Raw genomic sequence first — 115,343 nt, forward strand, 5'->3', positions numbered from 1 at the left:
CGCTTCGAATGGACGCACGATGGCGTCGCCGTCACGGCCGGCAATCTGGATCGCCCCGGCCAGGCCGTAGTTACGAATGTCGATGACGTTCTTCGCCCCTTTCAAACCGTGCAGCGCATTTTCGAAATGCGGTGCGACCTCGGCGACGCTCTGCACCAGGTTTTCTTTTTGCAGCAGGTCGAGTGCGGCCAGCCCAGCGGCGCACGCCACCGGGTGCGCCGAGTAGGTGTAGCCGTGGGGGAATTCGACCGCGTATTCCGGGGTCGGCTGGTTCATGAAGGTCTGGTAGATCTCGGAGCTGGCAATCACCGCGCCCATCGGAATCGCGCCGTTGGTGACTTGCTTGGCGATGCACATCAGGTCCGGGGTCACGCCAAAACTGTCGGCGCCGAACATCGAACCGGTACGACCGAAGCCGGTGATCACTTCGTCGAAGACCAGCAGAATGTTGTGCTGATCGCAGATCTCACGCAGGCGCTTGAGGTAACCCTGCGGCGGCACCAGCACCCCGGCGGAACCGGCCATCGGCTCGACGAAGACTGCAGCGATGTTCGACGCATCGTGCAGTTCGATCAGCTTCAGCAGCTCGTCAGCCAATGCGATCCCGCCCTGCTCCGGCATGCCACGAGAGAAGGCGTTGCTTGCCAGCAAGGTGTGCGGCAGATGATCGACATCCATCATCGACTGACCGAACAGTTTGCGATTGCCGTTGACGCCACCGAGACTGGTGCCGGCGATGTTCACACCGTGATAACCACGGGCACGGCCGATCATTTTGGTTTTGGTCGACTGGCCTTTCAGACGCCAGTATGCGCGGACCATTTTCACCGCGGTGTCGGCGCACTCGGAACCGGAGTCGGTGAAGAACACATGATTGAGATTGTCCGGGGTCAGCTCGGTGATTTTCTCAGCCAGTTGAAACGACAGCGGATGGCCGTACTGGAAGCCCGGCGAGTAATCGAGGGTACCCAACTGTTTGGCCACCGCGTCCTGGATTTCCTTGCGGGTGTGCCCGGCGCCGCAGGTCCACAGACCGGACAGCGAATCGTAGATTTTGCGGCCCTTGTCATCGAACAGCCAGCTGCCTTCGGCACCGACGATCAGCCGCGGGTCGCGCTGGAAGTTACGGTTGGCGGTGTACGGCATCCAGTGCGCGTCCAGCTTCAGTTGGCTGGCCAGTGGCGACGGCGCGTTTTCAGGCATGTTCATCGGGCAAAACCTCGCAGGGCATAAGCGGCAGGGAGATAGAAAGCGTTATTGCAGCTAAGTTGCCACGGCGATAAAGTCGGTGAAATTCAACTTTTCTAACCTTCAGTTAGAACACTGCTAAACAAAGAGCCCAATCAATGAGCAGCCGCCGCCCCGATCCGCTGGCCCAGGTCAGTGACTTTGATATTCGCTTGCTGCGGATTTTTCGCAGCGTGGTGGAATGCGGTGGCTTTTCCGCGGCGGAAACCGTGCTGGGCATCGGTCGCTCGGCGATCAGCCAGCAGATGAGCGATCTGGAGCAGCGCCTCGGGTTGCGCCTGTGCCAACGCGGTCGCGCTGGATTCTCCCTGACCGAAGAAGGCCGCGAGGTCTATCAATCGGCGCTGCAACTGCTGAGTGCGCTGGAAAGTTTTCGCACCGAGGTCAATGGCCTGCACCAGCACTTGCGTGGTGAGCTGATCATCGGCCTGACCGACAACCTCGTCACCCTGCCCCACATGCGCATCACCCATGCCCTCGCGCAGTTGAAGGAGCGCGGGCCGGATGTGCAGATTCAGATCCGCATGATCGCGCCCAATGAAGTCGAGCAAGGCGTACTCGACGGCCGTCTGCATGTCGGCGTCGTGCCGCAGGCCAGCGCGCTGTCGGGGCTGGAGTATCAGCCGCTGTACAGCGAGCGATCGCTGCTTTACTGCGCAGTGGGGCATCCGTTGTTTTATGTCGATGACAAGCAACTCGATGATCAGCGCCTGAACAGTCAGGACGCCATCGCGCCGACGTTTCGTTTACCGGCGGACATCCAGGCGCATTATCAGGCGCTCAATTGCACCGCCAGCGCTTCGGACCGTGAGGGCATGGCGTTCCTGATTCTGACCGGGCGCTACATCGGTTACCTGCCGGATCACTACGCCAGCCTCTGGGTTCAGCAAGGTCGTCTGCGTGCGCTGAAATCCACCACACGGTTCTATGACTTGAGCCTCGCATCGGTCACGCGCAAGGGGCGTCGCCCTCATTTGGTGCTGGAGAGCTTTCTTGAGAGCCTGGCGGCGACGCGCTGAAAATCCACGCAAGGCCCGTCAGCGCTGGGCGTTACAGACTAAAAATCAGAATAACCTGAGCAAGTGGACAGCTTTTTGCAAAGCAGGATCAACCTGATCCTGAACAAGAAGCCCAGCGCCATGCAGCCAGATTCCGATTCGCCCAATGAACTGATCTACGGCCTCGACGACCGTCCCAAACCCCTCGCCGCGATCCTTGCGGCACTGCAACACGTGCTCGCCAGCTTCGTCGGCATCATCACCCCGCCGCTGGTGATCGGCTCGGCGCTCGGCCTGACCGCGCACCTACCGTATCTGATCAGCATGGCGCTGATGGTCTCCGGCGTCGGCACCTTTATCCAGGCGCGGCGGCCGTTCGGCATTGGCGCCGGGATGATTTGCCTGCAGGGCACCAGTTTCGCCTTCCTTGGCGCGGTGCTCTCGGCCGGGTTTCTGGTCAAGCAGCGTGGCGGCAGTCCGGAAGACATTCTGGCGATGATTTTTGGTGTGTGTTTTTTCGGTGCACTGGTGCAGATCGTGCTGAGTCGGTTCATCGGCCAGTTGCGCCGGGTCGTCACACCGCTGGTGACCGGCATCGTCATCACCCTGATCGGCATCAGCCTGATCAAGGTCGGCATCACCGATCTGGGCGGTGGTTTCAATGCGCCGGACTTTGGTGCGCCAGGCAATCTGGCGCTGGGCGTGTTTGTGTTGCTGACGATCATTCTGCTCAACCGCTCGAACACGCCGTGGGTGCGCCTGTCGGCGATCATCATCGGTCTGTTGCTGGGAAGTCTGGCCGCGTGGTTCAGCGGAAAACTGCTGCCGCAGCCTTTGCCTGACGTGCCGCTGGTGAGTTTTCCCACGCCGTTCAAGTTCGGTTTCAGCTTTGACTGGACGGCTTTCCTGCCGGTTGCGCTGATTTATCTGATCAGCACCATCGAAACCGTCGGCGACCTCACCGCCAATTGCATGCTCGCTCGCCAGCCGATCAGCGGTCCTTCTTATATAAGCCGGCTCCGCGGTGGCGTATTGGGCGACGGCGTAAGCTGCATGATCGCCGCGACGTTCAGCGCATTTCCCAATACGACCTTCGCGCAGAACAACGGCGTGATCCAGTTGACCGGCGTCGCCAGCCGTTACGTCGGCCTCTACATCGGCGCGATCCTGTTCTGCCTCGGCCTGTTCCCGATGATCGGCGCGGTACTACAGCAGATTCCGAAACCGGTGCTGGGTGGCGCGACGCTGGTGATGTTCGGTGCCGTCGCGGCGGCCGGGGTGCGCATCCTTGCGCAGTCGCCGCTGGACCGGCGCAGCATGTTGATCATTGCCACTTCGTTCGGTGTCGGCCTGGGCATCGCCGCGCAACCGAACCTGCTGCACTTGTTGCCGAAACTGGTGCAGAACCTGTTCGACTCGGCGATTACCAGCGGCGGTTTGACCGCCATCGTCCTGTGCCTGCTGCTGCCGGAAAGCCAAACCGCAGCTGCTGAACTGCCGGCCAAGCTGAACAAGATCGAACAGGCGTAACGGTTTTATCGCGCAAGGACTTGTCGGATGCCTGTGGGTGCGCTATCAACGCAATTGGTTGCACCCACAGACAAACCCGGAAGTGCCTATGACCTTTGAAGTCCCCGCTCACGGCGGCAAGCCCGCCAGCCGCATTCGTCAGAAGAACGAAGAGACCATTCTCAAAGCCGCCGAAGACGAGTTCGCCCGTCACGGGTACAAAGGCACCAGCATGAACACCATCGCGCAGAACGCCGGGTTGCCGAAAGCCAACCTGCATTACTACTTCACCAACAAACTCGGTTTGTACGTGGCGGTGCTGAGCAACATCATCGAGTTGTGGGACAGCACCTTCAACACCCTCACCGCCGAGGACGATCCGGCGGAGGCGCTGACCCGCTATATCCGCGCCAAGATGGAATTTTCCCGGCGTCAGCCACAGGCTTCGCGAATCTTCGCGATGGAAGTGATCAGCGGCGGCGAATGCCTGACCGAGTATTTCAATCAGGACTATCGCGCCTGGTTCCAGGGCCGCGCCGCCGTGTTCCAGGCCTGGATCGATGCGGGCAAAATGGACCCGGTCGATCCGGTGCACCTGATCTTCCTGTTGTGGGGAAGCACGCAACACTATGCCGACTTCGCCACGCAGATCTGCCGGGTCAGCGGGCGCAGCAAGTTGACCAAACAGGACATGGAAGACGCCGGCAACAACCTGATTCGCATCATCCTCAAGGGCTGCGGCCTCACTCCTTCTGTATAAGACGTTTTATGCCTTTTACCCTCAGCGGTTTTTGCGAGTACCGCGAAGAGATTCGCAAAAGCCGCTTCATCACCCTCGCTGCGCCGATCGACAGCCCCAGCGATGCGCAGGCGTTCTTCGAGCAGCACAGCGATCTGAATGCCACGCACAATTGCTGGGCGTGGAAACTCGGCGGGCAATACCGCAGCAGCGACGACGGCGAGCCCGGCGGCACTGCCGGGCGCCCGATTCTGGCGGCGATCGAGGCGCAGGATTGTGATCAGGTCGCAGTGCTGGTGATCCGTTGGTACGGCGGTATCCAACTGGGCACCGGTGGTTTGGCCCGGGCATACGGCGGCGGCGCGAACAAATGCCTGCAAGCGGCAGACAAGATCGAATTGATCAGTCGTGTGCCGCTGAGTTGTGCCTGTGGATTTTCCGAACTGGCGCTGGTCAAGCTGCGCGTCGCCGATCTCGGTGGCCTGGTGCTGGAGGAAAATTTCACTGCCAACGGCGTCGAATTGCGGCTGGCACTGGGGGCGGCCCACATCGATTTGCTGCAAAGCCAATTGGCCGATCTGAGTCGCGGGCGGATTTTGCTGCAGCGCTAGAACGCTGCGAGTTTTTAGGGCGCCGCCGTCCACCCTTATTCCGCCAAGTTGCCCACATCCGCTGTGCACCCGACTGTGGATAACCTGAGTACATTCGTCTGTAACCCTTCTGTCACGCGGCTTTGCGCGGTTTGTTCACTTTTCGTTCAATTTTCCAGACGAAACGGAAATCCCAAGGCTAAACAACCAGTTAGCGATGTTTAGCACCATTAGAACAAAGCACCGCAGTGCTTATGCCGAGCTTTTCGGCTTGCGCACAATAACTGTGGAACAACCTGTGGATAACCCGTTCATGACCGGCGCAGTCGCAGGTTCTGCCTGCTTCGCAACGGTTTGCTCGTTTTTTGATCAGTTAGCGGTGGGCAAAACTGGAGCCTGATCAACACCTTTGCGCTGAAATGGTGCTGCGTTTCCATTCTTGTCACGACCCAACGCTCTACATCCGGCGCCGGCAAACGCGGCCCGCTCGCGTTCCTGACTCAATGGCCAGGAAATTGCTTTATCCACAGGCACAACTCCAAGCAGTAGAGCCTGTCATGCCCATCGCTCCGCCCGTCCCGCGCCTGCAACTGCGCCATATCAGCAAACGCTACCCCGGTTGTCTGGCCAATGACGCCATCGATTTGAGTATCGCACCCGGTGAAATCCATGCCCTGCTCGGCGAAAACGGCGCTGGCAAAAGCACTTTGATGAAGATCATCTACGGCGTCACCCAGGCCGATGCGGGCGACATGCTCTGGCAAGGTCAGCCGGTGAATATCCGCAACCCGGCGCAGGCGCGGCAGTTGGGCATCGGCATGGTGTTCCAGCATTTTTCGCTGTTCGAAACGCTTAGCGTGGCGCAGAACATTGCACTGGCAATGGGCGCGGCGGCTGGCACGCCGCAACAACTGGCACCGAAGATTGCCGAAGTGTCGCGCCGTTATGGCATGGCGCTGGAGCCGGAACGACTGGTCCACAGCCTGTCGATCGGCGAGCGTCAGCGCGTGGAGATTGTGCGCTGCCTGATGCAGGACATTCGTCTGCTGATTCTCGATGAACCCACCTCGGTGCTGACGCCGCAGGAGGCCGACGAACTGTTCGTCACCCTGCGCCGCCTCGCCGCCGAGGGCTGCAGCATTCTGTTTATCAGCCACAAGCTCGTTGAGGTTCGCGCCCTGTGCCACAGCGCCACAGTCTTGCGCGGCGGGCGTGTCGCCGGGCATTGCCGACCGGCCGAATGCTCGGATCAGCAACTGGCGCAATTGATGGTTGGCGAAGCGGCGGCGTTGATCGGTGAATATTCCAAAGTCGGCGGCGGCGCGGCGTTCCTGCAGGTGAACGGCTTGAGCTGGCACAACCCGGACCCGTTCGGCTGCTCGTTGCGCAATATCGACTTGCAGGTACGCAGCGGTGAAATCGTCGGCATCGCCGGGGTGGCCGGCAATGGTCAGGATGAATTGCTGGCGCTGCTCAGCGGCGAACAGCGCTTGCCTCGAACAGACGCCGCCAGCATTCGATTCGGTGCGCAAGACGTTGCCGATTTGCGCCCGGATGCGCGGCGCAAACTCGGTCTGGCGTTCGTCCCGGCCGAACGTCTTGGCCACGGCGCGGTGCCGGAACTGAGCCTGGCCGATAACGCCCTGCTCACCGCTTTCCAGCAGGGACTGGTCAGCCGCGGCATGATCCAGCGCGGCAAACTGGAAGCGTTCGCTGCGCAGATCATTCAGCGCTTCGGCGTGAAAACCCCGGGCACGCAGACCGCTGCGCGCAGTCTGTCCGGCGGCAATCTGCAGAAATTCATCCTCGGCCGGGAAATTCTTCAGCAACCGAAACTGTTGATCGCCGCGCACCCGACCTGGGGCGTCGACGTTGGCGCTGCCGCGACCATCCACCGCGCGTTGATCGCGCTGCGCGATGCCGGCGCGGCGATCCTGGTGATCTCCGAAGATCTCGACGAGCTGTTCCAGATCAGCGACCGCCTCGGCGCATTGTGCGGCGGGCGTCTGTCGCCGCTGCACGACACCGGCGAAACGCAGTTCAGCGACGTCGGCGGCTGGATGGCCGGGCAGTTCGCGCACTCACCTTCATCGGCCACGGTTTAACGGAGTTTTCCTGACATGCTGCTTTCCCTCGAACCACGCGGCCAGCAATCGCGCCTGATGCTCTGGTGCTCGCCGTTACTGGCCGCCGTGCTGACCCTGGCGTGCGGCTCGCTGCTGTTCATCGCCCTCGGCCACGACCCGCTGCAAACCTTGCATACGCTGCTGATCGCGCCGGTCAGCGATGTGTATGGCATCTCCGAATTGCTGGTCAAGGCATTGCCGATTCTGCTCTGCGCACTCGGTCTGGCGGTGGCCTATCAGGCGCGAATCTGGAACATCGGCGCCGAAGGTCAACTGCTCCTCGGGGCCCTCGCCGGCAGTGCGCTGGCGGTGCACATCATCGACTGGCAAAGCCGTTGGGCGTTGGTGCTGATTCTGCTCGTCGGCATGCTCGCCGGCGCCGCTTGGGCCGGGCTGACCGCATGGTTGCGCACGCGCTTCAACGCCAATGAAATTCTCACCAGCATCATGCTCAACTACATCGCACTGAACCTGCTGCTGTTTTGCGTGCATGGGCCGCTGAAGGACCCGGCCGGGTTCAACTTTCCCGAGTCGGCAATGTTCGGTGACGCCAGCCGCTTGCCGCTCTTGCTCGAAGATGGCCGCGTGCACGCCGGGGTGTATTTCGCCCTGCTCGCGTTGGTCGCGGTGTGGGTGCTGTTGCAGAAAAGCTTTATCGGTTTCCAGATCAAAGTGCTCGGGCTGGACAAGCGTGCGGCGGGCTTCGTCGGCTTTCGCGAGAAGCGTCTGATCTGGCTGGCACTGCTGATCAGCGGTGGATTGGCGGGGCTTGCCGGGGTCAGCGAGGTTACAGGGCCGATTGGCCAATTGGTCCCGCAGGTTTCACCAGGGTATGGCTACGCGGCGATCACCGTGGCGTTTCTCGGCCGGCTCAATCCGCTCGGCATCGTGTTTTCCAGTCTGCTGATGGCGCTGCTTTATCTCGGCGGCGAGAGCGCGCAGATGACCCTCAATTTGCCGCGGGCGATCACCCAGTTGTTTCAGGGAATGATGCTGTTTTTCCTGCTCGCTTGTGACGTGCTGATTCTCTATCGGCCGCGCCTGAATCGGCGCTGGACCCGCCGCACGTCGACTACCGCCGTAACCGCCGGAGCGCTGTGATGGATATCGATCTGTTGAGCAATATTTTCTACGCCATGGTGCGCTGCGGCACGCCGCTTTTGCTGGTGGCGCTGGGTGAACTGATCTGCGAGAAGAGCGGCGTGCTCAACCTGGGTCAGGAAGGAATGATGCTGTTTGGTGCGGTGATCGGTTTTATCGTCGCGCTCAGCAGCGGCAACCTGTGGCTGGGCGTGCTGCTGGCGATGCTCGCGGGGATGCTGCTGTCGTCGCTGTTTGCCTTGGTCGCCTTGGTGTTCAACGCCAATCAGGTCGCGACCGGGTTGGCGCTGACGATTTTCGGTGTCGGGCTATCGACGTTTGTCGGCGCGGCCTGGGTGGGCAAACCGCTGGCCGGGTTTGAGCCGTTGGCGATTCCGTACCTGAGTGACATTCCGCTGCTCGGGCGCATGCTGTTTGCCCAGGATCTACTGGTGTACCTGTCGTTCGCGCTGTTTGCACTAGTGGCGTGGGTGATCATCAAGAGTCGTGTCGGGCTGATCATTCAAGCGGTTGGCGAAAATCCCGATGCGGCCAGTGCGATGGGACTGCCGGTGCTGACCGTGCGTACCCTGGCGGTGCTGTTTGGCGGGGCGATGGCCGGGCTGGCCGGGGCCTATCTGTCGCTGGCGTACACGCCGATGTGGGCGGAAAACATGACCGCCGGGCGCGGCTGGATTGCCCTGGCGCTGGTGGTGTTTGCCAGTTGGCGGGTGTGGCGGTTGTTGCTCGGCGCGTATCTGTTTGGCCTCGCCAGCATCCTGCATCTGGTGGCACAGGGCTTGGGGCTGGCGATTCCTTCGAGTCTGTTGGCGATGCTGCCGTATGTCGCGACGATTGTGGTGCTGGTACTGTTGTCGCGGGATGCGCTGCGCACGCGGTTGTATGCGCCGGTGTCGTTGGGGCAGCCTTGGCAATCAGGGCATTGATGAGGTGAATTCAATGGCCCCATCGCGAGCAGGCTCACTCCTACAGGGAATTGCGAACCCGATCCACTGTAGGAGTGAGCCTGCTCGCGATGGCGTCCGCACAGGCAACACCTGAACCACGCCTGCTCCATACCCACCAATCTTGAGAACTTCAGGAAGCAAGCACGGCAAAGGCTGGGGTATGCTCCGGTCGCTGCCTCTTTTGCGCCGGACGCTGCAACTTCGGCTCGGGCAGGCCTGTCCATTGAATCCTAAACGCTGACAATCAAGGAACCCATCATGTCTCAGGCAAAAAACGCACTGATCATCGGTGCCTCTCGGGGTTTGGGCCTCGGGCTGGTGAAAACCCTGCTGGCCGACGGCTGGCAAGTCACCGCCACCGTGCGCAATCCGCAGAACGCCGAGGCGCTGCAAGCGCTGGGCGGCGTGCGGATCGAGAAGCTCGACATGGATGATCAGCAGGCGGTGATCGCCCTCAGTCAACAATTGAAGGGCGAAACGTTCGACCTGCTGTTCGTCAACGCTGGGGTCAAGGGCCCGGATGTACAGACCCCGGGCGGCGCGACCCTGGCCGAAGTCGGCAAGCTGTTTTTCACCAACGCAGTAGCGCCGATCAATCTGGCCCAGCGCTTTGTCGGGCAGATCCGCGATGGCAGCGGCGTACTGGCGTTCATGAGCTCGGGGCTGGGCAGCGTGACGGTGCCGGACGCACCGGAGCTGGCGTTGTACAAGGCGAGCAAGGCTGCGCTGAACTCGATGACCAATACCTTCGTCACGCAACTGGGCGAGCAGAAACTGACCGTGCTGTCGCTGCATCCGGGCTGGGTGAAAACCGACATGGGCGGTGATGGCGCTGACCTTGATGTAGAGACCAGTACCCGTGGGCTGATCGATCAGGTCAACGCGTTCAGCGGCAAGGGCGGGCATCATTTCGTCAATTACAAGGGTGAAACGATTCCCTGGTAAGCGCTGATAATCCCTTGTAGGAGTGAGCCTGCTCGCGATTGCGGAGTGTCAGTTGGAGCATTGATGTCTGACACACCGCAATCGCGAGCAGGCTCACTCCTACAAGGGATCGAGTTGTCTGGTCGGGTCGGGCTTGCCCGGCGCGGCAATTTGTTTGAAACTGCGCGTCTCGCCCGTCGCGGCGAACCTGGATCAGCAGACAGGGCAACACTGAGCTGGCAACCCTGAACCCAACTTTCAGAGGAGCCGGCGACCATGCCTGCGACCCGTATCTGGTTAAAAAATCCCCTCGCCATTTTCACGGCCAACGCGCTCGACGCGCGTGGCGGTCTGGTTCTGCAAGACGGCGTGATCGTCGAAGTGCTTGCTGGCGGCCAGCAACCCTCGACGCCGTGCAGCGAAGTGTTCGATGCCCGCGAGCATGTGGTCCTGCCGGGACTGATCAACACCCACCACCATTTCTATCAAACGCTGACCCGCGCCTGGGCGCCGGTGGTCAATCAGCCGTTGTTTCCGTGGCTGAAAACCCTGTACCCGGTGTGGGCCCGCCTGACTCCGGAAAAACTTGCCCTCGCGACCAAAGTGGCGCTGGCCGAGTTGCTGCTGTCGGGCTGCACCACCGCCGCTGACCATCACTATCTGTTCCCGGACGGCCTGGAAAACGCCATCGACGTGCAAGTCGAAACCGTGCGCGAACTCGGCATGCGCGCCATGCTCACCCGCGGTTCGATGAGCCTTGGCGAGAAGGACGGCGGTCTGCCTCCGCAGCAGACCGTGCAGGAAGGCCAGGTGATTCTCGACGACAGTCAGCGCCTGATTCACGAGTACCACGAACGTGGCGACGGTGCGCAGATCCAGATCGCCCTGGCACCGTGCTCACCGTTCTCGGTGACCCCGGAAATCATGTCGGCCAGCGCTGAACTGGCGAACACGCTCGACGTGCGCCTGCACACGCACCTGGCCGAAACCCTTGATGAGGAAGATTTCTGCCTGCAGCGTTTCGGCCTGCGCACCGTCGATTATCTGGACAGCGTCGGCTGGCTCGGCCCGCGCACCTGGCTGGCCCACGGCATCCATTTCAACCCGGACGAAATCGCCCGTCTCGGCCAGGCCGGCACCGGCATCTGCCACTGCCCGAGTTCGAACATGCGCCTGGCGTCGGGCATCTGCCCGAGTATCGACCTCACCGACGCCGGCGCGCTGTTCGGTCTGGGCGTTGACGGTTCGGCGTCCAACGATGCCTCGAACATGATCCTCGAAGCGCGTCAGGCGCTGTACATCCAGCGCCTGCGTTATGGCGCCGAGAAGATCACCCCGGAACGCGTGCTGGGCTGGGCGACCAAGGGCTCGGCGAGTTTGCTGGGCCGCAGCGACATCGGTGAACTGGCGGTCGGCAAGCAGGCCGATCTGGCGTTGTTCAAGCTCGACGAGTTGCGCTTCTCCGGCAGCCACGACCCGATTTCGGCGCTGCTGCTGTGCGGCTCGGACCGTGCGGATCGGGTGATGATTGGCGGCAAGTGGCGTGTGGTGGATGGTCAGGTTGAAGGCCTGGATCTCAAAGGTCTGATTGCCGATCACAGCCAGGCAGCACGGCAGTTGATCGCCGGGACCTGAGCCGTTCATCAATCCCTGTGGGAGCGGGCTTGCCCGCGATGGGGGTGTGTCAGGTACATATTTGGTTTCTGACACACCGCAATCGCGGGCAAGCCCGCTCCCACAGGTTTTTCAGCGTTCCTATAGGCCCAGCAGGGACAGCATGATAAACGTCGCAAACAGCACAAAGTGGGTCATGCCTTCGATGGCATTGGTCTCGCCGTCGTTCAGGTTGATTGCGCTGACGATCAGGGTGATGAAGACCATCACTGTCTGCACCGGGGTCATTGCCATCTGAAACGGCTGGCCGGTGTACAGCGCCATGGCTTCCATCACCGGCACAGTCAGGATCACTGTCGACAGTGACGCGCCCATCGCAATATTGACCACCGACTGCATGCGGTTGGCCAGTGCCGCGCGCAATGCCGTGAGGATTTCCGGCGCTGCAGAAATTGCCGCCACCAGAATCGCCGTGATCACCGGCGGCGCCCCGGTGCCTTCCAGGCCGAGATCGAGGGTCTTGGACATGATCTCGGCGAGCGCACCGATCACCACCACACCGCCGACCAGAATGCCGATCGACAGGCCCAGGCTCAGCGGTTTCGGTTCTTGCTCGATCGGTTCTTTCTTGCGCCGCTTGTCCGGGTAGCTGTAGCTGAAAAAATAGCTGTGCGGCCCGACCTGCATGCGCAGGAACAAGGTGTAAAGCACCACCATCGCGCCAATGGTGAACGCCGAATACAGCTTCCAGTTCGCTTCGGGTATGAACTCCGGCACCACCATCGACACGCCCATCGCGGTGAGGATCATCACGCTGTAGCTGCGCGCCGAATCGTCGTTGTAGGACTGCTCGCCGTGCTTGATCCCGCCCATCAGCGCGGCGAGACCGAGGATGCCGTTGATGTCGAGCATTACCGCTGAATAGATCGTGTCGCGCACCAGCGTGGGCGAGGCTTCGTTGCTCATCATGATCGCCAGAATCACCACCTCCACCAGCACGGCGGCGAGGGTCAGGATCATCGTGCCGTAAGGATCGCCGACTTTTTCCGCGAGCAGTTCGGCGTGATGGGCGACGCGCATCGAAGCGGCGACGATGAAGCCGATCAGCACCAGCCCGCCGACCAGCGCGACGATCTGGCCGCTGTGCAGCAGCCAGTGTTCCAGCGGATAGGCGATGCACGCGGCAATGATTGCCAGCAGCAGAAAGCTTTCTTGTTTGAGGATCGAGAACATGGCGGGCCTTTTGCCGAAAGGAGCTGATGAAGCTACTGACTGCCGGGCGGCGCTAACGTTTCGTTACATCTTCGCGCACCAAGCCATGGCAGTGCTTCGGCAGGTGCACCTTTATCGGCCCTGATGGCCCTATCGCGAGCAGGCGAAGGCCTACATTTGGAATGCATTCCCCTGTAGGCCTTCGCCTGCTCGCGATAGCCATCACAAAGTTCCGGATTGTTTGTTGTCCTGTTGGTCAGCAATTTGCATTGGCCCTGGGCACACACAACAAAACGGAGCTCCACTTCATGCAAATACGTCCGCTGCACAAACTGCTGTGCGCCGCCATCGGTCTGGGCATCAGCCTGAGCGCCAGCGCTGCCGATCCGCTGAAAGTCGGTTTCGTTTACATCGGCCCGATCGGTGACCACGGCTGGACGTATCAGCATGAACAGGGGCGCAAGGCGCTGGCGGAAAAGTTTGGCAGCCAGATCACCACCAACTATGTGGAGAACGTCGCCGAAGGCGCCGATGCCGAACGGGTCATCCGCAACATGGCCAAGGACAAGTACGACCTGATTTTCACCACCTCCTTCGGCTACATGAACCCGACCGTGAAAGTCGCCAGGCAGTTTCCCAAGGTGACCTTCGAACACGCCACCGGCTACAAGCAGGACAAGAACCTCGGCACCTATCTCGCGCGCACCTACGAGGGGCGTTACGTCGGCGGCTTCCTTGCGGCGAAGATGACCAAAAGCAAAAAGATCGGCTACGTCGCCTCGTTCCCGATCCCGGAAGTGATCCGCGACATCAACGCCATTCAACTGGCCCTGAACAAATACAACCCCGGCACCGAGATCAAAGTGGTCTGGGTCAACTCCTGGTTCGATCCGGGCAAGGAAGCCGATGCAGCCAACGCGCTGATCGACCAGGGCGTCGACGTGGTGTTCCAGCACACTGACAGCCCGGCGCCGATTCAGGCCGCGGAACGCCGTGGCGTGTACGCGGTGGGTTACGCCTCGGACATGGCGCACTTCGGGCCGAAAGCGGTGCTGACGTCGATCGTCAACGACTGGGCGCCGCACTACATTCAGGCGACGCAGAGCGTGATCGATCACACTTGGAAACCGCAAGACTACTGGGGCGGACTGAAGGAAGGCACGGTTGAGCTGCCGATCAGCGACCTGGTGCCGGCACCGGTGAAAGCCGAAGCCGAGCAGATCATTGCCGACATCAAGAGCGGTGCGTTGCAGCCGTTCACCGGGCCGATCAAGGATCAGGCCGGCGTCGAGAAAATCCCGGCGGGCGTGAGTGCAACCAATGCCGAACTGGCGTCGATGAACTATTACGTGGAAGGCATGAAGGCCGAAATGCCGAAGTAATCCACTTACCTCGATCGTTCCCACGCTCTGCGTGGGAATGCCGCCCGGGACGCTCCGCGTCCCTGCCGAAAGCGGACGCGGAGCGTCCATTGAGGCGTTCCCACGCAGAGCGTGGGAACGATCACCAACTGTGAGAACGCAACATGGATCAGCCTCCGATCATTGATATCAGCCCGCTCTATAGCGACGACGAATCCGCCTGGCCCGCCGTCGCCGCTCAAATCGACCACGCCTGCCGCGAATGGGGCTTTTTCTACATCAAGGGCCACCCGATATCAGCGCAACGCATCAATGCCCTGCTCGATCACGCGCAACGATTTTTCGCCCTGCCCGCTGCGCAAAAACTGCAGATCGACATTACCCAGACCCGCCATCACCGCGGCTACGGCGCCATCGCCACCGAACAGCTCGATCCGGACAAACCCAGCGATCTGAAAGAAACCTTCGACATGGGCCTGCACCTGCCCGCTGATCATCCCGAGGTACTCGCCGAAAAACCGTTGCGCGGGCCTAACCGCCATCCGGCGCAGGCAGGCTGGGTTGAATTGATGGAGCAACATTACTCAGACATGCAGGCGCTGGCGCAGACGCTGTTGCGGGCGATGACCGTGGCACTGGGAATCGAACGCGATTTCTTCGACAGCCGTTTCGTTGACCCGGTCAGCGTGCTGCGCATGATCCACTACCCGCCGCGCCACACCGCTAGTTCGGCCGAGCAGCAAGGTGCCGGCGCGCACACCGATTACGGCTGCATCACCCTGCTCTATCAGGACAGCGCCGGCGGCTTGCAGGTCAAGAATGTAAGGGGCGAATGGATCGACGCACCGCCGATTGACGGTACCTTCGTGGTCAACCTCGGCGACATGATGGCGCGCTGGAGCAACGACCGTTATCGCTCGACCCCGCACCGGGTGATCAGCCCGCTCGGCGTCGACCGCTATTCGATGCCGTTCTTCGCCGAGCCACATCCGGACACCCGCATCGAATGCTTGCCCGGTTGCCAGGACGCACAGCATCCGGCGAAATATCCGACCACCACCTGCGCCGAATTCCTGTTGTCGCGCTTCGCCGATACTTACGCTTACCGGCGAGAGCAAGCGGCGGTGTGATGGATCGCTTGGTCAGGTTTTGCCAATTGTTTCGGCGAGCATCTGTAGAATGCCGTCATTGCACCTGATGAGAAAAGACTATGTACGACTGGCTCAACGCCTTGCCGAAGGCTGAACTGCACCTGCATCTGGAAGGCTCGCTGGAGCCCGAGCTGCTGTTCGCCCTGGCCGAGCGCAACAAGATCGCCCTGCCGTGGAACGACGTGGAAACCCTGCGCAAGGCTTACGCCTTCAACAACCTGCAGGAATTTCTCGACCTGTATTACCAGGGCGCCGACGTGCTGCGCACCTCGCAGGATTTCTACGACCTGACTTGGGCCTATCTGCTGCGCTGCAAAGAACAGAACGTGATTCACACCGAACCGTTCTTCGATCCGCAGACCCACACCGACCGTGGCATTCCCTTCGAAGTGGTGCTCAACGGCATCGCAGCGGCATTGAAGGATGGCGAGACGCAACTGGGCATCAGCAGCGGTTTGATCCTGAGTTTCCTGCGTCATCTGAGCGAAGAAGAGGCTGAGAAAACCCTCGATCAGGCGCTGCCGTTCCGCGATGCGTTCGTTGCGGTCGGTCTGGACAGTTCCGAGATGGGCCACCCGCCGAGCAAGTTCCAGCGTGTGTTCGATCGCGCCCGCCATGAAGGCTTCCTGACCGTCGCCCATGCGGGTGAAGAAGGCCCACCGGAATACATCTGGGAAGCCATCGACCTGCTGAAAATCCAGCGCATCGACCACGGCGTGCGCGCCATCGAAGACGAGCGCCTGATGCAGCGGATCATTGATGAACAGATCCCCCTGACCGTGTGCCCGCTGTCGAACACCAAGCTCTGCGTGTTCGATCACATGTCGCAGCACAACATCCTCGACATGCTCGAACGCGGCGTGAAGGTCACGGTGAACTCGGATGACCCGGCGTACTTCGGTGGTTATGTGACCGAGAACTTCCATGCGCTGCATGAACACCTCGGCATGACCCAGGATCAGGCCAGGCGCCTGGCGCAGAACAGCCTGGATGCGCGGCTGGTCAAACCCTAAGCCTCACCGCAAATCCCTTGTAGGAGTGAGCCTGCTCGCGATAGCGGTGTGTCAGATAAAAATCTTCAACTGACACACCGCTATCGCGAGCAGGCTCACTCCTACAATTGGACATGTGTTTAGCCTGGGATTTGGGCTTCAGTCAGCTCCTCAAGGGTCTTGCCCCGCGTCTCCATCCCGAACAGCCACACCACCCCCGCCGCGATTGCAAAGCATGCCGCGCCCAGCGCAAACACCCCGCCCTGCCCGGTAATCGGGAATACCAGCCCGGTGACCAGAGGTCCGAGCAGCGAGCCGACCCGACCAATCGCCGAGGCGAAGCCTGAACCCGTGGCGCGTGCCGACGTCGGGTACAACTCGGGCGTGTAGGTGTAGAGCACCGCCCACATGCCGAACAGAAAGAACTGCATCAGCAACCCGGTGCCGATCAGCAGCGCGACGTTGCCGCCGAACACCGCGCTCTGCCCGTACAGAAACGCCATCACGCCCCCGCCAAGCAGCGTCACGATGCACACCGGTTTGCGCCCCCAGCGCTCGACCAGCCAGGCGGCCATGAGAAAACCGGGAATCCCGCCCAGCGAAATCAGCACCGTGTAATACACCGACTGCGTCACGGCAAAACCCGATTGCTGGAGCAACGCACTGAGCCACGAAGTCAGCCCGTAAAAGCCGAGCAAGGCGAAAAACCACAGGCTCCAGATCATCGTCGTGCGCTGGCGGTACTGCGGCGACCAGATCTGCTTCAGCGCCGAGAAGAAATTGCCCGGCGGCGTCACGGTACGAGGCAAGCGGACAGGTTCGGGTAACGCTGCACCGCCAAGCGAAGTACGCACCCGCGCTTCAATACCGCTCAACACCTTGTCCGCGTCGGTGTCGCGCCCGGCTTGTTCCAGCCAGCGCGGCGACTCGGGAATGAAAAAGCGAATCGCCAAAACAAACACCGCTGGCACTGCCAGCACCAGGAAGATGTCGCGCCAGCCGATCACCGGCAGCAGAAAGTAGGAGAGCACGCCGGCCGCGACGAAACCGAGCGGCCAGAAACCATCCATCAAGGCGATGTAGCGCCCGCGGCGTTGCGCCGGAATCAGCTCCGACAGCATCGACTGGGCAATCGGAAACTCCATGCCCATGCCGATCCCCAACAGGATGCGGAACAGCGTCAGGGTCTCAACCGTTTGCGCCGTCGAACACAGATAACTGGCCACGCCCCAAAGCACGATGCTCCACTGGAACACCGGCTTGCGTCCGAAGCGATCGGCGAGCATCCCGGACAGCGAGGCGCCCAGCACCATGCCGAAAAAACTCGAACTGGCGAGCAGTCCGGCCTGTGCGCTGCTCAGGCCGAACTCGGCTTTGATCGAGCCGAGCAGGAACGTCATCATCGCCAGGTCCATGGAGTCGAAGAAAAACGCCAGGGCGATGATGATGAAAATGATCCGGTGATAACCGCTGATCGGCAGACGTTCCAGACGTTCTGCCGCGCTGTAGCGCTGTGTTTGCATGCTGCTTCCCCCCTCCGAAATATCCCCGGAACGAGTGTGCGCGATAGCGATGCGGCGTTGCTGCTGGATGCGACCTGTTCGCAGCCGTCAACGACGCCAGACGCGCTGGCGCAGTTCGAGGCAGGCTTTGTGCAACGCTCTACTACGCCAGTTCCAGCTCGGTATCTTTGGCGAAACGATGCAATTCGCGTTGCCCGGTGGCCGTCAGTTGCAAGGCTCGGGAGTCGTTGGGCAGCGTCAGCCAGCCGGACTGCATGAACAACTGCAGCAATGCCGCGCCAAGTGAGCCGCCCATGTGCGGACGCCGCTCGCTCCAGTCCGGGCAGGCGCACGCCACCTGCACGTTGCGATGGGCCAGCGCCTGAATGAACACGCCACGCTCGGCCAGCAACTTCGCGCCCTTTTGGGTAACCACGACGCGATGCTCCAGCTGTTCGATCCAGCCGGCATCGAGCAGGCGCTGGTACAGATCGGCGGCCAGCGTACCGCCCAGGTGATCGTCACAAAAGCGTGCGCGCAACAGCGACGACGGTGCGGTCTGCGGTTTGGCCAGCGGCGTGCTGCGCTTGAACACGTCCGGAACCTCGCGCGGCGCACTGGCGATGGTGGCGCTGGCGAGGGCTTCTATCGCCGCACCGACCTCCGGCGCCGCGAGGCGGAAAAACCGCTTGCGACCACGGACTTCGACTTTCAACAGACCACCCGTGGCCAGCCGCGTCAGGTGCGCACTGGCCGAGGACGGCGACAGCCCCGCCTGTAGCGCAAGCTCCTCGGTCTGCCGCGCCGCGCCATCCATCAACGCCCACATCATCGCGCTGCGCTTGGGGTCGGCCAGCAACGTGGCGATCTGGCTGATGCAAGGTGCATGTTCCATGTGTTCACTCCCTGTTGAATCGTATCGTCTACTGCTCGGAGACATCTTGGCCGCTAATGGATCGTCGGCCAAGACGCGAAAATCGCCATGTACCGGGGCGAGGCAAGCCGCTGACGCAGCCTGCCCCGGCACAGCACCCGCAGCAGATGCGCGACCGTCACGCCAATACGGGCGACGGGGTGCGAAGGTCTCCGGGCCGGGGTGTCGGTGCTGGCATGAGGCGGGCGCTAGTATAAGCGGGTTAGGCGCCGCGTCCTGCGCTCGGGGCTGCACAGGTGGTGATTGTTCCTGAGAGAAATTTCTCTATTTGCCTGCGACTAATGATCAACTTTTGAAAAAACGCGAAATTGACTACTCAATTCAGCGCAACGGCTGGCGAGCATGTCGCGCAGAAGGTTCACCGGCTTACTCAATTGTGCGCGATGAGCGCACAACAGATTCAGCGGTGCGCGCTCACAGAGCAGTTCCGGCAGCAGCACCTTGAGCCGTCCGGCGAGGACATCGGTGCCGACGTCGAGCCAGGATTTATAGGCGATCCCGGCACCGGCCAGCGCCCACAAACGCACGACATCAGCATCGTCGCTGAAACGGTCGCCGCTGACCGTCAGGCCGACTTCGCGCTTGCCGTCATGGAAACTCCAATGGTCGTGGACGCGGCTGCCGAGCATGTACAACAGGCAATTGTGCTGGGCCAGTTGTTCGAGCTGACGCGGCTCGCCATACCGGGCGAGGTAGGCCGGGGAGGCGCAGAGCACGCGACGGTTGTGCGCAGCGATAGGCAGCGCAACCAGGCTCGAACCCTCCGGCTCACCGTAACGCAACGCGATGTCCACGGGCTGGCGGAACAAATCGGCGATGCGGTCGCCGAGCAGCAAGCGCACGGTCAGCCGCGGGTGCTCGCGCTGGAACTCGTCGAGCCATGGCAGCAGCAGGTTGCGACCGAAGTCCGAGGGTGCGGACAGCTGCAAAATCCCGCTGACCTGATCCTGACCGCTGGCGAGCAGGCGCCGACCTTCGTCGAGATTACTCAGCGCCGCGCGCGCATATTCCAGAAACCCCTCGCCCTCGGCGGTCAGGCGCAGACTGCGGGTCGAGCGCGCCAGCAGGCGCGCGCCCAATTGCTGCTCGATGCGCTTCAACGCCGCGCTCGCCACCGCGGCAGACATGTCCATCACCCGCGCCGCCGCCGACAGGCTGCCCAGATCCGCCGCGCGAACAAACAACTGCAAGTCATCGAAACGCAGCATCCTCAGCCTCGATTATCAAAATAAAATTGAAAGAGACTGCTGTTTTAGCCGGTTTTATCGCTAACAGAAATAGCGAATCATCTGTCCATCGAATTCTTGCTGCGCTATTGGAGCCCGACATGTCTCAGCCCTTCACCGCCATCGCTACCCTGACCGCCAAACCCGGCCAGCAGGACGCCCTCGAACAGGCCCTGCGCGCGCTGGTTGCACCGAGCCGTGCCGAGGCCGGTTGCGGCCAGTACGACCTGCACCGCGACCTCGCCGACCCACAGGTTTTCTACGTGATCGAACAGTGGGCCAGTGACGAAGTGCTGCAGGCACACAACACCAGCGCGCACTTCCAGCACTTTCAGCGCAGTGCCGGCGACACCATCGAACATTTCCAGCTCAAGCGCCTCGGCGCGATTGCCTGATTTCTTCTTCTATCAACGTACGGAGCCTTTCATGAAAGCCATCGCCTATTACGCATCCCTGCCGATCAGCGACACCAACGCGCTGCAGGACATCGAACTGCCGGAACCGGTCGCCGGCCCGCGCGACCTGCTGGTAGAAGTCAAAGCCATTTCGGTCAACCCGGTCGACACCAAAGTGCGGCAGAACGTAGCGCCGGAAAACGGCGCTGCGAAAGTGCTGGGCTGGGACGTCGCCGGTGTGGTCAAGGCAGTCGGCAGCGACGTGACGCTGTTCAAGGCCGGCGACAAAGTCTTCTACGCGGGGTCGATCGCCCGTGCCGGCGGCAACAGTGAGTTGCACGTCGTTGATGAGCGCATCGTCGGCCACATGCCGAAAACCCTCGATTTCGCCGAAGCCGCCGCGTTGCCACTGACCGCGATAACTGCCTGGGAGTTGCTCTTCGAGCGTCTGCAAATCAATGAAGGCAAAACCGACGAAGGCCAGAGCCTGCTGATTGTCGGCGCGGCCGGTGGGGTCGGTTCGATCCTCACGCAACTGGCGAAGCAGCTGACTGGCCTGAAGGTCATCGGCACCGCGTCCCGCGAACAGACCCGCGACTGGGTCAAGGCGTTGGGCGCCGATGTGGTGATCGATCACAGTCAGCCGCTGAGCGAAGAACTCAAGCGCGCCGGCCTCGACAGCGTCACTCACGTTGCCAGTCTGACGCAGACCGACCAGCATCTGGAGCAACTGGTCGAGGCGTTGGCGCCGCAGGGCAAACTGGCGCTGATCGACGATCCGAAATCGCTGGACGTGAGCAAACTCAAGCGCAAGAGCCTGTCGCTGCACTGGGAATTCATGTACACCCGCTCGCTGTTCGAGACGCCGGACATGATCGAGCAGCACAACCTGCTCAACCGCGTCGCGCAACTGATCGACGCCGGCACCTTGAAAACCACCGTCGGCGAACACTTCGGCATCATCAACGCAGCCAACCTGCGTCGCGCCCATGAACTGCTGGAAAGCGGCAAGGCCAAGGGAAAAATTGTTTTAGAAGGTTTCTAAAAAAACCCACGTCGCAACCTTTGCCAGCGCTAGAGCGGCTGGCAGGGCTGCGCATCTTTTTGCCGTCAGTCCGATGCCCGGCCGTTGTCACAATTGCGATCGTATTCAGGTCTACAATCGAAGCCTCTGCGATACATCTTTTACGCAAGGGAGGTCAGCAATGAAGATCCTGATAAAAGAAGTGGCAAAGTCTCAATGGCAGGTTCGCCTCGACCAGCATGTCGTGACCTTTCGCAGTGAAGCCGAAGCACTGGCTTTCACTCGCACCCTCGAAGCGCGACTCTGCGCGCCCCATCGCATTCCCGAGTACAGCCAGCAGCGCGCTGCCGGCTGAGACTGTTTACGCCTCGGCCTGGGCTTGCGCCAATGCCCGGGCGTTCTGCAGGCGGCGGGTGAGCAAAGCGACGCTGACCACCAGCAACCCGCACAGGCTGATGACCATGGCCATCGGCACGGCGCTGCCATCGTGCAGCACGCCCACCAGCGCAGCCGCACCGGCGGCGATGCTGAATTGCAGACAACCGAGCATCGCCGACGCGCTGCCGGCCCGCGCGCCCTGGCCGTTCATCGCACAGGCGGATGCGTTGGGGATGATGCAACCGAGGCTAGCGATGCAGATGAACAACGGAATCAGCAACGGCCACAAGGCTTCCGGGCGCATCGCGCCAACCGCCAGCAAGGCAAGCCCCGCGAGAAAATACACCCACACCGCACGCACCAGCAGAAACGCCGGGCCGCGCTTGGCCAACAGCCGCGCGTTGACCTGCGCCACCAGAATGAAACCCGCCGCGTTGGTGCCGAACAGCCAGCCGAAATGCTCGGCGGGCACGCCGTACAGCTTGATGAACACAAAGGGTGAACCGGCGATATAGGCGAACATGCCGGCGATGGCGATGCCGCCGGTGAGTGCGTGGCCGAGGTAAACCCGGTCCTTGACCAATCGCGTGTATTGGCGCAATGCACCGGACAATGGCTGGCGCGGCACGTGCGCCGGCATGCTTTCCGGCAGGCCAAGCGCCACTGCCAGCGCCGCGAGGGCGCTGAAACCGGTCAGCACCAGAAAGATCGACTGCCAGCCGCTGGTATTGACCAGCAGACCGCCGAGCATCGGCGCCAGAATCGGCGCCAGCCCCATGACCAGCATCAATTGCGAGAAAACCTTCGCCGAGCCCACCGCATCGCATTTGTCGGCGACCACCGCGCGGGAAATCACCATGCCCGCGCAACCCCCGAGTGCCTGGACGAAACGCGCGCCGATCAGCCATTCCAGACTCGGCGCATAGGCACAGGCCAGTGACGCGAGGGTGAACAGGCCGACGCCGCTGAGCAGTGGAATCCGCCGGCCGAACCGATCGGAAATCGGCCCGTAAGCCAGTTGGCCCAGCGACAGGCCGAGGAAATACGCGGCCAGCGTCAGCTGCACATGCTGCTCATCGGTGCCGAACGCCAGCGCCATGGCCGGAAATGCGGGTAAATAAAAGTCGATCGCCAATGGACCGAAAGCGCTCAAGGCGCCAAGTATCAAAATGGTACGAAAGTTCATCAGGCATCCAGGTGGGCAAGTCGCAGCCTGACAGTCTAGCCGTGCCCGGACGCCTTGAACATTCCGATAGCTCGCTAACGATCAATTTCAGACGAGCTTCACCGCGTACCCTTCTTCGCTGATCGCTTCGATGATCTTGTCAGCGTCCAATGTGCTTTCGACGCCGACCTCTTTCGCAGCCAGATCGACACGCACGCTGGCCGCCGGATCCCTGGCCTGCACGGCGCTTGTGATGGCTTTAACGCAATGACCGCAGGACATGCCTTGAACATTGAATACTTGCATGGAATGACTCCTTTGAGTGAGGTTGCCGGCAGTTTCGAGCTTGCCACGATGGCAAGGTCAAGTTCTGGCAAAAACTGCCGGGCTGGCAATCGGCGCCGGGCTCGGCCAAGCTGCGTACATCAATGACTTCGATTGCAGGAGATGCAGCCATGCGCTGGTCAGCTTTCAGCCTGTTTGGCTTTCTCGGTCTCTTCACCGCCGTCGCGCCTGTGCAGGCTGTCGGGGAAGATTACGCGGTACTGATCATTTCCCGCGAGCGCCTGGAAGTGGCGACCTCGTGCGAAATTGGCGTGTACATTCAGGATCAGTTGTCGGCGCGGCTGTTTCAGGAACAGAGCACCTCGTTCAACCTGCCGCCGGGCAATGTATCGCTGCGCTTGAAGCTGTTGCCGGGACAAGTACCCGGTTGCAATCCGGGCTTGCTCGCACCCGGCTCGCAGGAAATCAAGCTGCAAGCGGGCGATATACAGAAGTACCGGATAGCGATGAACCAGGAAGGCATGTACCTCAAGCGCACCGATCTCGGTTACTGAGTCAACTGAACCTGTGGGAGCCAGCCTGCTCGCGAATACGGTGCCGATCATTCCCACGCTCTGCGTGGGAATGCAGCCATGGACGCTCTGCGTCCAAAAGCGTGACGCGGAGCGTCACCGCAGGCATTCCCACGCGGAGCGTGGGAACGATCAATAAAAAACAGGTGCTTGACCTTGCCCGCATGGCAAGGTTGATCCTTGCAGGCCTCTACTGCAGGGAGTACGACCGATGTCCGATTCCACCATTTTCGATCTGCCGATTGCCGGCATGACCTGCGCCAGTTGCGCCGGGCGTGTCGAGCGCGCCTTGAGCAAAGTCAGCGGCACCCGCGACGTCAGTGTCAACCTCGCCACCGAACAGGCCCGCGTGCAGGCCCCGGGCGACAGCTTGCCGGCGTTGCTCGAAGCCGTTGAGCGCGCCGGTTACAGCGTCCCCCAGCAAACCCTCGAATTGAGTATCGACGGCATGACCTGCGCATCCTGCGTTGGCCGCGTCGAGCGCGCCCTGAACAAGGTCGCCGGGGTAAAAAGCGTCAGCGTCAACCTCGCCAATGAACGTGCACACCTGGAATTACTCGGTCAGGTCGATCAGCAAACGCTGCTCGACGCGGTGCGCAAGGCCGGTTACTCCGCCAGCGTCTGGCAAGCCGAAGCGGCGAAAACCGATAACCCGCAACAGCGCCTCAAGCACGAGCGCTGGGCGCTGATTTGTGCGATCGCCCTGGCCCTGCCGCTGGTGGCGCCGATGGTGCTGCAACCATTCGGCCTGCACTGGATGTTGCCGGCCTGGGCGCAATTCGCCCTCGCCACGCCGGTGCAATTCATTTTCGGCGCGCGTTTCTATGTCGCCGCGTGGAAAGCCGTGCGCGCCGGGGCCGGCAACATGGACTTGCTGGTGGCCCTGGGCACCAGCGCCGGTTATGGCTTGAGCCTCTATGAATGGGCTACCGCCGCCGGACGCATGCCACATCTGTATTTCGAAGCCTCGGCGGTGGTCATCGCCCTGGTGCTGCTCGGCAAATATCTGGAAAGCCGCGCCAAACGCCAGACCGCCAGCGCCATCCGCGCCCTCGAAGCCTTGCGCCCGGAACGCGCGATTCAAGTGATCGACGGCCGCGAGCAGGACGTAGCCATCAGCGCCCTGCGCCTGAATGACGTGGTGCTGGTCAAACCCGGCGAACGCTTTCCGGTCGACGGCGAAGTCATCGAAGGTCAGAGCCATGCCGACGAAGCGCTGATCAGCGGCGAAAGCCTGCCGGTGCCGAAACAACCCGGCGACCCGGTGACCGGTGGCGCGATCAACGGTGAGGGGCGATTGCTGGTGCGCACTCAGGCGCTGGGCGCAGAAAGCGTACTGGCGCGGATCATCCGTCTGGTCGAAGACGCGCAAGCGGCGAAAGCGCCGATCCAGAAACTGGTGGACAAAGTCAGCCAGATCTTCGTGCCGACGGTGTTGCTGATTGCTCTGGCAACACTGATTGGCTGGTGGCTCTACGGGGCGCCGATGGAAACCGCGCTGATCAACGCCGTCGCGGTGCTGGTCATCGCCTGCCCCTGCGCACTCGGCCTCGCCACGCCGACCGCGATCATGGCCGGCACCGGTGTCGCCGCACGCCACGGCATTCTGATCAAGGACGCCGAAGCACTGGAACGCGCCCATGCCGTCAGCAGCGTGGTGTTCGACAAGACCGGCACGCTGACGTCGGGCACACCGCGTATTGCCCATATGAGCGCAATCGATGGCGACGAAGACACTTTGCTGAAACTGGCCGGGGCGCTGCAACGCGGCAGCGAACATCCACTGGCCAAAGCGGTGCTGGATGCCGCCGCTGAACGCGACCTGGATGTGCCAAATGTCAGCGACAGCCAGTCGCTGACCGGGCGCGGCATCGCCGGTACGCTGGACGGTCGCCGCCTGGCGCTGGGCAACCGACGGCTGCTTGAAGAAAGCGGGTTGAGCGCCGCGCCACTGAACAACAGCGCCACCGCCTGGGAGACCGAAGGGCGCACCTTGTCGTGGCTGATCGAGCAAAACCCGCAACCGCGCGTGCTCGGACTGTTCGCTTTCGGTGACACGCTGAAACCCGGCGCGCTGCAAGCCGTACAGCAACTCGCTGCGCGCGACATCCACAGCCATCTGCTGACCGGCGACAACCGCGGCAGTGCGCGGGTGGTCGCCGAGGCGCTGGGCATCGCCAATGTCCACGCCGAAGTGCTGCCGGCAGACAAAGCCGCAACCGTCACTGAACTGAAGCAAACCGGCGTGGTGGCGATGGTTGGCGACGGCATCAACGATGCGCCGGCCCTGGCCGCCGCCGACATTGGGATCGCCATGGGCGGCGGCACCGATGTGGCGATGCACGCTGCCGGCATCACCCTGATGCGCGGCGACCCGCGACTGGTACCGGCAGCGCTGGAGATCAGCCGCAAGACCTACGCGAAGATCCGCCAGAATCTGTTCTGGGCCTTCGTCTACAACCTGATCGGCATTCCGCTGGCAGCGTTCGGTTTCCTCAATCCGGTGCTGGCCGGCGCGGCCATGGCCTTGTCGAGCGTCAGCGTGGTGAGCAATGCGTTACTGTTGAAAACCTGGAAACCCGACGACCTGGAGGAACAGCGATGAACATCGGCCAAGCGGCCCGGCAAAGTGGCCTCAGTGCAAAAATGATCCGTTATTACGAGTCGATCGGTTTGCTCAAAGCGGCCCATCGCACCGACGCCGGTTACCGCGTCTACGGTAGCGATGACCTGCACACGCTGGCGTTCATCAAGCGCTCGCGGGACCTGGGTTTTTCGCTCGATGAAGTCGGCAAACTGCTGACCCTGTGGCAGGACCGCCAACGCGCCAGTGCCGATGTGAAGGCCCTGGCGCGCCAGCACATCGACGAGCTGAATCAGAAAATCCGCGAGCTGGGTGAGTTACGCGACACCCTGCAGGATCTGGTCGAACACTGCAGCGGCGACCAGCGCCCCGACTGTCCGATTCTCAAGGAACTGGCGTCGGGCTGCTGCGCGCAACCCGCGCGCGCCTGAGCGCCAACCCTTTCAGCACAAGCAGCGTGCCGAGGGGAATGCCGTGGAACAGCATGACCACGGCGCCCGGCGTCCACCCTTCATAGAACGGTGCGGCGACGAGCATGCCAATGCCGAAACCGGTCATTTGCAGCAGGGTCAGGACGCTGAAGATCGGCAAGCGCAGTTGCTCGGGCTCGCGTTGCAGGCGCGCCATCAGGCTGACTTCGGAAATCCCGTCACCGAGGCCGGCCGGCAGGGCAAACAACAGCAAGCCAAACAGGCTGTGCTGCTGAAACATCAGGATGAACCCACAGGACATCACGGCCACGCCGAGGAAATATCGACGCTGCAAATCGCTGTTGCCCGTAGCCTTGAAGCGACTGGCGATACGCGCACCGAGCAGCTTGCCGCAGGCCCACACCGCCAGTGCCAGGCCCAGCGTCATGCTTGCCGACTCAGGCGTGAGCAGTTTCGAAATGATCGGGAAGCCGACGTTGTGTGCGGCGCTGCCGAGGGTGTCGGCCATGGTCACCGCGAGCATCGCCGCGACCACCGGCGCACCGCGCAGACCTTTTTTGAGGGCGGTCCATTCGCCGCGTTCGGGTACATCGTTGACGGTCGTGGCGGCAAAACGCAGCGGCACAATCAACAGCGCGGCCAGTACATAGGTCAGCACATTCAGGGCGAACACCGTTGCAAAACCAAACCCCGCCACCAGCAAACCGGACACCAGACTGCCGCCGACCATTGCCGCCGATGAGGCTGATGTGATCCAGGCATTGGCCTTGAGCAACTGCGCCGGCTCGATCAAGCGCGTTAGCTGGCTGTTCACGCCGATTGTAAACATCGAATTGCCCAAGCCCAGCACGAAGGCTATCAGCGGTAGCAGTAGCGATTGTTGGCCGACCGGCACAATCAGCAGCAACGCCAATGCGCCAGCGCGCAGCAAGTCGAACGCAATCAACGACACGCGACCGCTGCAGCGGCGGTAGAACGCCGTGCCAATCAGGCTGGCGAATATCCCGCCGCCGACGCGGCTGGCGAGGAAGATGCCGACGCTCATGGCGCTGTTGCTCAGCAGGTAGACATAGGTGGCCAGCGCGACCATGTTGAGGAAAGCGCCGAAATCGGAGATCAGCCGGGCGCTGACGATCAGCTGGAGATTGCGGGGGGTGGGCACATTCATTCCTTGAGTGTGGTTGGAGCCGGTGAGAGTCCCATACAACTTCCAGCAACACCACTACCCCTGTAGGAGTGAGCCTGCTCGCGATTGCGGCGGTTCAGCCTATGGAGATGCTGACTGTGCTGACGCTATCGCGAGCAGGCTCACTCCTACAGGGGATTCGTGGTGCATTGGCAACGGAGCAAGCACAAAAAACCCGGCCGAAGCCGGGTTTCTGTTCACGCAATCACTGCATCCACGGCGGTGGAGGCGGTTCCTCGGACTTGCCTTTAGGCTCGTCGTCGGCCGCGCGAATGGCCTGCTTGCGTTCCTCGTCGAGGCGCGCCGCTTCGATCTCGCGCAACACGCCGCCCACATCGGCCAGGTCTTCCGGATCGTCGAACTCACCGGTCAGCACGCTGTTGGGGTGCAAGGTGCCGGCTTCGTACAACGCCCACATTTCCTTGGCGTACTTGGTCTTCTTCAGCTCCGGGGCAAAGCGACCGAAGTACGAAGCCATGTTGCCGACATCGCGCTCGAGCATGCTGAATGCGTGGTTGTTGCCGGCGGCGTCGACCGCTTGCGGCAGGTCGATGATCACCGGGCCGGTCGGGGTCAGCAGCACGTTGAACTCCGAGAGGTCACCGTGCACCAGACCGGTACACAACATCAGCACGATCTGCGAAATCAGGAACGCGTGATATTCGCGCGCCTGATCCGGCTCCAGCACCACGTCGTTCAGACGCGGCGCAGCGTCGCCGAACTCGTCGGCCACCAGCTCCATCAACAGCACGCCGTCGAGGAAGTCATAGGGTTTGGGCACGCGTACGCCGGCACCGGCCAGACGGAACAGCGCCGCCACTTCGGCGTTCTGCCAGGCGTCTTCGGTCTCTTTGCGACCGAACTTGGAGCCCTTGGCCATCGCGCGAGCCTGTCGGCTGTTGCGCACCTTGCGACCTTCCTGATACTCGGCCGCCTGGCGGAAACTGCGTTTGTTCGCCTCCTTGTAGACCTTGGCGCAACGTAACTGATTGCCGCAGCGCACCACATAAACAGCTGCTTCTTTACCACTCATCAGTGGGCGCAGCACTTCGTCGACCAGACCGTCCTCGATCAGGGGTTCAATGCGTTTTGGAGTCTTCATCAGCTTTTATTGTGGGTCCTTTATTACCAAACACGCGAATGTCACTCGTTATACGGCAATCGTCGCATCACGGGGAGGGGGTGCCGACCTGTGAACGTAGAGAATGCACACACTGTGCCGGATTACAGGGCCAACTCTGCGCTCGCGCATCGACCGATGCGAATCATAGCCGAGCCCGGTGAGTTTGTTGGCCCCCGTCTGCAAGGGCATTTGCGACAGAATCTGACATGGGCGCCCGATGACCCTTCGGCAGTTTTTTTTCGCGCTGCCTCAATTTCCGGTTTGCGCAGCCGAAGCCCTGAGTGACAGAGGGATCTGTTCGACAATCGTTCCACAACAATCTGCGATGCCGCGCCCAGGGAAACGGGTGATCCACAACGTTTTCGGCTGCCAATAAACCACAAGTCATCTGCACTGCGTGGGCCTACAAGAAAATCTGGAGCGCGGATGAACATCAAACAGAAGTTGACGTGGGCGTTTGCAATCATCGCCTGCTTGCCGGTGGTGCTGGTCGCTACCCTCGTGGTGATGAACCTGCGCAGCGATGCCCGGGACAGTTTTGTCGACAGCAGCGGCCGCGAGATCCGTCAGGTCAGCAACGCCATGCAGTTGTTTTTTGACGGCATCAGCCAGAACGTCGATTACCTGGCGTCGCAACCGCTGATCAAGAACACCGACGACAGCCTCAAGACCTACATGAGCGCCAACGCCGAAACCATTCCGCAGGGCGAGATGGACAAAAAGGTCTTTGCGTTTCTGCAGGACCTGGGCAACGCCCACCCCGCTTACGCCTACGCGATTGTCGGCACCGCTGCCGGCGGTTATGTGTCGTGGCCGGACGATCCCAAGCTAAACAATTACGACCCGCGCCAGCGCCCATGGTACAAGGCCGCTCAGGCCAAACCGGGCAAACCGTTTCGCACCGCCGCTTATTACTGGGCGCAGGACGATGCCACCTACGTCAGCACCGTGCGTACCATCGACAACAAACTCGGCAGCAACGGCGGCGTGGTCAGCATCGACGTGACGCTCAAGCAGCTCACCGAAATCGTCAAGCAGATCAAGCTCGGTGACAGCGGTTACCTGATGCTGCTGGAAAACAGCGGCACGGTGCTGGTCGATCCGAAACAGCCGGAGCACAACTTCAAGCCACTCGACAGCCTCGGCGAGGGTTATGCGCAACTGGCCAAGGCTGGCAAAGGGCTGGTCGAAGTCGAGCTCAACGGCGAACGCTACATGGCCAACGTCTGGCCATCGGAGCAACTGGGCTGGACCTTTGTCGGCCTGATCAAGCAGAGCGATGTGATGAGTTCGGCCACGCAACTGACCTGGTTGATCGCGATCATCGCCGCCGTGCTCGCCGTGCTGTTCGCCGTGGTCGGCGCCAGTTTCGCCAGCCTCATCGTGCGGCCGATTCGCAGCGTCGCCAGTGGCCTGGAAGGCATCGCCCAGGGCGAAGGCGACCTGACCAAAAACCTCGATATCCGGGGCAGCGATGAAACCGCGCAACTGGCCAACTGGTTCAACCAGTTCCTGACGGCGATCCGCAGCCTGATCCAGCACATCGGCGGCGCGGCGGGGAAAATTCTCGCGACGTCACAAAGTTCGACCCAAGTCTCCAGTGACATGGCCGAAGCGGCCGGGCGTCAGCGCGAAGCGGTCGATATGGTGTCGACGGCGTTCCATGAAATGGTCGCCACCGCCAACGAAGTCGCCCGCTCGTGCAGTCAAGCGGCAGACTCGGCCGACAGCGGCCAGCGTCAGGCTCGGCAAGGCCAGCAACAGATCGATGCAGCGGTGCACAGCGTCGATCAGTTGAGCCAGGAACTCGAGCAGTCGGCACAGTCGATGCAGCAACTGGAGCGCGACAGCACCGATATCCAGTCGATCCTCGGCACCATCCGCTCGATCGCCGAGCAGACCAACCTGCTGGCACTCAACGCCGCCATCGAGGCCGCGCGTGCCGGTGAACAGGGCCGCGGTTTTGCCGTGGTCGCCGACGAGGTTCGCGCGCTGGCCAAACGCACCGCGGATTCGACGGCGGAAATTGATGGTTTGCTCGGCAACCTGGCCAAGCGCACCAGCCAGGTCACCCAACAGATGCACGCCAGCCTGCAGGTCTCGCAGCAATCGGTGACGCGCATCGGCGAGGCGCGGGAAAGCTTCGGGCAGATCCGCGAATCGGTGGACGTGATCCGCGACATGAACACGCAGATCGCCACGGCGGCGGAAGAGCAGCATCAAGTGGCTGAGGACATCAATCGGCACATCAGCCAGATTCATGGGGATGCGCAGTTGGTGGCGGAACTGGCTAATTCGGCGAGGCTGGATTCGCAGAGTCTGGCGGGGTTGTCGAGTGAACTGGATGGGTTGGTCAGACGGTTTAGGACCTAACCTCAAAAGCCCCTCATCGGAACGCCGCCCGCCCAGCCCTCTCCCAAAGGGAGAGGGTTTAGGGTGAGGGGCTCTTCTGGCGTTAGCGTTCAATGATAGCGGTGACGCCTTGGCCCCCGGCGGCACAAATCGAGATCAGCCCGCGGCCCTTGCCCGCCGCATCCAGCAACTTCGCCAGGTTCGCCACTATGCGCCCACCCGTTGCAGCAAACGGATGCCCGGCCGCCAGCGAGCTGCCCTTCACGTTCAGCCGGCTGCGGTCGATCGAGCCCAGCGGCGCGTCGAGGCCCAAGCGGGTCTTGCAGTAGTCGGGGTCTTCCCAGGCCTTGAGCGTGCACAGCACTTGCGCCGCGAACGCTTCATGAATTTCGTAGTAATCGAAATCCTGCAAGGTCAGGCCATTGCGCGCCAGCAAACGCGGCACCGCGTACACCGGGGCCATCAGCAAACCTTCGGCGCCGTTGACGAAATCTACCGCCGCCGCTTCGCCGTCGCGCAGGTACGCGAGGATCGGCAGACCACGTTCTCTGGCCCATTCTTCGCTGCCCAGCAGCACCACCGAGGCGCCATCGGTCAGCGGCGTGGAGTTGCCTGCGGTCAGCGTGCCTTTCGCGCTTTTTTCGAAGGCTGGTTTGAGGCTCGCGAGTTTCTCCACAGTCAGATCCGGGCGCAGGTTGTTGTCGCGGGTCAGGCCGAGGAATGGTGTCATCAGGTCGTTGTGCCAGCCTTCGCTGTAGGACGCGGCGAGTTTGTGATGGCTTTCGAGGGCCAGTTGATCCTGTTCTTCGCGGGGGATCTGCCAGGTCTGCGCCATCAACTCACAGTGCTGCCCCATCGACAGGCCGGTGCGTGGCTCGCCGTTGCGCGGAAAATCCGGAATCAGATGCTGAGGCCGCAACTGCAGAAAGGACTTCAGCTTGTCGCCAGTGCTCTTGGCGCGGTTGGCTTGCAGAAGAATCTTGCGCAGGCCTTCGCTGACGCCGATCGGCGCGTCCGACGTGGTATCCACGCCGCCAGCGATGCCGCAGTCGATCTGACCTAGGGCGATCTTGTTCGCCACCAGGATCGCCGCTTCCAGACCGGTGCCGCAGGCTTGCTGGATGTCGTAGGCCGGGGTGGCCGGTGACAGGCGCGAGCCAAGCACGCATTCGCGGGTCAGGTTCATATCCCGTGACAATTTCAGCACCGCGCCTGTGACCACCTCGCCGAGGCGCTGGCCGTGCAGGTTATAGCGTTCGATCAGGCCTTCGAGGGCGGCGGTGAGCATCGCCTGATTGCTGGCCGTGGCGTACGGTCCGTTGGAGCGGGCGAAGGGGATACGGTTACCGCCGATGATCGCGACGCGGCGCAGCTGGGTCATGAATAACTCCTTTTCACAATAATTGGATTCGATGCGGTCCCCTGTAGGAGTGAGCCTGCTCGCGATAGCGGTGTGCCTGTCAGCCAATTGTTATCTGACACGCCGCTATCGCGAGCAGGCTCACTCCTACAGGGCCCGCGTTGTTTCCGAATTTGTGTTTGGCAACAAAACTACCGCAGCCAAACTACTCTGCTTTGCAGCGTAGGCCTTATTGCGCTGATCGAACGATTGATTGCCGTCGGCAGTCCACACTTTGAACCCCAACCTCTGGAGAGCGTTCCATGTCTGACCGCTATATCGACTTCGCCAACTCGTCCCTCGGCCACCGTCTGGTCGGGGCGTTGGGCCTGCCGTCGCCGGTGCGGCTGGAACGCTGGCAGGCCGGGCGCCTGCGGCCGGTCGAGGGCGCGCTGCTGATCGGTGGCGGGCCACTGACCGAACGCATCAGTGCCTTTGCCAATCGCTTGACCGATGGCATTTACCGCTACGGCGAGCAACCGGCGAGCGCCAGCGAATGGATTCCGGGGCATGGGCCGAAACTCAAGGCGGTGGTGTTCGATGCCAGCGCATTGCAGCACACCGACCAGCTCAAACAACTGCGCGAGTTTTTCCAGCCGTTACTGAAGAACCTCGAACACAGCGCACATCTGATCATTCTTGGTCGCGCGCCGGAAACCCTCAGCGATCCGTTCGCGGCGAGTGCACAGCGTGCGCTGGAAGGTTTTTCCCGTTCGCTGGCCAAGGAGCTGCGCAGCGGCGGCACGCTGCAACTGATCTATGTCGGCGAAGGCGCCGAAGATCAGCTGGAAGGCCCGCTGCGGTTTTTCCTCTCGCCCAAGAGCGCGTTCATCTCGGGTCAGGTGATTCGTCTCAGCCCCTGCGCAACGCCGGTCAGCGACTGGACGCGACCACTGGCTGGACGTAAAGCGCTGGTCACCGGCGCGGCGCGCGGCATCGGCGCATCGATTGCCGAAACCCTCGCTCGCGATGGTGCCGAAGTGATTCTGCTCGACGTGCCGCCGGCCAAAGCCGATCTGGAAGCCCTCGCCGCCCGCCTCGGCGGGCGCAGCATCACCCTGGATATCTGCGCAGAAGACGCCGCCGCGCAACTGATCGAACAGCTCCCGGACGGCCTCGACATTCTGGTGCACAACGCCGGAATCACCCGCGACAAGACCCTGGCCAACATGACCCCGGAATTCTGGGACGCGGTGCTCGCGGTCAATCTCAATGCCCCGCAGGTGCTGACCAAGGCCCTGCTCGACAGCGGCACCCTGCGTGACAACGCGCGGGTGGTTCTGCTCGCCTCAATCAGCGGCATCGCCGGCAACCGCGGGCAAACCAACTACGCCGCGAGCAAGGCCGGGTTGATCGGCCTGGCGCAAGCCTGGGCGCCGACTCTGCTGCCACGCGGCATCAGTATCAACGCCGTCGCGCCGGGTTTTATAGAAACGCAAATGACTGCACACATTCCCTTCGGCCTGCGCGAGGCCGGGCGCCGCATGAGTTCGCTGGGCCAGGGCGGCTTGCCGCAGGATGTCGCCGAGGCAGTGGCGTGGCTGGCGCAGCCGGGCAGCGGCGCGTTCACCGGGCAGGCGCTGCGGGTCTGCGGTCAAAGCGTTCTGGGGGCCTAGGCATGAGCATCGAATGGCACACGCTGGACCGCGAACCGAACCTGCCCGCGCTGTACGCCAGGGCGGCAACGCGGCGCAAGATCACCGGCACGCAACTGCCCGACCGAGGACTGCGCTGCTGGGTCGACATCGACGGCAAACGTCTGGCAGCGTATCGCAAGGTCTGCGGCTTCGCCGACGACGGTTTGCTGCCACCGACGTATCCGCACATCCTTGCCTTCGCCTTGCAGATGCAATTGCTCACGGACAAGGAATTCCCGTTTCCGCTGCTGGGGCTGGTTCATTTGAGCAACCGCATTCGTGTGCTGCGACCGCTGGGCGCGATCAGCCGGGCGCAGGTCAGCGTGCGTGTGCACAACCTGCAAGCGCATGCCAAAGGCGCGACGTTCGATCTGTTGACCACGCTGGATGATCAACTCGGGCCGTTGTGGGAGGCGCAAAGCCAGATGCTCTGTCGCGGGGTGAAACTCGACGGCGAGCCCGCCGAGCAAATCTGGCAACCCGCGCAAGCGCTGTTGGAGGTGGCGCACTGGCAAGCGCCGGCGGACATCGGCCGGCAATACGCGAAAGTGTCCGGCGACTACAACCCGATTCACCTGAGCGCCGCCAGCGCCAAACTGTTCGGCTTTCCCACCGCCATCGCCCACGGTTTGTGGAACAAGGCGCGCACGCTGGCGGCACTCGCCGAGCATCTGCCCAAAGCCAATCTGGAGATCGCCGTGCATTTTCGCAAACCGGTACGCCTGCCCAGCGAAGTCACGTTGCTGGCGAGTGCGGCGGGCTCCAGCGGCGAGTTGCGGCTGGTCGGTGCCGGGGAGCTTGAGCACATGGTGGGCCAGTGGCAGCCGATTGCCTGACGATCCAAGCGCAGAAAGCCGTTAATTGTATGTATATAACTTAAGTTTTTTGCTCGCCACTGCTCGCTTCTGAAAAATCCCAAGCCTTGATTCTCAAGGCTTTTTTTTGCGTCGCTATTACCAGGGTATTAGTCCTTAGGCAGAGCGCCACGCCCTTCGTATAAAGGCGTTAATACCAACTTGAGAATGGTGCGAAATCATCCGTCGACTGAGATTAGAGCCATGGACGAGGCATCGCCGACAACAGATCGGCGGGCCATCGAAGGCAACGTAACGTTGTGACAGGTGCAGGAATCTCGATCATGAAAACTCAAGTGATGTGGTCCAAATCGGCAATTGCACTGGCATTGATCCTCTCCCTCGGCATCGCCGGCTGCAGCAGCGGCGGTGGCGGCCATCGCAGCAGTTCGGGCGGTTCAGGCAGCTCGACCGCGGATGGCACGGCGGGCACCGATGGATCGGGCGGCACGGGTGGAACCACTGGCGGTGGTGATACCGCAGGCACTGGCGGCACTGGCGGCGGCACCGGTGGAACGGGTGGCGGCACTGGCGGAACCGGCGGCGGCACCGATCCGACGAACCCGACCAACCCGACTGATCCCACCAATCCGACCAACCCGACCGCACCAGCGCTCGTGACCACCACGCTGGTACAGGATGTCGGCAAAACCGTCAGCGGTGTCGGCGATGGCGTGGGTCAGATCGGCGACTCCCTGAGTGGCGTTCCAGTGGCCGGCGGCATCGTGCAAAGCGCGGCCAACACGGCGGGCAACGTAGTCAGCACCTTGGGTGATGGCGTCAGCACCGGTATCGGCAAACTGGCCACCGACCCGAAAGGCCTGACCACTACCGTAGCCTCGGTCGGCGGCGTGGTGTCGGATGTTGGCGACGGTGTCTCGGACCTGAGCGGCAAACTGGCGAGCGCTACCAGCAGCGTGCCGGTGGTCGGCGGCGTGGTCACCAAAGTGGCACCGGTACTCGATGGCGTCGGCGTCAAAGTCACCATGCTCGGCGACACGCTCAACACCACCCTGAGCAACGGCCCGACCAGTCAGCTGACCAACAAAGTCGGCAGCAGCCTGGTCCCGGTGATCGCCATGGTCGAGAGCACCACCGACAAACTCGGCGATGCCACCGGCCTCGGCGATCCGCTCAAAGGCGCGGTGGCGCAAGTGGGCGGCGCGGTGAACTCTCTTGGCGGTAAAGTCACCGGCGCCGGTAGCGGCAATGCGCTGACCAACACGCTGGGCGGTGCGCTGAGCAACGCCGGCACGGCGGTCGGCAAAGCCGGTGGTCTGGTGTCCAACGGCAGCGGTTCCGGCACTGGCGGTGGTCTGGGTGGCGGTCTGGGCGGCACCGGCCTGCTGCAAACGGTCGGCGGTGCGGTGGTCAACGTCGGCGCAGGCCTCAACGCGGGCAATACCAATGGCGTGGTCAGTGCCGGTGGTGTGACCGCTGGCGGTCTGGGCAACACCATCGCTTCGCTCAACACCGTACTCGGTGGCTCCGGTACTCCGATCACCGCCACCACGTCACCGCTGGCCACCGTCGGCGCCGCTGTCGGCGCAGGTCTGAACCCGGTCACCAGCGCGGTCACCAGCGTCACCCAGCAGGTCGGCGCCGCCACCGGCCTCGGCTCACCTGTCGCGGGCCTCACCGGTCAGGTCGGCGGCGCGGTCAGCAGCCTCGGCAACAGCATTGCCGCGACCAACAATCCGGTCACTACAGCGGTCGGTGGTCTGGTCAACAACGTCGGCGGCACTGTCGCGGCGGTGGGTGGCCTGGTCAACGGCGGCACCACCAGCGGCGGCACAGCAACCGGTGGTCTGGGCGGGGTACTCGGTGGTCTGACCGGCACTCTGGGAGGCAACAAACGCTAAATTGCACCTGGCCGATTCGACGGCCTTACCTACAGCGCCTACGCTTGGTTGAGGGCGGAAGATTCCCACGAGTCTTCCGCCTTTTTTCTCAGGAAAAATCCGCCCAGTGCTGCGATCTGACCATGGAGTGTCCTATGCGCGTAATGGCATCCCTGCTGCTGCTCAGCCTCACCTCCACCGCCTTCGCCGACACCCTGCCCAGCTTTCTCAACAGCAACGAAACCATCCGCAACCTGCCCCAGCCGAACCTGCCGGCCGACGCCTATCGCCCGAGCGCCCCGCCGCTGCAAGTGCCGGACCCCGGTGCGACTGCCGCGCAGCCGCTGCTGATGGAAACCAAGGTCAATCTGCAGACCGTGCAGATCGAAGGCGGCACGATCTATCCGCTCAACGAACTGGCCGAAGTCTACAAACCGCTGATCGGCCGACAGACCAGTCTCGCCGACCTGATCGAAGCCACGCGCAACATCACTCGCCGTTATCAACAGGACGGCTATCTGCTGTCCTACGCGTTTTTGCCGCAACAGAACTTCGACGACGGCGTCGCCCGGGTAGTGCTGGTGGAAGGCTACGTGCGCGATATCCAGATGCAGGGCGATGTCGGCCGGGTCAAAGGTCTGCTCGACAAACTGGCGGCAAAGATCCAGGCCGAACGGCCGCTGACCCGCAAGACTTTCGAGCGCTACACCACGCTGATGACGCGTATCCCCGGCGTGACGATCCAGGCCCAGGTGCCGCCGCCGGGCACCACCGATGGCGCCACTACCCTGATCGCCCAGGCCAGTCGCAAACCGTTCACCAGCACCCTGAGCACCACCGAAGACAACCGCAACGGTCCACAGGCCCTGCTCGGCGTCAGCAGCAATTCGCAGACGTCAATGGGCGAGCAACTGACCCTCAGCGGCCTGTTTCCACCGGGCGATGACAAAGAGCATTACTACCGACTCGACTACAGCCAGCTCCTCGACAGCGAAGGCACCCAACTGAACCTCTCGGCCTCCCGCTACCGCGCCGATCCCGACACCGAAGTGCTGGTCAACGGCGGCGGACGGCTCAGCACCCACCGCGAAAACGACCGCTACTCGATCGGTTTCAGCACACCCTTGATCGCCTCTGCCAACGAACTGCTGACCGCCGGCTCACGTCTCTACGCCGTCGACGACAAGACCCGCTACGACGGCATCAACTTCCCGTTCAGCACCGAGTTGCGCACCGACGTCCGCGCCCTCGCCTTCGAAGGCGACTGGCGCAAGGCCGACGCCCGCCAACTGCGCATTCTCAGCGCCGGCGTCTATCAAGGCGTCGACAGCCTCGGCGCACACACTAACTACGACGACATCGACCTGGACTTCTTCCGCGTGCGCCTGTCCGGCGTGCAGAGCGACAAATTTCTCGACAACTGGCAAGGCGTCCTCTCGGCCGCGCTGTACTGGAGCGACGACACCCTGCCCGACAGCGAACGCGCGGTGTTCGGCGGACAAAACTTCGGCCGCGGCTACCCCGACGACCAGGCCTCCGGCGACAAGGGCTGGGGCGTGGCATACGAAGTCAACTACAGCTTCAACCGCGACGGCAACTGGCTGCGCATCCTGCAACCGTACATCGTCCTCGACCGCTCACGCAGCTGGTTCAACCAACTGCCGGTACAGGCCAACAACCTCTCCTCGACTGCCGTCGGGCTGAGGTTCGGTGACGCCAGGTACTACAACATATCGCTGGAAGTGGCCAAGGCCATGTCCGATGAAGCGCTGGATACGTTGAATCGCAAACCGCGGTATAGCGTCAGTTTCAGTTATCAGTTGTAGGGGTGAGGGTGTTCGGCAAAAGCTTATCCAGACTGAGCCACCGCATTCGCGAGCAGGCTCGCTCCCACCATTGGAATGGGTGCGTTCTGGAAAATATTGGGGGGCTGTGAGGTCGCCATCGCGAGCAGGCTCACTCCTACAATTGGACTGTGTGCTTTCAGTTACAGATTGGTCGGAAGTGAGGCCACCAATCGCCAGCAGGCTGGCTCCCACAGTTTGAATGGGGTGGGTTCTGCAGAATATTCGTTGGCTGTGGGGCCGCTATCGCTGGCAAGCCAGCTCCCACAGGTTTTGCGCTGATTTCAAGATCGGTGCATGATCTGTGGGAGCCGGCCTGCTGGCGATGAACGATAACGCGGTGGTGCTGCCGATCAGCCCTGGCAAGCTAAAAAGCCAACCCTCACCCTAGCCCTCTCCCGGAGGGAGAGGGAACCGACCGTGGTGACTTGGAGAGATACGCCGACTTGGGATACCGAGTCGTACTCAGGTTCTGAACGGCCCACAAATCGGCTCCCTCTCCAGGGGGAGAGGGCTGGGCGAGCGGCGTTCCGATGAGGGGCGAATCCACCGAAAATCCCAAGCCATGCGTCGCTTCTCACCACTCAATAGGCCGAGTGTCAGCTCGCCTGCTTTTGATCTTGCGTCACCGGCGACGTCGGAAGGCTGAGCGGAGGGATTGATCCGGGCGTGGGAGCGCAGCGACCGTCTGGCGCAGCCAGACACAGCGGAAGTAGGTGCAGCGAAGCAATCCGTAGCCGCTGCGCCCGGATCGATCCCGGAGCGAAGGAACCCGAGCTTGCGAGGGCCGTACGTAGGAGCTAGCGTTTTTTGCTTACTTTTTTAGGCGCTTGTAAAAAAGTAAGTCGCCGTCAGGCGAAACCGCCAGCAGCCGCACCCGAAGCAACGGATAAATCCCCCCCCCCAAGAACCCGGTCGGCCCACAGGCCGCCGCGTCACCCACCCCGAACCTTGGGAAACAAATTATCCAGCGTCTCAAAAAGCCGAACGTGATAAATCGGCTTGCGAAACAGATCCAGCACCTGCAACCGCAACATATCGCTGACATCCTCCATATCCGCATGCCCCGACATCACAATCACCGGCAAATGCTCCCGCGCCGTATGCTCACGCAAGCGCCGGATCAACGACATCCCCGACTCCTCCGGCATGCGCAGATCCGTAATCACCAAAGCAATATCCGGATGCCGCGTCAGGTGATGCAACGCCTGCTTCACCGACGTCGCGGTATGACAGACAAAGCCCTCCCCCTCCAGCAACTCCGCCAACTCCAGCAACGCGTCCTCTTCATCGTCAACCAGAAGCAACTGTTGGCGGGGCATAGGGAGAGAATTCATGGGCAATCCCTGAAAACTGAAAGTAAACCAGAGTGTAGCCCGAGATCAGCCAACGGCGATCCACACTGCGATCAAGGCGTCGGCCTGGTTACAGCGGTCCCATCCAGACTGGTCAGAATGTTGTTGAAGATCGCCAACACCCGGTCGCCCATCGGGGTAACGAATGCCACAACCACCACCGCGACCATCGCCACGACAATCGCATATTCAATCGCCGAAGCGCCCTCCTCGCTCTTGAACAACAAACGGGCCTTGGCCATCAGATATTCCAGATTCATACCAAACATACGCCTGCTCCTTCGCGCCTCTGGCGCCGACATCACCACCGCGGCAAGGTTCCACCGTGCCACCTGAGCATTGTCAACAAACTCCCACCCAACAACTGTAAGAACGGATTAATCACAAAGCATTAATCCATGCCTGTGCGCGCCATTTCCTGCTGTTAATTGGCCAGGACCCATACTTTAGTGGGTTATTTGCCTGTCATTAATGGCGCTTTTGTACAGATCAGCTAGCGTGCAAATAGCGAAATAGTTGCATGTTCATAGCTGCAGAATCGGGAATTTCTCTCGTTAACAAGTTCGACGGGTAGTGCAGCAGGAAAGGGAGAGCCGTCATGAACAGTCGCGTCACCATGGCCCTTGCCGCCATCCTTCTGTTGGGCGCGATTTTTGTCGGTTATTGGGGGCTGGTCCTCAGTCGACAGCCAGCCCCCGTCGCGCAAGCACCGATCGCCCCGGCGGTCAGCATTGAAAACACTGTCGCGATCGCCGAAGACCAGACTCGCCAACCGGTGGTGGTGCTGCTGCACGATGTGCCGCCCTTCACCGCGCTGACGGCGGCCGATGTGACCGTAGAAAAATTGCGCAGCGCACCGGCCGGTAGCTTGAGCGATGTCGATCAGGCCATTGGTCGCACACCCTGGCGTTCCTTGAGCGCGGGCACCTGGCTCAACGATGAAAGTTTCAGCGCCGGCGGCACGCTGGCGCGGATGATCCGCAGCGATGAGCGCGCGCTGACCGTGGCAGTTGACGAAGTGATCGGCGCGGCCGGGCAATTGCTGCCCGGCGATTACGTCGATGTGTTGCTGTACCTGCGTCAGGACGCCAGCAACCCGCAGCAGTCGGCGCAAATAGTCCTGCCGGCGATGCGCGTGCTCGGCGTTGGCGAGCAGTACGGCCTGACCAACGACGGCCAACCGGCCTCGCCGGCGCTGAGCGCTGAAGACAAACTCAAACAGGATCAACGCCGCCTCGCTGCGCGCACCGTGGTGCTCGCGGTACCGCAGCAACTGCTCAACCGCCTGATGCTCGCCACCCAGGCCGGCACCTTGCGTCTGGCCGTGCGCAGCAGCGAAGAGCAACGCCTGGCCAAATACTGGGCCGGCGAACAACAGTCCTCCGCGCACCTCGAGAACGCCAACAGCCAGCTCTTTCAGTTCACCCAACTGGCCTTGGGCAGCGGACCGAAAACACCGTCCGGCAGCGGCTCAAACGCAGTCGCGCGCCCCGCGGTAGAAATCATCCGCGGCAATCAGCTCAGCCAACAAAACCCATGACAGCGCAAGGATCCAGGTGCATGCAGAGTCGTTGCAGGTCGACAGGGAAACACATGCTCCGTGTCTTGATGGTGATGGGACTGTCGACGGGTGCGGCATCAGCGGCCGTCGGCAGTTGCTCGACCCTCGGCCGTTTGCCGCCGGTGATCGAGATCGGCGAAGGCTTTCAGCAGGATGTGCAGTCGCCCGTGGCGATCACCCGTCTGGCGATCGGCGATCCGAAAATTGCCGACGTGCACGCCAACGGCAGTTCATCGTTTTTGCTCACTGGCGTGGCGCCCGGCGCGACCAGCCTGATGGTCTGGACGGCCTGTTCAAGCGAGCCGCGCCAGAGCATGGTTTTTGTGCAAGGCGCCGCCACGGCGGCGATGACCGGCAGCCTGCCCTCGGACGATCCAAGCCTGCCCTCGCAGGTGCAGACCGATATTCGTTTTGTCGAGGTCAGCCGGACCAAACTCAAGGAAGCCACCGCCTCGCTGATCGGCACGCGCGGCAATTTTCTTTTCGGCTCGCCCGGCACCCTGCCACCGATTGACGGAGTACCCCAGCCACGCCTGCCGGTGGATAACTCGCTGTTCAATTTCTCGTGGGTCGGCGGCAAGACCATGGCGATCATCAATGCCCTGGAAACCAGTGGCTTTGCCTACACCCTCGCCCGCCCGAGTCTGGTGGCGCTGAACGGGCAGAGCGCGAGCTTTCTTGCGGGCGGTGAAATCCCGATTCCGGTGCCCAGTTCCGGCAGCGACAGCGTGTCGATCGAGTACAAGGAATTCGGCATCCGCCTGACCCTGACGCCGACCATCATCGGCCGTGATCGCATCGCCCTGAAGGTCGCCCCGGAAGTCAGCGAACTGGATTTCGCCAACGCGGTGAACATTGCCGGCACCACGGTGCCCGCGCTGACCATCCGCCGCACCGACACCAGCGTGTCGCTGGGCGATGGCGAAAGCTTCGTGATCAGCGGTTTGATCAGCACCACCAACAGCTCACAGGTGAACAAGTTTCCGGGGCTCGGTGATATCCCGGTGCTCGGCGCGTTTTTCAAGGGCTCGCAGATCAAGCGCGAAGAGCGCGAACTGCTGATGATCGTCACGCCGCATCTGGTGCAGCCACTGGCGGCGGATGCGCAACTGCCGTCGTTGCCGGGGGAAAAACTGCGCAACTATGACCCGAATTTCTACCGCATGTTTTTCCTTGAAAACGGCAATTTCGACAAGCGCAGCGGGTTATCGCAATGAGCCAGAACCTCAGCCAGACGTTCCTCGCCATCACCCGCAACAGCACTGATCTGGAGTGGCTGCAAGGTGCGCTCGCGCCGCTCGGCCAGGTAGTCAGCGCCGGTGGCGGCAGCCTCGACGAGTTGCTGGCATTGGTCGACGTCACGTTCGCCAGTCTTGTATTTGTCGGTCTTGATCGCGAGCACGTGGTCGCGCAAAGCTCCTTGATCGAGGGTGCGCTGGAAGCCAAACCGATGCTGGCGATCGTTGCCCTCGGCGACGGCATGGACAATCAGCTTGTGCTCAATGCCATGCGCGCCGGTGCGCGGGATTTTGTCGCCTATGGTTCACGCTCCAGCGAAGTCGCCGGGCTGGTGCGGCGCTTGAGCAAACGCCTGCCGCCGGTGGCGCCGAACACACAACTGGGCGGGCTGACGGTGATGTACGGTGTGCAGAGCAGTTCTGACGGCGCGCTGTTGGCCAACCACATGGCGCTGGTGGTGCAGAAGAGCGGCCAGCAAACCTTGCTGCTCGACCTCGGTCTGCCGCGCGGTGACAGCCTGGCGCTGCTCGGGCTGGAAAGTTCGTTTCATTTTGGCGATGCCTTGCGCCACTTGCGCCGGCTCGACGCGACACTGATCGACAGCGCCTTCACCAGCACCGAAGCCGGCCTGCGCATCCTCGCCTATGCAAGCAATGACGAGCCGCTGGAAAACACCAGCGCCGCCGAGCTGTACATGTTGCTCAGCGCTCTGCGCCAGCACTTCCAGCACATCGTCGTGAACCTCACCGGGCAGAGCGACAGCGAAGCCTTGCGCACCTTTGTCAGCCACTGCGACAAGCTGCTCTGGTACACCGACCAGAACGTGCTCAACTGCCGACGCAACCTCGCTGTGCTCAATCTGTGGCGGGAAAAAGGCATGAAGCTCGACCACGGTCGCCTGCTGGTTGACCGCTATTTGAGCAGCGTCGCGCCGAACGCGGAAACCCTCGGCAAGACCTTCAACCTCGAGGTGATCGCCACCCTGGCCCTGACCCCGGAAGTGCGCCTGAACGCAAAAAACCAGGGCGTCAGCCTGTTCGAACTGGCCCCGCGCGAGAAACTCACGCAGAGCCTGCGCGCTCTTGGCGAACGCCTGGCGAAACGCTCCGAGGGGCTGGCGAAACCCAAAGTCACCTGGTTCAACCGTTTGCGAGGCAGCTCATGAACGCAGAAAAACTGTTCGGCAGCGCACCGCGCGCCGGTAACGGCAACAGCGATCACGAAGGCCTGAAACTGGTCCTGCATCGCTACATCATCGATGCCCTTGAGGAGTCAGGGAAAAATCTTCTGGAAGGCTCGCGGCAGCAACTCGCGCAGTTCGTCACCGACAAGGTCGCCGAATACATCGCCCGTCTGCACCTGGCGATTTCGCGCTATGAAATGGAGCGGCTGGCGGAAGAAATCGTCGACGAGCTGACCGGTTTCGGCCCGCTGGAAGTGCTGCTGCGCGACCCTTCGGTGACCGAAATTCTGGTCAATGGCCCGCACCGGGTGTTCATCGAACGCGACGGCGTGCTGCATCAAAGCGATCTGCGTTTTATCGATGCGCATCATGTCGAACGAGTCATGCAGCGGATTCTTGCGCCGCTCGGGCGGCGCCTCGACGAGTCTTCGCCGATGGTCGATGCACGTCTGCCAGATGGCAGCCGGGTCAATGCGATCATTCCGCCGATCGCCCTCGACGGGCCGTGTCTGTCGATTCGCAAATTTCGCAAGGACATGCTCAAGAGCAGCGATCTGATGGCGATGCAGACCATCGACCTGGCGATCTTCGAGTTTTTTCAGAACGCGGTGGGCAAGCGCTGCAACATCCTCATCAGCGGCGGCACCGGCACCGGCAAGACCACGCTGCTGAACATTCTCAGCCAGTTGATCAACCCCCACGAACGTCTGGTGACCATTGAGGACGTCGCCGAATTGCAGCTCGGCCATCCGCATGTGGTGCGTCTGGAAACCCGCCCGCCGAATGCCGAAGGGCATGGTGAAGTGAAGGCCAGCGACCTGATACGCAATGCCCTGCGCATGCGCCCGGACCGGATCATCCTCGGCGAGATTCGCGGCGTTGAAGTGGTCGATGTACTCACCGCAATGAACACCGGCCACGACGGTTCGATGAGCACCGTGCACGCCAACAATGCTCAGGATGCGTTGCTGCGGCTGGAAACCCTGGTCGGCCTGACCGGTCGTTCCATTGCCGAACGCACCCTGCGCCAGATGATCTGCGCCGCCCTCGACGTCATCATCCAGTTGACGCGCATGCCCGACGGGCGCCGCTGCGTCAGCGAAGTGGTGGAAGTGGTCGGCATTCGCGAAGACGTCTACGTCACCAACACCTTGTTCCGCCTTGATCGCCGTACGGGTTTCGGCTTTCTGCGCGAGGCGGTCAATCCGGCTGGCGACAAGTTGCGTCATGACGCGCATCCGGTCTGACGGCGAGGAGCAGCGAACATGTGGGCACCGCTGATTCTGATCCTTGTCTGCCTGACCCTGCTGGGGCTGTCGATCCGCCTGTTCCTGCAAGGCCTGCGCAAGACTGCCACGGAAAAAGTACTCAACCGACTGGCCGCCGGGCAACCGCAACTGGCGGCGGAAAAACCGATCTGGGTCGGGCTGGAACGGATGTTTCTGCGCGCAGGCCTGGGCCGCCCGACCGAGCGTTTCGGCCTGTGGCTGAGTCTGTGGGCAGTGGCGATGGGCTTGGGTTTTGTGGCCGCCGAGTGGATCGGCCTGCTGCTGATGGTGGTCGTGCCGCCTCTGACGCTGCGGCTGTACATCGCCTTCCTTTACCGGCGCCGGATCAAACGCATGATCGAGCAACTGCCGCAGTTGCTCGATCACACCGTACGCAGCCTGAAGTCCGGGCGCACCCTGAGCGACGCGGTCATGGGCAGCATCGACGCCAGCGAAGATCCGTTGAAAGCGGCCATGGGCCGGGTGCAGCGCAACGTGCAATTGGGTGTGAACCTGCCCGACGCCGTCAGCGACTTTGCCGAGCTGTATGAACAGGACGAATTGCGCATGTTCGCCCTCGGCCTCAAGGTCAATCACCGCTACGGCGGCAACGCCAGCGAGCTGCTGGAGAATCTGATCAAACTGATCCGCGAACGTGATCAGGGCGCGCGACAACTGCGCGCGCTCACCGGCGAAACACGCATGACCGCCTGGGTGCTTGGCGCATTGCCGCTGCTGTTGGTGAGTTACTTCATGCTGACCAATCCGGGATACATGCTCGGCATGTGGAACGACGCCGGCGGAAGGCAGATGCTGATCAGCGCCGCTGTGCTGCAAGTGGTCGGCAGTCTGGCGCTGTGGCGCATGTTGCGGAGCGTCTGAGATGGTCTGGCTCGCGGCGCTCATGCTGTTGCTCGGCGCGCTGTTGCTGGTGATCAATCACCTGCTGGTCGAGCGGCGCCGGGTGCGGCAGATCAACCAGCGCCTGCAAGGGCAACGGGTGCGCGAAAACCGCTTCGGCAGTTGGCTGCGCGCTGTCGGCAGCAGTCGTTTTGGCCAGCGCTCGGTGAGCATCGACAGCGAAACCCAGACCCTGCTCAACCGCCTCGGCTGGCGCCGCGCCAGCGAACGCTCGCTGTACGCCGCCTGCCAGATCGGCACGCCGCTGCTGACTTTCGGCTTGGCAATCTTTCTGCAGCAGGTGTTCTTCCCCCAAGCCGACAACCGCTGGATCATACCGATGCTCGCCACCGGCGGCGGCTATCTGTTGCCCAAACGCGTGCTCGCCTACGCCGCTGCGCGGCGCCAGCGCACCCTCGCCGTGGAGATTTCCACCTTCATTCCGCTGCTGCGCATCCTCTTCGAATCCGGCATGGCGGTGGAACAGGCACTGCGCGTGCTCAGCAGCGAGGCGCAAAAACTGTTGCCGGAACTGACCGGCGAACTGCGCCTGATTTTGGCGCGGGTCGACAGCGGCCTGGAACTTGGCCAGGAGTTGCACAAAGCGGCGGTGATGCTCGCCGTCGACGAGTTCAGCGATACCTGTGTGATCCTCGAACAACTGATTCACCAGGGCGGCGGCGCGATGAAATCGCTGCTGGCGCTCAAGCAACTGCTGGATGACCGACGCCTGACCCATTTGCAGGAATACATCTCGAAAATGTCGGCAAAGATGTCAGTGGTGATGATGCTGTTTCTGTTTCCAGCCTTGCTGATCGTCCTCGCCGGCCCGGGCTTCACCGCAATTGCCCGGGCCTTCGCAAACTGACCCTGGCTCATGGAGAGCGTTTGATGAAAGCACTGATAATCATGGCAAGTCTGCTGCTGCTCGGCGGTTGCGCCACCGACGGCCAGGCGCCGTGGACGGCGCTGCTGTCACCGAGCAGTTGCAGCAAGATGACCCAGGAGCAGGAACTGGCGTTGAATCTGGCGGACGATCTGGCCAACGACGGCAAACTGCACGCCAGCCTCGCCAACCTGCAAAGCCTGCCGGACAACCTCAGCGAAGTGCGCCTGCGCAAAGCCAAGGTCTACCGCCTGCTCGGCCGCAGCGAAGCCGAACCGTTGTATCGCAGCCTGCTCGGCGGCTGCCTGACCGCCCAGGCCGAACACGGTCTGGGCCAAATCTACGCCGCCCGCAGCGACTACGGCCAGGCCCAGGCCCACCTGCAACGCGCCGCCCGACTGGCACCCACCGACGAGAAAATCCGCAACGACCTTGGCGTCGTCTACCTCAACCAGTTGCGCCTCAACGACGCCCGTTTCGAATTCCTCACCGCCATCGAACTCAAGCAGAACAACGAATTGGCAACGCTGAACATGGTCACCCTGCTGCTGTACCAGAACGACTGGCCGCAAGCCGCCGAGATCGTCAGCCGCGCCAGACTGACCCCGGAACAATTCACCCAGGCCCAACAACGCGCCGAACAACTCAAAGCGCCGGGCAAAGCCAGACCGTCGACTGGCAACCAGGTCGCCGCCGTGGCCGACTCACTGCCGCCGTCGCTCAAATAAGGAGACAGCCATGCATCCCCTCAAAGGCCTGTGCTACCTGACCCTGCTCACCCTGCCCCTCAGCGCCCCCGCCATCGACGCCGGCCCCGCCTCGGCACAACAACAGGAAACCGAAGGCTGGCTGCTCCTGCAAAGCCGCAACAAAGCCGCCTCACCAAAACCGCAAACGGCCACCGCCACCGAACGCGACCTGGCCATGCAGCGCTGGTTGAAAAAGTACAAATACGAGATACCGGATTTTTATGATCCGGATGCGGGTGGGAAGGTTGAGACCAAGAATTAGTGAGGTGGTGAGCTTGCGGAAGCTATCGCGAGCAGGCTCGCTCCCACAATTGGATTGGGTATGTTCAGTCAGGAACGCCTGAAATCAAAAGCCAACCCTCACCCTAGCCCTCTCCCGGAGGGAGAGGGGACTGACCGCGGGGGATGCGAGAGCTTCGCCGACTTGGGATACCTAGTCGAACGCAAGTTTTGAACAGCTCACAAATCAGCTCCCTCTCCCTCGGGAGAGGGCGGGGGTGAGGGGCGAATCCACCACAAATTTCAAGTCGAACAACCGCTTTTCACCACTCAACAATGAGCGTTAGCTCGCGTGCTTTTGATCTTGCCTGACCAGCGACATCGGAAGGCTGAGTGGAGGGATTGATCCGGGCGTGGGAGCGCAGCGACCGTCTGGCGCAGCCAGACACAGCGGACGTAGGTGCAGCGAAGCAAACCGTAGCCGCTGCGCCCGGATCAGTCCCGGAGCGAAGGGACCCGAGCCTGCGAGGGCCGTACGTAGGAGCAAGCCTTTTGGTTACTTTGGGCTGGGCCGGCACTCCGGCGTTTGCCAAAGTGACCCGCTGTAAAAGCGGAACCGCCAGAAGCAACACTCGAAGCAATGGATATGCCCCCAAAACAACCAAAGCCTGGTCGGCCCAGAGGCCGCCAAGGGTCAATGCGCCGTAACCCGCTGCCGCAACGCAGAACCACTGGGCGCCAAGGCCAACGCCAACTGCGTACGATTATGCATATGCGTCAACCGCAACACCTGCGACACATACAACTTCACCGTGTTCTCGGTAATCCCCAATTCACAGGCAATCTGATAATTGGTCTGCCCCTTGCCCACCAACCGCGCCACATCGAGTTGGCGCGGTGACAACTGACTGAACAGCGCCGGCGTCTCCTGCGCCTCGCCCCCGTCAGGCTCACCGCCCGACACATCGCGAGCCACCGCCGCCGGACTGCGCCGGACCTTGTCCAGATCCTGATAAAGATCGTCGATCGACTCCGACAAGAACTGCAATTTCTGATTCAGATGCCCCAGATGCAAATTCTTCTGACGCTCCTGCAGCGCCGCTTCCTGACGCTGCACGCCCTCAAGCAACTCATCCAGATTGATCGGCTTCTGATAGTAATCGGCAATCCCGGCACGCAACGCCTTGATCACATCCTGCTTGTCCGCACGCCCGGTGAGCATGATCGCCTCGAACACCCGATGCTTGCCGGCCAGCCGCTGCAACTCTTGAATCAGCTGAATGCCATCCATGTCCGGCATGTGCAGATCGCTCAGCACCAGGCCGATCTCGGCGTCGTCGTTGAATCGCTCGATCGCCTGCAGACTGGATTGGCACGGCACACAGCGGTAACCGCTGCTTTCCAGAAATTCGCACAGTTCCTCGACCACCAACGGCTGATCGTCGACCACAAGGATTTTCACCGCAGACGTAAGCTTGTTCACGTGCCACTCCATTGCCTTGGGCCTAAGCTGACCATTCCTGTACTGCCAGCGTTTAGCGGTATAACCCGTTCCAGTTGAAAGTAGACCTACTTTCCGACTATGTACATAGGACTAGTGGCGCTTGGCGATCAATGAATCCAATACAACACGGGGACGGCAGCGACCAGCACGAACGGTGCAAATGGCAGCTTTTTTGACGTGTCTGGCCGCAGATTCTCCAAGCGATCTCTAACTCGTTGACTCATATGGAGCCAGAGTCTTGGCGCCAGCAGCATCCAGATCACGCTGGCGATACCCGCGCCAATAAACACACCAAGAATAAACAGACCGTCCGTCGCAAGCCCAAGAGCTGTCATTAATTTCACATCGCCAGCGCCCATGCGCCCCATGAAAAAGCCCGGCAACGTCAGCGCCAGCGCAATCAGAACCGCCCAACCGCCCTGCCCGGCTTCCGCGCCCAGCCAGGTGCTGCCGGTCGCCGATAGATAAACCAGCGCCAGCGCAGCAGCCCCTAAAGTGAGCACATTGGCAATGCGCCTTTGACGCGCATCTTGCGCGGCGCACAACACCAGCCAAAGCAACAGGATAAAACTGTGCATCCGCTAAAAGCCGTCCGTTTTTGCTGAATGATTCTATGCTGATACTACGCAGTGACAGTCAGGGTAGACGCACTCATGAAATACGCCTTCCGGAAGTCGCAAACAGGTGCGGTGGCGATCGAATTCGCCTTGGTGTTCATCATCTTTTTTGCGGTGTTTTACGGTCTGGTCAGCTACAGCCTGCCGCTGGTGATGATGCAGTCGTTCAATCAGGCCACGGCCGAAGCGGTCCGCCGAAGTGTCGCGGTTGATCCGAACACGCCCAACTATTCAACCGTGGTGATCAACACCGCGAATGCGACGCTGACCCAGCAATTGTCGTGGATTCCGCCGGTGTTCAACTTGGTGGTCGGCGTTGATACCAGCACCCAATACAGCGGAACCGGTCTGCTGACGGTGCAAGTGAGTTACCCGGTCAGCAAGCTCAATCAGGTCATGCCGGTTCTGCTGTTGCCGGGTATCGGCCCGGTCCCCAGCCTGCCCAGCCATCTGACCGCCACCTCGAGCCTGCAATTTTGACCTCGGGCGACAAGCTCTTCGGGCGCTTGCTCAAACGCAGCACATTCGCCGCCCACGAATTGCCCGACCGGCTCGGCTCGCCCGCCAGTGGTTTGCATCTGTACCTCAACGACGACAGTGGCGTGGTGCAAATGGCCGGGCCGCTGCGGCATCTGCTCGCGCAGCACAAACCTCACGACAAGCCCTTGCCGCTAAGCACTTATGTGCAAGCGCACAGCACGCTGGCGATCGAAGGCCGCCCCAGGGAGTGGCAAGGCCTGTTGCTCGATCTGGATTTTTCCGGCCTCGGCAAGCAGACCTTGCACCTGCGCGGCTGGGTGCAGCCGCTGGGCGAAGGCTGGTTGCTGCAGTTGATCGATATCGGCGACTTGTTGCTTGAACGCCAGCAAGCGCGTCAGCGCGACGCCTGCCAATCGATCGCCGCGCAAATCAGCGAGCAGGTGCGTGCCTGCAGCCAGACACGCTTGCCGGAAGTCGTCGGCGAGCGACTGCAAGTGATCGCGCAACGTTGGCACATTCCCTGTGTGGCGCTGGCCTTGCTCGATGACGAGCAACAAGGCTGGCAGGTGTATCGACAGTATCGTGCTCACGATGCACCGAACCTCTGGGACGACGGCCAGCGTCTCGGCACACCGCTCGATAGCCTCAGCAGCGCCGCGCCGCAGCGGATCGGCGGGCAGCCGGGATTCGATGAGCATTCGCGGGTGCAGGCGCTGTTCGGCAATGCCGAAGGCTTCGCCGTGCCGTACAGCGATGAACGTGGCGTGGTCGCCTGGCTGCTTTGCGCTTTTTACCCTGTCGACACCGCCGCGCCGCACCTCAGCGAGCGCGACTGGACCGCGCTGCTCAGCGCCCTCGCCGGCCCCTTGCTGGGACGTCTGCGCGAACACCAGCATCAGCTGCAACTGGAGCGCGTCGAAGCCTTGCAAACCCTGCTGGGCAGCGGCTGGTGGGAAATTTACGCCGAGCGCCAGCGCGTGCAACTGGCCCCCTCGCTGGCCGCTGCGTTGCAACTGGACACTGGCGAACCAGTCCTTGAAGACTGGCTGGCGCAGATTCACCCGGCCGACCGCGACGAGTTGCGCAGCCGCCTGCACGCCTTGCAGCATCACGGCGAGGCCCTAACGCTCTCGGTGCGTCTGGCCGGCCGCGAGCCTGCGCAGCCCGCAACCTGGTACCGAGTGCAAGGCCAGGCTACCGGCAGCGGCGCAAACCGGCGGCTGGTCGGGTTCATGCTCGACATCAGCGATACCCAGAACCAGCAACAACGCGCCGCCGCCGCACACGCACGGCTGGACAACCTGATCGCCAGTTCGCCTGCGGTGATTTACGTTCAGCAATACCGCGAGGGTGCGCTGATTCCGACTTTTTTCAGCGCCAGCCTGCAACCGCTGCTCGGCTGGAGCCTGGCCGATTGCAGCGATGGTGCGCTGATCGAGATGATCCATCCTGACGATCGCAATTTGTATTTTGACCGTACGCGTCAGCTGCTGCGCGAAGGTGCGGTGCGTGGGCGTTATCGCCTGCGTGATCGTCACGGCAGTTATCACTGGCTGCTCGACGAAGCCAGATTGCTGCGCGATGACCTTGGCCTGCCGGTCGAAGCCGTGGGGTTGTGGCTCGACGTCACCGAAGCGACGCTGGCCGCCGAGCGGGTGAAAAACAGTGAAGAGCGTTATCGGATTCTGGTTGAGGACTCGCCGGCAATGATCTGCCGCTATCGACCTGACTTGATTCTGACCTTCGGCAACCGCCCGTTGGCGACGTATCTGGAATGCGCGCCGCAGGCACTGCCGGGGGTTGATCTGGGCAGCTGGATGTCTGACGAGCAGCGCGGCGCGTTCATTGAACGGCTCGCCGCGCTGACCCCGGAACAACCGGTAAGCACCGCGGAAATCAGCCTGCAACTGCCCGGCCGCGAAAACGCCTGGTGGGTCTGGTCCGATCGCGGCGTGTTCGATGAACAGGGTCGTTTGATCGAAGTGCAAGCGGTGGGCCGCGACAACACCGAGCTGCGCCGCTCGCAGCAGCAGCTCACGCAAAGCGCGAAAATGGCCACCCTCGGCGAAATGGCCACCGGCCTGGCCCATGAAATCAACCAGCCGCTGAACGTGATGCGCATGGCCATCGTCAACGTGCTCAAACGCCTGGGCAACGGTGACGTACAGATCGACTACCTCACCGACAAGCTCAACCGCATCGACGCACAGGTCCAGCGCGCGGCAAAAGTGGTCGATCACATGCGCGTGTTCGGTCGGCGTTCGGAAATCGAGCAACAACTGTTCAACCCCGCCTATGCCATCGAAGGCACGTTGTCGCTGCTGGCCGAAGGCATGCGCGGCAAAGGCGTGGACCTGCGCATCAGCGAGACCGCGTTCGAAGTTCAGGTGCGCGGCTACGTCGATCAGCTGGAGCAAGTGCTGATCAACCTGATGGTCAACGCGCGCGACGCATTGCTGAGCCGACGCGAGCGAGACTCGACGTTCAAGCCGTGGATCTCGATGTATGTCGAACGTGATGAACAGCATGTACGGTTGTGGGTCGAGGACAACGGCGGCGGCATCGATGCGCGTTTGCTCGAACGCATTTTCGAACCGTTTTTCACCACCAAGCCAATCGGCGTCGGCACCGGGCTGGGGCTGTCGGTGAGCTACGGCATCATCGACAACATGGGCGGCCGCTTGAGCGTGCGCAACTCGGTGGAGGGCGCGCGGTTCTGCATCGAATTGCCGATTGCCAGCGACGCCTAGATCACCAGATAGGCCTTGCCGGTCTGGCCGCAGGTCATGTTGGCGCCGACCTTGACGTCCATGAGGTTGATGCCCAGGCCTTTGAGCAGGCTGTTGAGCAACGGGTCGAGCAATGGGCTGATGGTGCTGGTCACGACTGGTAACAAACGGTTGGTGACATCACTGATCAACGAAGCGACGCCGCTGACGATCGCGCCCAGCGGATTGCTGCCCACGGGTTGGTAGACGATCAGATTGATCCCCGCCAGCGAATTCGACAGGCTGGAGACGATGTTGCTGGTCGGCACAGCGGAGAGCACGCTTGGTGGCAGTTTCAGGTTGGCCGGGGTGGCGAACGGCGTGGTGCTGGAGAACACCAGGTCTTGCGAGTTCTGCGCGACGCTGGTGTCGAGCTTGATGCCGATGCCCCCTGCGCCGAACGGAACATGAGTGGCGGGATTACAGCTGCCGAGCAAGAGGATCTTGTGGCAGGTGACGATGCCCAGATCGATCAACGGCAAGGGCGCGACTGTCGGTTGGGCGGCAGAAGAGAACGCATTGATCGGGTCGATCTTGCCGAGCTTGAGATCGGCCAGCGAAGTGACGGTATGCGCGGTCAGGCTCTTGGTGCCGCTGGTGCCGGTCGGGCAGCTGTAATCGGTCACGTAACTTTTCGCGCCGCCGGCGTCGAGGCTGATGTCGATCCGTGGCGATGGCAGCAATTGCGGGTCAAGCTGCTCGCAACCGGCGCCCAGCAGACACAGCGCTGAATTGAGCGTGCCAACCAGATCCAGACTCAGCAGCGCGTTGAGTGTCGGGGTCAATCCGCCAACGAGTCCCAGTACCGCATTGGTCAGTCCAGTCACCCCGGACAACACCGGAAGATTCACCGAAAGCACCGTACGCACCTGCGCCGTGCGCACATAAATCCGGTCTGCCCCAAGCGGGTCGACCTTGGCTCGCGCCGGATCACCAATCGCGGAAAACTGTGGCGGCTCGATCACCTTGACCCGCACTGTGACATTCGCCAGCCCCAGCACGCTGACCGGCAACGTCGCCGCCACCGCGCTCTTGCTGTTGGCCAATTGCACCACGCCTTGAATCAGTTGCAGCAGTTGCAGATTGGCATCCAGCCCCGCCGCCGTGGTGCCGGTCTGCAATTGCAGGATGTCGCCGAGTCTGACCGGTGCCGCGTTGATCGCCGCGACTTGAAGCTGACCCAGTGCGGTGGTCACCTGAGCCGTCGCGCCGCCGAGTTGCACCACCGTCGCCGCCGCCTGAATCAGCTGCGTGACGCTGGTTTGAGTATTGAGCAATTGCGTGTAATGACCGGCCGCAACATTAAGGTTGATCGCCAACTGATCGAGGTATTTCAACAGGTTGATATCGGTGTTGAGCAAGCCCTGCCAACCCAGCGCGGTGAGGTTGACGTTACCGCCCAGCAGGCCGGAAAACAGCGGGTTGAGAATGTTCGATTGCGCCGTATCGATCGTCGCCAGGTTACTGCGGATATTCAGTTGGGCCACCGTCGGCTGCGGCTTGGCAGCCACTGCAGAGGCATTCAGCGTGGTGTTCAGGCTGACCGGGGTTGCGCTGAACAACGCCTGCACGCCACCGGCGAAACTGCTGGTAACGGTGCGGCTGGCCGCGACTTTCACCGCGACCGCTTGGGTGGCGTCCACGCTGAAAGTACGCAGCCCGCTCGTCGCCGTGAGCAGGGTGCCGCAGGTCGTGACGAGGGTGTTGCTGGCGTCGACGATGTAGCCATTGCGCAGCGCGCTTTGCCCGGCGTAATTGGCGGCGCTCAGGCCCGGCAGGCAAGTGCCGCCACGGCCGACCGCTTCAAGCGCAGCGTTGTCGACCACGCGCTGCAACTTGCGTTGCTCCATATACAAGCGGCCGCTGTCGACCACCAGCAACAGCATGACCACTGCCAGGCTGAGCGTGGCCGCCGCCATCAACCCGATCGCCCCGCGCTGCCGGGCCGGGCCGTTGAATCGCGAACGAGGTGACATGGCGCACTCCTTTGCCGTGACCTCCTGTGGGTGTTGGTGAGTGTAGACGGGGCTGGGGGCTGTGCACTTTGCGCTGCGCCATAAAACACTGTGGGAGCCAGCCTGCTGGCGATGGCGGTGGGTCTGACACATCGCCGCAGGATGTGCCGCCGTCATCGCCAGCAGGCTGGCTCCCACAGGGGAAATGGGTGCGCCAGTAAAAAGGGAGCTCGATGGCTCCCTTTTTACAGATCAACGCGGCGGATAGTTGCTCAGGATCCGCGTCACGGTTTCACGAATCGCACTGCTGCGGTCTTCCGGGTTTGGCCGGCTGGCGAGCATCTGCTCGTCGCTGCCGCGCCACACCAGTTTGCCATCGGTGCCGTCGAGCAGATCGACCTGGATGGTCGCGACCTTGTAGGTGATGTTGCGCGTTTCGTTGTACATCGGCGCGCCCCAATAGCCGTTCCACGGGCCACCCCAACCGCCGCCATAGTTGGTTGTCACTTGTTGCTGACGATCCTCGACGATCAGGTAGGTCTGCACATTCAAGTCCGCCTTGGCCCCCGCAGATGCCGGGCGCAAACCGCGCTGATCGAGTTGATCCGCCACGGCCTGACGGATGCGTTGCTCGGTGAGATCGCTCTTGATTCGCGGATCGTCAGGGCGATATTGCAGGGCGGGGTCTTTCCAGCTCCAGCTGCGATAGGCGGCGAAGTCGCGACTGGCATCGAAATCGTGATTGACCTGGTTAGCCGCACAAGCACTGAGCAGTGCGACCATGGCCAGTAAAGCGAGACGGCGGAACATGATATTTCTCCAGTTGAAGACATGAACCTGCAGGAATTGCGACGGCTGCGAAGCTAACCCGGAGGATACGCCGCCAAGGCCTTTTCCACAGCCTCGCGGATCGCATCGCTGCGCTCGATCTGATTGCCGGTGGCGGCGGTTTCGGCGCTGGCACTCCATACAGGCTGACCGTTGCCGGCGTCGAACAGATCAACCTGAACCACCACAACCTGCTCTTGATACGTGCGCACGATCGGCACGCTGTTGTACATGCCGTAGCCGCGCCCGTAGCGATCGTAGCCGCCGTACCCACCGTAACCATAGTCGTCGCGGACCTGACGCAAGCGGGTTTCCATGCGCAGGCTGGCGCTGACCAGCACATCCGCCGGGCGGTTGTCGCGCAACGGGCGCAGACCGCGTTGATCCAGAGCATTGCTGACCGCTTCGGCAACTTGCGCCGAATCCGCCCACACCGTGCCCGGCGGCATCTGGCCGTCGAGCCAGGCCCAACTGCGGTAGCGTGCGTAATCACGCGGCGGCGCCGGATAGGCACTGCGATCAAAGGTGGCGGCTTGCGGTGGTGCCGGCGGCAATGGCCGCGATTGCGCCACGTAGGGGTTGCTGCCCTGACAGGCGGCCAACCCCAGACACATGAGCAACAACCCGGATTGAGCTTTCATGACGCGCTCCGATCAGATCGGCCGGCAGATCCAGTGCAAGTACCGCCCAAGCCCGGCGAAGCTTGGGTGACGGCGGTGAGCGAGCTCCATCTCGAGCAAATCCGCAAGGTCGGCGCGGGCCTGGAATTCCACCGGCATGTAATCGTGAAAAACCCGCACGCCACTTTGGCTTTCGACCTGCCACAGTCCGTCGAGTTGCGTTGCCAATTCGCGCGGATCGAGCGGCTGCTGCGGGGTCAGGCTTTGTTTTTCGCCAGCCATGACGTTCTTGCGCATCTTCTTGAAATGGCCTTTTAGCAGGTTGCGGTAGATCAGCGCGTCGCGATTGTAGAACGCTAGCGACAACCAGCCGCGGGGCCGGGTCAGTTGATGCAGCACCGGCAGAATGGCGTGAGGCTCGGCCAGCCATTCGAGCACGGCGTGGCAGATCACCAGATCGAACGGTTCGCTGAGCTGGTCGGGCAGCGCTTGCCACGGTGCCTGAATGAACGTGGCGTGCTGCCCGGCATCGGCGAAACGCTGGCGGGCGCCTTCGAGCATCGGCTCGGCCGGCTCGGTAAACGTGACGTCGTGCCCGCGTTCGGCCAGCCACAGCGACATATGGCCAAGCCCGCCACCGATGTCGAGCACCCGCAACGGACGGTCGGGCAGCGCTTCGGCCAGATCGGCCTGCAGCACAGCGAGGCGAATCGCGCCTTTGGCACCGCCGTAAATTTTTTCAGCGAAACGCGTCGCCAACTGATCGAAATGCCGGTCACCCATCAACTGAACCGCCGTTCGCTGTCGGCGAGCTTGGCGCGCACGACTTCATTCATGTCCAACCCCAGCTCGCTGCACAGCAGTAACAAGTACAGGACGATATCGCCGACTTCCTGCCCGGCGTGGGCAAGCTGGTCGGCGGGCAACTGGCGCGACTGGTCTTCGGTCAGCCACTGGAAGATTTCCACCAGCTCGGACATCTCGACGCTGGCAGCCATCGCCAGGTTCTTCGGGCTGTGAAATTGTCGCCAGTCATTGCGGTCGCGAATGGCGTGCAGGCGTTCGGTCAGTTCAACAAGGTTCATCGGGCTCTCCTGAAGGCGTATAGCTTCGGGGGGATAACGGCTGAAGGCAAGCGCGGCGCTCTTGATCTTTGTAGGAGTGAGCCTGCTCGCGATGGCGTCGTGTCATTGAAATTGATTTGCCTGACACGACGCCATCGCGAGCAGGCTCACTCCTACAGGATTGTGGTAAACCTTCTATGATGCAGGGAACTCGGCCACTACCGGTGTGGCCCAAGGCTCAGCTCTTTCATCAGGACGCACACATGCAGGTAGAAAGCTTTTTCGAATGGCTCGGGCAGGTGCTCGGTTCGGTAATCCGCTTCATCGTCGATGGGCTCAGCGGCCTGTTCAACCTGTTGAGCAATGCCGGTGGCAACTTCGTCGAGGGACTTTCCCGCACGCTGGGGATGGACACTTCAATCATCAGCATCATCGCGCTGATCGTCGGCTTGATGCTGTTGTGGTCGGCGATTCGCGCGTTCATGAACGCGTCGATCATTGCCGGGATCATCTGGCTGTTGCTGGGGTTGTGGTTGCTCAGCTGGATTATTCATTGAGAACACAAAACCCTGTGGGAGCCAGCCTTCTGGCGATAGCGGTGGGCCAGTCACCAATGACTCACCTGGACTGACGCCTTCGCGAGCGGGCTCGCTCCCACTGGTATCGCGGTGGACGCAAGCTCCACGGCACACGCAAATCCACTGTGGGAGCCAGCCTGCTGGCGATAGCGGTGGGTCAGTCACCAATGACTCGCCTGAACTGACGCCTTCGGGAGCGGGCTCGCTTCCACAGGGGATCGCATTTCAGGTCTCATGAATCGCTACAATGACGGCTCCCCAAAGGAGCCTGCATGTCCACTCTGATTGCCGACTGGCGCGACCGCCTGACCCACCGCAAGGTCTGGGCGCTTGCCGCGCCGATGATTCTGTCCAATATTTCCGTGCCGCTGGTGGCGCTGGTCGACAGCACTGTCATCGGCCATTTGCCGCACGCTCACCAACTGGGCGCGGTGGCGGTGGGCGCCAGCCTTTATACGTTTCTGGCCTGGGCCATGGGCTTTCTGCGCATGGGCACCACCGGGTTTGCCGCGCAGGCCGCCGGGCGCAGCGATGGCGCGGCGTTACGGCAAATCCTGTTGCAGGGGTTGCTGTTGGCGATGGGCCTGGCGCTGCTGCTTGGCACGTTGGGCGTGCCATTGAGCGGGGTCGCGCTGCATTTCATGCAACCTTCTGCGGAGCTGGAGCAACTCACTCGCGAATTTTTCCATACGCGGCTGTTCGGCCTGCCCGCAGCGCTCGCCAGTTATGCACTGGTCGGCTGGTTCCTCGGTACGCAGAATGCGCGGGCGCCGCTGGCGATTTTGCTGAGCACCAATTTGATCAACATCGTCCTCAACCTGTGGTTTGTAATGGGCCTGGATTGGGGCGTGGTCGGCTCGGCGCGGGCCTCGGTGATCGCCGAATGGAGCGGCGCCCTGCTCGGCCTGCTGCTGACGCGCAAGGGGTTGAGCGCGTATCCGGGGCATATCGTCTGGGCCACTTTGAAACGCTGGCATAGCTGGCGCCCACTGCTGGCGGTCAACCGCGACATCTTCATTCGCAGCCTGGCGCTGCAATCGGTGTTTTTCATGATCACTGTGCAAGGCGCGCGACTGGGCGATGCGACCGTGGCGGCCAATGCGCTGCTGCTCAACGGCTTGCTGCTGACCGCTCATGCGCTCGACGGCCTCGCCCATGCCGTCGAAGCGTTGTGCGGCCACGCCATCGGCGCCCGCGACCGCCTCGCCCTGCGCCGCTCGCTGGTGGTCGCCGGGGGCTGGTCGCTGATCGCCAGCCTTGGTTTTGCCGTGCTGTTTCTGCTCGATGGGCACCTGTTCATCGAGATGCAGACCGACATTCAGAGCGTGCGCGACACCGCGTTCATCTACCTGCCGTACCTCGCCGTGCTGCCGCTGATTGCGGTGTGGAGCTATTTGCTCGACGGCTTGTTCATCGGTGCGACCCGTGCGCGGGAAATGCGCAACGGCATGCTGATCACGGTTGTGCTGCTTGTGCCGTTCGCTTGGGCGTTACAGGGTCTGGGCAATCACGGGCTGTGGATATCTTTCCTGCTGTTCATGGTGCTGCGCAGCCTCACCCTCGGCGCGCAGGGCTGGTGGCTCAAGCGCAACGATGGCTGGTTCAACGGCGGCGTTCACTGAGTCGGCGTGTGCCGGATGAAGCCGACCACCTGATCGAGCACCGGCGCCAGGCGCCGCAACGGCCGTGACAGGCTCGCGACCAAAGTGATGTGGCTGGGGCGCGCGTAATACAAGTCCTGCACCGGAACATCGGCGGCACGCAGCTTGTCGGCGAGGCCGCCGGTATTGCGCGTCGGGTTGACCAGGTCGTCTTGACTGGCTGCGATCAGCAGCGAAGGCGGCGCACCGTGGCTGACATGGTTGATCGGCTGCGACTGCGGCGGTGAGTCCGGCCAGAAGAACACCGGGCGCACCGCCGGGTTCTCGATCGGCAGAAAATCATACGGCCCGGCCAGTCCGATCCAGCCGCGCAAGTCCTCGGGCGACAGGCCCACCGCCGCCAGCCATTCGCCGTCCAGCGCGAGCATCGCCGCGTTGTAGGCGCCCGAGCTATGCCCCATCAGATAAAGGTTTTGCGGGTTGCCGGAAAATTTATCGATATGCGTACGCGTCCACGCCACGGCGCGCGCCCCGTCCTGCAGAAACAGCGGATAACGCACCTGTGGGTACAAACGGTAATCCGCCACCACCGCGACGATGCCTCTCGATGCCAGCGCTTCGCCGACAAAAGCGTAGTCACTCCGTGAGCCGCTGTTCCAGCTGCCACCGTAGAAAAACACCACCACCGGCGCATCCGGCAACGGCGTATGCGGCACATACACATCGAGCTTCTGCCGCGGGTCGTCGCCATAAGCGATACCCACAGTTTTGCTGTAGGTGCTGTCCGGCGTCAGTGCATTGAGCACTTGCACCGGTGAACATGCGCATAGCGCCAGCAGCCACAGGCTGCCGAGCAACACGCCAAACCCTTGCCGCAATACACCTGCCATCTGCGCCGAACCTCGTCTCAGGGCTGATCGCCGCGCCACTGACGTCGCACATGGTCAAGCCGTTGTTGCTGGGTCAGCCCCACCGGCGGTGGCACCAGCACGGCACGTGGATGCAACAAGCGTAGCCACAACCAGCCATCGAGCACGCTGCGGTCGCTGAAGCCCAGCGCCAGGCCTTGCTGGACATGGGAGGCCATGGTGGCGTATTCGGTTCCCAGCGATTGGCTCCAGCGCCAGATGTGCTGTTCGAGCAGGCAGGTTTGCAGGCGCTCGCGCTGGCGCCGGGTCAGGTTTTCTTCGATGTTCAGTGGCTCGACGGCCAGCCCCGGGTTGCGCAACTGTTGCCAGCCCTGGCTGCCGATTGCCCGGTCGGCCCAGGTGCCGCCGAACCAGCGCAACTGGCGGATCGGCCCGAGCCAGCGGCTCAGTTCGGCAGCATCGCAGGCATCAAAAAAATAGCTCGCGGTCTGCCGGTTGTAATAGCTGAGCAAGGCGCGATGGCTGAGGCCGAACGACACGGTGAGCATGCGCTGCAAATGGCCAAGCAGGTGTTGCGCCGATGCCTCGCTGGTGAGCAACAGCCCGCGCCAGGTATTCGGGTCGCGATGACACAATGCGGTCAGGGCCGGGCATTCGCTCAGATCGATCAGCAGCGGCCCGTGCGCACTGACCGGTTCGAACTCGGTGCCGTCGAACAGACTGAACCGGCGCACGGCGCTGAACGCCTGGCGCAACACTGGCAAGGCCTGCGGGGCATCCAGACTGTCGAGCAACAGCCACTGCGTCTGGGGCTGGGCGCCCGTCATGTTGCGCCGCTCTGTTCAAGCGCCGTGACCAGCCGACAACTGCACACCGCCTGCGCACAGTGGCTGAAACTGCCGCCGCCGGGGATCAGGCACAGCAACAGCAAGGGCTCAGCGCTCGCCAGCAATTGCAGCAGCCCATGACTTTCCAGGCTGTCGGGCAGCGGCGGTGGGTCAGCGTCATCCTCAACCGCAGCGAGCGAAGGCTGCAGCACACCGCTGATCATCGGTTGATCCGGGTCGCCCTCGAAGAAGCTCACCACCACTTCGACGCCATCGTCCAGCGCCGCCATGGACGACTGCGCCAGCGAGGGTGCCAGTGGCAGCCAACAGTGGCTCGGCGCAGCGCCTTCGCCCTGATAGAGCCAGTCGAACTGCACCGCCACCGGCCGCTGATGATCGGGCTGCGGCTCATCGACCGTCACCACCCAGGCCCGTTGCAGGCTGTGCATGCGCACGCGTGAAGTTGTGCTGAGTACTGGGTTCGGCAACTGCACCGCGCCGAATACGCGATTGGTGTAAGGCGGTTCGAGGGCAGGATCGGCGCGATGCTCAATGCGCGTCAATAACCATTGGCGATTGCATTCGGCGAAGGGATGGCCGGCCAGACGCAGCCAATGCCCACTGCGCAACGCGGCCAGGTCGCTATGACCCTCGGCGTGCTCCACGGTTTGCAGCCCTGACGGTCCGGACTGCAACGCCTTGTGCAATCGCCATTGGCGCAGTGCCGGTGCAGCGTGCTGCTCGTCGTCTTCACACTGATACCGCGCTGCACCGGCCAGTGGCATCTGCGCCGGGTCATCGGTGAACACCAGACAATGCCGGTCGTGCAGGTGCTCGAAGTAATAGTGGATTTGCGCCTGCGCGCACATACGCTGCAGCAGTTGCAGATCCGATTCGCGGTATTGCGTGCAGAACGTGCGGGTCGGGTAGTCGCGGCGCAGTTCGAAGCGGCGCTGGTTGCCGACGATGCCGTGTTCCCTGAGCACTTGTTCGAGGATCTGCGGCACCGATCGGCCACTGAAGATGCGCTGACTCAGGCGCAGCGCCAGACAGGCGAGTTTCGGCCCCAGCCGGACCCGACTCAAGCGCAGGCCGGGGTCATGCTCATGCTGGACAAGACTTTGCAATTGCCCGTGCACGCCCTCCCCCGACGGCCCGAAACAGAGGAAAGCCGAACGATGAAGCAGGCCGGCGAGGTCAAGATGGGGATCGTCGATCAGGACATCGATCTCGAATGCAAAGGCTTCGCTGAGGGCTTCGCTACCGGTAAAGGCCAGGACTTCGAAAGGGTCGGACAGGCCCGCTACATCGAGACGAAACGACGACTCGTTGACTGGATCGAACATGGGCGGATCTCTACAGGAGGGGCGGCCGGGGATTCTCGCCGAGAGCCATGGCCGAGTAGAGAGCTGAAGTACAACTTAGGAAATGACCTACGCGAAAAGCAGACCGGATGACTTTGCTGGCCTGGACCGGCAAGCATTTCGCGCAGATTTTGGGAGACATCCCACCGGATCATCCGAATTTTCCGCAGCTTGCGGGAAAGTTTCAGACAACCCGGTGTGATCGCCACCTGGCCTCAGGAAGACAGGTAGGAGGAGCGAGTCAGCCCCAGACGCAAGGCATCAAGAAATTGCGTGCGCTCGCTGGCGCTGATGCGTGCACTGGCGCACTTGTCGCGGTAATGCGTCATCAGCTCTTCCGGCGACAAGTGCACGTAACGCAGCATGTCTTCGATAGTGTCGTGGGTCTCGATGCCGGCGTGGTACACGCTGCCATCGGCGTTCTGGTAGATGTTCACCGAATCGGTGTCACCGAACAGGTTGTGCATGTCGCCGAGGATTTCCTGATAGGCGCCGACCAGGAACACGCCCAGCAGGTAATCTTCGCCTTCATTCAACGCATGCACCGGCAGACTGGTTTCGATGCTCTGCTCGTCGACGTACTGGTTGATCTTGCCGTCGGAGTCACAGGTCAGGTCCTGCAATACCGCACGGCGCAGCGGCTCTTCGTCGAGACGGTGCAGCGGGATGATCGGCAGCACCTGATCGATCGCCCAGGTATCGGGCAGGCTCTGGAACACCGAGAAGTTGCAGATGTACTTGTCGGCCAGCTTATCGTTGAGTTCGTCGAGCACCTGACGGTGCGAACGCTGACGCGCTTTCAGCGAATTGTGCAGACGGCGGCACACGGCAAAGTAGCACTGCTCGGCCAGGGCTTTTTCCGCCAGGGTCAGCTTGCCGTCGGCGTACTGCGCAGCGACGTCGCTCATGTAGTGAGTGGCGCGCCAGTAGGTTTCGGTGACCATCTCGATGTCGGTCGGACCGAGCAGATCGACCAGCCATTGCACGGTTTCCGGCAGGCTGTCCTTGTTCTCGATCAGCGGGATTTCGTCGTTGTGCTTCTCGACGTCGGTCACCTGTACCACCAGCATCGCGTGGTGCGCGGTCAGCGAGCGGCCGCTTTCGGAGAAGATGTGCGGATGCGGCAGGCTCTGCGCGTCGCAGAACTCCTTGAGCATGCCGACCACGACACCGGCGTAATCGTCCATGTCGTAGTTGATCGAGCTGGCATTGCGCGAGTGGGTACCGTCGTAATCGACACCCAGACCACCGCCGACGTCGATGTGATCGACCGGCAGACCGAGGTTGCGCAACTCGCCGTAATAACGGATCGCTTCCTTGAAGCCGTGCTGGTAGTCAGCGAGGTTGGCGATCTGCGAACCCATGTGGAAGTGCAGCAGGCGAATGCCCTGATCCAGCCCGGCGCCACGGAAACGCTCGACCACCGACAGCAACTGTGCCGCCGAGAGACCAAACTTGGATTTCTCGCCACCGGTGTCCGCCCACTTCGAGGAGGCCAGCGACGACAGACGCACGCGCAAGCCGACCTGCGGCTTGACCTTCAGCGACGCGGCTTCTTCAATGACCAGGCCGACTTCGGATTCTTTCTCGATGACGATGAATACGTTGTGGCCGAGCTTCTGGCCCATCAGCGCCAAGCGGATGAACTCACGGTCCTTGTAACCGTTGCAGACGATGGTGCCGCCCTTCGGCGCCAGCGCCAGTACCGCCAGCAGTTCGGGCTTGGAGCCGGCTTCCAGGCCGATGGAAACGTTCTGGGTGGCGATGATGTTCTCGATCACCGCTTCCTGCTGGTTGACCTTGATCGGGTACAGCGCGGTGTACTTGCTCTGGTATTCCAGGCGCTCGATGTTCGAATCGAAAGCGCCGGTCAACTGACGGACGCGGTCTTGCAGTATGTCGGGGAAACGTACCAGCAACGGCAAGGACAAACCGCTCTTGCGCAGTTGGTCGACTTGCTCGAACAGGTCGATGGGCGAGCTGCTCGGGCCGTTCGGACGAACTTCGACGCGACCGGCGTCATTGATCGCGAAATACCCGGCCCCCCAATGGCGGATCCCGTAAACACTGCGGCTGTCCGCAACTGTCCATTGGCTGCCATCGTCTTTGCGTGTGCGTCGTACGGACATCGAAGTCCCCTATAAAGAAGTCATAGTGCGTCGCCTGTGTTCAGGCCGGCGCAGTCTAAAGAAAGAAAATGACGGTTCGTCAGTGCGGCGGTAGACCGCACTGACTGCGTGGAGTTTAGAAACCGGTCATGAACAGGCTCTGTGAAAACCATGGCGACGATGTCAATTCTGCAACGTTGCAGAACCGGATCAAGCCGCCGGTGGGTTTCACAGAGGCTGCTAGCCGCCGGACTTCTTCGCCTTGAAACCGTGCTTGATCAGCTCCGCCAGAAGCAGCTCGACGTGATCGCCCTGGATTTCGATGACGCCGTCCTTCAGCGCCCCTCCGGTGCCGCAACGTTTTTTCAGCGTTGTCGCCAACTCTTTGAGGGCGTCTTCGGCCAACGGCACGCCGGTGATGGTGGTCACCGTCTTGCCGCCGCGGCCCTTGCTTTCGCGACGCACGCGGGCAATGCCGTCACCGGCCGGGATCACGGTTTGTTTGCAGATACAGGCGTCCACCGGTTGACTGCAATCGGGGCAATGACGACCTGCGTCGGTAGAAAATACCAGGCCGCCCAGGGCGGCTAAGGATGCGGCTTTTTTGGCCACCGGCAATCCTCTCGGGAGGACAAAGACTGATCGCGACCTTGGGCAAGGTCGGCGACCGCGAAGCCCCACTCAGGCAGGGGCAGCGCTACTGCAGCGAACGCTTATGCAAAAGCACTCGGCACAGCTTGAAAAGGTCGCGCAGTGTAACGGCAAAAAACGCGATTGCTAAGTGCCAATCGGCGCCAATTCATGTGTTCTTTGCGACGTCGCTTTGCTGCGCCTTGAGATAGCGCTTCAGAGCGGCCAAAGAGTCCGGGCAATAAGGCTTCTGCTCGATTTCCTGCATGACTTGCTCGACGGGGATAAAGCGTGCTTCGAGCACTTCTTCCGGCTGCAATTGCAGCGGTCCGTCCCAGACAGCGGAAAACGCCGAACACCACAGCCGGTTGCCGGTGTCTTCGAAGTAGAAGTGGTCGTGAGCGGTGAGTTCGACACCGCTGACGCCCAGCTCTTCGGCCAGCTCGCGCGCCGCCGACTCGGCATAGCTTTCATCCGCCTGGACCATGCCGCCCGCGGCCACGTCCCAATATCCGGGATAGATCGCCTTGCTCAACGTGCGCCGGTGCACACACAACTCACCGGCAGAATTGAACAGCATGATGTAAGTGCCACGACCGATCAGCCCGCGCTCGCGCAAATCGGAGCGCACCAGGGCGCCGAGCAGGTTGTCGTGCTCGTCGACCCAGGCGATCTGTTCAGCATCGGAAGCGGCGCGATGGGCTGCCTCCCTGGCGTTGTGGCTCATTGATCAGCCCTGATTGAGCAGTTGACGCAAATCGATTACCGCGGCGTTGGCCCGGGAAATATAGTTGGCCATCACCAGCGAATGGTTGGCCAGCACGCCGAAGCCGCTGCCATTGAGAATCATAGGACTCCATACCGGTTCCTGCGAGGCTTCCAGCTCGCGAATGATCTGACGCACGCTGACCGTCGCGTTCTTCTTCGCCAGCACATCGGCAAAATCGACCTCGATCGCGCGCAGCAAGTGCGACAGCGCCCAGGCCTGACCGCGCGCCTCGTAGAACACGTTGTCGATCTGCATCCACGGTGTCTCGACGACTTCCTCGTCAACCTGCGGCACTTCGCCAACGGCGGGCACTTCGGTTTTCAGCGCGGTATTGAGTTTGACCCGGCCAACACTGGCCGACAGCCGTTGCGACAGCGAACCGAGACGGGTGCCGACATCGCCCAGCCAGTTATTGAGGTTGTCGGCGCGCGCGTAGAACAGCGCGTTTTTCTGATTCGGGTCGGACAGGCGCGACTGATAGCGGCTCAGGGAATTGATGCCTTCCTGGTATTCCGACTCGCTGGACGGCAGCACCCAGCTTTTATTGTCGAAGTTGAAGCGCGGTTCGGCCTTGGCCAGATCGGCGTCTTCGGCCGACTGCGATTGCGAACGGGCAAAATCCTTGCGCAGCGCTCGGGTCAGGTCACGCACCTGCACCAGCACGCCGTATTCCCAGCTCGGCGTGTTGTCCATCCACAGGCCCGGCGGGAAGCGGTCGTTGGAAATGTAGCCGCCCGGCTTGTCGAGCAAGGTGCCGGCGACGGTCTTCAGGGTTTCCACCGTGGTGTAGCCGACGACCATTTGCTTGCCTTCTTTCTCGGCCGCGACCTGGGCGTTTTGCGCCACCGGAAACAGCGCCGGCTCCTGGCTCCAGTACCAGCCAAGACCAATGGTCACCAGCAGATAAAGGCCGACCAGTGTGGCTAGCGCGCGGCTGAACAACAGCCCGCCGACGTAGCTGCGGGTGGCCGACTTGGGCTCGGCGGCACGTTCAGGCGCACTGCCCGCGCGGTTTTTCCAGTCCAGCATGGCGATATCCTTTCAATCACTTGGGTTCAACGGTTCGACCACAACCATACAACAACGTGCCTTGGCCGGGCACGCGCTATCAGGGCGCTGGCGCAAAACAAGCGCAGGGTGTCGCGAACGAAAGGATAGACGCAGCGATTCAGGCGTTGAAAATCCGCAGCGACAGCTGCGCCTGTTCGCTGATAAACAGATGTGCAATGCCTAGACCATCGGTTCGGCGCTGACTGGGTGTGCCGTCGACCGTGGCGATGCAGGCCTGCGCAGGCAACGGTTCGCCGGTCACGCTGTCGACCAGACGAAAGAGCCGCGGGGTGCGCGTGGGCTGCTCGGGAGGATTATCCATCAGATCGAGCACGGCCTGTTCAAACGCCGCTTCGGCGCCTCGCCAGTAGCCATAGTCGGCCTCGGCTTTGATCAGGCACCATTCGCCCTGTCTGATCTGCGCCAGGACTTCGCTGTCCAGATTGATCATCAAGCCCGCGCGCAGTTGATCCAGCCCTTCGAGCGATTGCCGCCCGTCCAGAACACTTGCCACCTGCTCCAGCGCCTCCTCCACGGGGCAGACATGCTGGAGCTCGTCATCGGTCAAGCTGAACTCACGGACCAGCCTCACCGCTGTCCTTCACCTTGCCACTCGTCCGAACCCATCGTCCGGCTGATTTCGTGGCGCCAATAGATGCGGCGGTAGCTGAAGTGGACTTTCTCAAGTTGCGTGAGGTGCGACGTGCCGCGGTCGAGGCAGTGCGGCATCAATATTTCGCTGCCGACGACCACCGCGTCCTCCAGCTCCAGCGTATAGAAATGCTCCTGCACGCCGCCGGCCGACGTGCGATAAAACTCCACGCGACATTCGCTCAACAACTCTCCACTCGACAGCGCCATATTCAGCAAGGGCGATGCCTTGTCGAGGGTTTTAGTGATGATCAATGGTCTGTGCATCCGCCGCCCGGCGCCCTGGTCCTTGGGTATGTACATGCCATGGCTGAGGGCCTGAACCATGATCTTGTCTTCGCGTCCGCTCTGGTAGCCGTTACCGACAGACGCTTCGGTGAAAGCGCCGGCCGTGATCAGGCCCTGGCGGCTACCGTGGATGGTCATGAAGGCTGGGATGGGCATGGGATCGCTCCTTTTTCGGGTAGAGGTGGGGGGAAGTGATGGGATTCGAGACGGCGATCTTCGATTTCGTCGAAAGGAATCCAGGGCTCCGCCACGGCGAGAGTGATGAGGTAGCGCTCCTGATCGAGGTGCCTTGAATCTCTAAAGCGCGCAAGAATCAGCATTGCCTGGTATTTGTCGCCGGCCTGCCAGAATGACACCCCTGGAAGCACTCCTTGTCTGACGTATGCGCGCCACTCAGGGGTGTCCGCGATTGTCGGGTCACCCTGCGTACCCATCGGTTTCCAGCCTTTTGCGCACCATTGGGTCTGCAGATCGACAATTACCTTCATGGCGTCATCTATGAGCAAAGGCTCGATTTGCGGAGACATGCGAAGGTCGTCGACCACGTTGTCATCGAAACCGACTGATAAAAAACGGGCGAGAGGTGTCTCGAATCCAAACTGCGAATCAATAAAGCGCAGACGAGCGTCGGACTTGGGACTACCTGCCCAGATGTGACCACGAATCAATGGGTGAAACGGGTTGTTGAACGCTCCATCATGCTTTCATACGTGCCGCCGATTTCCACGACGATCACCGGATCGTTCCACAACGGCCGCAGAGCTTGACGAGCAGCAACCAGCAACAAAACGAAACCAAGCACAAGCAACGCCCAATATCGCCAGCGTAGATGAGAGAAGCGCAACTTCATGCCCCTACCGCCATTGCCGCAATTTCTCGAATGGACTGCGCCAGTGCGCCTTGATTGTCGTCGTTGAGCATTTCATCAAAGCGTGTCGCCGCCCGAAGCACAAATTCCATTCGCTGATCGATATCAGACAGATCCGCCAGTGGATGGCTGTTGAAGTCGATTGTGCGGCCATCATCGACGCGGCGGCATTGACTGGTCAGGGTCAATTCGATGGCTTGAGCGACGCCAGACGGAAAGTCGGTGACATAAGCGAAATGATTGCCCCGCAAAAGCGCAACCAGTTGGAAGTTTTCGTAAATGGTTGGCTGAAGAATGTTGCGCTGCTCATGTCTCGCCAAATGCTCCACGCTTTCGGCGATGTTCCCCGCTTCCATAGCTTCAAAGGCTTTTTCGATTTCAGCATGCTCACGACCGAAAACAAGTGTTTCATCACCCACCGGCCAAAGCACCGGCCACTTCGCATGACCGAAAATCTTTCGCCTTTGGCGAAGACACTTCTTCAACTCTTTCAAACCCCGCACCGCATAAAACTGATGCAACGGATAAACATCCAGGAACAGCGTGGTGTTGCCCATCGCCATCATTTCGTACACATGCTGGAACTGTTGCTGGACTATCGACTGTTCTTCGCCAGGCCCCCGAACATCCACGGCAGCAAGCGGATTGCGCGCCCGGGCCTGTTGATACTCGCCCAACGCAGCGGCCTGTTCCGGCATCTTGCCTGGAGTCAGCAATCCGGCTTCGCTGCGGCTATCGCGCAGACGCTGCCGCGCTTCATGTTCCTCGCGGATGCTTTCGATACTCTGCGCCGCATGCAGCAAGCCGCAGCCAACCTGCTTCGAAGCGAACGCGGCCAGGCCCGCCCATTGAAAACGTGGCTCGTGCAGCCACAACCGAGCATAGGCCGCGTTGATCGCCCGATTGCGCGCGACCGGATCGGCAATCAACACGCCGTTCGGAGCGACGATTTTTTCGGCCTCGCGCTGGTAGCAACGCCAGAGACATTGGCAGGTCAGCACCGGCACCTCTGTCACCTGCACCCGCTCGCCATACAACAACTCTTCGCCGCAGGCGCAGTCGTCGATGGGCGTGATGCTGTGATTGAGGCGCTGTGAATCACTGGCGAGTTCGTTGAAACATTGGCTCATGGACGATGGACGGCAGCTAGGGGAATCCCTGAACCGTACCAGCCAATCTGGTCGGTGAAAGCGCGTGGAAGAAAAATCAGAAACAGCTGTCAGACGCCACCCTTCAAGGCCGCTGAAATGTCGACAGCGCTGGCAGGATTGCTCGCAAAGCCCCGATATGCGGGCACTTCGACAAAATCAGTAGAGAAAACAAAACCACCCGGTCAGAAACTGAATTGTGTCGCACATCAGATTATTGACGTACGACACTCGTCTAAGGGAAAAGAGGTGCTAGCATAGAGCCACCAGTCGATCTCAGCATGCAGCCTAACTAGTAGTCAGGATATGACCGAGCCAGAAGACCCCAGCCGTGAGCGTCTCAAGCACCACTTTGCCCAGCGGGTAATTCATCAGGCGCGTCAGATTCTCGAGATATGGCAGCGCCTGCAGCGCAGCGAATGGTCCACCGTCGACCTCGCCGAACTGAGCGAGGCCAACCTGCGCCTGCTGCGTTTCGCCGAGCGTTTCGAACAGCCCGAGCACACGCAACTGGCGCGGCATATCAGCCAGTCGCTGGAAGCGGTGGACGCCAATCGCGGGCGCCTCAGCAGCGGGCTGATCACCGATCTCAATCGCTTGATGCAGCGGCTGTCGCGCACCGGCCTGCGGCATGGCGATCAGCTCGAGCAGACCTTTCTGCCGCCGCTGCGCAAACCGGTTTACGTATTGCTGCAGGATCACGACCGCGCTGAACGATTGGCCAAACAACTGGAATTCTTCGGCCTGAGCGCGCAGGCGCTGGACAGTGTGTCGGCGTTTCGCTCATCGATGGTTGAGCGCCTGCCGGCGGCGATTGTCATGGATGTGGACTTCAGCGGCCCCGGCGTCGGCCTGAAACTGGCCGCTGAAGCCCAGGTCGGTCTCGACGAGCCCTTGCCGCTGCTGTTTTTCAGCCTGCATGAAACCGACACCCCGACCCGCCTCGCCGCCGTGCGCGCCGGCGGCCAGGAATTTCTCACCGGCACTCTCGAAGCGTCGAGCCTGCTGGAAAAAATCGAAGTGCTCACCTGCGTCGCGCAGTACGAGCCTTATAAAGTGCTGATCATCGACGATTCGCGCGCCCAGGCCTTGCACACCGAGCGCCTGCTCAACAGCGCCGGGATCGTCACCCGCACCTTGATCGAGCCGATCCAGGCGATGGCCGAACTGGCGGATTTTCAGCCCGATCTGATCATCCTCGACATGTACATGCCGGCCTGCACCGGCACCGAACTGGCCAAGGTGATTCGCCACAACGACCGTTATGTCAGTGTGCCGATCATTTATCTGTCGGCCGAAGACGATCTGGACAAGCAGCTCGACGCCATGAGCGAGGGCGGCGATGACTTCCTGACCAAGCCGATCAAGCCACGCCACCTGATTACCACGGTGCGCAACCGTGCCGCCCGTGCGCGCAATTTGAAAGCGCGGATGGTGCGCGACAGCCTCACCGGCCTGTACAACCACACGCACATCCTGCAATTGCTTGAGGACTGCTCGTTCCGTGCCCGCCGCGAGAACAAGCCGCTGAGTTTTGCCATGCTCGACATCGACCACTTCAAACGGGTCAACGACAGCCATGGCCACCCGATGGGCGACCGAGTGATCAAGAGCCTGGCGCTGTTTCTCAAGCAGCGCCTGCGCAAGACCGATTTCATCGGCCGTTACGGCGGTGAAGAGTTCGCCATCGTCATGCCCGACACCGACATCGAAGCCGCACACAATGTGCTCGATGAGATCCGCCAGCGCTTCGCCGAAATCCATTATCCGGCGCAGCCGCAGGACTTGTGGTGCACCTTCAGCGCTGGCGTGGTGGAAATGCACGATGACTGCGACAGCCTGATGATGGCCAGTCAGGCCGACGAAGCGCTGTACCGCGCCAAGGGTGCTGGACGCAATCGGGTGCAGACCGCGCGGCACTCAAAGCAAAGTGCCACTTTTTCATCGGAATCCACTGATTCGGTCATAACCTTGTAACAGAACCGCAATAAATTCAGGCGCTTACCATTTCTGCCCTTGGTAGCCGTCATGCGCCTGAAGTTGCTCACCAATCTCAATACGCTGCTGCTGGTCGCCGTGTGCCTGGCACTCGGCGCCACGCTGTGGTGGTCGCAAAAAGCCCTCGAACGTCCCTATCTGCTGATGGAGCGATATCTGGGCCTGTCCCAGCAATTTCAGAACGAGGTTGCGCGCAACGTCGAGGACTACCTCGCCAGCGGCGACGCCTTGCGTTTGAGCAGCGCCAGCCAGGCCATCGACAACTTGCAAACGCAACTCGCTGAACTACCGCCGACCCTGGCCGAATCGCTGCGCCCAAGCCTGTCCGGACTGGCCGAGTTCAGCAAAACCGATCTGCTGGCGGCTGGCAAACTGGCCGGTGATCCGCAGGCCTTGCTGCTGCAAGCCGAGCGCGAATTGAGCGCCAGCCTCGAACAACTGAGCACGTACGCCAACGGCAACGCGAGCTACCTGACGCCGCTGTTGGTGGCGTCGCAGCATCTGGGCAAGCTTTCGCTGGCACGGGACAAACTGGTCAGCAGCGGACGCAGCGAACTGGCTGCGGATGTCGAACGCGAAGTCAGCAACATCCGCGCCCAGGCGCAAGCGATCGACGTCCTGCCCTTGCTCGGCGTGGTCAGTCAGAGCGCATCGGGCAGCGACGACTTCGCCGCGATGATGGGCATCGAGAGCAGCGAAAAAACCGTGGCCGAAGATGCTGGCGTCGGTCTCAAAAGGGAACTCAACAGTCTGCTCGGTCGTTATCCGGCGGAGCTTGAGCGCACCCGCGAGCAAATCCAGAAACGCACGGATTTGAGTGTCGCGACCCATCAGAAAATCGCTGCGGTGCAACAGGCCATCGCTGCTCTGGAACCGGCGGTGCGCGCCCAGCACGGCCAGATCCAGGGCGAAGTGCGCTTGATGCAAGGCGTGATGATCGGCCTGATCCTGCTGATCGCGTTGCTGATCGACACCTTGCAGCGCCGCCTCGCGCGCACCCTGACCAATCTCGCACCCGCACTGTCGACCTGGGCCGAGGGCGATTTCAGCAGTGATATCCGCTTGGGCAAGACCAACCGCGAACTGCATGACATTGAAGCCTCGCTCAACCGCTTGCGTGCCTATCTGGCGGATCTGGTCGGGACCATTCGCGGCAATGCCGAGCAAGTCGCCGGTAGCAGCCGCACTTTGGCCGAATTGAGCAACGACCTGCACAGCGGCGCTGAGCATCAGGCTGGCGACACCGCGCTGATCCGCGATTCGCTGGGCGAACTGGAAGCGACCATTCAACAGGTCGCCGGCGATGCGCAGCAGGCAGCGGACGCCAGCCGCCACGCTGGTCTGGCGGTGGAGCATGGTCAGATGGTAATTGGCCAGAGCCTCACCGGGCTGCATGCGCTGGTTGGTGAGGTGCAGGGCAACGCGCAAATGATCGAACACCTGGCCGAAGAGTCAGCCACCATCGGCGGTGTGCTGACGGTGATTCGCTCGATTGCCGACCAGACCAACCTGCTCGCCCTGAACGCGGCGATTGAAGCGGCGCGCGCCGGGGAAATGGGTCGCGGTTTCGCCGTGGTCGCCGAAGAGGTTCGCTCGCTGGCGCAACGCACGGCTGGCGCCACGGCCGAGATCCAGACGCTGATTGCCGGTCTGCAAACCGCCGCCCGGCAATCGGTCGAAGGCATGCGTGCGCAGGTCGAACATGCCGAGGCCACGGCCAATCAGGCACAAGCGGCGGACGGCGCACTGGACAAGATTGTCGGCGCGATCCAGACCATTTCCGACACGGCAATCCGCATTGCCGATGTGACCGCACAGCAGAGCGGCGCAGTCAGCGAAATCCGCGATCACAGCGAGCGAATTCATCAGTTGGGTGGGGATAACCTGCTGCGCATCGGCCGCGGTCGCGAACAAGGCGAGAACCTGCTGGTGTTGGGCGGGCAACTGCATACCGCCGTTCAGGCCTTTCGCGTCTGATAGAGCGCTATCGCGAGCAGCTCGCTCCTACAGTAGAAACACAACCCCCCTGTGGGAGCGAGCCTGCTCGCGAAGATGTCAGCCCAGGCGCCACAAATGACCGGATCAGAGCACTTGGTCACATACTTCGCGCAAACATCGGCCATCGTGCTGGCTATTGCATGGAACTGGACAGTCACAAAGGCTTTGCGGCATAGTCGCCGGGTTCTGACGATTGCTCATTCATGACAAGGACTCCGCAGATGGCGACCCTACTGGTGCTGCACGGCCCCAACCTGAACCTGCTCGGCACCCGCGAACCCGGCACTTACGGTTCGACGACGCTGGCGCAGATCAACCAGGATCTGGAGCGCCGCGCCCGTGAAGCCGGCCATCATCTGCTGTATCTGCAAAGCAACGCCGAGTACGAATTGATCGAGCGCATCCACGCTGCCCGCGGCGAAGGCGTCGATTTCATTCTGATCAATCCGGCGGCTTTTACGCACACAAGTGTCGCATTACGTGACGCGCTGCTGGGAGTGAGCATCCCATTCATCGAAGTGCATTTGTCCAACGTGCACAAACGCGAACCTTTCCGCCATCACTCCTACTTCTCCGACGTAGCGGTGGGAGTGATCTGCGGCCTTGGCGCCAGCGGTTACCGACTGGCCCTGGAGGCCGCGCTAGAACAGCTTGAAACACAGGCAACGACTTGAACAACAAGCGTTAAACGCCCCTGACCGACCCTTGGGAGTTGATGATTCATGGATATCCGTAAAGTTAAGAAACTGATCGAATTGCTGGAAGAGTCCGGCATCGACGAGCTCGAGATCAAGGAAGGCGAAGAGTCCGTACGCATCAGCCGTCACAGCAAGACCCCGGCTCAGCAATACTACGCGCCGGCCCCGATGCAGGCTCCGGCTGCCGCACCTGCCGCCGCGCCAGTCGCTGCTGCCGCCCCGGCTGCCGCTGCTGCTCCAGCGCTGAACGGCACCGTTGCCCGTTCGCCGATGGTCGGCACGTTCTATCGCAAATCTTCGCCAGCCTCGCCAGCCTTCGTTGAAGTCGGCCAGACCGTGAAGAAAGGCGACACCCTGTGCATCGTCGAAGCCATGAAGATGATGAACCACATCGAAGCTGAAACCAGCGGTGTGATCGAGTCCATCCTCGTCGAAGACGGCCAGCCGGTTGAGTACGACCAACCGCTGTTCACCATCGTTTGAACTGCGGAGAGCCTTTGATGACTGCGAAGTTGGAAAAAGTTCTGATCGCGAACCGCGGTGAGATCGCCCTGCGGATTCTGCGTGCCTGCAAAGAGATGGGCATCAAGACCGTCGCCGTTTACTCCAAGGCCGACAAAGAGCTGATGCACCTGGGTCTGGCAGACGAATCCGTCTGCATCGGCCCGGCGTCTGCCTCTCAGTCTTACCTGCACATCCCGGCCATCATCGCCGCCGCTGAAGTGACTGGCGCTACCGCCATCCATCCAGGCTACGGTTTCCTCGCGGAAAACGCCGATTTTGCCGAGCAGGTCGAGAACTCCGGCTTCGCCTTCATCGGTCCGAAAGCCGAAACCATTCGCCTGATGGGTGACAAGGTCTCGGCCAAGCACGCGATGATCGAAGCCGGTGTGCCAACGGTTCCAGGTTCCGACGGCCCACTGCCGGAAGACGAAGAAACAGCGCTGCGCATCGGTCGTGAAGTCGGCTACCCGGTGATCATCAAGGCCGCTGGCGGCGGTGGTGGTCGCGGCATGCGTGTGGTGCACAAGGAAGAAGACCTGATCGCCTTCGCCAAACTGACCCGCACCGAAGCAGGCGCGGCGTTCGGCAACCCGATGGTCTATCTGGAAAAATTCCTCACCAACCCGCGCCACGTCGAAGTGCAAGTGTTGTCCGACGGCCAGGGCCACGCCATCCATCTGGGCGACCGCGATTGCTCGCTGCAGCGTCGTCACCAGAAGGTTCTCGAAGAAGCGCCGGCACCGGGCATCGACGAGAAAGCGCGTCAGGAAGTCCTGGCTCGCTGCGTCAAGGCGTGCATCGACATCGGTTACCGCGGCGCCGGCACTTTCGAGTTCCTCTACGAAAACGGTCGTTTCTACTTCATCGAAATGAACACCCGTGTTCAGGTGGAGCACCCGGTTTCGGAGATGGTCACCGGTCTCGACATCGTCAAGGAGATGCTCAGCATCGCCGCTGGCAACAAGCTGTCGTTCACTCAGGATGACGTGGTGATCCGCGGTCACTCGCTGGAGTGCCGGATCAACGCCGAAGACCCGAAAACCTTCATGCCGAGCCCGGGCACGGTCAAGCATTTCCACGCCCCAGGTGGCAACGGCGTACGCGTCGACTCGCACCTGTACAGCGGTTATGCCGTTCCGCCGAACTACGACTCGCTGATCGGCAAGCTGATCACTTACGGCGCGACCCGCGACGAAGCCATGGCCCGCATGCGCAATGCCCTGGACGAAATCGTGGTCGACGGGATCAAGACCAACATCCCGCTGCACCGTGATCTGGTCCGCGACGAAGGCTTCTGCAAAGGCGGTGTGAACATTCACTACCTCGAGCACAAGCTGGCCAAACAGTCGTAAGACTGCACCGGCGTGAAAAACCCGATCCTTGCGATCGGGTTTTTTATGCCTGCAACAAACACATCAGTTCATCACTACCGTCGAAAGAGCCTGTTCCTCGACCATCGCCGCGGTCGCGCGACGGCCGGCCTGATCGACGACGCTGCCTGAGGCATCCTCATACAGCGGCCTGCTGCGCACTCTCTGCATGAAGCTCGCAGCGCGCGTCGAGACCGCGTCGCTGGAAAACCGTGCTCGCTGCAAAACCGGGGTATACAACCGCTCAACCTGACTGGCGGAAGTCTTGAACACGGTCGACACGCCGTTCTGCAAATTCAACGACACGGCATAGTTATTACCGAGACAAGAGGAATATGACCAGTAATCCCAGGTCGGTCGCAACCCTTGCTGGCGCAATACGCTCCTGATCGATCCGCCGATATCCGTGCCAGTCAGCCAGTCACCGCCCACCAGCGTCGCGCGAACGTCGCTGGGCGAGCCTCCCAGTCGTCTCATCAGGTCACGAACAGTGCGCTCGACCAGCACGCGAATGTTATGGTCGAAATGGATGACCGCGCCAACCTTCGTCAGCGGGTTGTACATTGAGGCGATGACACAGGTCTGCGCGTTCAGCGAAAACAGATAATTGTCCTTCGACCCGGCAACGAACCTCGCGACCACAGCCTCACCCTGCATTGCGCCCCGGTTGAGCGCCGGCTCGACACGCCCGGGAAACGCGTTGCGCAGGTTGTTCACATGGCCAAGATTGCGCACCTGATCATTGCCGCCGCGCAGCCCCACCCGGTCATGAGTCCACTTACCGTTGGCTGTCAAACGTATGGGCCGCTGATAGATGGCCGCGGGGCGACGGGCATCGATCAGGCTGAGCCCACCGAAATGCGGATTTTCCCGGACCTGGAAATACCTGCCTTTGTTGCGGATGTAATAGCTCGGTTGAGACTGCCCGGCGCTTGGCGGACTGCGCCAGGTACCGAAAAACACCGTTTCTTCAGTGACCCGCTGCAACTGTTCGGGCACCTTGCCGACGGCCTGCCCCGCGCGAAAGCTCACCTCCCGGACTGCCGGCAGTGCTTCCTTGCGAATCGGCGCCAGCGTCTCGAAGCGTTCGGCCAACAATGAGACCGGCCTCGTCGTACGCTTCAGATTACTGACCGTGCCTGCGAGGAACTTGACCGCGCTGCCGGCACCCACCATGGCAAACAGCGCGCCCCATGATGCCTCCAGCCAATGAACGAGCGCGCCATCAACATCGCCCTCCAGGTGCGCCGCGACTGCCTGGCCGGCGCTGACCGCGATGAATACAACATCCAGCAGCAAGGCAAACGGCGGAAACACCATACAAAACGGCGCCGCGCCGAACATCAATCCTTTAACCACTTGCCTTTCGATCATTTCCGCACGGCTGGTGGTGATGTCCTCCACGTCCGTGACCGTGCGCTCGATGTAAGCGTTGAACTCAGTGCGCGCGTCAATCACTCGCTGCGCTTCGTACAGCGTATCGACGCGCTGTTTCTTTGCCGCTATCGCGCGCAATGAGCGCGACACCGAATTGCGCGCGGCGACGGGGCAGCGCGCCATCAGGTAGTCATGCAATGTACCGGCGACCTCGCCCTCCAATGACAGATACGGACGCACCGTCAGACCGTCGGGAGCATCCGGCGTGTATAGCCACCGGGACGTTTCGGGCTGGCAACAGATAAAAACGTACACCCCCAGCACGACGTTATGGCGCACGGTGAACCTGAACACGCCGTCGCTCGCAGCAATGTCGGCACCCGGCACATGCGCTCCCGACGTTGGCAGCTGGCTCAACAGCGAGACCTGACGCACCAGCGCCGAATACACCGCATCGCTCAAGCGCGCCTGACTTCTGGCAATGCGCAGGTCACGATCCATTTTCGACAACAGCACATTGCGGTAGCCGAACCGACGCAACTCGTAGGCTTCATCGCGAGCGTCCAGGTATTGGCCACGAATCTCTTTGGCGTACTTGTCACCCAGCCAGGCCCCGCGCATGTACCGCACCAGCTCGGCGCTGCGGACCTGACTCAAATCCTGGCCGACTGACGAGCGCACGCCTTTTTTTGGATGCTCGATGCCAGCGTTGTCATCGTAGCCGTAGATCGCCAGATCGAGCAGACTGGCTGTTGGCTGCTTCCTGCGGTCGGCAACGCCGGGGCTGTAGTCGACCAACACGGTGCCCGGGTCGACCGGTTCGAGCACATTCTTGCTGCGCATATACGGCGCAATCGCTGCGGCAACCGCGCGCCTGGCGAAGTCGACGAAAACTTCGAAACCGCCCAGCAATTCATTGAAGGTCTGCTGATGCACCACCAGTTCCTGGTTCAGGCTGCTGATGCGCCGGCGGGCCTCAAGACCCAGCGTCGTGTACCAGCGCAGCGCGTTGTCCTCCTCGACGCGCTGCAGATTTTTTGCCAGACCCATTTTTACCGCGGCTTCAACGCCTTCGGCGAACGGAACGGGTGCGCGACGAATGTCAATGGTCATTCCCCAGAGCGCCGGGCTCGCCGACACGGCCAACAGGTAATCCCGCGCCTTGCGATGTGCAGTGGGTGAAAGTTGCTGCAACAGGTATTCGCGCCCGGATTCGCTCTGCGTCCAGCTCCAGACTTCTCCGGTCAACGCCGCCAGCGAACGCAAGCGCACCCACTCCTGGCCGTCTGGCTTGTTCGGCGCGTACAGCAAAAGATCCTCGACCTGTTGCGCAGTCTCTTCGCGATAACACACCAGCAGGTCAGCACACTGCATGCCGTTGGGCAGCGTCAGCGCAGCGAATCGCAGAGTTTTCTCTGTGACATCTGTCGCCCACGCCTGACCGAGACGGTCATGGTCGGCCACGGTCAGATGCCCAGCGCAACGCGCAACGAACGCGCTTTGTTTGAGCCGCGCGACAAGCCAGTCGAACGAGGCTTTCTGCACGTCTTCGCGCTCGTACTGCCGGGCCAGAACTTGCAGGTAATCTGCCGGACAGTCCTGCTCCGCCAGCATGTCGGCAACGAATGTCGGCGTCAGAGGCTGGTTACGTTGCGAAGGACCACTGGTAACGTCCAGCACCGCAGCGAAATCCTTACCGATCGGCCCCGCCGCGAGCAATTCGCTCAGGCTGCGATTCTGCGTTGGCTCGCCGACCGCCGAGCGCCATTTCAAGCGCACCTCGATGCGGTCCGGTTCTACTTCGATGTCGAGTTTGAGCAGAAGGTAATCGATCGCTTGTTGACGGGCGAAAGCGCGCAGCGATCCATAGCCTTCCAGCAGGTCATCAAGCGCGGCCTGGGCCAGTGACGTCTGTTGCTGATACTCGCGCAACCTGGCACGGTCCGGTTCGTTCAGCACTCGCAGCCAGTGCGGCAACTGCGCGAATGACTGCGCTTGAAGGATTTTCTTTTCCGCGGCGGTTGCCAGCGCGGTCAACCGATACCGGCGAGTGTTTCGATTCTCGATCTTTTCGATTTGCCTGCGCAATCTATCCAGCGTCAGGTTCGCGAGCCGGTCTGCGTTGAACAGCGCGTCGATATCGTCGACAAAACGCTGCAGCTTGCGCAGGACGAGGCGATCGAACGCCGCCTCCTGCCCCTTGGTTTGCCAATGCTCTCGCAGGTAGTTTTTGTACTGAACGAGGAAATGCTCGGCAACCCTGTCCACTGTCTGGATAATCGCTTCACGATGGCTGGCAGGCAAGCCCCGATCGGCAGCACCCGGCCAGCGATACGGAGCGTCGCGGATTGCCAGGTACATCAAAGGCTTGCCATCGATCATTTTCTGCACAATCGCATCAAGCAAGGCCTGCACAAAACCCGGATCAATATTGCCGTCAGGGTGATGACTGCGCAGTTCGGTCAATGCGAAATCTTCCATGGCCTCGAACACGCTCATCTGGCTGCTCAGGCGCTTGTCGATCAACACCTGCCAACGCGTGATCCGCAGCAGAACCTCCTGCACCGTCCCTGTAGACGCAGCGGCGGCTGCGGTTTCTTCTACAATCCCTTGTTGAGTCGCCATAGTCCCGGCCCGTCGTTGCGTAGAAATGAGCCTCCACTGTATTTGCCAACCAGCGCGCTCAGGCGATACACCGGTATATCGCGCCCGCGAATGTGTAACAGCCAACCGGCGTGTCCACTTTGCTGGCGACCTGGCGTAAACTGCGCGCTTTTGCAGCTTCGGGCTGCCCCACAGATTTCAAAGGTAACCGCCATGCCCTGGCTGCAAGTCCGTCTCGCCATCACCCCGGAACAAGCCGAAACCTACGAGGACGCGTTCCTTGAGGTGGGCGCTGTGTCGGTGACGTTCATGGACGCCGAAGACCAGCCGATCTTCGAGCCGGAACTCAACACCACCCCGCTGTGGTCGCACACGCATTTGCTGGCCCTGTTCGAGGGTGGCACTGAACCGGAACCGGTTCTGGCTCATCTGGAGTTGCTGACCGGCAGCCCGCTGCCCGAGCATCACAGTGAAGTGATCGAAGATCAGGACTGGGAACGCAGCTGGATGGACGGTTTTCAGCCGATGCGTTTCGGTCAGCGCCTGTGGATCGTGCCGAGCTGGCACGCTGCGCCGGAACCTGATGCGGTCAACCTGCTGCTGGACCCGGGCCTGGCCTTCGGCACCGGCACGCACCCGACCACGGCGTTGTGCCTGGAATGGCTCGACGGCCAGGATCTGAAAGAGTGCAACGTGCTCGACTTCGGCTGCGGCTCGGGAATTCTGGCGATCGCGGCGCTGCTGCTGGGCGCGAAACAAGCGGTCGGCACCGACATCGACGTGCAGGCGCTGGAAGCGTCGCGCGACAATGCCGGGCGCAACAATATCGCCGACGAACTGTTCCCGCTGTACCTGCCGCCAGATCTGCCGCAGGTCAAAGCCGATGTGCTGGTCGCCAACATTCTCGCCGGCCCGCTGGTTTCGCTGGCGCCGCAACTGTCCGGTCTGGTCAAGCCCGGCGGGCGTCTGGCGCTGTCCGGCATCCTCGCCGAACAAGGTGACGAAGTCGCCGCCGCTTATGCACAGGACTTCGATCTCGACCCGATTGCCAATCGCGACGGCTGGGTGCGCATCACTGGCCGTCGGCGCTAATATGAGCGCCTGCATAAACCGGATCGCCGCATGACCGACAGTTTCGTCACTCAGTGCCCGCATTGCCAAACCAGCTTCCGCGTCAGCCATGCTCAATTGAGCGTGGCCCGCGGGGTGGTTCGCTGCGGCTCCTGCCTGCAAGTGTTCAACGCCGCCAAACAGTTGCTTGAACAACACGCCGGCAAGGATGCACTGACGCCCGTCGCGCCGGCGCAGGCCGAAGCGCCGTCACCTGTTGCCGATGAAACGCCAGCGCCACGCGCGATCAGCCAAAAGCAGTGGAACGCTTCGGAACTGGATCTCGACAGCCTCGACCTGGATCAGGAACTGGCCCGTCTTGAGCAACGCGAAATCCAGCCGGTCACCGAACCGGGGCGCCCGCGCGAGGACTCCCTGAGTGCGCGCCGCGACAGCCCCGAACCGGATGACGCGGCATGGCCCGGCAGCCTGTTCAGCGAACCGGCCGATGAGCGCACATCGAAGCCGGATGTCGAGTCGGACATCGAAGCCATCGAAACCCTCGAACCCGAACGCACCGAACCCTCGCTGTCGCTGGAACCGGTGGATCTGGATGACGAGCCGCGCATTCCGCAGTTGCGCCTGCACGACCCGATCGACCCGAATGCCCGCCGTGAACGGCTGTCGGCCAGCGACGACAGCGACGATGACGACCTGCCGTCGATCGCGCCGTTGCACAAGAAGCGCGAGCGTGCAGAGCCCGGCGTACGCGCCGAAGTCCTGCAAGATCTCACCGACGATCCGCTGCAACTCGACTGGCAGAAGCGCCGCTCGCCCTGGGGCCGCCGCCTGCTCTGGCTGCTGCTGGTGCTGATCGCCGCTGGCGGCCTGGCGGCACAGTACGTCGCCTATCATTTCGACGAACTGGCCCGGCAGGATCAATACCGCCCGTGGTTTCAGCAAATCTGCCCGCAGATCGGCTGCACGGTGCCGTCCAAGGTCGACATCGCCAGGATCAAGAGCAGCAATCTGGTGGTGCGCAGCCATCCGGAATTCAACGGTGCGCTGGTGGTCGATGCGATCATCTACAACCGGGCGACGTTTTCCCAGCCGTTCCCGCTGCTGGAACTGCGCTTTGCCGATCTCAATGGTCATCTGATCGCCAGTCGTCGCTTCAAACCCGGCGAATACCTCAAGGGCGATCTTGAAGGTCTGCCGGAGATGCCACCGCAGACGCCGATCCACATTGCACTGGACATTCTCGATCCGGGCCCGAAAGCGGTGAATTACAGCCTGAGTTTCCACTCACCCGAGTGAAGCCCGCGCGGTTTGTGGATTGACGGCGGTTTTCTGACTTCGCCGTGCACGACCAAACCAGCGGCGATAACAAAATTACTGTTCAGATTTTGTTCAATTCAGCCTTTAACCAGTCATCGAGAGCGGGTATCATGCCCACCCTTTTTCGAACTCTCATGATCCGGCCCCACCTCAGGGAAGTCCTATGTCGGCGGTACGCATCGGCCCATACACATTGCAGAACGGCTTGATTCTTGCCCCGATGGCGGGCGTCACCGATCAGCCCTTTCGTCAGCTGTGCAAGCGTCTGGGCGCAGGACTTGTAGTCTCGGAAATGGTCACCAGCGACATGAGCCTGTGGAACACCCGCAAGTCGCGCATGCGCATGATCCACGAAGGCGATCCCGAGCCTCGCTCGGTGCAGATCGCCGGTGGTGATGCGCAGATGCTGGCGGAGGCGGCCCGGGCCAACGTCGAGCTGGGCGCGCAGATTATCGACATCAACATGGGGTGCCCGGCGAAGAAGGTCTGCAACAAGGCCGCCGGCTCCGCGCTGCTGAAAGACGAAGCACTGGTGACCGAGATCCTGCGGGCCGTGGTGGCTGCGGTGGATGTACCGGTCACCCTGAAGATCCGCACCGGCTGGGATCGTGAGAACAAGAACGGCCTGACCGTGGCGAAAATCGCCGAACAGGCCGGGATCACTGCGCTGGCCGTGCATGGCCGCACGCGCGCCGATCTGTACACCGGGGAAGCCGAGTACGACACGATTGCCGCGATCAAGCAGGCGGTGTCGATCCCGGTCTTCGCCAACGGCGATATCGATTCGCCAGAGAAGGCCCGTTACGTGCTTGATGCGACCGGTGCCGATGGCCTGTTGGTGGGCCGTGCCGCTCAAGGGCGGCCATGGATTTTTCGCGAGATCGAGCACTTCCTGCGTACCGGCGAGAAATTGCCGGCACCGAAGCTGATCGAGGTGGAACGCATTCTGCTGGAGCATCTGGCCGCCCTTCACGCTTTCTATGGGGACGTGATGGGCGTGCGTATTGCGCGCAAGCATGTGGGCTGGTATCTCGCAACCTTGCCGGGCGCCAGGGAGTTTCGCGCCCGTTTCAATCGTTTGGATGGTACGGAAACACAATGCGCCAACGTTCGGGAGTTCTTCGCCGAGCGTTACAAGAGCCTGACAGGGGACGAAGAAGGGGTGGCCGCATGACGATGATGACCGAGACTTTAGTGAGTGGAACAACACCCGTGAGCGACAACGTGAATTTGAAACAGCACCTCAACACGCCGAGCGAAGAAGGCCAGACCCTTCGCGGGAGTGTCGAGAAGGCGCTGCACAATTATTTCGCCCACCTTGAGGGCGCGTCCGTCACGGATGTGTACAACCTGGTGCTCTCCGAAGTCGAGGCTCCCCTGCTCGAAAGCGTGATGAACTACGTCAAGGGCAACCAGACCAAGGCCAGTGAGCTGCTGGGACTGAACCGCGGCACGCTGCGCAAGAAACTCAAGCAGTACGATCTGCTGTAAGCATTCAATCAAACCAGAAAGGCGCCCGCGTAAAAAACGGTCGCCTTTTTTGCTGACTTCCTTTGCTTTTGATGGAAATTGAGATGACCGACCAGACTACCCGCCTGCCGATCCGCCGCGCCTTGATCAGCGTTTCCGACAAGACCGGGATCCTCGAATTCGCCAGGGAGCTGGAAGCGCTCGGCGTCGAGATCCTCTCCACCGGCGGAACGTTCAAGCTGCTGCGCGACAATGGCGTTGCCGCAGTGGAAGTCGCGGATTACACCGGTTTCGCCGAGATGATGGACGGTCGGGTGAAAACCTTGCACCCGAAAATCCACGGCGGCATCCTCGGCCGTCGCGGTATCGACGACGCGATCATGAGCGAGCACGGCATCCAGCCGATCGATCTGGTCGCGGTCAACCTGTACCCGTTCGAAGCCACCATCAACAAGCCAGGCTGCGACCTGCCGACCGCCATCGAGAACATCGACATCGGCGGCCCGACCATGGTCCGTTCGGCTGCGAAAAACCATAAAGACGTGGCGATCGTGGTCAATGCCAGCGACTACACCAGCGTGCTGGAAAGCCTGAAGGCCGGCGGCCTGACCTACGCCCAGCGTTTCGACCTGATGCTCAAGGCCTTCGAACACACCGCGGCCTATGACGGCATGATCGCCAACTACATGGGCACCGTGAATCAGGCGGCTGAAGCCCTGAGTACTGAAGGCCGCAGCGAATTCCCGCGCACTTTCAACAGCCAGTTCATCAAGGCCCAGGAAATGCGCTACGGCGAGAACCCGCACCAGAGCGCGGCGTTTTACGTAGAAGCCAGGCCTGCCGAAGTCGGCATCGCCACCGCGACCCAACTGCAGGGCAAAGAGCTGTCGTACAACAACGTGGCCGACACCGACGCCGCGCTGGAATGCGTGAAGAGCTTCGTCAAGCCGGCCTGCGTGATCGTCAAGCACGCCAACCCGTGTGGCGTTGCCGTAAGTCCGGACGCCGAAGGCGGTATTCGTCAGGCCTACGAGCTGGCCTATGCCACCGACACCGAATCGGCGTTCGGCGGCATCATCGCCTTCAACCGTGAACTGGATGCCGAGACCGCCAAGGCGATCGTCGAGCGTCAGTTCGTTGAAGTGATCATCGCCCCATCGGTCAGCGAAGAAGCCCGCGCCATCGTCGCGGCCAAAGCCAACGTGCGCCTGCTGGCCTGCGGCGAGTGGTCGGCAGACCGCGCCGCCGCGTGGGACTACAAGCGCGTCAACGGTGGCCTGCTGGTACAGAGCCGCGATATCGGCATGATCAGCGCCGATGACCTGAAAGTCGTGACCAGGCGCGCCCCGACCGAGCAGGAAATCCACGACCTGATCTTCGCCTGGAAAGTCGCCAAGTACGTCAAGTCCAACGCCATTGTCTACGCCAAGAACCGTCAGACCATCGGTGTCGGCGCCGGCCAGATGAGCCGCGTAAACTCGGCGCGTATCGCCGCGATCAAGGCTGAGCACGCCGGTCTGCAAGTCGCCGGTTCGGTGATGGCCTCGGACGCGTTCTTCCCGTTCCGCGACGGTCTGGACAACGCGGCCAAGGTTGGCATCACCGCGGTGATCCAGCCGGGTGGTTCGATGCGTGATGCGGAAGTGATTGCCGCTGCTGACGAGGCCGGTATCGCCATGGTCTTTACGGGTATGCGCCACTTCCGCCACTGATTATTTTGCTTGATCGTGCCCACGCTCTGCGTGGGCACGCAGCCCGGGACGCTCCGCGTCCCTCGGACGCAGAGCGTCCGTAGAGGCATTCCCACGCAGAGCGTGGGAACGATCAGCGTCCCTGCGGCGCTCAACAGAATTAGCGTCATCCGAGGTTTTTGAAATGAATGTTTTGATCATTGGCAGCGGTGGCCGTGAACACGCTCTGGCCTGGAAAGTGGCTCAGGATCCGCGTGTGCAGAAGGTTTTCGTCGCGCCGGGCAACGCCGGTACGGCAATCGAAGCGAAGTGCGAGAACGTCGCCATCGACGTGCTGGCGCTTGAGCAACTGGCCGATTTTGCCGAGAAAAACGTTTCCCTGACCATTGTCGGTCCGGAAGTGCCGCTGGTCGCCGGTGTTGTCGATCTGTTCCGCTCCCGCGGCCTGGATTGCTTCGGTCCGACCGCCGGTGCTGCGCAGCTCGAAGGCTCGAAAGCGTTCACCAAGGATTTCCTTGCGCGCCACAAGATCCCGACCGCCGACTACCAGAACTTCACCGAGATCGAGCCAGCGCTGGCTTATCTGCGTGAAAAAGGCGCGCCGATCGTGATCAAGGCCGATGGCCTGGCAGCCGGCAAAGGCGTCATCGTCGCCATGACCCTGGCTGAAGCCGAAGACGCCGTGCGCGACATGCTCGCCGGCAACGCGTTCGGCGACGCCGGTTCGCGGGTGGTCATCGAGGAATTCCTTGATGGCGAAGAAGCCTCGTTCATTGTCATGGTCGACGGCAAGAATGTCCTGCCGATGGCCACCAGCCAGGACCACAAACGCGTCGGCGACGGCGACAGCGGCCCGAATACCGGCGGCATGGGCGCTTACTCCCCTGCCCCGGTGGTCACCGCCGACGTGCACCAGCGCGTGATGGACCAGGTGATCTGGCCGACCGTGCGCGGCATGGCCGACGAAGGCAACGTCTACACGGGTTTCCTCTATGCCGGTCTGATGATCGACAAGGCCGGTCATCCGAAAGTCATCGAGTTCAACTGCCGCTTCGGCGATCCGGAAACCCAACCGGTGATGCTGCGTCTGCAATCGAGCCTGGTGTTGCTGGTCGAAGCCGCGCTGGCGCAAGCGCTGGACAAGGTTGAAGCGCAGTGGGATCCGCGTCCTAGCGTCGGTATCGTGCTGGCCGCCGGTGGCTACCCGGGTGACTACGCCAAGGGTGCGCCGATCAACGGTCTGGAGGCAGCGGCAAGCCTGGAAGGTAAAGTATTCCACGCCGGTACCGCACTGAAAGACGGCGCCGTCGTCACCGCCGGTGGTCGCGTGCTGTGCGCCACCGCCATGGGTGCAACCGTGGGTGAAGCGCAGCAGCAGGCGTACAAGCTGGCTGCGGCCATCGACTGGGAAGGCTGCTTCTATCGCAAGGACATCGGCTACCGTGCCATTGCCCGTGAACGTGGCGAAACCCAGCAATAAGCTGAGTCATGCCCGGCGTGGAATGTCCTTCCTCGCCGGGCTGTTCTGCCGCCGCGCGTCGTTATATTCTGGCATCAACCTACGAAGGGATTTCGCCGTGCGCTGGCTCAGGATTGCCATAAGCTTCACCGTCACGCTGCTGACCTTGCTCTGCATGCTTCCGGCCCTCGCCGGTCAAGGCAGTGGCTGGTCGGTATTGCTTGACGATCAGGGCAATCTGCAACTGAGCGATATCCGCTCTGCCCGCTACACCAATCAATTCAGCCCCATCGAACTCGACCGCCTCACCGCGGCCGCGCCCGATGGCGCCTTGTGGCTGCGTTTCAGGCTGGCGCCGGGAAAGCATGAACAGGTACTGCGCATCTTTGCCCCGGACCTTTCGCAGCTCAATCTGTATGTGCTCGACGGCGACAGGCTGATCGAGCAGCGCAACACCGGCACCGACCAGCCTCAGGCCGAACGACTGCTGCCGAGTAGCGACTTCATGCTGCCGCTGCCGCAGAGCGATAAACCCCTCGACGTGTATCTGCGCATGGTTTCCGACCATCAGTTGCGCCCGCACGTCACCCTGCAATCGGCGGTGATGAGCGCAGCCGACCACCATCAGACGCTGCTGTTCGGCCTGCTGTTCGGCTGCCTCGGCATGCTGCTGTTGCACAACCTCGTGCGCTACGCCTATTCGCGCTCGCGCAGCAGCCTGTGGCTGGCGGTCTGCGAGGGTTTGCTGGGCCTGAGCCTGTTGCTGCTGCTCAATCTCGCCGGGCCGTGGCTGCCGAACTGGCATGCCGTGCAGACGCCGGGCGCTTACCTGGCGCTGCTGCTGACCGCGCCGGCCGGACTCATGTTCGCTTACCGTTACTTCGCCCCGCTCGGCCCGCACCCGCTGAACAAACTGTTGCTTGGCGACATTCTGCTCATCGTCACGTGCAGCCTGCTGCTGTTGTTCGTCAACACCCTGCCACTGAACATCATCACTTACGCGCTGGTGGCCCTGGCCGGCCTGAGCATGTTGTTCGTCGGCTTCTACCACTGGCAGAAAGGCTACCGCCCGGCGCGGCTGTTCGTTGCGGCGATGGTGGTGTTCAACATCGGCACGCTGATCATTCTGCCGGCGCTGCTGGGGCTGACACTGGTATCGCCGCAAGGCCTGATCATGATCCTGATGGTGTTCATCTGCATCAGCGGACTGCTGATGAGCGTCGCCTTGGGCGAGCGTCAGCGCAGCATCACCGAGAGCCGTTTCAGCGTCAGTCGCGATCTGGCCGCGAGCAACGCCGAGATCAACGCCAAAGCCGAGTTCCTCGCCAAGATCAGCCACGAAATCCGTACGCCGATGAACGGCGTACTGGGCATGACCGAACTGTTGCTGGGTACGCCGCTGTCGGTCAAGCAGCGCGACTATGTGCAGACCATCCACAGCGCCGGCAATGAACTGCTGACGCTGATCAACGAGATTCTCGACATCTCCAAGCTCGAGTCCGGGCAGATCGAACTGGACGACGTGCAATTCGACCTCAACGCCTTGATCGATGACTGCCTGAGCATTTATCGCGCCAAGGCCGAACAGCAGAACGTCGAACTGATCAGCTTCATCCAGCCGCAAGTGCCGCGGGTCATCAGCGGTGACCCGACCCGTCTGCGCCAGACATTGCTGAGCCTGCTGGAAAACGCCCTGAAGAAAACCGATGAAGGCGAAGTGCTGATCGTCGTCGCCCTCGACGAGCGCAGCAACAAGCCGCGTTTGCGGATTGCGGTGCAGGACAGCGGCCAACCGATGGAACAGGAAGAACGCGACGCGCTGATGCACGCCGAACTGCACAGCAAGCACTTCCTGTCGGCCAACCGCCTGGGTGGCAATTTGGGGCTGGTGATCGCGCGGCAACTGATCCGCCTGATGAATGGCGAATTCGGCGTCAAGAGCGGCGCCACGCAGGGCAGTACCCTGTGGCTGACACTGCCGCTGGATCCCGATCGCCTCGAACACCCGACCTCTGACCTCGACAGCCCACTGCAAGGCGCGCGGGTGCTGGTGGTCGATGACAACGACACCTGCCGCAAAGTGCTGGTCCAGCAGTGCAGTGCCTGGGGCTTGAATGTCAGCGCCGTGCCGTCGGGCAAGGAAGCGCTGGCCCTGCTGCGGACCAAGGCGCACCTGCGTGACTATTTCGATGTGGTGCTGCTCGATCAGAACATGCCGGGCATGACCGGCATGCAGCTCGCGGCCAAGATCAAGGAAGACCCGAGCCTCAATCACGACATCCTGCTGATCATGCTCACCGGCATCAGCAATGCGCCGAGCAAGATCATTGCGCGCAACTCGGGGATCAAACGCATCCTCGCCAAACCGGTGGCAGGCTACACCCTGAAAACCACCCTGGCCGACGAGCTCAATCAGCGCAACAAAGGCCAGACCGTGTTCCAGCCGCAAGTGCTCACGGCGGCCACGGCGGCGAAAGTACCGAGCGATTTCCGCATCCTCGTGGCCGAAGACAACACCATTTCGACCAAAGTGATTCGCGGCATGCTCGGCAAGCTCAACCTGCAACCGGACACCGCCGCCAACGGCGAAGAAGCGCTGCAAGCGATGAAGGCCCAGCGTTACGACCTGGTGCTGATGGATTGCGAAATGCCAATTCTCGACGGCTTCTCGGCGACTCAGCAATTGCGCGCCTGGGAAGTCAGCAACCAGCGTGTTCGCACGCCGATCGTCGCGCTGACCGCACATATTCTCGCTGAGCACAAGGAACGCGCGCGTCAGGCCGGCATGGACGGGCACATGTCCAAACCGGTTGAGTTGTCGCAGTTGCGCGAGTTGATCGAGCATTGGGTGGCCCAGCGCGATCAGCAGAACCGCACGGCCTCGACGTTCTAAGTCGGCCAGTCATTCAGATCTCCAGACCGCTGAGATATTTGAGCGAGCCGGTAATGACCGATTGTTTCACCTTGTCGCGAAACTGGGCGTAATACAGCGTGTTGAATGTAATCGCAGCGACTTGCTCAACGCTGTTATGAATCAGTGTTTCATCTTCACTGAACAGAAATCCGCCAGCCACTCGCTCGATCTCGAACTGACGATGATAGACGCCCATCTGGACCTTGTTCGGGCCATTCATGATGCAGGGGATCATTTGGAAGTAACCGACGTTGGCGCGCACACTCGTGGATTCGAACAGCTCGAGTGCCAACGCATTACGCTCCATCGCCCGCAATGCAAGGCGCATCGGTTCAGAGAACGACTCACCCCATACGCTGGCGATACGTTGTGTGGCGTGACCGGCCATAAGGGAGGTGTTCGACGGCGCCAGCGTCTGCGGTTTCGGCACGTCCCACCCGATGAACCTCAACACATTGCTGTAATACTCGAACCAGTCGCCCGACAGGCCATCTTCGAACGCTGCGCGGGTCGCTCGTTGCGCATAGGCGGTGCTCATGTAGATGTCGTCGCGATGAGACGCTGGCAAGCCACCGGCAAACGCCACGACACTGCCGCCCACCACAGCGGCTTGTGGTGCAACCAGATCAGTCATGTGGCATCTCCCCTGGCAAACTCAGGACTGCTACATTGTCAGCACGCTTGTCCCTGATTTTTCTGGCGATGGCCTCGCGCGCGTCGCCGTAGCGACCTTCGGCCAGCGTCGCGCGCGAGTGGCGCACGTGAACCAACCCTTGAATGTCTTCAGTTTTATACGCCTGTTGAAACGGGTTTTGGCCGAGCTCGCGCCGGGTTTCAAACTCAACAAACGCGCTGGTGTATGACGTGGGTGAGTTGGCGACAGCCACCAGTAAATGCACTGCGTCCGATGGCGCTGAAGCAGTAACCGGCTCGATCGCGACAGGTACCTTCATGAAACTGCGCAAACGCTGGATCGCAGGATCGTCACCCGATATCTGTGCCACTTGCCCCAGAACGCTACCTATTACTTGCGTTTCCGGCAGCGCATCATTACCCAACGCGTCACTGAAGAACGCCAGTGCAGACTCATCCACGGAACCACTGCGCTGCCATGTCTGATGTGACTTTTGCTGGCGCAACCAGAAATCATCAAGAACACTCACGTAGGTGTCGTACCAATTGACGGACGACATTTTTTCGCACTTTTTATTCGCAACCAGTTGGGCCAGTAAAATTGAATCAAGCAAATCAGCATACATATCCAGCGATTCATCGCCGGGTATGACGATGATTCCCGCGCCGACTGTCAGTACCTGAAAATTATCATCCATACACTACCTCCATATATAAAAAAGGGCAGCCTCGACGGCTGCCCTCCTCTTTTCAATCAGCACTCATACTCTTCGATTTTCGAAATAATACTGATACCCAGTTTGCTACGAATAAGGTCGCGAGCCTTGTCGGCAATTTCGGTATTTTTGGCGAAGATAGTTTCACCGCGATAAAGCTTCACATTGCGCACATCCACATCGACAAACAGGACTTTAGTGGAAGTATTGCGGCGCAAGAAACGTACCGTGCCGACGGCCATGATGGCTTCGCCGTTGAGCTCGGTGCAGACGCCGCTGGTGAGACCGCCAACACCGTGCGCCAACAGATTACGTTCGTACAGGGTCAAGGCGGTGTCACGCTTTTGCAAGGCAGTGATGGCATCGTTCGCCACTTTCAGCATCAGCGCGGTCGCAGGGCCCGGTACCGCCAGGCCAGCAACTACCGAGCCGAGAATTTCCAGTACCAGTTTGTCCATTCGCACACTGGTGCCGGCGACTTCCATATCGCTGTAGTACTTGGAAACAGGCGTCCAGCCCGAATTGGTCATGACTTCGCGGAACAGCAAGTACCACTCGTAGCCCTGGCTCTCGAGCGGGTATTTCTTGCTGGCTACGAGGGTCGCGAAAAGGAAAGCATTCTGTGCATCGGTGCGATTGTCAGCAGTCAGTTGGCCAGAAAAAGCCAAAACGCCTTCGCCTACAACAGACGCCCTGGTCGGCGCTTCCACGGTGTCACCCGAATTCAGATTCAAGGCAATACTACGGCCTTGAATCATTGGCAGCGCGTCAATCTCATATTGCTGCAGAGCATTCATGCAGTTATTTATTTGAAGTTGCTTGATAGTTTGAGTGCTCATCTGAATTCCTTATCATCATTTAAGCAAGTTCTCATTAACTTGCGAAAACAACCATAACCAAGATCAGCGCAAACCCACAAACCAAAACATGTAACAGCAATTACCAGAACTATAAAAGAGCAACTAAGCAGCAACCATAACTAAAACAAAACAAGCCACGAAAGTCGATAACACAACAACCTGAAGCACTGATAGACTCCATTACCATTGTTCGTTGCTGCGAGACAAGACCATGCTTCACGTGTTGTTCAGCGTTTATCTGAAGATGCTGGTGCTTTACAGCCCGTTCTTCGTGTTGTCCTGCTTTATCAGCCTGACCCGCGGTTACTCGCGCAAGGAGCAGCGGCGTCTGGCCTGGAAGGTCGCGGTGGCGACGCTGGTGTCGAGCGTCTTGCTGTATCTGTTCGGGCGGGTGATCTTCGATGTGTTCGGCATCACGGTGGATGCGTTCCGCATCGGTGCCGGCAGCGTGCTGTTCATTTCCGCGCTGGGTATGGCGCAGGGCAAGCCGGCAGTACAGGCCGATAACGTACAGCAGGATGTGACCATCGTGCCGCTGACCATTCCGCTGACGGTCGGCCCCGGCACCATCGGTGCATTACTGGTCATGGGCGTCAGCCAACCGCATTGGGACGACAAGCTCACGGCAATCATGAGTATTGCGCTGGCCAGTTTCACGGTGGGGGTGGTGCTTTATCTATCGAACCGCATCGAGCGAATCCTCGGTGATCAGGGTCTGCAGATCGTCAGCCGCTTGATGGGCCTGTTTGTTTGCGCGCTGGCAGCGCAGATCATTTTTACCGGCGTCAAAGGCTATCTGGTGCCTTGAGCGCTGGCAGCTGTACTTGCAGCGATCGATAAAACGCCGCGAACGGCAACGTTCGCGGCGTTTTATTGTGGGGGCTCAACCCGTCAAGGCAACTGTTCTGTCACGGTCGCCAGCGTAGCGGTGGCGTCGCTGTCCTGTGCGGCCTCGAACGCCAGCAACCATTGCTCAAGCGCGACCAGATACAGGTGACCCGAGACACTGAGCGCCAACTCGCAGGCACTCTGCTCCTGGGCGTGGCGCACGATCAGACTGCGACCATTGTCCGGATCGGCAAGCAGCAGCTCGTCACCAACCCGCGACATCAACCAATGCCCACACTCCCCCACGTCGAGCGCGAGCAAGCCTGGCTCCGACGCTTCGCTGGCGGACGGACGCCGCACATCGACGACAAGGCAATCCAGACGCTGCCAGCTTTCGGCCGAAATCCGGTAGCCCTCCGTGTACGAACCAAAGCTCAGGATCAACGTGTTCACGCCGTCCACCAGCAATGGCGAGACCTCAGTAAGGTCATCGCTGACCTGCAGCGCCATGACCTGCGCATCACGCTGGGCATGGCTGCCCGGCAACCAGACGCCGTCGGTCGTTCCGGCACTGAAGAGCAAGACATCAATCGGGTCGAGCAGTAGCGGATTGTCTGCGTCACGCGTACCGAGGAACGTCGCCCACTGGCCATCCTCCCGGGCGGACACATCGAACAGCCGATTCAGCGTCGGCACGTAATATTGGTAGCGATTGCCGGTATTTTCGACGGGCAGAAAGGCGGCATGAGAGTGTCCGTCCAGCAGTTGCTTCAAACGCTCGCACAATTGTGCGGGCGTTTCGCCGAGTCGCCAGGACCAGCGATTTTCCGTGCCGACAATCCGCGCCGGTTGTTGATCCTGCAGTTGCAGCGTCACGCCTTCACGGGTGCGTCCGAGCAGGCCATCGCCCTGCGGCAGGACTTCGCCGAATGTCCACGATGACCAGACCGGTTCGGCCTGTGGCAAGGCCTGGCGATGCTGCACGACGCTGCTGTTGCCGAACGCCGCGCGAGCTTCCTCGAATGACACCAGCGTCTGCCGCCAGATTGCTCCGGCATCGGAATCCAGCAGCCAGACGGCTTGCCGGTCCGGCGTCAGGCCCAGTAACGTCAGCTCATGGTTGCCAGGCGTTTGCGTCAGTACCAGCTTTTCGTCCACGCACCACGCCGCGAGAAAGGGCTGGCCTGCCTGGGCGCGCAAGCCGATGATCGCAAATGCTGCGCTGTTGTATTGCCTGGCCAGCGCCGGCAGTGCGGCCAGCCAGTCGGGATGTTGTTGCAGCCAGCGCTGGCTGAGGCCGACGAACTGCAACACGTCCCTGTCTATCTCGGACAACCCGTTATCCTCACGGGCACCCAGGTCGATCTCGAACAGTCGACCATCGCTCAACGTGGCGAGGTAGCTGTCACCGACACGTCTGATGTCAACCACATCCCGCGCCAGCGCTTGCTGCATAAAAACATTGTCACGCAGTTCGATGCCATGGCTGAGCATCTGGCTTTGCTTGCTGTAGAACAGCCGTGCCGTGGCCGGATCAGCGGATCGCGGCATGAGCAACACTCTGTCCGCGTCACTGTGCGGCTCGGCGCGCAAGTAGCGGCCGTTTTCCGCGCCGATCCAGGCTCGCTCAAGCAGTTGATCGAAGGAATAAGCCTGCGCATGAATATACGGTGCGTAGCGCCATGTGCTGATGGCCGGCGCCATGCCGGGAGTTTCGTCGGCATAGGCGCGAGGCGGTTTCTGGCGATGTCGGAAAAACGCGATACGGCTGCCTTCTTCAGCTTTGAGGGGGGAATTTTCCAACCCGCGCGACCTTAGCGTGATGTCGGTCAGTGTCACGTCCTTGTCAGCCAGATGAAATTCCAGCGTGGTTTGCACGTTGAGGTTTTTCCGCTCGACCAACTGCTGCGAGACGCGCAGAGTGCCGTCTGCGAGTTGCGCGAAAGCGCTGATTTTCGTGCCGGGTTCCAGACTCAGCAAACGATAGCGCTGCACGACCAGCCCGCTGAGCACATTGACGCGCCAGACGGTGGCGTGATCGGGATGATAAAACCACGCTTCATCTGCCGTGGCGGCGCCCAGCAGCAAGCCATCGTTGACCGCGCCAGGCAGGTTGCGCGCGTATAACAGGCGTCTGCGCGGGCCATCGTAAAAAGCCGTGGTCCTCAGCGGGCGGCTGGCCGGGGTGAACGGCACGTTGAATCGCTCAAGCCTCAGATAGCCAGCGGCCAGACGATCCTCGTCACCGAGTTTGCCTAGTCGCGCAAGGACATCGCGCCAATGGTGGGTATCGCCAAGCGTAACGGACACCAGGCGCAATGCATTGTCCTGCCAGTCCAGCTCGTACAGTTCACCTCCGGCCAGTTCGATCAGCCCCTCGAAAGCCGATAGCACGATGCCGTCAATCGTTAATTGACGCCCCGCCAGATATAACCGTGGGCCGTCGTCATCCGCAATCACTGCATCAGCAAAGCGGACCTGCTCGAGATTGACCCAGGGCGCATGCACCAGCCATTTGCCAAAACCGTTAAATTTCACCTCGCGCAAACCGCGCGTCAGGCGCAACTGACAGTGACCGGGCATGGCGGTGATTTCATAGGAAATTTTGTGCAGCCATTCCACCGGCAACGTCGGCACCGCCAACTGACGAACATGCTCGTTGAGCTGCACGCCAATCGTCGTCGGTTTATAGACCGGATGCAGCTTGTAGAGAATGTGTTTGAGCGACGGCGTGCTGTGCAGATAAAAACGCCGGTTGCCTCGCTCATCGTATTCGAGCTTGTCCGCCACACTGTTGCGCAATTGTGGGTAGCGAGTGTGAATGCGCTCATCGAGCTGTGTCCTCAGGGTATCGCCCAGTGCCGAGAATGGATTGAAATACGACAACCAGTTCGGGTCGGGATGTTCACTGGCGCTACGCGGTTCAACCTGCTCTCCCGGCAAGGCCTCGTAGACATAGCCGGCGCCTCCTAGCTGGTATTCGTAACCGTAATAGCAAAGCGGCGTGCAGGGCAGCACCACGGTATGCAGCGCAGCATCGTCGCGGATATCCAGCGGTGCGCTCTCGGCCAGACCGAAGGCCTGGCGAATGTTCAGCGATCGGTGGAGCTGCTTCGGATCATCGTTGTACTGCGGTAACTCAAGCGGGCCGCCACCCCACGGATAAAACCGCTGGCTGTCAAAACGAACCTGCCGGTCTTGCAGATCAAGCTGGGTAATGACGGCTTCGGGCGGGAACTGCAGCGTCCCGTCAGCAAAGGTAAAAGCGCCTGGCTGGTAAGCGTTGTGGATGGCACGCAAATGATTGCCGACCGCCGTAGCCTTGTCGGCGATTTGCCCCAGATTGCTGGCAATCGCGGTGGCACCGATGCCGATACCGAGCAACGGCACGGACAGAATGGCTGCCGCCGCGCCGACCGTTCCACCGACTGCCAGCGCAGCAATGTCCAGCCCCAATGCCGCCACATTGAACACCAGCGACGTGGAAAAACGTGAGCGCTGCTCGTGGTTCTGCGCCTGCGAAAGGTTGTAGATGTCGAAGCCGATATTGACCAGCGAGAACGCAAAGCCGACACCAGTGGCTGCCGGCCCGAGTACACGGCTGGCCAGCGGAGACTGACGCAACAGCAGCGCTTGCTCACTGGCGGCCACCTGCCGCACCAGATTGATCACCTGTGCGGTATCGCTGACCACACCGAAACCCAGCTGGGCATAACTGACGTAGACCTGCACTTGCAGGGCAATTGACAGGGCTGGCAACTGATCGCCAGCCTGGTAATCGCGCTGGCGCATTTCGGTGACCAGGGTCTGGATCGCAAAGGCAAAGCTCAAGCGACTGCCGCCGTCAGACTCCCCCGGGGCCGCGGGTTTGGCCGCTTTGACCAACCGCTGCAGATGCTCTTTAAGCGTGTTGAATCGAGGGTCGATTGTACTGACCGTTCGCGCCTGACGGGGGTTTTGCGCATCGACCAGAGTCAGCGAAAAAGCGCCGTCCGCCTGCGGCTTGAGGGTGTCGAGCAACGGCAGATATTCGCGCCCGAGCGAGTGTTCACTGCGCAATTGCTGCGTGGCCTCGCCGAATGCCTGCGACCAGTACCGTGCATCCACTTGCGCCAGGCTTGTGCCCATGCGCGCGTTTTCGCTGAGCGAGCGCTGGCGCGCCAGTGCTTGTCTGGCCCAGACCGAGGCACGGCGCGAATCGCTCGAAGGCGAGTGTAAAAAGCTGTCCACGCGCAACCCCGCCGACAGCCTGCGCGCGGCGATCACCTCAGTGTTCAGTTCGATGATGTCGAAGTGCGCAGCCGCCATGTCGCCCAGACCGTAAAGTCTGGCCAGTGCGCTATCGCCTGCACTCAGATAACGCTCCACGCCAAGCCTGGCCTGGGCACCTGTGGCGAACGCGTAGATGGCAAAGTTCGGGTCGTAGAAGCGATAGACGAACCGGCCGTCTACTTGCACCTTGGCCATCAATAACGCGTGATCGCCGGTGTCGAGCAACAGGACGGTAGAAGCTGTTTTCGCCTCCAGTTGCTGCATCAGCGAGTCCAGATTCTGCAGGCCAAGAGGCTTGCCAATGGCGTTGGTCGGGACAGTTCGCAATTCGTTCAGCGCACTGAGCAACGCCCGTGAGCTGGTGTGTTCAGGATCGATGTTGGCCGTAGCGACATGCCCGACCAGCGTGCGCTCGGCCGACTCGCCGGCGGCCACCGCTGCGCCCATCAACAGCGCCAGTGGATAACACCGGCGCCCTGGGTCGCTGGTCGTCTGCATCAGCAAATCCTGCGACAGTTGCCGGGCCGAGGTCGCGCCGGCGCTGATGAACATTTCCCGCACCTGCGCACTGCGCTGAATGATCCGGGTGCGGTATTCACGCTGCGCGGTGCGCTTGATCTGCCCGATACGCTCGCTCCATTGCCGCACCGTCAGCGCTTCGAAGAGCGCCTGGATCTTGAGTTCACGCGCCGTCAGCACTTCATGCGCCTCACCCCACGTCAGCGCCGTCGCGAATTCCGGGCGCTGTTGAATGGCTTTTTCGATGGCGTCAAAACGCGCGAAAGTGCCGTCGCCATCGGTTGCCACGGCAAGCTCACGCACGGTCTGCCAGGCGCCCGCAAAGCCCGCATCGTCCAGACTGTCCGCACCGAAAATCCCACCGAGCATGACCCGCACCAGCGGACTGAGTTGTTGCAGCGGCAGCGCGTCATGGGCAATCCGACTGAACAGTTCGTTGAAATTGCTGGACGTTTCGGCGCCATGGGAAACCGGCAGCTCGCCCTGCGGTTGCGCCGCAATCAACTGCCGCGTGTCGAAGCCGATGGCCAAAGCATCGGTGAAGGTGATCTCACCGCTGAGTTTTTCGCGCATGGCCCGGACAAAGGGCTCGCCGAGGTCATCCATCCATTGCTGCAGGACCGACGTCAGCAATACCGGTTTACCGCCCACCACCGGCCAGCCCTGCTTGAACGTCAGCGTCTGTTGCGGTTTGAGCAGATCCGCCAGTTGGCCGGTATAACGCGACTTGAGTTTGCCGCTGCGCCATTTTTCCTGCTCTTTGGCCAGCCACTGCGCCTCATCGTCATTGACGGTCCAGCCGGAGATCATTTCTTCTTCGGTCTGGACGTTGTAGCCCTCGGCCAATTTCAAGTGTTGCTGAACCTTGACCACATCATGTGCGAACAGACGAGTTTCAACATAGTTCCTTACCCCGGTCACCGCCGCTCCGGGTCCGGTTAGCGCAATGGTGCCGCGCGCTCCGACGCGGATGCCATCACGGTAATAATTTAAAATGGCCTCGCTCAGACTGCCGAGAAAATCCTGCTGTGTTCGCGTCAGTTGCCCCCCATCGATTTTTTCGTTCATCAGGTTCTCGATCACATCGAGCAATCGCTCGGTCTGTGACCAATCCACCGACGAGGCCATTACTGACTGTTCAACGGCTTGAAGGCAGTCGTAGTTGAACCGGATCAACTGCATGACCGCGAGAGTCATTTCGCTGTGCGGCTGGGCCAGCATGTAGGCGTTCATTTCCCGGTCCAGTTGCGTACCCATGCGCAAACCGTGAGCCGGGCTGCGGCTTTCAAGCGGGGCGACGAATATCTGCGTCACGCCGGGTTTGCTGCGGGCAAAGGCCAGCAACGCATCCAGATCGGCAGCAGGCAAGGTATCGGTGCGATCGGCATAACGCAGGCGGTCGCGACCCGGCAGCAATGTTTCATCGTGATTGAGCAAAAGTTGCAACACGCCCAAGCGTTGCACGTCATCGAACTTGCTTATATCGACGCCACCCAACCTTTCAGCCAGCGGCGGCAAGTAATCCATGTCGCTGTAATGCCCGCCCTCCAGGTACTGCGCCTGCAAGCGCACAACATCACTGGCGGCGGCGAAGTTGCCGCGCATCGCCACTTCACGCTGATAGACATCGGCGAGAAAATGCCCGTGAAACTCCCGGCGAACGTCGCGCAACTGCAAGTCGCTGCCGGCCATTTGCTGATGGGTCTGCAAACATTGCTGCCGAAAGTTCTCCAGTGTCGCCCGGTCTTTACCGTAAGCGCGCACCATCAATTCGATCCGGGCCTGATCGGTTTTGCCTTGCCATTGCGGTTGTTGCAGAAAATCGAACATCTCGCGCTTCAAGACTCGCGCACGATCTTCGATCATCGTTGCCAGCGCAGCGGGGCGGCTCACAGTGTCACCGCCCGACTCCATCGCATCCACTCGCGCGCTGTCGGAAATGACCCGATTCATTTCGAAAGCCAGCAAGGCATCGCTGTCGTACCAGAGATTGAACTGGTAGCCCTCTGTGGCCAGGACCTGACGCCAGATATTCATGTAATCACGCTGGATAGCGCCAACCTGGCTGCCGCCGACCCAGACAAAGTGCATTGTTTTTGGCACTGGCGCGGGTACGTCACTGAACATGCTCACCGTTGCCGCCAGGCGCGTCGCGTAATCGCGCAGCCGGTTTTCGATTCGATCGATGGCCACCGGCATGGGCGCCGTCTTGCGCTTGGCCAAGCGTTCGAAGTTGTCGAGGAAAAGCGTTACGATTTGCAGTTTTTCAGTGAAATCCGAGGCCCTGCCGGCGCTCTCGTAAAGCGCTGCCAACTCGGCATATTCCCCAGTAGCGGAAAACTCCTTCAAGGCGCGTTGCAGCGCTGAATAATCTTCGGCAGAAATAAAATCCGTTTCGCCGACATACTGCTCCATGACACCCATAAGCCTTCATCCCTGATTCATTAAAGTGAACCTGGACGAAGTTATGCCGCCCATGCAGCGACTTCAAAAAGCACAAAACTCAAATGATTACCGGAGAAACATCGAATAACAGTCACGTTGTTCACGTGCACCATCCGGCAACATATAAGTTGCCCGCCAGTCATCGACCAGAGAGCCAAAGCGGCGTTCTTGACGCAAGCATCGTCCGGTTTCAAACGGCAAGATTCAGACAGGAACTTTGACCGGATGTCACGCCCAGACAAGTTGTTTACAACTTGCCTCGGCGTGCAAATCAGGAAAGCGGCTTTTCGCCGTACCAACGCGGGGTGTAAACCCATTCACCACCGCTGGCGCGGGGAAATGTGCAGGTGGTTGAGGAGCCGATCAGCACCATCGTGCGCATGTCGACCTGATCCGCCGTCAGCGCGCCGAGGGTAGTGGTGCGTAAGGTCTGGCCCGGACGCCCGATGTCACGGCCCAGCACGACTGGCGTTTGCGGGGCGCGGTGCTGCGCAACGATTTCGAGCGCTCTGCCCAATTGCCACGGACGCGCACGGGAGATCGGGTTGTAGAACGCCAGCGCCAGATCCGCTTGCGCAGCGAGCTCCAGACGTTTTTCGATGATCGACCACGGCTTGAGGTTGTCCGACAGCGACATCACACAGAAGTCATGCCCCAGTGGCGCGCCGGCCTGCGCGGCGGTGGCCAGCGAAGCGGAAACGCCGGGCAGGATTTGCAGATCGACGCTGTGCCACGCCGGGTCGCTCGATTCGTGCAACGCTTCGAGCACCGCCGCGGCCATGGCGAACACACCGGGATCACCCGAGGACACGACGATCACCGAACGCCCTTCAGCGGCGAGGCGGAAGGCGTGACGGGCGCGCTGCATCTCTTCGCGGTTGTCGGTGCAATGCTGCACCTGATCGTCGCGGAAGGGGCCCGCCATGCGCACGTAGGTTTCGTAGCCGAGCACATCGGTGGCGCGGGCCAGTTCGGCCTTCGCCGCCGGCACCATCAATTCGGCAGCACCGGGACCGAGGCCGATCACCGCGAGACGCCCGCGAGGGCGGCCGACGTGCTCGATGTCCAGCGGCTCGGTGGCCACTGCAATGGCCAGATTCTGCACAAGATGAAGCTGCGCTTGCGGTACGGCAGCCAGCGCGATTGCCTGCACATCAGTTGCAGTCGCGACAAAGCGCAACGGCACGCCCAACTCCAGCGCCGCTTCGCGCAAGGTTGCCGATGCCATCTCACTGTCAGCCGCCAACAGGCACGCCAGCGATTGCACGGCGACGCTCGCCTGTTGCAATGCGCTGCACACGGCATGCGCCAGGTCGGCTGTCTCTGCACGCACCGCCACTGCGACGCTGCGCGGGTAAATCAGTAATTCATCGGCGCTCGCTGGACGCTCGGCACTGCCGACATGAATCGTGCGTTGCGCCTGTGGGTTCTGCGGCAACTGCGCCTGATCCAGCCACGGCGCCGCGCCTTCGACGCGCACGCTGTGGCCGGCGAGCAGGTCGGAGACAAAGCGCTTGCCCGATTCCAGATCGCCCAGTGCATAACCGCGCGGTGGATTGAGCAGGCAGGTACCAAAACGCAACTCGCCGCTGGTGGTGATCGCTGCCGCCACCTGCAACCCGGCAGCGATGTCCCGCGCCATGACGTTGACCCCGCCCAGGCCGCCCAGCAACGGCACTACCGCGCTGCCATCCTCGGCGACTGCGAGTACGGGCGGCTCGGCGCCCTTTTCCAGCAACAGCGGCGCCAGCGTACGAATGACAATCCCCGCCGCACACAGGGCAATGATCGGCGTGGCCTGCTGATACAACGTGCGCAGGGTCGCACCGAATTCCTGATAAACAGAATCAGCATCTTCGACGCGCCCGGCGAGGCCGTGAATCTGCGCCGCCGGGTACACCTGCTGAATGCGCCGCGCGGTGGCCAGGCTGCCCTGACCGAGAATGACAATAGCGGGAGTGATCTGCGTCATCAGCCTTGCCACCGTTCGCCGGGCACGATGATCAGCGAGAAGTACGGCGAGGACATCGGCTCGACCTGATCCATCGGCACGATCTTCTGGTTCGCCATGGTCGCCCGCTCGACATACAGCGCGCGCTCGGCCAGACCCAGTTCTTCGAGCACCTGACGCACCTTGGGAAAGTTGCGCCCCAGCTTCATGACCACCGCCGCGTCGGCATCGGCCAGACGTCGCTTCAATTCTTCGTGAGGCAACACGCCGGAGAGCACCGACAGGCTCTGATTGCGATACACCAGCGGCGCGCCGAGCACCGAAGCACCGCCGAGCATCGAGCACACGCCCGGCACTACTTCGGCCTCGTAACGGCTGGCGAGGCGATCATGCAGATACATGTAGGAGCCGTAGAAGAACGGATCACCCTCGCAGATCACTGCCACATCGCGCCCGGCATCCAGATGCTCGGCGACCGCCACGGCCGCTTCGTCGTAGAAATCGCTGATCACCTGCTCGTAGGACAGCGGCGCCGGCAGCGCTTCGGTGGTCACCGGGTACACCAGCGGCAGCAGGTTCTGCGCTTCGACCAGATGCGCTTCGATGATGCCGAACGCGTTGCCCTTTTTGCCCTTGGCGACGAAGTACGCCACCACCGGCGATTCGCGCAGCAGGCGCAGGGCTTTGACGGTAATCAGTTCCGGATCACCGGGGCCGACACCCAAGCCGATCAAACGTCCCTTGGCCTGCATCATTCCACCTCCGTGGCGAGCGCGTTGACCGCTGCGGCAGCCATGGCGCTGCCGCCGAGGCGGCCCTGCATGATCACGAACGGCACGCCACGGCTGTCGGCGGCGAGTGCGGCTTTCGATTCGGCAGCGCCGACAAAGCCCACCGGGAAGCCGAGAATCAGCGCCGGTTTCGGTGCACCGGCGTCGAGCATTTCCAGCAAATAGAACAGCGCGGTCGGCGCGTTGCCGATCACCACCACACTGCCCTCCAGGTGCGGACGCCACAGCTCCAGCGCCGCGGCGGAACGGGTGTTACCCAGCTCGCGAGCAAGCTCCGGTACGCTGTCGTCACGCAAGGTGCAGATCACCTTGTTGTTGGCGGGCAGGCGCGCACGGGTCACGCCCTCGGAGACCATCCGCGCATCACAGAGGATCGGCGCACCGGCGGCCAGCGCATCGCGCCCGGCCTTGCCGGCACCCTCGGAAAACTGCAGACCGTCGACGGCTTCGACCATGCCGCAGGCGTGGATTACCCGCACCGCGAGTTTTTCCAGGTCGGCCGGGATGCGCGCCAGATTGGCCTCGCGGCGAATGATCGCGAAGGAGTTGCGATAAATCTCCTGACCGTCGCGGATGTAATCAAGCATCAAGGGGGCTCCGGGCGCGGGCGGCGAGCAGGGTCGCGGCCGCTTCAATAGTAAGGTTGCAGGCGTGCAGCGCGCCGAAACCCGGCAGCGCTGCATCGCGAAAATAGACATCGTAATGACCGGGACTGACGGCCAGCAGCGTCGCTGGGGCACAGTGCGCGGCGGCGCAGGAACGTGCGCAGCCGCTCAGATGGACATCGACCGCTGCGGGCAACAGCGTCGCCAGTTGTCGGGCGTCGCCCTTGGTGTCGGCCTGGCCTTTGCCGCAACCGCTGGCACCGGTGCAGGCGATCAGCCGCGCCAGTGGTTCAGTGGCCTCGGTCAACAGGCCCAATGCCTGCAATCGAGGCAGCACCTCGCCGGCATCCGCCGCCGCGACATTAGGCAGCAGCAGACTCTGCCACGGCGTCAAGCGCAGGCTGCCGTCGCCAAACTGGCGCGCCAGTTGCGCGGCACCTCGCAGCATCGCCGGATCGAGTCGCCCGAGTGGCGGCACCGCGCCCACATAGACCCGACCGGCAATGCGTTGCGCATGCACGCCGATATGCTGATAGTCCTGCGCCGGTTGGCGCTTCCAGCCACTGATGGCTTTGACCGGCACGCGGCGTCTCAACTGCTCAAGAAACGCCAGCACGGGGAGTTCTTCGAGCACATGGCGCATGCGTGTCTGCTCGGGACGTGCCAGGTCGAGGAACAGTTCCAGCACCGCCACCACCAACGCGTGGCCGTTTTCCACCGCCACCGCACCCAGCGCACGATCCGTCGGGCAGCCGGCCAGGCCGAAGGCCAGCCGGGTTTCGCCGCCGTGCTCGAATGCCGACAACCACAGGTCATGGGCATGCTCGAGCATCGCCAGCGCTTCGCCGCCGTCCAGTTGCACGGCAAATTTGGCGCTCAACTCATGGAGCCGCGAATGGCTTTGCAGGGTGTCGAGGATTTGCCCCGCGAGGGCGCGGGTGTCGAAACACATCTGCCGATCGATCCCGGCGGCGGGACTGAGCATCAGATTGCGCACGTCGTCGCCGGCAGCGTTACGCGGACCGAGACCGGCGGCGAGCAGGCTGTCAATCAATGCCGCCGACTGCGCGCCGATTCTGCGGACCTGCAGATTGGCGCGGTTGGTTGCCTCGATCGCGCCGCTGGCAAAGCGTTCGGCGGCGCCTGCCACGGCGTCGGCCTGGTCGGCGCTGATCGAACCGCCGTTGAGTTTGATCCGGCAGATGCCGCCATCCAGCGCCTGGACAATACGCAGCAACCCCGGACAGGCCGAGGGGCGTACAGCGGTGGATGTCGGGCGTTCGTTCAAGGGGCTGACCGGTTGCGTGGCAAAGGCGCTTCGCAAGCGAAGGCGCGGTATTATGCCTGCTTTGTCCGCCGGCATGAAAAGTCTGCCCGTCGGAACGGCGTGTTTAGAGGAAGAAAGATGTCACCCTGGCTGACGGTTGTGGGAATCGGTGAAGACGGCTTCAAGGGCCTGGGCAAAAATGCCCGGCGTGCCCTGATGGGCGCCTCGCGGATCGTCGGCGGCCAACGGCAGCTGGATCTGCTACCGGTGTGCCTTGGCGGCGAGCGGCAATTGTGGCCGAGCCCGTTTTCCCTCGCGCCCGTGCTGGAACGTCGTGGTGAGGCAGTGTGCGTGCTGGCCAGCGGTGACCCGATGTTCTACGGCGTCGGCGCCAGTCTGGCGCGGCAGGTGGCGAGCGACGAGATGTTGATTCTGCCGGCGCCGTCGTCCTGTTCGCTGGCGGCCGCGCGCCTCGGCTGGCCGTTGCAGGACGTGGTGACGTTGTCGCTGGTGGCCCGACCGTTGGCGGCACTGAATGCGCATCTGGCCAGTGGCGTGCGTCTGTTGTTGCTGAGCAACGACGGCCAGAGCCCGGCGGCGGTCGCGCAGCTGTTGCGTGGACGGGGTTTCGGCGCCAGTCGCATGAGCGTGTTCGAGCATCTGGGCGGCGATGCCGAGCGGCGCGTCGACGCGATGGCCAGCGCCTGGCGTGATGCGCCGATTGCCGATCTGAATGTCATCGCCCTCGAATGCCTGGCGGATGCCGGTACGCGGGGCTTGTCGCGTCTGGCCGGTTTGCCCGATTCGGCATTCGAACATGACGGCCAACTGACCAAACGCGATGTGCGCGCAATCACCCTCGCCCGCCTCGCGCCGACCCCCGGTGAATTGCTTTGGGACGTCGGCGCCGGCAGCGGTTCGATTGGCATCGAATGGATGCGCGCGCACCCGAGCTGCCGCGCACTGGCCATCGAAGCCGACGCCGGCCGCCAGCAACTGATCGAACGCAACCGCGATGCGCTGGGTGTGCCCGGCCTGCAATTGATCCGTGGCAAGGCACCGCAGGCGCTGTCCGGGCTGGAGCGCCCGGACGCGGTTTTCATCGGCGGCGGCGTGACCCGCGAGGGCGTGTTCGAAACCTGCTGGCAACAGCTCAAACCCGGTGGCCGTCTGGTCGCCAACGCGGTGACGCTGCAAAGCGAACTGACGCTGATGACCTGGCGCGAGCGCTATGGCGGCGAGCTGACGCGCATTCATGTCGCCCAGGCCCAGCCGCTCGGCGAGTTCGACACCTGGCGCCAGGCCTTGCCGATCACCCTGCTCGACCTGGTCAAACCCCTCGATGCGTGACGAAACCGCCGAACAACCCGCGCCCCTGCGCAGCGGCCTGACCACCGGCAGCTGCGCCACCGCCACCAGCCTTGCCGCCGCGCGCCTGCTGCTCAGCGGCACGTTGGCCGATGCGGTGCAAATCGTCTTGCCCAAAGGCAAACAGGTGCAAATGCGTCTGGAGTTTTGCCGTTTGAATGCGCACGGCGCCGAAGCCGGCACGATCAAGGACGCCGGCGACGATCCCGACGTGACCCACGGCGCGCTGCTCTATTCGCAGGTGCGGCTGCTGGCCGAGCCGGGCGTGCGCTTCATCGCCGGTGCCGGCGTCGGCACGGTGACCCGTCCGGGCCTGGTGCTGGCGGTGGGCGAACCGGCGATCAACCCGGTACCGCGTAAAATGATCAGCGATCACCTGAGCCTGCTCGCCGCGGAGGCCGGCTACGGCGGCGGGTTCGAAGTCACGGTGAATGTCGAAGGTGGCGCAGAACTGGCACTGAAAACCATGAATCCGCGCCTGGGCATTCTCGGCGGACTGTCGATCCTCGGCACCAGTGGCATCGTCCGACCGTTTTCCTGCGCGGCCTACATCGCCTCAATCCATCAGGGCATCGACGTGGCGAAAACCAACGGTTACCTGCACATCGCCGCCTGCACCGGCAACGCCAGCGAAGACACCATGCGCCGGGTCTACGACCTGCCGGAAATTGCCCTGATCGAAATGGGCGACTTCGTCGGTGCGGTGCTCAAGCATTTGCGCAAAGTGCCAGTGGACAAACTCAGCCTGTGCGGCGGTTTCGGCAAGATCAGCAAACTGGCGGCCGGGCACATGGACTTGCATTCACGGCACTCGAGCATCGACTTGCCGCAACTGGCTGACTGGGCGGCAGCGATCGGCGCCGAAGAGGCTTTGCAGCAAGGCATTCGTGAGGCCAATACCAGCCAGCAGGCATTGGCCATGGCCAGTGCGGCGGGCATCGCCCTCGGTGATGAAGTCTGCCGCCATGCGTTGAATTTTGCGCGCAGCGTGGTCCCGGCGCAGGTGCAGGTCGAGGTGTTTGCGATCGATCGTCAAGGCGGCATTGTCGGGCATGCCGGAGGTATCGCATGAAGCGAATTTTGCTGTTGGGCGGCGTGACGGAAGCGCTGGCGATTGCCCGCACGCTGGGGCCGCAACATATCTACAGCCTCGCCGGTGTTGGCCGGGTGCCGACAGATCTGACCTGTCAGGTGCGCGTCGGTGGTTACGGTGGCGCTGAAGGTCTGGCGCAATTCATTCATGACCAAGGCATCGATCTGCTGCTCGACGCCACGCATCCCTATGCCGCACGGATCAGCCAGAACGCGGCGACCGCCGCGCGACTGACCGACATCCCCTGCTGGGCATTACGCCGTCCGGCGTGGCAGCCGCAGCCCGGTGATGACTGGCGCGAAGTCAGCGACTGGGCCGAGTTGATCGCTGCGCTCAAACCGTTTCGCCGACCGCTGTTCACCCTTGGCCGTGAACCGCTGCAGCATCTGCATGAAATTCCCGAGAGCCAGTTCTGGACCCTGCGCGCCCTCGACGTTTACCCCGGCAACGAACGCTGCGAAGTCATCGGCGCCCGTGGGCCGTTTCTGTTGGAGGATGAGCGCGCACTGTTCGAACGGCAGCAGATCGATGTGTTGATCAGCAAGAACAGCGGCAGCACCGCCACCGAGCCGAAGCTGGAAGTCGCGCGCGAGCGTGGGGTGCCGGTGTTGGTGTTGCAGAGGCCGGGGTTGCCGGGGGTTGATCGGGAGTTTGGTTCGCTCAAAGCAATCCTCACCGCTCTCGCAACCTGCAACCGTATTTAAATAAGTCGTACCGTCGCTTTGGTCTACACAGATTATGTGAGCGACACAGACCATTGTAGGAGTGAGCCTGCTCGCGATGACGTCAGCACAACCAGCACCTGATTGCCTGACACACCGCTATCGCGAGCAGGCTCACTCCTACAATGTCCCAGGCTCGACTGAATATCTGACCTGGGTGATAAATGGGAGCAACGATCCGATTTGCCAGCGAAGACGTCTGGTCTTGTGGCATATGACCTGAATCCTACAGCCGCGCCGGACGCTGCCCACAACAACTTAACGAAGCACCGACTGTTAGCAACCAGAGCCCGGATTTACGCTCACTGTCCTTTAAATCCAAGGACGCACATCTCCCATGTCAGAAGAATTCCTCCGTTTTGACGTCAAGGATTACCTCAAGACACCAGCCGACCTGAGCGAGTACATCAAGGGCTGTGAAATCGAAGACTCAGGCGATGGGCGCCTCAACCGAGTCGCGCTCCGAGACGTCAAGCACACCATCCGCGCACGAATCGAAAGCGACCCGGATTTTGCCCAGGCACTCCGAATCGAAGCCGCTACACTCATTCATAGCGGTGACATCGAGGTCGGACGCAGACTCCTGCACCTCTTGCAGGTAGCACTGCGACACCAAACCGCACGAGGCTTTTTTACTTATCGGCCCTGATCAGGCTAAATAGCCCGCGCCTGATCGCCCACTCCAACGGATCTGTCCCATGAACCGACACCGGCTAGCATTTGCCTGGATCGCCTGCTTTGCAGTGCTGTTCAACATGCTCGCCATGCCGATGAGCGGGGCGATGGCGCAAGCGGCCAGTTCGCCGGCCAAGCAATTGCTCTGGAGCAGTTTCTGCACCGGCAGCGGGATGAAGATGGTGGCGATCGACATCGGCGCCAGCGATCAAAAGGCCCCGCAAAACGACAGCCATTCGAACATGCAGCATTGCTGGTGTTGCTCGGGCTCGGCGCCGCTGGTGGCGCTGCCGGGGCATTCGCCGCAGTTGTATTTCGCGCGCTTTGAGAGCAATCGCAGCGTCGCGCCTGCCTCACTTCAGGCTCCCACACCGCGCCAGCAATGGCCGAGTCTCAATCCCCGTGCCTCGCCTCTGGTCTGATTTGTTCGCGCAATAACCCGCGTTTCAAATCGTTCTGGAGAACTGCCATGTTGAACAAACTCATCGTCGTCGCTGCGCTGCTGTTGCCGGCGTGCTTTGCCCATGCCCACGAATACAAGGCGGGCGCGCTGGAAATCGCGCATCCGTGGTCGCAGGAACTGCCGCCGAATGCCCCGACCGTTGCCGCGTATTTCATCATTCACAACGCCGGCAAGACCGACGACCGCCTGCTCAGCGTCGACTCGCCCATCGCCCCGCAAGCGCAACTGCACGAACACATCATGCAGGGCGATCTGATGAAGATGCAGCAGGTGCCGAGCGTGGCGATTCCGGCGGGTGGCAACGTGACCTTCGCGCCGATGGCCTACCACGTCATGCTGCTCAACCCGAGCGATCGCGGCCTGCTCAGCGATGGCAAACGCTTCCCGATGACCCTGCATTTCGAAAAGGCTGGCGACGTCACCGTCGAAGTCTCCGTGCAGAAAAAACCGCCGGAAACCACGCAGACTCACGCGCACGCCCAGTAAGCCATCCGGCAGACCTCGCCCATGCGCTCGCCGAGCAGCAGGCCTTTCCGGCAACGCCGTCAGACAGAACATCTGAACCGCGGCAGCTGGATCGCCCTGTTTGCCATGTTGATGATCTTCATCGGCCCACTGATCTCTCAGTCGATGCCGATGGAGCAACACGCCTCGACTTCGATGCCGATGAGCATGGACATGTCGATGGCCATGCCCGGCATGGACCACAGCCGCCATGACGCCAAGCCGTCCGCCGGACACTGCCCGCCGCAATCCTCGCACCATGTGCTGTGGGAAAAATGCGGCTACTGCAGCCTGCTGTTCAATTGCCCGGCGCTGACCCGTGCAGGCGACTTTGTCGCGTTCAACGTCCCGCCGCAGAATACCTTTACCCCGCCCTCGCCACGCCTGGGTCACGCCCGGCAATCCTTCTTTCCCGGCGCCCGCACCCGCGCCCCGCCCATCGCCACGTAAACACGCACCGCTGATTGCACACGGTTGAGAAGACAGCTTCAGGCTGCCGACCGTGTCGTTTACGACTGTTCGATGGAAATTGTCATGTCCAGGTTTGTTGCTGTTTCCCGCTCGGGCCCTGCCCCGGCGTCTTTCGCTGTAAACGAATCATCGATTCGTTTCAGGCACGCTATCGCCGTGCTTTGCGGCGTCCTGCTGTCCCCGCTGGTGCTGGCCGACGAGCACGCCGGCCACGATCAAGAACTGAGCCCGACGGTGATTACCGCGATTGCGCCGAGCTCGCCGCTGACCATCGTCACCAACCCCAAAGACCCGCGCCAACCGGTGCCGGCCAGCGACGGTGGCGATTATCTGAAGACCATTCCCGGTTTTGCCCTGGTGCGCAATGGCGGCACCAACGGCGATCCGGTGCTGCGCGGCATGTTCGGCTCGCGCCTGAACATCCTCACCAACGGCAGCATGATGCTCGGCGCCTGCCCTGGGCGGATGGATGCGCCGACTTCGTACATTTCCCCGGAAACCTACGATCAGCTCACGGTGATCAAAGGCCCGCAAAGCGTACTTTGGGGCCCAGGCGCCTCAGCCGGCACCGTGCTGTTCGAGCGTGGACCGGAAAGCTTCGGCGAACTGGGCACGCGTGTTAATGCGAGCATTCTGGCCGGTTCCCACGGGCGCTTTGACAAAGTGATCGACGCCGCTGCCGGCGGCCCGCAGGGCTATGTGCGGGTGATCGGCAATACCGCGCACTCTGACGACTACCGCGACGGCAACAACGACATCGTCGCCTCGCGCTATGACAAGTGGAACGGCGATATTGCGCTCGGCTGGACTCCGGACGCCGACACGCTGGTCGAGCTCACCGCCGGCAAGGGCGATGGCGAAGCGCGCTACGCCGGACGCGGCATGGACGGCGCGCAATTTCTGCGCGAAAGCCTCGGCCTGCGCTTCGAGAAATCAAACATTACTGACGTGTTGGAGAAGTTCGAAGCGCAGATCTACTACAACTACGCCGACCATGTGATGGACAACTACACCCTGCGCACACCGTCCGGGACCGGCATGATGGCCGGGCCGATGGCGTCGAATGTCGACCGCCGCACCCACGGCGCGCGGATCAAGGCGACCTGGCGCTGGGCCGATATTCAACTGATCACCGGCCTCGATGCGCAGACCAACGAACAACGCCAGCGCAGCGCGATGGGTATCGATACTTACAAGGGGTTGCCGTACAGCAAGGACGCCGACTTCCATAACTATGGCGTGTTCAGCGAAATGACCTGGTACGCCGCCGAGCGTGATCGGCTGGTCAGCGGCGCCCGGCTCGACCGCGCCTCGGCCAAGGATTACCGACAAACCACCGGTTCCGCAATGATGTCACGGCCCAACCCGACCGCTGACGATACGCGCGCCGACACCCTGCCCAGCGGTTTCGTGCGCTACGAGCATGACCTCGCCAACAGCCCGACCACGCTTAACGCCGGGTTGGGCCATGCCCAGCGTTTCCCCGATTACTGGGAACTGTTTTCCGCAAGCCGCGGCCCGATGGGTTCGGTCAATGCATTCGATGCGATCAAACCGGAAAAGACCACCCAGTTCGACTTCGGCTTGAACTATAAAAGCGCCGACCTCGAAGCCTGGGCGTCCGGTTACGTCGGCGTGGTGCGCGATTACATCCTCTTCGATTACACCCCGGCGATGATGGGCATGAGCACCTCGCGCGCCGAGAACATCGATGCGCGGATCATGGGCGGCGAATTGGGTGCGGCCTACAAGCTCACCGACCACTGGAAAGCCGATGCGACCCTCGCCTACGCCTGGGGCAAGAACAGCAGTGACGGCAAGGCCCTGCCGCAAATGCCGCCGCTGGATGCGCGTTTCGGCCTGACCTTCAGCGAGGACGACTGGAGCGCCGGCGCCCTGTGGCGTGTGGTCGCCGCGCAGCACCGTATCGATCAGAACAAGGGCAACGTGGTCGGCAAGGACTACGAGCAGAGCGCAGGTTTCGGCGTGTTTTCGCTCAACGCGGCTTACCGGATCAACCAGAACTGGAAGGTCAGCAGCGGCGTCGACAACCTGTTCGGCAAGGCGTACGCCGAGCACCTGAACCTGGCCGGCAACGCCGGATTCGGCTACCCGGCCAACGACCCGCAAGCCATTAATGAACCGGGGCGCACGCTCTGGACCAAAGTCGATATGAGTTTCTAACAGTCAACACCATCCCCATGTGGGAGCGAGCCTGCTTGCGAAAACGGCGGCACAGTCAGCATCGATGGCGACTGACCAACCGCTTCGCGAGCAGGCTAGCTCCCACAGGTAGACAGACAATCAGAAGAACCAAGCCAAGCGGAGCAAACCTGATGAAACAGCCCCAACCGAACTTCTACAACCTGGCCTGGCGTTGGCATTTTTACGCGGGCCTTTTCGTCGCCCCGTTCATGGTGATGCTGGCGCTGACCGGCATCATTTACCTGTTCAAACCGCAACTCGATTCGCTGATGTACAGCAGCCTGCTCAACGTCCCCGCCGGTCACCACACGGTGCCGGCCGATGACCTGCTGCAACGGGTGAAAAACGCCTATCCGCAAGGCCAGGTGACTCAGTACCTGCCACCGCTGAACGCCGAGCGCAGCGCACAGTTCGTGGTCAACAATGCCGGCCACGAACTCAACGTGTTCGTCGATCCGTACCACGGCGATATCCTCGGCGAGCAGGATGCCAAGCAGAACCTGCAAGCCATTGCCCGAGCAATTCACGGCGAATTGATGATCGGCACCGTCGGTGACCGGCTGATCGAAATGGCCGCTGGCTGGGGCGTGGTGCTGGTGGTGTCGGGGCTGTTCCTGTGGTGGCCGCGGGGTCAGGCGGCGGGTATTTTGTGGCCGCGGCTGAACGCCCGCGGTCGCGTGCTGTGGCGTGATCTGCACGCTGTCACCGGGTTCTGGGGCGCGACACTGTTGCTGGTGATGCTGCTCAGCGGCATGACCTGGACCGGTTTCTGGGGCAAACAATATGCGGCGGTATGGAACGTGTTCCCGGCCGCAATGTGGAACAACGTGCCGACCTCCGACGTCGAAGCGCGCAGCCTCAACAGCGCCACTCGCCAGACCGTGCCATGGGCGATGGAAAACACGCCGATGCCGATGTCCGGCGACCACGCCGAACACATGGCACATGCAGGTGCCCATGCCGGGCCTGCCGCGCCGGCCGTCAGCCTGCAAGCCGTACAGAACATCGCCACTGAACGCAAAGTCGAACCGGGCTACAGCATCACCCTGCCGACTACCGCCACCGGCGTATTCACCATCGCCGTTTTCGCCGATGACCCACGCAACGACGCCACTCTGCATGTCGATCAGTACACCGGCAAGGTCCTCGCCGATGTACGTTTCGAGCAGTACGGCACGGTGGCCCGCGCTACGGAAATCGGCGTGATGCTCCACGAAGGCAAGATGTTCGGCACCTTCAACCAGATCGTCGTACTGCTGATCTGCCTGATGATTCTGCTCAGCGCCGTCAGCG

96 protein-coding genes and 2 pseudogenes (2 of these 98 only partly in view) are annotated in these 115,343 nt (G+C 61.6%); 58 read left to right on the forward strand and 40 right to left on the reverse strand.

Annotated features, from left to right (window positions below; all coding sequences use genetic code 11):
- Positions 1-1,209: the 5' portion of an aspartate aminotransferase family protein gene (locus J3P93_RS24035; RefSeq protein ID WP_434592599.1), read on the reverse strand. It extends 141 nt beyond the left edge of the window; 1,209 of the gene's 1,350 nt are visible here — the first part of the coding sequence; the start codon lies at positions 1,207-1,209; its stop codon lies beyond the left edge, outside the window.
- 137 nt (positions 1,210-1,346) lie between these two features.
- Between J3P93_RS24035 and J3P93_RS24040 the strand changes: the two genes are divergently transcribed.
- The 9 genes from J3P93_RS24040 (at position 1,347) to J3P93_RS24080 (ending at position 11,817) form a co-directional block, all read left to right on the forward strand.
- Positions 1,347-2,267 carry a LysR family transcriptional regulator gene (locus J3P93_RS24040; RefSeq protein WP_093104952.1) on the forward strand — a complete coding sequence of 307 codons (921 nt, stop codon included), beginning with the start codon at positions 1,347-1,349 and terminating at the stop codon, positions 2,265-2,267.
- A 120-nt stretch (positions 2,268-2,387) separates the two neighbouring features.
- A complete protein-coding gene (locus J3P93_RS24045) occupies positions 2,388-3,776 on the forward strand; it encodes a uracil-xanthine permease family protein (RefSeq protein ID WP_434592602.1) in 1,389 nt (462 codons plus the stop codon).
- 88 nt (positions 3,777-3,864) lie between these two features.
- Complete coding sequence (locus J3P93_RS24050; RefSeq protein WP_203420639.1) at positions 3,865-4,515, forward strand: TetR/AcrR family transcriptional regulator; 651 nt, start codon at positions 3,865-3,867, stop codon at positions 4,513-4,515.
- 8 nt (positions 4,516-4,523) lie between these two features.
- Positions 4,524-5,105, forward strand: a complete 582-nt coding sequence (locus tag J3P93_RS24055; protein WP_434592606.1) for an IMPACT family protein — start codon at positions 4,524-4,526, stop codon at positions 5,103-5,105.
- A 536-nt stretch (positions 5,106-5,641) separates the two neighbouring features.
- Entirely contained in the window at positions 5,642-7,189 is a 1,548-nt protein-coding gene (locus J3P93_RS24060; protein ID WP_434592609.1) for an ABC transporter ATP-binding protein, read from the forward strand.
- A gap of 15 nt (positions 7,190-7,204) precedes the next feature.
- Positions 7,205-8,311: an ABC transporter permease gene (locus J3P93_RS24065; protein WP_434592612.1), complete on the forward strand. Its 1,107-nt coding sequence runs from the start codon at positions 7,205-7,207 to the stop codon at positions 8,309-8,311.
- Positions 8,311-9,237 carry an ABC transporter permease gene (locus tag J3P93_RS24070; protein WP_434592615.1) on the forward strand — a complete coding sequence of 309 codons (927 nt, stop codon included), beginning with the start codon at positions 8,311-8,313 and terminating at the stop codon, positions 9,235-9,237. The genes J3P93_RS24065 and J3P93_RS24070 overlap by 1 nt, the downstream gene beginning before the upstream one ends.
- 279 nt (positions 9,238-9,516) lie before the next feature.
- Positions 9,517-10,203, forward strand: coding sequence for an SDR family oxidoreductase (locus J3P93_RS24075; RefSeq protein ID WP_434592616.1), 687 nt, complete (start codon positions 9,517-9,519; stop codon positions 10,201-10,203).
- Between the two features lie 255 nt (positions 10,204-10,458).
- A complete protein-coding gene (locus J3P93_RS24080) occupies positions 10,459-11,817 on the forward strand; it encodes an 8-oxoguanine deaminase (protein WP_434592619.1) in 1,359 nt (452 codons plus the stop codon).
- 120 nt (positions 11,818-11,937) lie between these two features.
- Here the strand turns inward: J3P93_RS24080 and J3P93_RS24085 are convergent, their stop codons facing one another.
- A complete protein-coding gene (locus J3P93_RS24085) occupies positions 11,938-13,029 on the reverse strand; it encodes a calcium:proton antiporter (protein WP_434592621.1) in 1,092 nt (363 codons plus the stop codon).
- Between the two features lie 287 nt (positions 13,030-13,316).
- Between J3P93_RS24085 and J3P93_RS24090 the strand changes: the two genes are divergently transcribed.
- The 3 genes from J3P93_RS24090 to J3P93_RS24100 all read left to right on the forward strand — a co-directional run bounded on the left by J3P93_RS24090 (position 13,317) and on the right by J3P93_RS24100 (position 16,533).
- Positions 13,317-14,390 (forward strand): BMP family ABC transporter substrate-binding protein, encoded by a 1,074-nt coding sequence (locus J3P93_RS24090; protein ID WP_434592624.1) that lies wholly within the window; start codon positions 13,317-13,319, stop codon positions 14,388-14,390.
- 143 nt (positions 14,391-14,533) lie between these two features.
- Positions 14,534-15,499: a 2-oxoglutarate and iron-dependent oxygenase domain-containing protein gene (locus J3P93_RS24095; RefSeq protein ID WP_434592626.1), complete on the forward strand. Its 966-nt coding sequence runs from the start codon at positions 14,534-14,536 to the stop codon at positions 15,497-15,499.
- Positions 15,500-15,579: 80 nt separating this feature from the next.
- Positions 15,580-16,533 carry an adenosine deaminase gene (locus J3P93_RS24100; RefSeq protein WP_434592628.1) on the forward strand — a complete coding sequence of 318 codons (954 nt, stop codon included), beginning with the start codon at positions 15,580-15,582 and terminating at the stop codon, positions 16,531-16,533.
- A gap of 119 nt (positions 16,534-16,652) precedes the next feature.
- Here J3P93_RS24100 and J3P93_RS24105 read toward each other — a convergent pair whose 3' ends face one another.
- From J3P93_RS24105 to J3P93_RS24115, 3 genes are all read right to left on the reverse strand, one after another.
- On the reverse strand, positions 16,653-18,035 hold the full coding sequence (locus J3P93_RS24105) for an MFS transporter (RefSeq protein WP_434592629.1): 1,383 nt from the start codon (positions 18,033-18,035) through the stop codon (positions 16,653-16,655).
- Positions 18,036-18,177: 142 nt separating this feature from the next.
- Complete coding sequence (locus J3P93_RS24110; protein ID WP_434592631.1) at positions 18,178-18,909, reverse strand: ArsR/SmtB family transcription factor; 732 nt, start codon at positions 18,907-18,909, stop codon at positions 18,178-18,180.
- A gap of 317 nt (positions 18,910-19,226) precedes the next feature.
- On the reverse strand, positions 19,227-20,156 hold the full coding sequence (locus tag J3P93_RS24115) for a LysR family transcriptional regulator (protein WP_434592633.1): 930 nt from the start codon (positions 20,154-20,156) through the stop codon (positions 19,227-19,229).
- A gap of 119 nt (positions 20,157-20,275) precedes the next feature.
- Here J3P93_RS24115 and J3P93_RS24120 point away from each other — a divergent pair, with 119 nt between their 5' ends.
- The 3 genes from J3P93_RS24120 to J3P93_RS24130 all read left to right on the forward strand — a co-directional run bounded on the left by J3P93_RS24120 (position 20,276) and on the right by J3P93_RS24130 (position 21,948).
- Complete coding sequence (locus J3P93_RS24120) at positions 20,276-20,569, forward strand: putative quinol monooxygenase (protein ID WP_434592635.1); 294 nt, start codon at positions 20,276-20,278, stop codon at positions 20,567-20,569.
- Between the two features lie 31 nt (positions 20,570-20,600).
- Positions 20,601-21,614 carry a zinc-binding alcohol dehydrogenase family protein gene (locus tag J3P93_RS24125; RefSeq protein ID WP_434592637.1) on the forward strand — a complete coding sequence of 338 codons (1,014 nt, stop codon included), beginning with the start codon at positions 20,601-20,603 and terminating at the stop codon, positions 21,612-21,614.
- Between the two features lie 160 nt (positions 21,615-21,774).
- On the forward strand, positions 21,775-21,948 hold the full coding sequence (locus J3P93_RS24130; protein ID WP_172833298.1) for a hypothetical protein: 174 nt from the start codon (positions 21,775-21,777) through the stop codon (positions 21,946-21,948).
- A gap of 6 nt (positions 21,949-21,954) precedes the next feature.
- On the opposite strand, the gene J3P93_RS24135 is transcribed toward J3P93_RS24130, so the two are convergent.
- Complete coding sequence (locus J3P93_RS24135) at positions 21,955-23,157, reverse strand: multidrug effflux MFS transporter (protein ID WP_434592640.1); 1,203 nt, start codon at positions 23,155-23,157, stop codon at positions 21,955-21,957.
- 87 nt (positions 23,158-23,244) lie between these two features.
- Entirely contained in the window at positions 23,245-23,442 is a 198-nt protein-coding gene (locus J3P93_RS24140; RefSeq protein ID WP_434592643.1) for a cation transporter, read from the reverse strand.
- Between the two features lie 149 nt (positions 23,443-23,591).
- On the opposite strand from J3P93_RS24140, the gene J3P93_RS24145 reads away from it, so the two are divergent.
- The 3 genes from J3P93_RS24145 to cueR all read left to right on the forward strand — a co-directional run bounded on the left by J3P93_RS24145 (position 23,592) and on the right by cueR (position 27,008).
- Complete coding sequence (locus J3P93_RS24145; protein WP_434592645.1) at positions 23,592-23,975, forward strand: hypothetical protein; 384 nt, start codon at positions 23,592-23,594, stop codon at positions 23,973-23,975.
- A gap of 229 nt (positions 23,976-24,204) precedes the next feature.
- The gene (locus J3P93_RS24150; RefSeq protein WP_434592647.1) at positions 24,205-26,598 is read left to right on the forward strand and encodes a heavy metal translocating P-type ATPase; all 2,394 of its coding nucleotides are present in this window, start codon (positions 24,205-24,207) and stop codon (positions 26,596-26,598) included.
- A complete protein-coding gene (gene cueR, locus J3P93_RS24155) occupies positions 26,595-27,008 on the forward strand; it encodes a Cu(I)-responsive transcriptional regulator (RefSeq protein ID WP_203420620.1) in 414 nt (137 codons plus the stop codon). The genes J3P93_RS24150 and cueR overlap by 4 nt, the downstream gene beginning before the upstream one ends.
- On the opposite strand, the gene J3P93_RS24160 is transcribed toward cueR, so the two are convergent.
- On the reverse strand, positions 26,962-28,176 hold the full coding sequence (locus J3P93_RS24160; protein ID WP_434592649.1) for an MFS transporter: 1,215 nt from the start codon (positions 28,174-28,176) through the stop codon (positions 26,962-26,964). The genes cueR and J3P93_RS24160 overlap by 47 nt on opposite strands.
- 223 nt (positions 28,177-28,399) lie before the next feature.
- Positions 28,400-29,296, reverse strand: a complete 897-nt coding sequence (locus tag J3P93_RS24165; protein ID WP_090281144.1) for a PA4780 family RIO1-like protein kinase — start codon at positions 29,294-29,296, stop codon at positions 28,400-28,402.
- 603 nt (positions 29,297-29,899) lie between these two features.
- On the opposite strand from J3P93_RS24165, the pseudogene J3P93_RS24170 reads away from it, so the two are divergent.
- Positions 29,900-30,784: pseudogene (locus tag J3P93_RS24170) on the forward strand (cache domain-containing protein); the annotation flags it as partial.
- A gap of 306 nt (positions 30,785-31,090) precedes the next feature.
- A pseudogene (locus J3P93_RS24175) lies at positions 31,091-31,690 on the forward strand (methyl-accepting chemotaxis protein); the annotation flags it as partial.
- 82 nt (positions 31,691-31,772) lie between these two features.
- On the opposite strand, the gene J3P93_RS24180 reads toward J3P93_RS24175, so the two are convergent.
- On the reverse strand, positions 31,773-33,050 hold the full coding sequence (locus J3P93_RS24180) for an acetyl-CoA C-acetyltransferase (RefSeq protein WP_434592653.1): 1,278 nt from the start codon (positions 33,048-33,050) through the stop codon (positions 31,773-31,775).
- A gap of 281 nt (positions 33,051-33,331) precedes the next feature.
- On the opposite strand from J3P93_RS24180, the gene J3P93_RS24185 reads away from it, so the two are divergent.
- From J3P93_RS24185 to J3P93_RS24200, 4 genes are all read left to right on the forward strand, one after another.
- Positions 33,332-34,684: a 3-oxoacyl-ACP reductase gene (locus tag J3P93_RS24185; protein WP_434592655.1), complete on the forward strand. Its 1,353-nt coding sequence runs from the start codon at positions 33,332-33,334 to the stop codon at positions 34,682-34,684.
- A 2-nt stretch (positions 34,685-34,686) separates the two neighbouring features.
- Positions 34,687-35,541 carry a MaoC family dehydratase gene (locus J3P93_RS24190; RefSeq protein ID WP_434592657.1) on the forward strand — a complete coding sequence of 285 codons (855 nt, stop codon included), beginning with the start codon at positions 34,687-34,689 and terminating at the stop codon, positions 35,539-35,541.
- Positions 35,542-35,843: 302 nt separating this feature from the next.
- Positions 35,844-37,421: a collagen-like triple helix repeat-containing protein gene (locus J3P93_RS24195; RefSeq protein WP_434592660.1), complete on the forward strand. Its 1,578-nt coding sequence runs from the start codon at positions 35,844-35,846 to the stop codon at positions 37,419-37,421.
- A 134-nt stretch (positions 37,422-37,555) separates the two neighbouring features.
- Complete coding sequence (locus tag J3P93_RS24200) at positions 37,556-39,226, forward strand: ShlB/FhaC/HecB family hemolysin secretion/activation protein (protein ID WP_434592662.1); 1,671 nt, start codon at positions 37,556-37,558, stop codon at positions 39,224-39,226.
- Between the two features lie 953 nt (positions 39,227-40,179).
- On the opposite strand, the gene J3P93_RS24205 is transcribed toward J3P93_RS24200, so the two are convergent.
- Both J3P93_RS24205 and J3P93_RS24210 read right to left on the reverse strand, forming a co-directional pair.
- On the reverse strand, positions 40,180-40,581 hold the full coding sequence (locus J3P93_RS24205; RefSeq protein ID WP_434592664.1) for a response regulator: 402 nt from the start codon (positions 40,579-40,581) through the stop codon (positions 40,180-40,182).
- 71 nt (positions 40,582-40,652) lie between these two features.
- Positions 40,653-40,868, reverse strand: a complete 216-nt coding sequence (locus J3P93_RS24210) for a Flp family type IVb pilin (protein ID WP_434592666.1) — start codon at positions 40,866-40,868, stop codon at positions 40,653-40,655.
- Positions 40,869-41,197: 329 nt separating this feature from the next.
- Between J3P93_RS24210 and cpaB the strand changes: the two genes are divergently transcribed.
- From cpaB to J3P93_RS24250, 8 genes are read left to right on the forward strand one after another with little or no spacing between them, the layout of a single operon-like run.
- Positions 41,198-42,139 (forward strand): Flp pilus assembly protein CpaB, encoded by a 942-nt coding sequence (gene cpaB / locus J3P93_RS24215; RefSeq protein ID WP_434592668.1) that lies wholly within the window; start codon positions 41,198-41,200, stop codon positions 42,137-42,139.
- A gap of 20 nt (positions 42,140-42,159) precedes the next feature.
- A complete protein-coding gene (locus tag J3P93_RS24220) occupies positions 42,160-43,377 on the forward strand; it encodes a type II and III secretion system protein family protein (RefSeq protein ID WP_090281122.1) in 1,218 nt (405 codons plus the stop codon).
- The gene (locus J3P93_RS24225) at positions 43,374-44,564 is read left to right on the forward strand and encodes an AAA family ATPase (protein ID WP_434592670.1); all 1,191 of its coding nucleotides are present in this window, start codon (positions 43,374-43,376) and stop codon (positions 44,562-44,564) included. Before J3P93_RS24220 ends, J3P93_RS24225 begins: the two co-directional genes overlap by 4 nt.
- Positions 44,561-45,829 (forward strand): CpaF family protein, encoded by a 1,269-nt coding sequence (locus J3P93_RS24230; RefSeq protein WP_434592673.1) that lies wholly within the window; start codon positions 44,561-44,563, stop codon positions 45,827-45,829. The genes J3P93_RS24225 and J3P93_RS24230 overlap by 4 nt, the downstream gene beginning before the upstream one ends.
- An 18-nt stretch (positions 45,830-45,847) precedes the next feature.
- Positions 45,848-46,732, forward strand: coding sequence for a type II secretion system F family protein (locus J3P93_RS24235; protein ID WP_434592676.1), 885 nt, complete (start codon positions 45,848-45,850; stop codon positions 46,730-46,732).
- A 1-nt stretch (position 46,733) separates the two neighbouring features.
- Positions 46,734-47,618, forward strand: coding sequence for a type II secretion system F family protein (locus tag J3P93_RS24240; protein WP_434592679.1), 885 nt, complete (start codon positions 46,734-46,736; stop codon positions 47,616-47,618).
- Positions 47,619-47,641: 23 nt separating this feature from the next.
- Positions 47,642-48,364, forward strand: coding sequence for a hypothetical protein (locus J3P93_RS24245; RefSeq protein ID WP_434592682.1), 723 nt, complete (start codon positions 47,642-47,644; stop codon positions 48,362-48,364).
- A 10-nt stretch (positions 48,365-48,374) separates the two neighbouring features.
- Positions 48,375-48,647 carry a DUF3613 domain-containing protein gene (locus J3P93_RS24250; RefSeq protein WP_093105087.1) on the forward strand — a complete coding sequence of 91 codons (273 nt, stop codon included), beginning with the start codon at positions 48,375-48,377 and terminating at the stop codon, positions 48,645-48,647.
- 651 nt (positions 48,648-49,298) lie between these two features.
- Here the strand turns inward: J3P93_RS24250 and J3P93_RS24255 are convergent.
- Together J3P93_RS24255 and J3P93_RS24260 are read right to left on the reverse strand one after the other, a co-directional pair.
- Entirely contained in the window at positions 49,299-50,087 is a 789-nt protein-coding gene (locus J3P93_RS24255; protein ID WP_434592686.1) for a response regulator transcription factor, read from the reverse strand.
- A 128-nt stretch (positions 50,088-50,215) separates the two neighbouring features.
- Positions 50,216-50,686 (reverse strand): prepilin peptidase, encoded by a 471-nt coding sequence (locus tag J3P93_RS24260; protein ID WP_434592689.1) that lies wholly within the window; start codon positions 50,684-50,686, stop codon positions 50,216-50,218.
- A 75-nt stretch (positions 50,687-50,761) separates the two neighbouring features.
- Here J3P93_RS24260 and J3P93_RS24265 point away from each other — a divergent pair, with 75 nt between their 5' ends.
- The gene (locus J3P93_RS24265) at positions 50,762-51,205 is read left to right on the forward strand and encodes a TadE/TadG family type IV pilus assembly protein (RefSeq protein WP_203420602.1); all 444 of its coding nucleotides are present in this window, start codon (positions 50,762-50,764) and stop codon (positions 51,203-51,205) included.
- Positions 51,202-53,955, forward strand: a complete 2,754-nt coding sequence (locus tag J3P93_RS24270; protein WP_434592692.1) for an ATP-binding protein — start codon at positions 51,202-51,204, stop codon at positions 53,953-53,955. The genes J3P93_RS24265 and J3P93_RS24270 overlap by 4 nt, the downstream gene beginning before the upstream one ends.
- Here J3P93_RS24270 and J3P93_RS24275 read toward each other — a convergent pair.
- The 5 genes from J3P93_RS24275 to J3P93_RS24295 all read right to left on the reverse strand — a co-directional run bounded on the left by J3P93_RS24275 (position 53,952) and on the right by J3P93_RS24295 (position 58,461).
- Positions 53,952-55,949, reverse strand: coding sequence for a pilus assembly protein TadG-related protein (locus J3P93_RS24275; RefSeq protein WP_434592695.1), 1,998 nt, complete (start codon positions 55,947-55,949; stop codon positions 53,952-53,954). The two genes, J3P93_RS24270 and J3P93_RS24275, sit on opposite strands and share 4 nt — an antisense overlap.
- A gap of 231 nt (positions 55,950-56,180) precedes the next feature.
- Positions 56,181-56,738: a DUF4136 domain-containing protein gene (locus J3P93_RS24280; RefSeq protein WP_434592698.1), complete on the reverse strand. Its 558-nt coding sequence runs from the start codon at positions 56,736-56,738 to the stop codon at positions 56,181-56,183.
- Between the two features lie 53 nt (positions 56,739-56,791).
- Positions 56,792-57,397, reverse strand: a complete 606-nt coding sequence (locus J3P93_RS24285) for a DUF4136 domain-containing protein (protein WP_434592701.1) — start codon at positions 57,395-57,397, stop codon at positions 56,792-56,794.
- Between the two features lie 12 nt (positions 57,398-57,409).
- Complete coding sequence (locus J3P93_RS24290; RefSeq protein WP_434592704.1) at positions 57,410-58,159, reverse strand: methyltransferase; 750 nt, start codon at positions 58,157-58,159, stop codon at positions 57,410-57,412.
- Entirely contained in the window at positions 58,159-58,461 is a 303-nt protein-coding gene (locus tag J3P93_RS24295; RefSeq protein ID WP_203420596.1) for a MazG-like family protein, read from the reverse strand. The genes J3P93_RS24290 and J3P93_RS24295 overlap by 1 nt, the downstream gene beginning before the upstream one ends.
- A gap of 242 nt (positions 58,462-58,703) precedes the next feature.
- Between J3P93_RS24295 and J3P93_RS24300 the strand changes: the two genes are divergently transcribed.
- Both J3P93_RS24300 and J3P93_RS24305 read left to right on the forward strand, forming a co-directional pair.
- Positions 58,704-58,997: a hypothetical protein gene (locus tag J3P93_RS24300; protein WP_093105111.1), complete on the forward strand. Its 294-nt coding sequence runs from the start codon at positions 58,704-58,706 to the stop codon at positions 58,995-58,997.
- Between the two features lie 293 nt (positions 58,998-59,290).
- Positions 59,291-60,640 carry an MATE family efflux transporter gene (locus J3P93_RS24305; RefSeq protein WP_434592707.1) on the forward strand — a complete coding sequence of 450 codons (1,350 nt, stop codon included), beginning with the start codon at positions 59,291-59,293 and terminating at the stop codon, positions 60,638-60,640.
- On the opposite strand, the gene J3P93_RS24310 is transcribed toward J3P93_RS24305, so the two are convergent.
- The 12 genes from J3P93_RS24310 to J3P93_RS24365 all read right to left on the reverse strand — a co-directional run bounded on the left by J3P93_RS24310 (position 60,634) and on the right by J3P93_RS24365 (position 71,173).
- A complete protein-coding gene (locus tag J3P93_RS24310) occupies positions 60,634-61,509 on the reverse strand; it encodes an alpha/beta hydrolase (protein ID WP_434592710.1) in 876 nt (291 codons plus the stop codon). The genes J3P93_RS24305 and J3P93_RS24310 overlap by 7 nt on opposite strands.
- Before the next feature lie 17 nt (positions 61,510-61,526).
- Positions 61,527-62,315, reverse strand: coding sequence for a DUF4123 domain-containing protein (locus J3P93_RS24315; protein ID WP_434592712.1), 789 nt, complete (start codon positions 62,313-62,315; stop codon positions 61,527-61,529).
- Entirely contained in the window at positions 62,312-63,661 is a 1,350-nt protein-coding gene (locus J3P93_RS24320; RefSeq protein ID WP_434592715.1) for a type VI secretion system Vgr family protein, read from the reverse strand. Before J3P93_RS24320 ends, J3P93_RS24315 begins: the two co-directional genes overlap by 4 nt.
- A 233-nt stretch (positions 63,662-63,894) precedes the next feature.
- Positions 63,895-65,808: an arginine decarboxylase gene (gene speA / locus J3P93_RS24325; protein WP_434592718.1), complete on the reverse strand. Its 1,914-nt coding sequence runs from the start codon at positions 65,806-65,808 to the stop codon at positions 63,895-63,897.
- A 219-nt stretch (positions 65,809-66,027) separates the two neighbouring features.
- Positions 66,028-66,399, reverse strand: a complete 372-nt coding sequence (locus tag J3P93_RS24330; protein WP_434592721.1) for a translation initiation factor Sui1 — start codon at positions 66,397-66,399, stop codon at positions 66,028-66,030.
- Between the two features lie 187 nt (positions 66,400-66,586).
- Positions 66,587-67,144, reverse strand: a complete 558-nt coding sequence (locus J3P93_RS24335; RefSeq protein ID WP_434592723.1) for an NUDIX hydrolase — start codon at positions 67,142-67,144, stop codon at positions 66,587-66,589.
- Positions 67,145-67,147: 3 nt separating this feature from the next.
- Positions 67,148-68,215, reverse strand: coding sequence for a DUF2333 family protein (locus J3P93_RS24340; RefSeq protein ID WP_203420587.1), 1,068 nt, complete (start codon positions 68,213-68,215; stop codon positions 67,148-67,150).
- Between the two features lie 139 nt (positions 68,216-68,354).
- Entirely contained in the window at positions 68,355-68,804 is a 450-nt protein-coding gene (locus J3P93_RS24345; protein ID WP_434592726.1) for a hypothetical protein, read from the reverse strand.
- 20 nt (positions 68,805-68,824) lie between these two features.
- A complete protein-coding gene (locus tag J3P93_RS24350; protein WP_434592729.1) occupies positions 68,825-69,331 on the reverse strand; it encodes an Hcp family type VI secretion system effector in 507 nt (168 codons plus the stop codon).
- A complete protein-coding gene (locus J3P93_RS24355) occupies positions 69,310-69,843 on the reverse strand; it encodes a hypothetical protein (RefSeq protein WP_434592732.1) in 534 nt (177 codons plus the stop codon). Before J3P93_RS24355 ends, J3P93_RS24350 begins: the two co-directional genes overlap by 22 nt.
- Positions 69,840-70,025, reverse strand: a complete 186-nt coding sequence (locus J3P93_RS24360; RefSeq protein WP_434592735.1) for a hypothetical protein — start codon at positions 70,023-70,025, stop codon at positions 69,840-69,842. The genes J3P93_RS24355 and J3P93_RS24360 overlap by 4 nt, the downstream gene beginning before the upstream one ends.
- On the reverse strand, positions 70,022-71,173 hold the full coding sequence (locus J3P93_RS24365; protein WP_434592738.1) for a DUF2515 family protein: 1,152 nt from the start codon (positions 71,171-71,173) through the stop codon (positions 70,022-70,024). Before J3P93_RS24365 ends, J3P93_RS24360 begins: the two co-directional genes overlap by 4 nt.
- 324 nt (positions 71,174-71,497) lie before the next feature.
- Here J3P93_RS24365 and gcbA point away from each other — a divergent pair, with 324 nt between their 5' ends.
- The 5 genes from gcbA to accC all read left to right on the forward strand — a co-directional run bounded on the left by gcbA (position 71,498) and on the right by accC (position 77,741).
- A complete protein-coding gene (gene gcbA, locus J3P93_RS24370; protein WP_434592740.1) occupies positions 71,498-73,168 on the forward strand; it encodes a diguanylate cyclase GcbA in 1,671 nt (556 codons plus the stop codon).
- 51 nt (positions 73,169-73,219) lie between these two features.
- Entirely contained in the window at positions 73,220-75,166 is a 1,947-nt protein-coding gene (locus tag J3P93_RS24375) for a methyl-accepting chemotaxis protein (RefSeq protein WP_434592743.1), read from the forward strand.
- Between the two features lie 242 nt (positions 75,167-75,408).
- The gene (gene aroQ / locus J3P93_RS24380; protein WP_090281057.1) at positions 75,409-75,861 is read left to right on the forward strand and encodes a type II 3-dehydroquinate dehydratase; all 453 of its coding nucleotides are present in this window, start codon (positions 75,409-75,411) and stop codon (positions 75,859-75,861) included.
- A 48-nt stretch (positions 75,862-75,909) separates the two neighbouring features.
- Positions 75,910-76,368 carry an acetyl-CoA carboxylase biotin carboxyl carrier protein gene (accB, locus tag J3P93_RS24385; protein WP_203420580.1) on the forward strand — a complete coding sequence of 153 codons (459 nt, stop codon included), beginning with the start codon at positions 75,910-75,912 and terminating at the stop codon, positions 76,366-76,368.
- Positions 76,369-76,385: 17 nt separating this feature from the next.
- Positions 76,386-77,741: an acetyl-CoA carboxylase biotin carboxylase subunit gene (gene accC / locus J3P93_RS24390; RefSeq protein ID WP_090281050.1), complete on the forward strand. Its 1,356-nt coding sequence runs from the start codon at positions 76,386-76,388 to the stop codon at positions 77,739-77,741.
- Positions 77,742-77,804: 63 nt separating this feature from the next.
- On the opposite strand, the gene J3P93_RS24395 is transcribed toward accC, so the two are convergent.
- Positions 77,805-81,761 (reverse strand): type III effector 1, encoded by a 3,957-nt coding sequence (locus J3P93_RS24395; RefSeq protein ID WP_434592747.1) that lies wholly within the window; start codon positions 81,759-81,761, stop codon positions 77,805-77,807.
- A 192-nt stretch (positions 81,762-81,953) separates the two neighbouring features.
- Here J3P93_RS24395 and prmA point away from each other — a divergent pair, with 192 nt between their 5' ends.
- From prmA to J3P93_RS24430, 7 genes are all read left to right on the forward strand, one after another.
- Positions 81,954-82,832: a 50S ribosomal protein L11 methyltransferase gene (gene prmA, locus J3P93_RS24400; RefSeq protein ID WP_434592750.1), complete on the forward strand. Its 879-nt coding sequence runs from the start codon at positions 81,954-81,956 to the stop codon at positions 82,830-82,832.
- 30 nt (positions 82,833-82,862) lie between these two features.
- Positions 82,863-84,107, forward strand: coding sequence for a DUF3426 domain-containing protein (locus J3P93_RS24405; RefSeq protein WP_434592753.1), 1,245 nt, complete (start codon positions 82,863-82,865; stop codon positions 84,105-84,107).
- Between the two features lie 184 nt (positions 84,108-84,291).
- The gene (gene dusB, locus J3P93_RS24410; protein WP_434592756.1) at positions 84,292-85,302 is read left to right on the forward strand and encodes a tRNA dihydrouridine synthase DusB; all 1,011 of its coding nucleotides are present in this window, start codon (positions 84,292-84,294) and stop codon (positions 85,300-85,302) included.
- Positions 85,299-85,619, forward strand: a complete 321-nt coding sequence (gene fis, locus J3P93_RS24415) for a DNA-binding transcriptional regulator Fis (protein WP_002555375.1) — start codon at positions 85,299-85,301, stop codon at positions 85,617-85,619. The genes dusB and fis overlap by 4 nt, the downstream gene beginning before the upstream one ends.
- Positions 85,620-85,702: 83 nt before the next feature.
- Positions 85,703-87,310: a bifunctional phosphoribosylaminoimidazolecarboxamide formyltransferase/IMP cyclohydrolase gene (gene purH, locus J3P93_RS24420; RefSeq protein ID WP_434592771.1), complete on the forward strand. Its 1,608-nt coding sequence runs from the start codon at positions 85,703-85,705 to the stop codon at positions 87,308-87,310.
- Positions 87,311-87,473: 163 nt separating this feature from the next.
- A complete protein-coding gene (gene purD / locus J3P93_RS24425; RefSeq protein WP_093105171.1) occupies positions 87,474-88,769 on the forward strand; it encodes a phosphoribosylamine--glycine ligase in 1,296 nt (431 codons plus the stop codon).
- A gap of 97 nt (positions 88,770-88,866) precedes the next feature.
- Entirely contained in the window at positions 88,867-91,641 is a 2,775-nt protein-coding gene (locus tag J3P93_RS24430; protein WP_434592774.1) for a response regulator, read from the forward strand.
- A 13-nt stretch (positions 91,642-91,654) separates the two neighbouring features.
- Here the strand turns inward: J3P93_RS24430 and J3P93_RS24435 are convergent, their stop codons facing one another.
- From J3P93_RS24435 to J3P93_RS24445, 3 genes are read right to left on the reverse strand one after another with little or no spacing between them, the layout of a single operon-like run.
- A complete protein-coding gene (locus J3P93_RS24435; protein ID WP_434592777.1) occupies positions 91,655-92,296 on the reverse strand; it encodes a hypothetical protein in 642 nt (213 codons plus the stop codon).
- Entirely contained in the window at positions 92,289-92,993 is a 705-nt protein-coding gene (locus J3P93_RS24440; RefSeq protein WP_434592779.1) for a hypothetical protein, read from the reverse strand. Before J3P93_RS24440 ends, J3P93_RS24435 begins: the two co-directional genes overlap by 8 nt.
- Positions 92,994-93,049: 56 nt before the next feature.
- Positions 93,050-93,850, reverse strand: a complete 801-nt coding sequence (locus J3P93_RS24445; RefSeq protein WP_434592782.1) for a hypothetical protein — start codon at positions 93,848-93,850, stop codon at positions 93,050-93,052.
- Positions 93,851-94,082: 232 nt separating this feature from the next.
- Here J3P93_RS24445 and J3P93_RS24450 point away from each other — a divergent pair, with 232 nt between their 5' ends.
- Complete coding sequence (locus J3P93_RS24450) at positions 94,083-94,679, forward strand: MarC family protein (protein ID WP_025111770.1); 597 nt, start codon at positions 94,083-94,085, stop codon at positions 94,677-94,679.
- Positions 94,680-94,762: 83 nt separating this feature from the next.
- On the opposite strand, the gene J3P93_RS24455 is transcribed toward J3P93_RS24450, so the two are convergent.
- The 5 genes from J3P93_RS24455 to cobG all read right to left on the reverse strand — a co-directional run bounded on the left by J3P93_RS24455 (position 94,763) and on the right by cobG (position 106,645).
- On the reverse strand, positions 94,763-101,914 hold the full coding sequence (locus J3P93_RS24455) for a TcdA/TcdB pore-forming domain-containing protein (protein ID WP_434592785.1): 7,152 nt from the start codon (positions 101,912-101,914) through the stop codon (positions 94,763-94,765).
- A gap of 292 nt (positions 101,915-102,206) precedes the next feature.
- Complete coding sequence (cobJ, locus tag J3P93_RS24460; RefSeq protein WP_434592788.1) at positions 102,207-103,907, reverse strand: precorrin-3B C(17)-methyltransferase; 1,701 nt, start codon at positions 103,905-103,907, stop codon at positions 102,207-102,209.
- Positions 103,907-104,641 (reverse strand): precorrin-2 C(20)-methyltransferase, encoded by a 735-nt coding sequence (locus J3P93_RS24465; protein ID WP_434592791.1) that lies wholly within the window; start codon positions 104,639-104,641, stop codon positions 103,907-103,909. The genes cobJ and J3P93_RS24465 overlap by 1 nt, the downstream gene beginning before the upstream one ends.
- Positions 104,638-105,264, reverse strand: coding sequence for a precorrin-8X methylmutase (locus J3P93_RS24470; RefSeq protein ID WP_434592794.1), 627 nt, complete (start codon positions 105,262-105,264; stop codon positions 104,638-104,640). The genes J3P93_RS24465 and J3P93_RS24470 overlap by 4 nt, the downstream gene beginning before the upstream one ends.
- A complete protein-coding gene (gene cobG, locus J3P93_RS24475; RefSeq protein WP_434592797.1) occupies positions 105,257-106,645 on the reverse strand; it encodes a precorrin-3B synthase in 1,389 nt (462 codons plus the stop codon). Before cobG ends, J3P93_RS24470 begins: the two co-directional genes overlap by 8 nt.
- Before the next feature lie 42 nt (positions 106,646-106,687).
- Here cobG and cbiE point away from each other — a divergent pair, with 42 nt between their 5' ends.
- The 9 genes from cbiE to J3P93_RS24520 form a co-directional block, all read left to right on the forward strand.
- Positions 106,688-107,899 carry a precorrin-6y C5,15-methyltransferase (decarboxylating) subunit CbiE gene (cbiE, locus tag J3P93_RS24480; protein ID WP_434592800.1) on the forward strand — a complete coding sequence of 404 codons (1,212 nt, stop codon included), beginning with the start codon at positions 106,688-106,690 and terminating at the stop codon, positions 107,897-107,899.
- Positions 107,892-108,989: a cobalt-precorrin-5B (C(1))-methyltransferase gene (locus J3P93_RS24485; protein WP_434592803.1), complete on the forward strand. Its 1,098-nt coding sequence runs from the start codon at positions 107,892-107,894 to the stop codon at positions 108,987-108,989. Before cbiE ends, J3P93_RS24485 begins: the two co-directional genes overlap by 8 nt.
- Positions 108,986-109,714: a cobalt-precorrin-6A reductase gene (locus J3P93_RS24490; protein WP_434592806.1), complete on the forward strand. Its 729-nt coding sequence runs from the start codon at positions 108,986-108,988 to the stop codon at positions 109,712-109,714. Before J3P93_RS24485 ends, J3P93_RS24490 begins: the two co-directional genes overlap by 4 nt.
- Positions 109,715-110,069: 355 nt before the next feature.
- Entirely contained in the window at positions 110,070-110,381 is a 312-nt protein-coding gene (locus tag J3P93_RS24495; RefSeq protein ID WP_434592809.1) for a hypothetical protein, read from the forward strand.
- Between the two features lie 49 nt (positions 110,382-110,430).
- Positions 110,431-110,829: a DUF2946 domain-containing protein gene (locus J3P93_RS24500; RefSeq protein WP_434592812.1), complete on the forward strand. Its 399-nt coding sequence runs from the start codon at positions 110,431-110,433 to the stop codon at positions 110,827-110,829.
- Between the two features lie 47 nt (positions 110,830-110,876).
- Positions 110,877-111,356 carry a copper chaperone PCu(A)C gene (locus J3P93_RS24505; RefSeq protein ID WP_434592814.1) on the forward strand — a complete coding sequence of 160 codons (480 nt, stop codon included), beginning with the start codon at positions 110,877-110,879 and terminating at the stop codon, positions 111,354-111,356.
- A gap of 21 nt (positions 111,357-111,377) precedes the next feature.
- Positions 111,378-111,824, forward strand: a complete 447-nt coding sequence (locus J3P93_RS24510) for a DUF2946 domain-containing protein (RefSeq protein ID WP_434592817.1) — start codon at positions 111,378-111,380, stop codon at positions 111,822-111,824.
- Positions 111,825-111,908: 84 nt separating this feature from the next.
- Positions 111,909-114,029: a TonB-dependent copper receptor gene (locus J3P93_RS24515; protein WP_434592820.1), complete on the forward strand. Its 2,121-nt coding sequence runs from the start codon at positions 111,909-111,911 to the stop codon at positions 114,027-114,029.
- 152 nt (positions 114,030-114,181) lie between these two features.
- Positions 114,182-115,343, forward strand: the 5' portion of a protein-coding gene (locus J3P93_RS24520) for a PepSY-associated TM helix domain-containing protein (protein ID WP_434592823.1). 212 nt of this gene lie beyond the right edge of the window; the window shows 1,162 of its 1,374 coding nt (coding positions 1-1,162); the start codon lies at positions 114,182-114,184; its stop codon lies off the right edge, out of view.

This window comes from Pseudomonas sp. R3-57, from assembly GCF_051132065.1.
Lineage (GTDB): Bacteria > Pseudomonadota > Gammaproteobacteria > Pseudomonadales > Pseudomonadaceae > Aquipseudomonas.

What these genes read in the sequence shown, in the direction of transcription:
- J3P93_RS24115 (WP_434592633.1), bottom strand. Translation starts at nt 20,156, where the DNA reads ATGCTGCGTTTCGATGACTTGCAGTTGTTTGTTCGCGCGGCGGATCTG.
- J3P93_RS24505 (WP_434592814.1), top strand. Translation starts at nt 110,877, where the DNA reads ATGTTGAACAAACTCATCGTCGTCGCTGCGCTGCTGTTGCCGGCGTGC.
- J3P93_RS24395 (WP_434592747.1), bottom strand. Translation starts at nt 81,761, where the DNA reads ATGGCGACTCAACAAGGGATTGTAGAAGAAACCGCAGCCGCCGCTGCG.
- J3P93_RS24360 (WP_434592735.1), bottom strand. Translation starts at nt 70,025, where the DNA reads ATGAAGTTGCGCTTCTCTCATCTACGCTGGCGATATTGGGCGTTGCTT.
- J3P93_RS24335 (WP_434592723.1), bottom strand. Translation starts at nt 67,144, where the DNA reads ATGAGCCACAACGCCAGGGAGGCAGCCCATCGCGCCGCTTCCGATGCT.
- J3P93_RS24105 (WP_434592629.1), bottom strand. Translation starts at nt 18,035, where the DNA reads ATGCAAACACAGCGCTACAGCGCGGCAGAACGTCTGGAACGTCTGCCG.
- J3P93_RS24055 (WP_434592606.1), top strand. Translation starts at nt 4,524, where the DNA reads ATGCCTTTTACCCTCAGCGGTTTTTGCGAGTACCGCGAAGAGATTCGC.
- J3P93_RS24130 (WP_172833298.1), top strand. Translation starts at nt 21,775, where the DNA reads ATGAAGATCCTGATAAAAGAAGTGGCAAAGTCTCAATGGCAGGTTCGC.
- J3P93_RS24160 (WP_434592649.1), bottom strand. Translation starts at nt 28,176, where the DNA reads ATGAATGTGCCCACCCCCCGCAATCTCCAGCTGATCGTCAGCGCCCGG.
- J3P93_RS24485 (WP_434592803.1), top strand. Translation starts at nt 107,892, where the DNA reads ATGCGTGACGAAACCGCCGAACAACCCGCGCCCCTGCGCAGCGGCCTG.
- J3P93_RS24470 (WP_434592794.1), bottom strand. Translation starts at nt 105,264, where the DNA reads ATGCTTGATTACATCCGCGACGGTCAGGAGATTTATCGCAACTCCTTC.
- J3P93_RS24125 (WP_434592637.1), top strand. Translation starts at nt 20,601, where the DNA reads ATGAAAGCCATCGCCTATTACGCATCCCTGCCGATCAGCGACACCAAC.
- J3P93_RS24285 (WP_434592701.1), bottom strand. Translation starts at nt 57,397, where the DNA reads ATGAAAGCTCAATCCGGGTTGTTGCTCATGTGTCTGGGGTTGGCCGCC.
- J3P93_RS24095 (WP_434592626.1), top strand. Translation starts at nt 14,534, where the DNA reads ATGGATCAGCCTCCGATCATTGATATCAGCCCGCTCTATAGCGACGAC.
- J3P93_RS24245 (WP_434592682.1), top strand. Translation starts at nt 47,642, where the DNA reads ATGAAAGCACTGATAATCATGGCAAGTCTGCTGCTGCTCGGCGGTTGC.
- accC (WP_090281050.1), top strand. Translation starts at nt 76,386, where the DNA reads ATGACTGCGAAGTTGGAAAAAGTTCTGATCGCGAACCGCGGTGAGATC.
- J3P93_RS24365 (WP_434592738.1), bottom strand. Translation starts at nt 71,173, where the DNA reads ATGAGCCAATGTTTCAACGAACTCGCCAGTGATTCACAGCGCCTCAAT.
- J3P93_RS24510 (WP_434592817.1), top strand. Translation starts at nt 111,378, where the DNA reads ATGCGCTCGCCGAGCAGCAGGCCTTTCCGGCAACGCCGTCAGACAGAA.
- J3P93_RS24300 (WP_093105111.1), top strand. Translation starts at nt 58,704, where the DNA reads ATGCAGGTAGAAAGCTTTTTCGAATGGCTCGGGCAGGTGCTCGGTTCG.
- J3P93_RS24315 (WP_434592712.1), bottom strand. Translation starts at nt 62,315, where the DNA reads ATGACGGGCGCCCAGCCCCAGACGCAGTGGCTGTTGCTCGACAGTCTG.
- J3P93_RS24320 (WP_434592715.1), bottom strand. Translation starts at nt 63,661, where the DNA reads ATGTTCGATCCAGTCAACGAGTCGTCGTTTCGTCTCGATGTAGCGGGC.
- J3P93_RS24310 (WP_434592710.1), bottom strand. Translation starts at nt 61,509, where the DNA reads ATGGCAGGTGTATTGCGGCAAGGGTTTGGCGTGTTGCTCGGCAGCCTG.
- J3P93_RS24340 (WP_203420587.1), bottom strand. Translation starts at nt 68,215, where the DNA reads ATGCTGGACTGGAAAAACCGCGCGGGCAGTGCGCCTGAACGTGCCGCC.
- dusB (WP_434592756.1), top strand. Translation starts at nt 84,292, where the DNA reads ATGTCGGCGGTACGCATCGGCCCATACACATTGCAGAACGGCTTGATT.
- cueR (WP_203420620.1), top strand. Translation starts at nt 26,595, where the DNA reads ATGAACATCGGCCAAGCGGCCCGGCAAAGTGGCCTCAGTGCAAAAATG.
- J3P93_RS24210 (WP_434592666.1), bottom strand. Translation starts at nt 40,868, where the DNA reads ATGTTTGGTATGAATCTGGAATATCTGATGGCCAAGGCCCGTTTGTTG.
- fis (WP_002555375.1), top strand. Translation starts at nt 85,299, where the DNA reads ATGACGATGATGACCGAGACTTTAGTGAGTGGAACAACACCCGTGAGC.
- prmA (WP_434592750.1), top strand. Translation starts at nt 81,954, where the DNA reads ATGCCCTGGCTGCAAGTCCGTCTCGCCATCACCCCGGAACAAGCCGAA.
- J3P93_RS24235 (WP_434592676.1), top strand. Translation starts at nt 45,848, where the DNA reads ATGTGGGCACCGCTGATTCTGATCCTTGTCTGCCTGACCCTGCTGGGG.
- J3P93_RS24045 (WP_434592602.1), top strand. Translation starts at nt 2,388, where the DNA reads ATGCAGCCAGATTCCGATTCGCCCAATGAACTGATCTACGGCCTCGAC.
- purD (WP_093105171.1), top strand. Translation starts at nt 87,474, where the DNA reads ATGAATGTTTTGATCATTGGCAGCGGTGGCCGTGAACACGCTCTGGCC.
- J3P93_RS24205 (WP_434592664.1), bottom strand. Translation starts at nt 40,581, where the DNA reads ATGAATTCTCTCCCTATGCCCCGCCAACAGTTGCTTCTGGTTGACGAT.
- J3P93_RS24225 (WP_434592670.1), top strand. Translation starts at nt 43,374, where the DNA reads ATGAGCCAGAACCTCAGCCAGACGTTCCTCGCCATCACCCGCAACAGC.
- J3P93_RS24280 (WP_434592698.1), bottom strand. Translation starts at nt 56,738, where the DNA reads ATGTTCCGCCGTCTCGCTTTACTGGCCATGGTCGCACTGCTCAGTGCT.
- J3P93_RS24120 (WP_434592635.1), top strand. Translation starts at nt 20,276, where the DNA reads ATGTCTCAGCCCTTCACCGCCATCGCTACCCTGACCGCCAAACCCGGC.
- J3P93_RS24265 (WP_203420602.1), top strand. Translation starts at nt 50,762, where the DNA reads ATGAAATACGCCTTCCGGAAGTCGCAAACAGGTGCGGTGGCGATCGAA.
- J3P93_RS24350 (WP_434592729.1), bottom strand. Translation starts at nt 69,331, where the DNA reads ATGCCCATCCCAGCCTTCATGACCATCCACGGTAGCCGCCAGGGCCTG.
- J3P93_RS24440 (WP_434592779.1), bottom strand. Translation starts at nt 92,993, where the DNA reads ATGGATGATAATTTTCAGGTACTGACAGTCGGCGCGGGAATCATCGTC.
- J3P93_RS24220 (WP_090281122.1), top strand. Translation starts at nt 42,160, where the DNA reads ATGCAGAGTCGTTGCAGGTCGACAGGGAAACACATGCTCCGTGTCTTG.
- J3P93_RS24495 (WP_434592809.1), top strand. Translation starts at nt 110,070, where the DNA reads ATGTCAGAAGAATTCCTCCGTTTTGACGTCAAGGATTACCTCAAGACA.
- J3P93_RS24040 (WP_093104952.1), top strand. Translation starts at nt 1,347, where the DNA reads ATGAGCAGCCGCCGCCCCGATCCGCTGGCCCAGGTCAGTGACTTTGAT.
- J3P93_RS24070 (WP_434592615.1), top strand. Translation starts at nt 8,311, where the DNA reads ATGGATATCGATCTGTTGAGCAATATTTTCTACGCCATGGTGCGCTGC.
- J3P93_RS24305 (WP_434592707.1), top strand. Translation starts at nt 59,291, where the DNA reads ATGTCCACTCTGATTGCCGACTGGCGCGACCGCCTGACCCACCGCAAG.
- J3P93_RS24435 (WP_434592777.1), bottom strand. Translation starts at nt 92,296, where the DNA reads ATGACTGATCTGGTTGCACCACAAGCCGCTGTGGTGGGCGGCAGTGTC.
- J3P93_RS24180 (WP_434592653.1), bottom strand. Translation starts at nt 33,050, where the DNA reads ATGACCCAGCTGCGCCGCGTCGCGATCATCGGCGGTAACCGTATCCCC.
- J3P93_RS24260 (WP_434592689.1), bottom strand. Translation starts at nt 50,686, where the DNA reads ATGCACAGTTTTATCCTGTTGCTTTGGCTGGTGTTGTGCGCCGCGCAA.
- J3P93_RS24375 (WP_434592743.1), top strand. Translation starts at nt 73,220, where the DNA reads ATGCGCCTGAAGTTGCTCACCAATCTCAATACGCTGCTGCTGGTCGCC.
- J3P93_RS24445 (WP_434592782.1), bottom strand. Translation starts at nt 93,850, where the DNA reads ATGAGCACTCAAACTATCAAGCAACTTCAAATAAATAACTGCATGAAT.
- J3P93_RS24140 (WP_434592643.1), bottom strand. Translation starts at nt 23,442, where the DNA reads ATGCAAGTATTCAATGTTCAAGGCATGTCCTGCGGTCATTGCGTTAAA.
- J3P93_RS24110 (WP_434592631.1), bottom strand. Translation starts at nt 18,909, where the DNA reads ATGGAACATGCACCTTGCATCAGCCAGATCGCCACGTTGCTGGCCGAC.
- J3P93_RS24065 (WP_434592612.1), top strand. Translation starts at nt 7,205, where the DNA reads ATGCTGCTTTCCCTCGAACCACGCGGCCAGCAATCGCGCCTGATGCTC.
- J3P93_RS24500 (WP_434592812.1), top strand. Translation starts at nt 110,431, where the DNA reads ATGAACCGACACCGGCTAGCATTTGCCTGGATCGCCTGCTTTGCAGTG.
- J3P93_RS24165 (WP_090281144.1), bottom strand. Translation starts at nt 29,296, where the DNA reads ATGAAGACTCCAAAACGCATTGAACCCCTGATCGAGGACGGTCTGGTC.
- J3P93_RS24050 (WP_203420639.1), top strand. Translation starts at nt 3,865, where the DNA reads ATGACCTTTGAAGTCCCCGCTCACGGCGGCAAGCCCGCCAGCCGCATT.
- speA (WP_434592718.1), bottom strand. Translation starts at nt 65,808, where the DNA reads ATGTCCGTACGACGCACACGCAAAGACGATGGCAGCCAATGGACAGTT.
- J3P93_RS24275 (WP_434592695.1), bottom strand. Translation starts at nt 55,949, where the DNA reads ATGTCACCTCGTTCGCGATTCAACGGCCCGGCCCGGCAGCGCGGGGCG.
- J3P93_RS24060 (WP_434592609.1), top strand. Translation starts at nt 5,642, where the DNA reads ATGCCCATCGCTCCGCCCGTCCCGCGCCTGCAACTGCGCCATATCAGC.
- J3P93_RS24135 (WP_434592640.1), bottom strand. Translation starts at nt 23,157, where the DNA reads ATGAACTTTCGTACCATTTTGATACTTGGCGCCTTGAGCGCTTTCGGT.
- aroQ (WP_090281057.1), top strand. Translation starts at nt 75,409, where the DNA reads ATGGCGACCCTACTGGTGCTGCACGGCCCCAACCTGAACCTGCTCGGC.
- J3P93_RS24295 (WP_203420596.1), bottom strand. Translation starts at nt 58,461, where the DNA reads ATGAACCTTGTTGAACTGACCGAACGCCTGCACGCCATTCGCGACCGC.
- J3P93_RS24090 (WP_434592624.1), top strand. Translation starts at nt 13,317, where the DNA reads ATGCAAATACGTCCGCTGCACAAACTGCTGTGCGCCGCCATCGGTCTG.
- J3P93_RS24230 (WP_434592673.1), top strand. Translation starts at nt 44,561, where the DNA reads ATGAACGCAGAAAAACTGTTCGGCAGCGCACCGCGCGCCGGTAACGGC.
- J3P93_RS24100 (WP_434592628.1), top strand. Translation starts at nt 15,580, where the DNA reads ATGTACGACTGGCTCAACGCCTTGCCGAAGGCTGAACTGCACCTGCAT.
- cobG (WP_434592797.1), bottom strand. Translation starts at nt 106,645, where the DNA reads ATGCCGGCGGACAAAGCAGGCATAATACCGCGCCTTCGCTTGCGAAGC.
- J3P93_RS24085 (WP_434592621.1), bottom strand. Translation starts at nt 13,029, where the DNA reads ATGTTCTCGATCCTCAAACAAGAAAGCTTTCTGCTGCTGGCAATCATT.
- J3P93_RS24150 (WP_434592647.1), top strand. Translation starts at nt 24,205, where the DNA reads ATGTCCGATTCCACCATTTTCGATCTGCCGATTGCCGGCATGACCTGC.
- J3P93_RS24405 (WP_434592753.1), top strand. Translation starts at nt 82,863, where the DNA reads ATGACCGACAGTTTCGTCACTCAGTGCCCGCATTGCCAAACCAGCTTC.
- J3P93_RS24240 (WP_434592679.1), top strand. Translation starts at nt 46,734, where the DNA reads ATGGTCTGGCTCGCGGCGCTCATGCTGTTGCTCGGCGCGCTGTTGCTG.
- cobJ (WP_434592788.1), bottom strand. Translation starts at nt 103,907, where the DNA reads ATGACGCAGATCACTCCCGCTATTGTCATTCTCGGTCAGGGCAGCCTG.
- J3P93_RS24080 (WP_434592619.1), top strand. Translation starts at nt 10,459, where the DNA reads ATGCCTGCGACCCGTATCTGGTTAAAAAATCCCCTCGCCATTTTCACG.
- J3P93_RS24145 (WP_434592645.1), top strand. Translation starts at nt 23,592, where the DNA reads ATGCGCTGGTCAGCTTTCAGCCTGTTTGGCTTTCTCGGTCTCTTCACC.
- gcbA (WP_434592740.1), top strand. Translation starts at nt 71,498, where the DNA reads ATGACCGAGCCAGAAGACCCCAGCCGTGAGCGTCTCAAGCACCACTTT.
- cpaB (WP_434592668.1), top strand. Translation starts at nt 41,198, where the DNA reads ATGAACAGTCGCGTCACCATGGCCCTTGCCGCCATCCTTCTGTTGGGC.
- J3P93_RS24185 (WP_434592655.1), top strand. Translation starts at nt 33,332, where the DNA reads ATGTCTGACCGCTATATCGACTTCGCCAACTCGTCCCTCGGCCACCGT.
- J3P93_RS24465 (WP_434592791.1), bottom strand. Translation starts at nt 104,641, where the DNA reads ATGATGCAGGCCAAGGGACGTTTGATCGGCTTGGGTGTCGGCCCCGGT.
- purH (WP_434592771.1), top strand. Translation starts at nt 85,703, where the DNA reads ATGACCGACCAGACTACCCGCCTGCCGATCCGCCGCGCCTTGATCAGC.
- J3P93_RS24450 (WP_025111770.1), top strand. Translation starts at nt 94,083, where the DNA reads ATGCTTCACGTGTTGTTCAGCGTTTATCTGAAGATGCTGGTGCTTTAC.
- J3P93_RS24195 (WP_434592660.1), top strand. Translation starts at nt 35,844, where the DNA reads ATGAAAACTCAAGTGATGTGGTCCAAATCGGCAATTGCACTGGCATTG.
- J3P93_RS24490 (WP_434592806.1), top strand. Translation starts at nt 108,986, where the DNA reads ATGAAGCGAATTTTGCTGTTGGGCGGCGTGACGGAAGCGCTGGCGATT.
- J3P93_RS24455 (WP_434592785.1), bottom strand. Translation starts at nt 101,914, where the DNA reads ATGGGTGTCATGGAGCAGTATGTCGGCGAAACGGATTTTATTTCTGCC.
- J3P93_RS24075 (WP_434592616.1), top strand. Translation starts at nt 9,517, where the DNA reads ATGTCTCAGGCAAAAAACGCACTGATCATCGGTGCCTCTCGGGGTTTG.
- J3P93_RS24200 (WP_434592662.1), top strand. Translation starts at nt 37,556, where the DNA reads ATGCGCGTAATGGCATCCCTGCTGCTGCTCAGCCTCACCTCCACCGCC.
- J3P93_RS24515 (WP_434592820.1), top strand. Translation starts at nt 111,909, where the DNA reads ATGTCCAGGTTTGTTGCTGTTTCCCGCTCGGGCCCTGCCCCGGCGTCT.
- J3P93_RS24190 (WP_434592657.1), top strand. Translation starts at nt 34,687, where the DNA reads ATGAGCATCGAATGGCACACGCTGGACCGCGAACCGAACCTGCCCGCG.
- J3P93_RS24290 (WP_434592704.1), bottom strand. Translation starts at nt 58,159, where the DNA reads ATGGGTGACCGGCATTTCGATCAGTTGGCGACGCGTTTCGCTGAAAAA.
- accB (WP_203420580.1), top strand. Translation starts at nt 75,910, where the DNA reads ATGGATATCCGTAAAGTTAAGAAACTGATCGAATTGCTGGAAGAGTCC.
- cbiE (WP_434592800.1), top strand. Translation starts at nt 106,688, where the DNA reads ATGTCACCCTGGCTGACGGTTGTGGGAATCGGTGAAGACGGCTTCAAG.
- J3P93_RS24250 (WP_093105087.1), top strand. Translation starts at nt 48,375, where the DNA reads ATGCATCCCCTCAAAGGCCTGTGCTACCTGACCCTGCTCACCCTGCCC.